General features: G+C 69.0%; 82 protein-coding genes, 1 tRNA gene and 2 pseudogenes (1 of these 85 running past the window's edge). 44 read left to right on the top strand and 41 right to left on the bottom strand.

The features are described from left to right. The 4 genes from JHY01_RS27630 to JHY01_RS06180 form a co-directional block, all read left to right on the top strand. Window positions 1-1,051, top strand: the 3' portion of a protein-coding gene (locus tag JHY01_RS27630) for a S9 family peptidase (RefSeq protein WP_205324740.1). It extends 113 nt beyond the left edge of the window; the window shows 1,051 of its 1,164 coding nt (coding positions 114-1,164); the start codon falls outside the window, past its left edge; the stop codon is at window positions 1,049-1,051. 111 nt (window positions 1,052-1,162) lie between these two features. Then, window positions 1,163-1,678 carry a phage antirepressor KilAC domain-containing protein gene (locus tag JHY01_RS06190; RefSeq protein ID WP_205324739.1) on the top strand — a complete coding sequence of 172 codons (516 nt, stop codon included), beginning with the start codon at window positions 1,163-1,165 and terminating at the stop codon, window positions 1,676-1,678. A gap of 71 nt (window positions 1,679-1,749) precedes the next feature. Next, on the top strand, window positions 1,750-2,661 hold the full coding sequence (locus tag JHY01_RS06185; protein WP_205324738.1) for an HAD family hydrolase: 912 nt from the start codon (window positions 1,750-1,752) through the stop codon (window positions 2,659-2,661). 198 nt (window positions 2,662-2,859) lie between these two features. Continuing rightward, window positions 2,860-3,063: a cold-shock protein gene (locus JHY01_RS06180; RefSeq protein WP_205324737.1), complete on the top strand. Its 204-nt coding sequence runs from the start codon at window positions 2,860-2,862 to the stop codon at window positions 3,061-3,063. 70 nt (window positions 3,064-3,133) lie between these two features. Here JHY01_RS06180 and JHY01_RS27625 read toward each other — a convergent pair whose 3' ends face one another. After that, complete coding sequence (locus tag JHY01_RS27625) at window positions 3,134-4,126, bottom strand: NAD(P)-dependent alcohol dehydrogenase (protein WP_205324736.1); 993 nt, start codon at window positions 4,124-4,126, stop codon at window positions 3,134-3,136. Window positions 4,127-4,224: 98 nt separating this feature from the next. Then, complete coding sequence (locus JHY01_RS06170; protein WP_205324735.1) at window positions 4,225-4,914, bottom strand: TetR/AcrR family transcriptional regulator C-terminal domain-containing protein; 690 nt, start codon at window positions 4,912-4,914, stop codon at window positions 4,225-4,227. On the opposite strand from JHY01_RS06170, the gene JHY01_RS27620 reads away from it, so the two are divergent. Further along, window positions 4,799-5,188 carry an ATP-binding cassette domain-containing protein gene (locus JHY01_RS27620; RefSeq protein ID WP_374199504.1) on the top strand — a complete coding sequence of 130 codons (390 nt, stop codon included), beginning with the start codon at window positions 4,799-4,801 and terminating at the stop codon, window positions 5,186-5,188. The two genes, JHY01_RS06170 and JHY01_RS27620, sit on opposite strands and share 116 nt — an antisense overlap. Window positions 5,189-5,365: 177 nt before the next feature. On the opposite strand, the gene JHY01_RS06165 is transcribed toward JHY01_RS27620, so the two are convergent. Further along, window positions 5,366-6,559, bottom strand: coding sequence for an IS701 family transposase (locus JHY01_RS06165; protein ID WP_275889691.1), 1,194 nt, complete (start codon window positions 6,557-6,559; stop codon window positions 5,366-5,368). A gap of 547 nt (window positions 6,560-7,106) precedes the next feature. On the opposite strand from JHY01_RS06165, the gene JHY01_RS06160 reads away from it, so the two are divergent. The 6 genes from JHY01_RS06160 to JHY01_RS06135 all read left to right on the top strand — a co-directional run bounded on the left by JHY01_RS06160 (window position 7,107) and on the right by JHY01_RS06135 (window position 28,810). Continuing rightward, the gene (locus JHY01_RS06160) at window positions 7,107-8,390 is read left to right on the top strand and encodes a hypothetical protein (protein WP_205324733.1); all 1,284 of its coding nucleotides are present in this window, start codon (window positions 7,107-7,109) and stop codon (window positions 8,388-8,390) included. 361 nt (window positions 8,391-8,751) lie between these two features. Further along, window positions 8,752-8,856, top strand: coding sequence for a histone-like nucleoid-structuring protein Lsr2 (locus JHY01_RS06155; protein WP_205324732.1), 105 nt, complete (start codon window positions 8,752-8,754; stop codon window positions 8,854-8,856). A 1,713-nt stretch (window positions 8,857-10,569) separates the two neighbouring features. Then, on the top strand, window positions 10,570-18,162 hold the full coding sequence (locus tag JHY01_RS06150; protein WP_205324731.1) for a SpvB/TcaC N-terminal domain-containing protein: 7,593 nt from the start codon (window positions 10,570-10,572) through the stop codon (window positions 18,160-18,162). 21 nt (window positions 18,163-18,183) lie between these two features. Then, window positions 18,184-27,876: a neuraminidase-like domain-containing protein gene (locus JHY01_RS06145; protein ID WP_205324730.1), complete on the top strand. Its 9,693-nt coding sequence runs from the start codon at window positions 18,184-18,186 to the stop codon at window positions 27,874-27,876. 285 nt (window positions 27,877-28,161) lie between these two features. Beyond that, window positions 28,162-28,557, top strand: coding sequence for a histone-like nucleoid-structuring protein Lsr2 (locus JHY01_RS06140; protein WP_205324729.1), 396 nt, complete (start codon window positions 28,162-28,164; stop codon window positions 28,555-28,557). A 179-nt stretch (window positions 28,558-28,736) separates the two neighbouring features. Then, window positions 28,737-28,810 (top strand) — tRNA-Pro (locus tag JHY01_RS06135). A gap of 60 nt (window positions 28,811-28,870) precedes the next feature. Here JHY01_RS06135 and JHY01_RS06130 read toward each other — a convergent pair. Next, window positions 28,871-29,860, bottom strand: a complete 990-nt coding sequence (locus JHY01_RS06130; RefSeq protein WP_205324728.1) for an integrase core domain-containing protein — start codon at window positions 29,858-29,860, stop codon at window positions 28,871-28,873. Between the two features lie 76 nt (window positions 29,861-29,936). Further along, a complete protein-coding gene (locus JHY01_RS06125) occupies window positions 29,937-30,383 on the bottom strand; it encodes a MarR family winged helix-turn-helix transcriptional regulator (RefSeq protein WP_240192455.1) in 447 nt (148 codons plus the stop codon). A 108-nt stretch (window positions 30,384-30,491) separates the two neighbouring features. On the opposite strand from JHY01_RS06125, the gene JHY01_RS06120 reads away from it, so the two are divergent. The 3 genes from JHY01_RS06120 (at window position 30,492) to JHY01_RS06110 (ending at window position 32,830) form a co-directional block, all read left to right on the top strand. Next, window positions 30,492-30,869, top strand: coding sequence for a DoxX family protein (locus JHY01_RS06120; RefSeq protein WP_205324727.1), 378 nt, complete (start codon window positions 30,492-30,494; stop codon window positions 30,867-30,869). Window positions 30,870-30,884: 15 nt separating this feature from the next. Continuing rightward, the gene (locus JHY01_RS06115) at window positions 30,885-32,303 is read left to right on the top strand and encodes an FAD-dependent monooxygenase (protein ID WP_205324726.1); all 1,419 of its coding nucleotides are present in this window, start codon (window positions 30,885-30,887) and stop codon (window positions 32,301-32,303) included. A 284-nt stretch (window positions 32,304-32,587) separates the two neighbouring features. Next, a complete protein-coding gene (locus tag JHY01_RS06110) occupies window positions 32,588-32,830 on the top strand; it encodes a hypothetical protein (protein WP_205324725.1) in 243 nt (80 codons plus the stop codon). 438 nt (window positions 32,831-33,268) lie between these two features. On the opposite strand, the gene JHY01_RS06105 is transcribed toward JHY01_RS06110, so the two are convergent. Both JHY01_RS06105 and JHY01_RS06100 read right to left on the bottom strand, forming a co-directional pair. Further along, window positions 33,269-34,102 carry a transposase family protein gene (locus JHY01_RS06105; protein WP_205324724.1) on the bottom strand — a complete coding sequence of 278 codons (834 nt, stop codon included), beginning with the start codon at window positions 34,100-34,102 and terminating at the stop codon, window positions 33,269-33,271. Continuing rightward, a complete protein-coding gene (locus JHY01_RS06100) occupies window positions 34,099-34,587 on the bottom strand; it encodes a hypothetical protein (protein WP_205324723.1) in 489 nt (162 codons plus the stop codon). The genes JHY01_RS06105 and JHY01_RS06100 overlap by 4 nt, the downstream gene beginning before the upstream one ends. A 104-nt stretch (window positions 34,588-34,691) precedes the next feature. Between JHY01_RS06100 and JHY01_RS06095 the strand changes: the two genes are divergently transcribed. The 3 genes from JHY01_RS06095 to JHY01_RS06085 all read left to right on the top strand — a co-directional run bounded on the left by JHY01_RS06095 (window position 34,692) and on the right by JHY01_RS06085 (window position 37,823). Beyond that, a complete protein-coding gene (locus tag JHY01_RS06095; RefSeq protein WP_205324722.1) occupies window positions 34,692-35,075 on the top strand; it encodes a hypothetical protein in 384 nt (127 codons plus the stop codon). 107 nt (window positions 35,076-35,182) lie between these two features. Beyond that, on the top strand, window positions 35,183-35,542 hold the full coding sequence (locus tag JHY01_RS06090) for a hypothetical protein (RefSeq protein WP_205324721.1): 360 nt from the start codon (window positions 35,183-35,185) through the stop codon (window positions 35,540-35,542). A 10-nt stretch (window positions 35,543-35,552) separates the two neighbouring features. Beyond that, window positions 35,553-37,823: a beta-L-arabinofuranosidase domain-containing protein gene (locus JHY01_RS06085; RefSeq protein WP_205324720.1), complete on the top strand. Its 2,271-nt coding sequence runs from the start codon at window positions 35,553-35,555 to the stop codon at window positions 37,821-37,823. A 376-nt stretch (window positions 37,824-38,199) separates the two neighbouring features. On the opposite strand, the gene JHY01_RS06080 is transcribed toward JHY01_RS06085, so the two are convergent. After that, the gene (locus JHY01_RS06080; protein ID WP_374199501.1) at window positions 38,200-38,754 is read right to left on the bottom strand and encodes a transposase family protein; all 555 of its coding nucleotides are present in this window, start codon (window positions 38,752-38,754) and stop codon (window positions 38,200-38,202) included. Window positions 38,755-39,183: 429 nt separating this feature from the next. Here JHY01_RS06080 and JHY01_RS06075 point away from each other — a divergent pair, with 429 nt between their 5' ends. Together JHY01_RS06075 and JHY01_RS06070 are read left to right on the top strand one after the other, a co-directional pair. Further along, window positions 39,184-39,816: a hypothetical protein gene (locus JHY01_RS06075; protein WP_205324719.1), complete on the top strand. Its 633-nt coding sequence runs from the start codon at window positions 39,184-39,186 to the stop codon at window positions 39,814-39,816. A 118-nt stretch (window positions 39,817-39,934) separates the two neighbouring features. After that, window positions 39,935-40,546: a hypothetical protein gene (locus JHY01_RS06070; RefSeq protein ID WP_205324718.1), complete on the top strand. Its 612-nt coding sequence runs from the start codon at window positions 39,935-39,937 to the stop codon at window positions 40,544-40,546. Window positions 40,547-40,819: 273 nt separating this feature from the next. Here JHY01_RS06070 and JHY01_RS06065 read toward each other — a convergent pair. Both JHY01_RS06065 and JHY01_RS06060 read right to left on the bottom strand, forming a co-directional pair. Beyond that, window positions 40,820-41,641 (bottom strand): annotated as a pseudogene (locus JHY01_RS06065) (IS5 family transposase). A gap of 92 nt (window positions 41,642-41,733) precedes the next feature. Then, window positions 41,734-43,236, bottom strand: coding sequence for a cellulase family glycosylhydrolase (locus JHY01_RS06060; RefSeq protein ID WP_205324717.1), 1,503 nt, complete (start codon window positions 43,234-43,236; stop codon window positions 41,734-41,736). Window positions 43,237-43,428: 192 nt separating this feature from the next. Between JHY01_RS06060 and JHY01_RS06055 the strand changes: the two genes are divergently transcribed. Both JHY01_RS06055 and JHY01_RS06050 read left to right on the top strand, forming a co-directional pair. Further along, on the top strand, window positions 43,429-44,700 hold the full coding sequence (locus tag JHY01_RS06055) for an ROK family transcriptional regulator (RefSeq protein ID WP_205324716.1): 1,272 nt from the start codon (window positions 43,429-43,431) through the stop codon (window positions 44,698-44,700). A gap of 421 nt (window positions 44,701-45,121) precedes the next feature. After that, window positions 45,122-46,840, top strand: coding sequence for a VCBS repeat-containing protein (locus tag JHY01_RS06050; RefSeq protein ID WP_205324715.1), 1,719 nt, complete (start codon window positions 45,122-45,124; stop codon window positions 46,838-46,840). A gap of 325 nt (window positions 46,841-47,165) precedes the next feature. Here the strand turns inward: JHY01_RS06050 and JHY01_RS27615 are convergent, their stop codons facing one another. Together JHY01_RS27615 and JHY01_RS06040 are read right to left on the bottom strand one after the other, a co-directional pair. Next, window positions 47,166-47,840, bottom strand: coding sequence for a response regulator transcription factor (locus JHY01_RS27615; RefSeq protein WP_205324714.1), 675 nt, complete (start codon window positions 47,838-47,840; stop codon window positions 47,166-47,168). A 386-nt stretch (window positions 47,841-48,226) separates the two neighbouring features. Beyond that, window positions 48,227-49,447 (bottom strand): MFS transporter, encoded by a 1,221-nt coding sequence (locus tag JHY01_RS06040; RefSeq protein ID WP_205324713.1) that lies wholly within the window; start codon window positions 49,445-49,447, stop codon window positions 48,227-48,229. Window positions 49,448-49,512: 65 nt separating this feature from the next. On the opposite strand from JHY01_RS06040, the gene JHY01_RS06035 reads away from it, so the two are divergent. Continuing rightward, complete coding sequence (locus JHY01_RS06035) at window positions 49,513-49,896, top strand: MerR family transcriptional regulator (protein WP_205324712.1); 384 nt, start codon at window positions 49,513-49,515, stop codon at window positions 49,894-49,896. Here JHY01_RS06035 and JHY01_RS06030 read toward each other — a convergent pair. From JHY01_RS06030 to JHY01_RS05985, 10 genes are read right to left on the bottom strand one after another with little or no spacing between them, the layout of a single operon-like run. Then, window positions 49,884-50,768: a hypothetical protein gene (locus tag JHY01_RS06030; RefSeq protein ID WP_205324711.1), complete on the bottom strand. Its 885-nt coding sequence runs from the start codon at window positions 50,766-50,768 to the stop codon at window positions 49,884-49,886. The genes JHY01_RS06035 and JHY01_RS06030 overlap by 13 nt on opposite strands. 25 nt (window positions 50,769-50,793) lie before the next feature. Continuing rightward, window positions 50,794-52,023, bottom strand: a complete 1,230-nt coding sequence (locus JHY01_RS06025) for a pyridoxal phosphate-dependent aminotransferase (protein WP_205324888.1) — start codon at window positions 52,021-52,023, stop codon at window positions 50,794-50,796. Window positions 52,024-52,037: 14 nt separating this feature from the next. After that, window positions 52,038-53,657 carry an AMP-binding protein gene (locus JHY01_RS06020; RefSeq protein ID WP_205324710.1) on the bottom strand — a complete coding sequence of 540 codons (1,620 nt, stop codon included), beginning with the start codon at window positions 53,655-53,657 and terminating at the stop codon, window positions 52,038-52,040. Further along, a complete protein-coding gene (locus JHY01_RS06015) occupies window positions 53,654-54,763 on the bottom strand; it encodes a Glu/Leu/Phe/Val dehydrogenase (protein WP_205324709.1) in 1,110 nt (369 codons plus the stop codon). Before JHY01_RS06015 ends, JHY01_RS06020 begins: the two co-directional genes overlap by 4 nt. A 24-nt stretch (window positions 54,764-54,787) precedes the next feature. Next, entirely contained in the window at window positions 54,788-55,348 is a 561-nt protein-coding gene (locus JHY01_RS06010) for a type 1 glutamine amidotransferase (protein WP_205324708.1), read from the bottom strand. A gap of 10 nt (window positions 55,349-55,358) precedes the next feature. Continuing rightward, a complete protein-coding gene (locus JHY01_RS06005; protein WP_205324707.1) occupies window positions 55,359-56,156 on the bottom strand; it encodes a hypothetical protein in 798 nt (265 codons plus the stop codon). Then, window positions 56,153-57,211 (bottom strand): N-acetyl-gamma-glutamyl-phosphate reductase, encoded by a 1,059-nt coding sequence (gene argC, locus JHY01_RS06000; protein WP_205324706.1) that lies wholly within the window; start codon window positions 57,209-57,211, stop codon window positions 56,153-56,155. The genes JHY01_RS06005 and argC overlap by 4 nt, the downstream gene beginning before the upstream one ends. Next, window positions 57,208-58,059, bottom strand: a complete 852-nt coding sequence (locus JHY01_RS05995) for a RimK family alpha-L-glutamate ligase (protein WP_205324705.1) — start codon at window positions 58,057-58,059, stop codon at window positions 57,208-57,210. The genes argC and JHY01_RS05995 overlap by 4 nt, the downstream gene beginning before the upstream one ends. A gap of 20 nt (window positions 58,060-58,079) precedes the next feature. Beyond that, window positions 58,080-58,265 carry a hypothetical protein gene (locus JHY01_RS05990; RefSeq protein ID WP_205324704.1) on the bottom strand — a complete coding sequence of 62 codons (186 nt, stop codon included), beginning with the start codon at window positions 58,263-58,265 and terminating at the stop codon, window positions 58,080-58,082. A 39-nt stretch (window positions 58,266-58,304) separates the two neighbouring features. After that, the gene (locus tag JHY01_RS05985) at window positions 58,305-59,408 is read right to left on the bottom strand and encodes a hypothetical protein (protein WP_205324703.1); all 1,104 of its coding nucleotides are present in this window, start codon (window positions 59,406-59,408) and stop codon (window positions 58,305-58,307) included. Window positions 59,409-59,766: 358 nt separating this feature from the next. Here JHY01_RS05985 and JHY01_RS05980 point away from each other — a divergent pair, with 358 nt between their 5' ends. The 5 genes from JHY01_RS05980 (at window position 59,767) to JHY01_RS27610 (ending at window position 69,847) form a co-directional block, all read left to right on the top strand. Then, window positions 59,767-60,798, top strand: coding sequence for an acyl-CoA dehydrogenase family protein (locus tag JHY01_RS05980; RefSeq protein WP_205324702.1), 1,032 nt, complete (start codon window positions 59,767-59,769; stop codon window positions 60,796-60,798). A gap of 13 nt (window positions 60,799-60,811) precedes the next feature. Next, window positions 60,812-62,032, top strand: coding sequence for an acyl-CoA dehydrogenase family protein (locus tag JHY01_RS05975; RefSeq protein ID WP_205324701.1), 1,221 nt, complete (start codon window positions 60,812-60,814; stop codon window positions 62,030-62,032). A gap of 303 nt (window positions 62,033-62,335) precedes the next feature. Beyond that, the gene (locus tag JHY01_RS05970; protein ID WP_205324700.1) at window positions 62,336-64,675 is read left to right on the top strand and encodes a glycoside hydrolase N-terminal domain-containing protein; all 2,340 of its coding nucleotides are present in this window, start codon (window positions 62,336-62,338) and stop codon (window positions 64,673-64,675) included. Window positions 64,676-64,958: 283 nt separating this feature from the next. Further along, a complete protein-coding gene (locus tag JHY01_RS05965) occupies window positions 64,959-65,207 on the top strand; it encodes a hypothetical protein (protein WP_205324699.1) in 249 nt (82 codons plus the stop codon). 92 nt (window positions 65,208-65,299) lie between these two features. Further along, entirely contained in the window at window positions 65,300-69,847 is a 4,548-nt protein-coding gene (locus JHY01_RS27610; RefSeq protein WP_205324698.1) for a discoidin domain-containing protein, read from the top strand. A 333-nt stretch (window positions 69,848-70,180) separates the two neighbouring features. On the opposite strand, the gene JHY01_RS05955 is transcribed toward JHY01_RS27610, so the two are convergent. The 12 genes and pseudogenes from JHY01_RS05955 to JHY01_RS05895 form a co-directional block, all read right to left on the bottom strand. Next, window positions 70,181-70,570, bottom strand: a complete 390-nt coding sequence (locus JHY01_RS05955; RefSeq protein WP_205324697.1) for a DUF302 domain-containing protein — start codon at window positions 70,568-70,570, stop codon at window positions 70,181-70,183. Window positions 70,571-70,836: 266 nt separating this feature from the next. Next, window positions 70,837-71,958, bottom strand: a complete 1,122-nt coding sequence (locus JHY01_RS05950; protein WP_205324696.1) for an Mrp/NBP35 family ATP-binding protein — start codon at window positions 71,956-71,958, stop codon at window positions 70,837-70,839. Continuing rightward, window positions 71,955-73,055, bottom strand: coding sequence for a 2-oxoacid:ferredoxin oxidoreductase subunit beta (locus tag JHY01_RS05945; RefSeq protein WP_205324695.1), 1,101 nt, complete (start codon window positions 73,053-73,055; stop codon window positions 71,955-71,957). Before JHY01_RS05945 ends, JHY01_RS05950 begins: the two co-directional genes overlap by 4 nt. After that, entirely contained in the window at window positions 73,052-74,899 is a 1,848-nt protein-coding gene (locus tag JHY01_RS05940; RefSeq protein WP_205324694.1) for a 2-oxoacid:acceptor oxidoreductase subunit alpha, read from the bottom strand. The genes JHY01_RS05945 and JHY01_RS05940 overlap by 4 nt, the downstream gene beginning before the upstream one ends. Beyond that, the gene (fdxA, locus tag JHY01_RS05935) at window positions 74,896-75,234 is read right to left on the bottom strand and encodes a ferredoxin (protein WP_205324693.1); all 339 of its coding nucleotides are present in this window, start codon (window positions 75,232-75,234) and stop codon (window positions 74,896-74,898) included. The genes JHY01_RS05940 and fdxA overlap by 4 nt, the downstream gene beginning before the upstream one ends. A 30-nt stretch (window positions 75,235-75,264) precedes the next feature. Further along, window positions 75,265-76,038: an ABC transporter ATP-binding protein gene (locus tag JHY01_RS05930; protein ID WP_205324692.1), complete on the bottom strand. Its 774-nt coding sequence runs from the start codon at window positions 76,036-76,038 to the stop codon at window positions 75,265-75,267. Continuing rightward, window positions 76,035-76,901: an ABC transporter permease gene (locus tag JHY01_RS05925; RefSeq protein WP_205324691.1), complete on the bottom strand. Its 867-nt coding sequence runs from the start codon at window positions 76,899-76,901 to the stop codon at window positions 76,035-76,037. The genes JHY01_RS05930 and JHY01_RS05925 overlap by 4 nt, the downstream gene beginning before the upstream one ends. 24 nt (window positions 76,902-76,925) lie before the next feature. After that, window positions 76,926-78,335 carry an ABC transporter substrate-binding protein gene (locus JHY01_RS05920; RefSeq protein ID WP_205324690.1) on the bottom strand — a complete coding sequence of 470 codons (1,410 nt, stop codon included), beginning with the start codon at window positions 78,333-78,335 and terminating at the stop codon, window positions 76,926-76,928. A gap of 12 nt (window positions 78,336-78,347) precedes the next feature. Next, window positions 78,348-78,575, bottom strand: coding sequence for a ferredoxin family protein (locus JHY01_RS05915; RefSeq protein WP_205324689.1), 228 nt, complete (start codon window positions 78,573-78,575; stop codon window positions 78,348-78,350). A 34-nt stretch (window positions 78,576-78,609) separates the two neighbouring features. After that, window positions 78,610-81,293: pseudogene (locus tag JHY01_RS05905) on the bottom strand (fumarate reductase/succinate dehydrogenase flavoprotein subunit). An 8-nt stretch (window positions 81,294-81,301) separates the two neighbouring features. Then, window positions 81,302-82,105, bottom strand: coding sequence for a GntR family transcriptional regulator (locus tag JHY01_RS05900; RefSeq protein ID WP_205324686.1), 804 nt, complete (start codon window positions 82,103-82,105; stop codon window positions 81,302-81,304). 194 nt (window positions 82,106-82,299) lie between these two features. After that, entirely contained in the window at window positions 82,300-83,304 is a 1,005-nt protein-coding gene (locus JHY01_RS05895) for a YeiH family protein (protein ID WP_205324685.1), read from the bottom strand. Window positions 83,305-83,375: 71 nt separating this feature from the next. On the opposite strand from JHY01_RS05895, the gene JHY01_RS05890 reads away from it, so the two are divergent. The 4 genes from JHY01_RS05890 (at window position 83,376) to JHY01_RS05875 (ending at window position 86,517) form a co-directional block, all read left to right on the top strand. Beyond that, a complete protein-coding gene (locus JHY01_RS05890; RefSeq protein WP_205324684.1) occupies window positions 83,376-84,275 on the top strand; it encodes a LysR family transcriptional regulator in 900 nt (299 codons plus the stop codon). Window positions 84,276-84,290: 15 nt separating this feature from the next. Next, window positions 84,291-85,013 (top strand): GntR family transcriptional regulator, encoded by a 723-nt coding sequence (locus JHY01_RS05885; protein ID WP_205324683.1) that lies wholly within the window; start codon window positions 84,291-84,293, stop codon window positions 85,011-85,013. Between the two features lie 3 nt (window positions 85,014-85,016). Then, the gene (locus tag JHY01_RS05880; protein ID WP_205324682.1) at window positions 85,017-85,745 is read left to right on the top strand and encodes a TSUP family transporter; all 729 of its coding nucleotides are present in this window, start codon (window positions 85,017-85,019) and stop codon (window positions 85,743-85,745) included. Between the two features lie 166 nt (window positions 85,746-85,911). Beyond that, the gene (locus tag JHY01_RS05875; protein ID WP_205324681.1) at window positions 85,912-86,517 is read left to right on the top strand and encodes a YceI family protein; all 606 of its coding nucleotides are present in this window, start codon (window positions 85,912-85,914) and stop codon (window positions 86,515-86,517) included. Between the two features lie 45 nt (window positions 86,518-86,562). Here the strand turns inward: JHY01_RS05875 and JHY01_RS05870 are convergent, their stop codons facing one another. Beyond that, entirely contained in the window at window positions 86,563-87,510 is a 948-nt protein-coding gene (locus JHY01_RS05870) for a hypothetical protein (protein ID WP_205324680.1), read from the bottom strand. A gap of 299 nt (window positions 87,511-87,809) precedes the next feature. Here JHY01_RS05870 and JHY01_RS05865 point away from each other — a divergent pair, with 299 nt between their 5' ends. The 6 genes from JHY01_RS05865 to JHY01_RS05840 all read left to right on the top strand — a co-directional run bounded on the left by JHY01_RS05865 (window position 87,810) and on the right by JHY01_RS05840 (window position 97,365). Further along, a complete protein-coding gene (locus JHY01_RS05865) occupies window positions 87,810-90,944 on the top strand; it encodes an AbfB domain-containing protein (protein ID WP_205324679.1) in 3,135 nt (1,044 codons plus the stop codon). 112 nt (window positions 90,945-91,056) lie between these two features. Further along, the gene (locus JHY01_RS05860) at window positions 91,057-92,064 is read left to right on the top strand and encodes a LacI family DNA-binding transcriptional regulator (protein ID WP_205324678.1); all 1,008 of its coding nucleotides are present in this window, start codon (window positions 91,057-91,059) and stop codon (window positions 92,062-92,064) included. A gap of 178 nt (window positions 92,065-92,242) precedes the next feature. Further along, complete coding sequence (locus tag JHY01_RS05855; RefSeq protein ID WP_205324677.1) at window positions 92,243-93,499, top strand: ABC transporter substrate-binding protein; 1,257 nt, start codon at window positions 92,243-92,245, stop codon at window positions 93,497-93,499. A gap of 62 nt (window positions 93,500-93,561) precedes the next feature. After that, on the top strand, window positions 93,562-94,512 hold the full coding sequence (locus JHY01_RS05850) for a carbohydrate ABC transporter permease (protein WP_205324676.1): 951 nt from the start codon (window positions 93,562-93,564) through the stop codon (window positions 94,510-94,512). 1 nt (window position 94,513) lies between these two features. Then, window positions 94,514-95,323 carry a carbohydrate ABC transporter permease gene (locus JHY01_RS05845; protein ID WP_205324675.1) on the top strand — a complete coding sequence of 270 codons (810 nt, stop codon included), beginning with the start codon at window positions 94,514-94,516 and terminating at the stop codon, window positions 95,321-95,323. A 20-nt stretch (window positions 95,324-95,343) separates the two neighbouring features. Next, a complete protein-coding gene (locus JHY01_RS05840; protein WP_205324674.1) occupies window positions 95,344-97,365 on the top strand; it encodes a TIM-barrel domain-containing protein in 2,022 nt (673 codons plus the stop codon). Between the two features lie 218 nt (window positions 97,366-97,583). Here JHY01_RS05840 and JHY01_RS05835 read toward each other — a convergent pair whose 3' ends face one another. Beyond that, a complete protein-coding gene (locus tag JHY01_RS05835) occupies window positions 97,584-98,735 on the bottom strand; it encodes a ricin-type beta-trefoil lectin domain protein (RefSeq protein WP_205324673.1) in 1,152 nt (383 codons plus the stop codon). Between the two features lie 295 nt (window positions 98,736-99,030). Further along, entirely contained in the window at window positions 99,031-99,804 is a 774-nt protein-coding gene (locus tag JHY01_RS05830; RefSeq protein ID WP_205324672.1) for an AraC family transcriptional regulator, read from the bottom strand. Between the two features lie 134 nt (window positions 99,805-99,938). Between JHY01_RS05830 and JHY01_RS05825 the strand changes: the two genes are divergently transcribed. Both JHY01_RS05825 and JHY01_RS05820 read left to right on the top strand, forming a co-directional pair. Continuing rightward, entirely contained in the window at window positions 99,939-101,546 is a 1,608-nt protein-coding gene (locus tag JHY01_RS05825; protein ID WP_205324671.1) for a hypothetical protein, read from the top strand. 36 nt (window positions 101,547-101,582) lie between these two features. Further along, window positions 101,583-104,522: a glycoside hydrolase family 2 TIM barrel-domain containing protein gene (locus tag JHY01_RS05820; RefSeq protein ID WP_205324670.1), complete on the top strand. Its 2,940-nt coding sequence runs from the start codon at window positions 101,583-101,585 to the stop codon at window positions 104,520-104,522. A 133-nt stretch (window positions 104,523-104,655) separates the two neighbouring features. On the opposite strand, the gene JHY01_RS05815 is transcribed toward JHY01_RS05820, so the two are convergent. Then, a complete protein-coding gene (locus JHY01_RS05815; protein WP_205324669.1) occupies window positions 104,656-105,429 on the bottom strand; it encodes an AraC family transcriptional regulator in 774 nt (257 codons plus the stop codon). Between the two features lie 463 nt (window positions 105,430-105,892). Between JHY01_RS05815 and JHY01_RS05810 the strand changes: the two genes are divergently transcribed. Then, window positions 105,893-107,950: a cellulase family glycosylhydrolase gene (locus JHY01_RS05810; protein ID WP_205324668.1), complete on the top strand. Its 2,058-nt coding sequence runs from the start codon at window positions 105,893-105,895 to the stop codon at window positions 107,948-107,950. Between the two features lie 522 nt (window positions 107,951-108,472). Here the strand turns inward: JHY01_RS05810 and JHY01_RS05805 are convergent. Next, window positions 108,473-109,141: a hypothetical protein gene (locus JHY01_RS05805; protein WP_205324667.1), complete on the bottom strand. Its 669-nt coding sequence runs from the start codon at window positions 109,139-109,141 to the stop codon at window positions 108,473-108,475. A gap of 520 nt (window positions 109,142-109,661) precedes the next feature. Between JHY01_RS05805 and JHY01_RS05800 the strand changes: the two genes are divergently transcribed. Beyond that, the gene (locus tag JHY01_RS05800) at window positions 109,662-110,657 is read left to right on the top strand and encodes a C40 family peptidase (RefSeq protein ID WP_205324666.1); all 996 of its coding nucleotides are present in this window, start codon (window positions 109,662-109,664) and stop codon (window positions 110,655-110,657) included. A gap of 334 nt (window positions 110,658-110,991) precedes the next feature. Here JHY01_RS05800 and JHY01_RS05795 read toward each other — a convergent pair whose 3' ends face one another. Continuing rightward, window positions 110,992-111,993: a LacI family DNA-binding transcriptional regulator gene (locus JHY01_RS05795; protein ID WP_205324665.1), complete on the bottom strand. Its 1,002-nt coding sequence runs from the start codon at window positions 111,991-111,993 to the stop codon at window positions 110,992-110,994. 112 nt (window positions 111,994-112,105) lie between these two features. Here JHY01_RS05795 and JHY01_RS05790 point away from each other — a divergent pair, with 112 nt between their 5' ends. From JHY01_RS05790 to JHY01_RS05780, 3 genes are read left to right on the top strand one after another with little or no spacing between them, the layout of a single operon-like run. Continuing rightward, the gene (locus JHY01_RS05790; RefSeq protein ID WP_205324664.1) at window positions 112,106-113,236 is read left to right on the top strand and encodes a Gfo/Idh/MocA family protein; all 1,131 of its coding nucleotides are present in this window, start codon (window positions 112,106-112,108) and stop codon (window positions 113,234-113,236) included. Further along, a complete protein-coding gene (locus JHY01_RS05785) occupies window positions 113,233-113,964 on the top strand; it encodes a cupin domain-containing protein (protein ID WP_205324663.1) in 732 nt (243 codons plus the stop codon). The genes JHY01_RS05790 and JHY01_RS05785 overlap by 4 nt, the downstream gene beginning before the upstream one ends. After that, on the top strand, window positions 113,961-115,022 hold the full coding sequence (locus JHY01_RS05780; RefSeq protein ID WP_205324662.1) for a Gfo/Idh/MocA family protein: 1,062 nt from the start codon (window positions 113,961-113,963) through the stop codon (window positions 115,020-115,022). Before JHY01_RS05785 ends, JHY01_RS05780 begins: the two co-directional genes overlap by 4 nt. A 219-nt stretch (window positions 115,023-115,241) precedes the next feature. Here JHY01_RS05780 and JHY01_RS28025 read toward each other — a convergent pair whose 3' ends face one another. Then, a complete protein-coding gene (locus JHY01_RS28025) occupies window positions 115,242-115,328 on the bottom strand; it encodes a hypothetical protein (RefSeq protein WP_374199503.1) in 87 nt (28 codons plus the stop codon). Window positions 115,329-115,343: the final 15 nt, after the last annotated feature.

The raw sequence follows: 115,343 nt of genomic DNA, 5'->3' as shown, positions 1-115,343 counted from the left end.
GGGCTGGTACTTCTCCGGCGAAGTCATCAACGTCGTCCACGAAGACGACCCGTACGAGCTCGAAGTCCTCGCCGTCGACGACGCCACCGTGACCTTCCCGCTCACCAAGGCCTCCTCCCAACCCGGCACCTGGGGACTCCAGTGGGAGGACGGCCAAGCGGTGCTCGGCGAGGTCCTCGACAGCAACGACCGGACGGTGACCCGCGCGATCGACGCAGTCCTCTTCGGCGACCTCGCCAAGGGCACGCGGGCCCGCATCGACAAGTGGACCTTCCGCGACGACCCGAAGACCGGCCTCGGGCTCGCCTTCGAGGACGTCCAGGTCCCGACCGGACTGGGGGACATGCCCGCCTGGTACGTCCCGAACGACAGCGCCTCCGACAACAGCGACACCTGGGTCATCACCGTCCACGGCCGCAACGCCGCCCCGGCCGAGACCCTCCGCGGCATCGGGATCTACGCCGACCACGGCCATCCCGTGCTCGCCGTGACCTACCGCAACGACGAAGGCGCGCCCCAGGCCCCCAACGGGAGGCACAGCCTCGGCGCGTACGAGAGCGAGGACGTGATCGCCGCCGTCGACTACGCGATCGCAGGCGGCGCGAAGTCCGTGATCCTCCACGGCTGGTCCATGGGCGGCGCCGTCGTCGCCACCGCCTACCGCCACCTCGACGACCCTTCGGTCGTCAAGGGCCTCGTCTTCGACTCGCCCGTCATGGACTGGAACTCCACCCTCGACATGCAGGCCGCCGACCGGGACGTCATCGCCCCGATCACCTGGGCCGCCAAGCGGATCGTCGAGTTCCGGGCGGACATCGACCTGGACGACCTCGACCAGCGGAACTTCGCCGACGACTTCGACCTCCCGATCCTGGTCTTCGTGGACACCGCGGACGAGACGGTCGAGCACACCGCGACCCTCGACTTCGCCGACCTGCTCGACCCCGCGCAGACCACCGTCATGGAGACCGCCTCCGGCCACACCGCGTCCTGGAACGAGAACCCGGCCGCCTACGCGGCGACCCTCGAGTCCTATCTGGCGACCCTCTGAACTACCGGAGATTCGGCCGCTGACCTGTGGATCCGCCGGTTCGCGGCGAGACGGAAATGTCGTACCCCCCGTCTAGAGTCGTACCTAGAGCACGACGAACGGAGTGGATGCATGAACGTCACCCCAAGCCCGCGCACCGACCGCCGCTACCCCCGCGGTCTCACGAACCGCGATCTCGCCCTCATGGTCCTGGAAGAGGCCGACCGCGCCGACACCGCCGAATCGCACCTGGAGGCGCTCGCGCCCGCCGCCGAGTCCTGGCACCGCCTCGCGTCCGCGCGCGGCACGTTCTCCGCCGCTGACGCGGCGAAGATCCTCTCCCGCGACCCGGCCATCGCCCTCGGCCAGAACCGTCTGTTCAGGACGCTCGAAGACCTCCACTGGGCGTACCGCCAACGCCGCGACCGCGCCTGGCGCGCCCGCCAGTCCGCCGTCGACGCCGGCTGGCTCACCGAGATCCCGCAGTCCCATCACCACCCGCGCACCGGCGAACTCCTCCTGGACGCACCGCAACTGCGCATCACCCTGAAGGGCCTCTCCGAACTGCGCCAGCGCCTCGGCACCGCGGAGCCGCTGCCGCTCAAGCGCGACGGCGACCGGGCCCGGCCCGAAGACAACCGCCCGTAACCCGAGTGGGCCCGATCGCCCCGCCAGGCGATCGGGCCCGGCGCTCGCACGCGCCCTGCGAGACTGGCCCGGTGAACCGACCCCGCGTCATCGCCACGGATCTGGACGGCACCCTCCTCGCCTCCGGCGGCGTCCTCACCGAACGCTCCCGCCTTGCGCTGCAAGCCGCACGAGCCCAGAGCGTCGCCGTGCTCGCGGTGACGGCCCGCCCGCCCCGGGTCTTCGACGCGTGGCCCGACCTCGCCGCCTCCCTCGACGCCGCGATCTGCTCCAACGGCGCCATCGTCTACTCCCTCTCCCGCCGCGAAACCGAGACGACCCGCACGCTCGAACCGGAAACCGCTGCGGCCGCGGCGAAGGCACTCCGCGCCGCCCTCCCCGGCGTCAAGGCCGCGGTCGAGACGGGATTCGAGGTCGTCGCCGAACCCGGCTACCGCAAAGTGGACAGCGTCGGCGACCGGCGCGTCTTCGTCGACGCCTTCGACCAGATCTTCACCACCGCCGCCCAGATCGTGAAACTGCTCGTCCACGACGCGGACGGCCGTGCCGACGCGATGCTCGCCGCCGCCCGCGACATCGCCCTCCCGGGCGTGCACGTCTCCCACTCGGGCGGCGAAGGCCTGTTGGAGATCACCGCCGCCGACGTCTCCAAATCCACCGCGCTCGCCGCCTGGTGCGCCGCTCGCGGCATCGATCCCGCCGAGGTGGCCGCTTTCGGAGACATGCCCAACGACGTGCCGATGCTGCGCTGGGCGGGCCGTTCCTTCGCCGTCGCGGGCGCCCACCCCGAGGCCGTCGAGGCCGCCACGGACCGTTGCGGATCGAACGACGACGACGGCGTCGCCCGCGCGATCGAGACGCTCCTCACCGGTAGTCAGCATCGTCGCCGCGCCCGGGAACGGCCCCCGCCGCACATGACCTTGGGCACCAATCTGCGCAAAATCCTGGGACATTACCGGACAAACGGCCAAATGCGAGAATAATTTCCGCGCTGGCCGGGTGCAATGAGGCGGCGGTGATGTAGTGTCCAGGGGTCACCTCGGTTCAAAGCAATGCGAACCGGAGTGGTGAAGCGCCAGCAATGGCGGCAATATCAGACCCTATGGCGGCTGAAGATCGGGGCGTGAAAACCCGGATTGCGAAACCGTCGGTCTGAGCATCAACACCAAGGATATTTCAGCATGGCGCAAGGCACCGTTAAGTGGTTCAACTCGGAGAAGGGCTTCGGCTTCATCGCTCCGGAGGGCGACGGCCCCGACATCTTCGTTCACTTCTCCGCGATCACCGGCAACGGCTACAAGTCGCTCGAAGAGAACCAGCGCGTCGAGTTCGACATCGAGCAGGGCAACAAGGGTCCGCAGGCCGCTAACCTGCGCGCGCTCTAGCCTCCACAGCTCTTAAACACGAAGCCGCTGCCCTTCATCGAAGGACAGCGGCTTTCATGGTGTCCGGGGGTCAATCCACGGTGATCACGATGTTGCCGCGGGCGTGGTGGCCGAACATGTGCGCCACGGCCTCCGGTGTCTCCTCCAGGGGATAGGCGCGGTCGATGACCGCCTTGATCTCGCCCGAGGCGAGCAGTTCGCCTATGGCCGTGAGGTTCTCGCGGGCCGCCTCCGAGGGGGAGAACCGCACGTCGGCCCGCCGGGTCATCCCGAGCAGCTTCGCGCCGGCCATCCGGCCGAGCCCGGCGAGCAACCCGCCGCTGTTCCCGACGCTGTTGGGGATGAGCACGCCGCCTGGGGCCAGCGCCCGGGCCGTGCGGCGCGGCGGGTGGTTCAGGACGTTGTCGAGAATGACGTCATAGCGCTCGCTTCCCTGTGTGAAATCGCTACTGGTGTAGTCGATGACATGGCGCGCACCGAGTCCGCGGACCATCTCGACATTGCCGGGACCGCATACGCCGGTCACTTCGGCGCCGAAATGCGCGGCCAATTGCACGGCGAACGTCCCCACGCCGCCGGAAGCGCCGTTCACGAGGACTTTGATTCCATTTCGGATTTTCACGGTGTCCCGCATGGCGCACAGGGCGGTCACTCCCGACATCACTGAAGCGGCCGCTTCCTCGAATGCCACGCCGGAGGGGATCGGCGCGAGCTGGGCGGCGGGCGCAACGACGAATTCGGCGAACGTCCCGGCCGTCACGAACCGGCTCGTCCACAGCGACCCGAACACCGCGTCGCCTACGGCGAGATCCGTGACGCCCGCGCCGAGCGCCTCGACGGTCCCGGCGACATCGCTGCCGCGCACCACGTTCGAGGGCAGTCTGCCGACTTGGAGGCGCAGCGCGTAGGGGACGCCGGTGACGGCGATCCAGTCAGGGGTGTTGACGCTGCTGGCCCGTACGCGGACGAGCACCTCTTCAGGACCGGGCGTCGGCCGGTCGATCTCCTTGAGTCTGAGCACTTCCACGGGTGGCCCGTAGCGCTCCTGGACGATGGCTCTCACGGCCGCCTCCTCCACAATCTTACGTTGTAAGTCAACATAGACTTACATCGTAAGCCTGTCAAGGGCCGAACCTATCAGTGTGAGCAGGGAAGAACGGCCTAACCGGCGGCGCGCAGCCGCTCCAGGCCGTCCAGGATCAGATCCAGACCGAACTCGAACTCGGCCTGGTAGTCGCACCAGCCGAGCAACGCGCCGCCATGAGACGCGTCCGCGATCATCGCCACCAGGTGCGGCACCTCCTCGGCTATCGCCGCTATCGCCGCCTCGGGAGCCTCGATACCGTCGGGCTCGAACAGCTCCTGCGAGAAGCCCAGCGCCCGACTCCCCAAGGCGTGCAAGGCGCGATGCCCCAGCTCGTAGCTGAAACCGCCGCGCCGCATCAGCCCGAGCACCCCGTCGAAGTACCGCGCCACCGCCAGACTCGTCCCGGCCCGCGTCTCGAACACCCTCGGCGCCCAAGGATGCCGCACCAGCACCCCGCGGGCGGCGAGCACGCGCATTCGCATCGCCCGCTGCCAGTCGTCTTCGGGCGCAGGCGCATCCAGACCCGCCACGGCCTCCTCGATCTCGGCCATGACGACCTCGACCAGTCCGTCGAGCACCGCATCCTTGTTGGCGACATGGTGGTAGAGCGACATCGCCTCGACACCCAGCGACTCGGCCAGGCTCCGCATCGTCAGCGCCGCCAGCCCGCGCTCGTCCGCGATCGCCACGGCACCGCGCAGCACCCGCGCCCGACTCAACCCGATCTGCGATCCAGCCCCCGAGCCCTCACGCGCACCAGCCATCGCCACCCCTTCCCGGCGAACGTACCGTACAACGCAAGCCGCCCCGGCGGCCAGCCGCTTCGACCGCGCCAAGGCGCCGCCGGACTCGACACGCGTCTCGGCGCGCTGGGACGACGGCACCGACCTCTCCGGCGGCCAATGGCAGAAGCTCGCGATCGGCCGCGGCCGCATGCGAAAGGACCCGCCGCTCGTCCTCTTCGACGAACCCACTGCCGCCCTCGACTCCCAGACCGAGCACGCCCTGTCAAGGCCGGTCGGCAGCGCGGGATGGTGAGCGTGCTCCCGGTGACCAGGCCCCCGTAGCACCCCCTGAAACGGTCACCTGCCACTTCGCCGGACACCGACGGAAAGGGCACGTGAACCGCGACCCAGGCGCCCGCCGGGGCCGAAAGGCCCGTTTCCGACGGCACGACAGTCGTATTTCGTTACCATCGCCTCCGGGGCGGTTCGCTCAACGCCAGCGGACCGCCTGGACGACCGGGGAATCGCCGTTCAGGTCCGCATCGACCCCCGTCCCGGACGCCGCGGTCACGACGACGAAGGCGTAGGCCAGCATCGCCAAGGTCACGTGCCGGTACCAGCCCTCCCACTTGCGGACCTGGTAGTGGTCGAGTCCGCATTCGACTTTCGCGGCCCGGAAGCACGCCGCTGTGGCTGGCCGAGTGTCCGCAGTGCGAACGATGTCCTTGCGCGCCAAAGCATCGGAGTGAAAGCACAGGTAGTAGACGACCTCGGCCGGGCGCTCGACCGAGCGCCGCGCGAGCAGCGTGCGGACGAACCCGGCGGGCAGGCCGACCAGGGCGGGCAGGGTCGCCCATGCCCAGTCGTACTCGCGTCGCTCCCGCCCGCCCGTGCCCGCCGCGAGCCGGTGCCAGGCCGAGGCGGGAGCCCCGCCCACCAGGGCGTCGACGCGCCCGCCCTCCTCCAGCTCCGGCACCGTCTGCGTGAGCGGCACCTCGACCACGTACGAGAGGCGGCGCGCGGCCAGGAACGCCAGGAAATCGCTGTCGCGTCCGTACGTCGCGTCCGCGGCCACCCACCCGGCCTCGACTCCGGCGGCCACCGCGCGGGCGATCATCGCCTCGGCCAGGCGCGGTTTCTCCAGTGCCCCGAGGTCCACCCGCTCGGCGGGGACTCCCGCAGCCGCGCAGCGCTCGGGGTCCTCGATCCACGAGGCGGGCACGTACAGCTCCCGGTCGATCAGCACCTCGCCGCGCTCGCCGACATAGGCCAGGAACACTCCGACCTGGCAGTTCTCGACCCTGCCCGCCTCACGCGAGTACTGCCGGTGCACGCCGACCGAGGCCGGGCCGCGTTTGACGAAGTCGACCTCGTCGATCACCAGCGCCCCGCTCGGGCTCGCCAGGTTCGCCGCGGCGTAGGCCCGGAGGGCGTCGCGCAGCGCATCGGCCGACCACACGGCCCGGCTCAGGAAGTGCTGCACCTGTGCGGGCGTCGCGTCGCCGGCGGCCTCGGCGAGCTGCCAGCCGTTCTTGCGCTCCACCGGCGCCAAAAGGCCGACCAGATAGGACCTGGCTCTTCGTCGCAATTCGACTCTCCCGAACAACCCCGCCACCGTAGAGAAAAGCTCGTCCAATCGTGAACGCCAGTCCGTGATCTCCTGTGGGACAACATCATTGGGCATATTTCAATAATAAGAATCACGAAATGCGGCTGTCGTATCGGCTTCGGACGGGAATCCGCGAGCGGCCTCGCAAGCCGGTGTGGCTGCGGATTCTGGATGGAACGCGATCGAACATCATGGTTCGGTCGCCCATCCGAGAAGGAGGAACATCATGGACAAGTACTTTGTCAGGGTGAGCTACCGCTCCGATTCCTGCGAGACGACGGTCTGGGCCGTTGACGACGAAAGGGCGAAGCAGGCGGCCTTCATGGTCTTCAAGAGCAGATTCCCGGCGAGCCAGGCGACTCGTTGGGAAAATTGCTCCTACCTGTACGAGAACCTGAGCCGCACCGGGAATGCGACCCTCCGCGGCGTCGGGGGGGGGGGGGGGGGCGCCCGCCCCCCCCCCCCCCCCCCCGGCCGCCCCCCGCCCCCCCCCCCCCGCGGGGGGGGGGGGGGGGGGGCGGGCCCCCCCCCCCCCACCGCCGCGCAGCAGGCCTTCTCCGACGAGCTCCAGGGCAAGATCGGCGAGTTCCTCGGCACCAAGCTGGACGGCAAGTTCAGCACCGTGTCCTACCCGGCCGGCTTCAACTACGGGATCACATACGGTCCCAACGCGTACTACAACGCGGCGACGCTCCAGGACCTCGATTCGCTGCTGGGAACCTCCAGCAGCGGCCAGCTCCAGATCGGCACCGACCGCTTCTCGACGCTCTACCGCAACATCCTGGGGGCGACCATCTTCGGCTTCTCCAAGGCCGACCAGGAGACGATGAACAAGGAGGACACGGCCGCCTCGGCGCAGATCGCGTCGATCCTGACCGAGTTCACCAATGCCGGGGGCACCTACACCAACCCGCTGCCGCTGGGCGGGAAGCTCCAGGACGTCTTCGACCAGCTCCTGGCGAGATACGGTTCCTTTGAGAACCTGCCCGACTCGCTCAGTGCGCTCTACAGCGCCATCGCGAGCTACAAGGAGGTGGCGGCGAACAGCATCCTGCTGCACCGCAAGTATTTCGAGGCCACCGACCGGCTCAAAGCCGCCCGAGCCAACATCATGAAGGCGAGCGCGGCCAACGGCGGCGAGGAGATCGGCCCCGGCCAGTTCTACGTCGGCTACACACCCGACAAGCTGCCCAGCGCGAACCAGCTCCTCGGGCAGCTCCAGACCGACAGCAACGCCGTGTCGCTCCACCTGGAGCTGTCGAACTTCTCCTCGAAGTCGACCGACCTCAGCGTGGGGGGCAAGGTGGGGTTCTCGGTCCCGGTCATGGACGCCGTGGGCATCAACTTCGGCGCGTCCTCGTCCTACGACCTGTCGACCTACACGTCGAGCTCGTCCACCGTCACGATCGACCTCAAGTACAAGGGCGTCACGATCATCAGTTCGGCACCCACGGCCCTGGCGCCCGACGGCACGGTGGGCTGGTACGACGAGCAGATGCTCGGCGAGATCGCATCGAAGACCGGGAAGGACGCGACCGGGTACCAGCTCCACAGCAGCGAGTTCAACGTGGACGAACTGTTCGGGGAGGGCGGGAAGCTCTCGCGCCTGAAGACCTTCGTCGTTTCCCGCCAACCGGAGATGTCGATGACCTTCAAGGGCGGCAACGCCAGCAAGGTCACCAGCGACATGAAGGTCGGCGCGACGGCGTCGGTGGACCTGTTCGGACTGTTCCGGGTCGGTTCGGCCTCGGCGAACTACTCGGTGAACAAGGTGGACACGAGCTCCAGCGACGGCTCGGTCACCGTCACCTTCGGCTCACCCGAGCCGAGCGGCACGATCCCGATCGAGCAGCAGGTGGCGTACGTGATGGGAGGTGTGCCGTCCTACCCGCCGAACGAGCCTTAACACCGTTGGGGGAGTTGCTGGCCGCACTCCCGCGATGCGGGCGGGGCCGCCCGATCTGGGCGGCCCCGCCCATCTGATCTCCTTGAAAGGAGTCGACCGTTGAACATCGTCACGTGGAACATGCAGGGATCGAACACATCGACCGAAGCGTTGGGACACGGGTGTCGCGCCGCTCATGCGAGGGCAGACGAATGCCGCCTGCTGCCTGCAGGAGTGCGGAGCCGTCCCGGCGTCCGCGACCCTGGTCGGAACCTCCGATCAGAACGTCAAGCTCTGCAGACGGGGCGGAACGAGCACGAGGCCGAGCTACTGGATCACCTGGTGCGAATCGGATCCGTACGGCGGGCGCTGCAATCTCGCCATGATCCTGTTGACCGATGATCTCGACGGCAGCGAACCCGCTGAGAGCGTCGAGTTCGGTATCGATGGCCGCTTGTACAGCATCGACCTGTCTGCAGCGTCATGATGGCCGGTTTGCGCAGGTCAGTTGGTGGTACAGCCCCCGAGCGACGTCTGCAACTGCGGGAATACCTGGCGGCGTTTTGAGGCGGTAGTGCTGTACCCTGGCTGAGGCCGCTTTGCGGCGGTGTTCGGGACGTGGCGCAGCTTGGTAGCGCACCCCGTTTGGGGACCCCAGCCTCGTAACCAAAGAATGCAACCCTTACCTGCAGGAACGCCTATCTACCTGCACTAGTGATGTCACCCTAACTGTCCGATGTGATCCGGTTAGGTCCGGCTAACTTTGGTAAAATCCGGCAGGACCGTGCCAAATACGTGCCGAAGTTTTCAGCAGAACCGGGATGGCTCCTGGCCCCCGGTCCATTGCGGGCCACTGGTTCGATTCCCGCAAGGTCCACCAGAGCAATCCGAGAAGAACCCGAACGAGCCCTCCCCATCCTGGGCATCAGCAACCAGCCAGACCCTCAGGGAACTTGATCAAGCCCTGGCAACCTGGGCCGAAACGCAGTGAACAATGAGTCTGTATCAACACCGGCTTCCCCTTCCCACTGAACGGCGTGGCCACCAGGCCGTGGTCGAGGCCTTCATAGCCCTTGGCGCACAAGGTGAACAATTCATGCACTTGGTATTCCTGCCTCTGTTCTGCCGGTGCTCCGCCTGTTAAAGGCCGCCATCCATCGCCAGACTGATCCCGAAAGCGGCCCGCTTGCGGTCAGAGCGGTCTATCAGAATGAACCGATGTGGTCTTCATGTGAGCACTTCGGTTCCTCAACTCTTAGGAGGCACCATGGCTACCATTACGACTCGGCTTCGGCCCGATCGGCCGAGGGGGCGGCGCCTGACGCGCGCAGTTTCCACCATCGCGATCGCCGCTGGTCTCGTGCTGGGGGGCAGCGCGCTCTCGGCGGCACCGGCTGTTGCCAGTGAGCCCGCGGGAACCGACGGCACCGTGAGCATCCAAGCGTTCGAGGGGCCCTTCCCCAGATGGGACTACTGCAATACTGACCGGAGGGCGGCCGAGTCCATGGGATACGACACCACACCGTGCTTTAAGGATCCCGATGGCTGGTACTACCAGTACTTCTGATCGATCGTCGAGGACTTAGTCCTGCGCGCCATAGATCTTCCCGTGGCATCCGGCCATTCAGCGGCCGGATGCCACGGGGAGGGCGCGGCCAGTCCGCTATTTGCCCTGTCCGCCCGCGCCCCAGTCCTCCCCGCGGAACTCGACCCACAGCCCCCGCAGTTTGGAAGCCTCCTCCTCAATGTCGGGAAACCAGCGCGGCCCACACCGGCACCCCGTCCGCGACGAGGCTGAGTTCTGCCGAGCCGATCCCCAGCATGCCGATCAGCACTGCGCCCGCAGTGCCGTGGACAGGGTGTGCGCATTCCTCGGATGGGACGGTTATCCGCTTCGGACCGCATTTGCGGGAGGTTGTGCCGGTGGTGGGAATCGCCGACTCTGATCCACTTCGCGAGTGGCGAAAGTGCCATTGGCGCACGGTCTTACGTGGGAGTGCACTTGTGTCTATTTTGCGCTTGCGTTGAGCCTCATGTGCTATTGAATGGCGACGGATTCTAGCAGGATCAGTTTCCAAGTGCTGCACTCGAATTAGTACTTCCGGTCAATTGTGCTGGTGTCGCGTTCGGTCTACGCTCCGTAGTCAGGCGCTGGCACAGGTGCCTTTCTTCGCCTTTCTGCCGCAAGGGAGCCGCGATCGTGGATGCACATTGGGGTGGTGGAGCGGGGTCCGAGCGGCCCGGGCATGAGCCTGCGCCGGCGCCCGGAGCGACGGCCGCCCCGGCGCTGCCCGCCGTCGGCAACCCGCCCGCCCGGCTCGGCGAGACCTTCCAGACCAACCCCGTCACCGGCTCGGCCTCAATGTCGATCCCGCTGCCTTTCAGTGCCGGGCGCGGCGCGCCCTCCATGGCCGTCGGCTACGATTCCGGCGCCCGCGCAGGGCTCTTCGGATACGGCTGGGACCTCCCCGTCCCGCAGATCAGTCGCCGCACCGACCGCGGACTGCCGAAGTACGAGGACGCCGACGTGTTCCTCGGCGGCGGCGACGACCTCGTGCCCGACGCCGCCCCCGCGACCCTCCGCACCGTCGCCGGGACCGAGTACCGCGTCGAGCGCTTCCGGCCCCGCGTCGACACCGGCCTCACCCGCATCGAGCGCTGGACCGCCACCGCCGACCGCGCCGACTGCAAATGGCGCACCCTCTCGGACGACAACAACACCGCCTGGTTCGGCGAAGGCCCCGAGAGCCGCATCGCCGACCCCGCCGACCCGTCCCGGATCTTCGGCTGGCTCATCAGTTTCAGCCACGACGACAAAGGCAACGCGGTCGCCTACGAGTACGCCGCCGAGGACTCCGTCGGTGTCGACACCGGCGCCGTCTGCGAAGCCGGACGGACCGAGCAGTCGCGAACCGCCGCAAGGCATCTCAAGCGCGTCCGCTACGGCAACACCGTCCCGTACCTCCCCGTTCCGGGCCCCGCGTCCCGGCCCGTCGCCTGGCTGTTCACGCTCGTCCTCGACTACGGCGACCACGACCCCGACGCCCCCGGGATCGAGGCCGACCGGCCCTGGCCCGCCCGCCCGGACCCGTACCGCACCTGCCGCCCCGGCTTCGAGGTCCGCACCCACCGGCTCGGACGCCGCGCCCTCATGTTCCACGAGATCCCCGAACTCGGCGACGAGCCCGTCCTCACCGGCTCCGTCGACTTCGCCTACGACACCGACCCCCTCAGCGGCGACTCGCGCCTCGACTCGGTCCGCACCTGCGGCTATGTGCGCGAAGATGGCACGTACCTGCGCGCCGAGACCCCGCCGCTCACCCTCCACTACGCGCCCGCCGAGATCGACCCGACGGTCCGCGAGGTCCGCGCCGAGAACCTCCCGGCCGGCATCGATCTCGTCGACTACACGTGGGTCGACCTCGACGGCGACGGCGTCGCGGGCGTCCTCGCCTCGCGCTCTGGCGCCTGGTACTACCTGCGCAACCGCAGCCCCCTCACCGACGACGACGTGGCCTTCACCGCCGCGAACCCGGTCGCCGCCCACCCCAGCGGCGGGGTGCACGATCCCGGGGGCGACCTCCTGATCGATCTCGACGGCTCGGGCCTTCCCGACCTGGTCCGCATCGACGCCCCCGTTCCCGGCAGCGCCGCCCGCGACGAGTCCGGCGGCTGGGGGGCGTTCTCGCCCTTCGCCGAGTACCCGAACATCGACCTCCGCACTCCCGACCTCCATCTCGCAGACCTCACCGGCGACGGGCTCGCGGACCTGCTCATCGCCGATCCCGCCGGAGGCCTCTGGTGCGAGGGCCGGGGCGCCGCGGGCTTCGGCGCACCCCGCCCGCTCGACGGCCCGGAGCTCCAACGGCCTTCGCTCCTGGAGGCGACGGCGACCGTGGCCGTCCAGCTCGCCGACATGACCGGGGACGGGCTTCCCGACCTGGTGCGGATCGCGAACGGCTCGGTGGCCTTCCGGCCCAACCTCGGCTACGGCCGCTTCGGTCCCGCCGTCCACATGGGCGATTCGCCGTGGTTCGACCCGCCCGACCGCTTCGATCCCCGCCGGGTCCTCCTCGGCGACGTGGACGGCAACGGCCGCACGGACCTCGTGTACCTCGCCGACGATGGGGTCCGCCTGTACACCAACCGCTCCGGGGACTCCTGGGCCTCCCCCCGCGTGCTCCTCCCCGGTGTGCCCGGCACCGACAACCGGCGCAGGGTGGGCCTGGTCGACCTGCGCGGCACCGGCACCGGCTGCCTGGTCTGGTCCACGTCCCTCCCGCACGGCACCGCCGCGGCGATGCGCTACGTGGACCTCATGAGCGCGGGCCGCCCGCATCTGCTCACCGCGTACGAGAACGGGACAGGCGGCGAGGTCCGCGTCGAGTACAAGCCCTCCACCTACTTCGCGCAGGCCGACGAGCAGGCCGGGCGGCCGTGGCCGGGAAAGCTACCGTTCCCGGTCTCATGCGCCCACCGCGTGATCCGCACCGACCGGATCCGCGAGACCGTGTTCACCGGCACGACCAGCTACCACGACGGCTACTTCGACCCGGTGGAGCGGGAGTTCCGCGGTTTCGGCCGGGTGGAGACGGTCGACACCGAGGCGTTCGAGGTCCTGCCGGAGGGTTCGAACACGGGGGACGCGGACCTGCACCAGCCGCCCGTGCTCACCCGCACCTGGTTCCACACCGGGGCGGCCGCGGCGGCGGGGGAGCGTATCGCTCACACCCGCCGGGCGCAGTACTGGGAGAACACGGTGCTGCCCGAGCAGGCGCTGCCCGAGCCGGATCTGCCCGCTGGCCTGAGCGGCGAGGAGTACCGGCAGGCCTGCCGGGCCCTCAAAGGAACGGCGCTGCGCACCGAGGTCTATGGTCTCGACGACGGCCCCGATGCCACAGTGCCCTATTCGGTGAACGAGGCCGCGTACGGGATCGTCCTGCGCCAGCCCCTCGGCGAGAGGCGCTTCGCGGTGTTCCAGCTGCTGCCGACCGAGGCGATCACCTACACGTACGACCGCCTGGCCGGGGATCCGCGGATCGCCCATTCGCTGGTGCTGGAGACCGACGACCTGGGTGTGCCGATCCGTACCGCCTCGCTGGCTTACGGCCGCCCCGCGGTCGACCTCTCACTGCCGCAGCCGGTCCGCGCGGCGCAGGCCCGCACCGGGGCGAGCTACCGGGTGGTCGGCTACACCGCCGACATCGACGAACCGGACGCGCGGCGGCTGCGCACCGTCTGCGAGACGCACTCGTTCGAGCTGGCGGGGCTGCCCGCCGGACACCTCACGGCATCCGAAGTGGACGGCTACGTGGCGGCGGCCGATCTCGTGCCCTTCGAGGCGGTCGGCGAGGACGGCACCGTGGACGTCACGGGCGGTCCGGTGCTGCGGTTGACCGGGCGGACCCAGGCGTTCTTCCGGGCCGACGACCTCTCCGGGCCGCTCCCGTTCGGGGTCCACGGCGCGCTCGGGCTGGAGCACCACACCCGGCGGCTGACGCTCACCGACGGCCTCGTCGCCGGGTACTACGACGGGTCGGTCACCGCCGGCGAGCTGACCGCCGCCGGGTACGAGCACTTCGAGGAGGGCTGGTGGGCCCCTTCGGGGGTCGCCGCCTACGCGCCCGGCGCCGCCGACCACTTCTACCTGCCCTCGGGATCGGTCGACCCGTTCGGGGCGACCACCGAGGTCGAGCGCGACGTCCACGACCTCGCCATCGTCACCGTCCGGGACGTCATCGGGCACGAGGTCCACATCGAGCACGACTACCGGGTGCTCGCCCCGCGCGCCGCGACCGACCCGGCCGGGAACCGCGCCGCGGTCCGCTTCGACGCGCTCGGCGTGCCGGTGGCCTCCGCGCTCCTCGGGAAGCCGGGTGAGCCCGGCATGGACACGCTCGACGACCCGACCACCACGTTGGAGTACGACCTATTCGCATGGGTCGACGAGGGCAGACCCGTGCGGGTGAGACGCAACCGCCGCGAGCGCCACGGCGACCCGGCCTCCCCCTGGCACGAGTCCTTCGCCTACTTCGACGGCTCGGGCTCGCTGGTCCTGACGAAGAGCCGGGTCGCCCCCGGTCCGGCCCTGCAATGGGACCCCGTCGCCGAGACGGCGGCCGAAGTGGACGCCGACCCGAGGTGGGTCGGCAACGGCCGCACCATCATCAACAACAAGGGGCTGCCGGTCAAGCAGTACGATCCGTACTTCTCGGCCACGCACGAGTACGAGTCCGAGGCGGCTCTGGTCGAGCTCGGCGTCACCGCGATCCCCCGCTACGACCCGCTCGGGCGCGTCTTCCGCACCGACTTCCCCGACGGCACGCTCACGCTCACCGAGACCGGACCGTGGGCCGTGACCGCCCACGACCAGGACGACACCGTCCTCGACAGCGCCTGGTACGCCGAGCGCGGCAGTCCCGACCCCCTCGGCCCCGAACCGGCCGACCCGCAGGAGCGCGCCGCCTGGCTGGCCGCCCAGCACGCCGGGACGCCCGCCGCCTCCTACCTGGACGTGTTCGGCCGCGTCGTCTACTCCCTGGCGGACAACGGGAGCGGCGACCTCCGCGCGATGCGCGGCGAAACCGACTCCACGGGGAGCGTCACCCGGCAGTTCGACGCCCGTGACCGCGAGTTCACCGCCGGAGTCGCCAACCTCGCGGGGGACCCGGTCCGCGGCGACAGCGCCGAGCGCGGCCGTCGCTGGCACCTGGTCGACGTCATCGGCCGCCTCGTCCGCGCCTGGGACGAGCACGGCCGCTCCACCCGCCTCGAGCACGACGCCGCCCACCGGCCCGTCGCCGTCTTCGGCACCGAACCCGGAGAGGAGGAGACCACCCTCACCCGCATCGTCTACGGCGACGCCCATCCCGAAGCGGCCGAACGGAACCTGGTCGGCAAGATCCACATCGTCCTCGACGCCGGGGGCGCCGTCGTCACCGAGCGCTACAACCACAAGGGCGCCCCGCTCGAAGTCGTGCGGCGCATGTGCGCCGACTACGCGGCCGACCCCGACTGGTCCCTCCTCGCCGGGATCGAGGACCCCGCGGCCGTCATGGCCGCCGCTGCACCCCTGCTCGAACCGGCACTGGACGCCATCAGCACCGAGACCGGCTACGACGCGCTCGGTCGGCCGCTCGCCGTCACCGCCGCCGACGGCACCATGGTCGAACCCGGCTACGACGAGGCCGGGCGGCTCGCCGAACTCCGCGCCCAACCCGGCGGCACTGGCCCGGTCCGCACCTACATGGCCGGGCAGGAGTACGACCCCCTGGGGAGACGCACCGTCTCCCGGTACGGCAACGGACTCACCAGCGAGTACACCTACGATCCGCTGAGCCGCAGGGTCACCGGGATCCGCACCGCCGCCGAGGGTTCCCCGGTCGATCTCCAGCACCTCCACTTCGTGTACGAGGCCGCCGGCCGCCTCGTCGAAGCCGACGACTCCGCCCAGCAGTCCCTGTTCTTCAACGGCGCGTTCGTATCGCCGCGGATGCGCTTCCGCCACGACGCCCTCGGCCAGCTCGTGCAGGCCAGCGGCCGCGAGCACGCCGGCATCGCCGCGGGCGAGCAGACCGGTCCCGGCGACGCCGTCGGCGCGCCCCTGCCGCACCCCAACGACACCGCCGCCGTCCGCCTCTACCGCCAGGAGTACGCGTACGACGACCTCGGCAACCTCAAGAGCATGCGCCACATCGCGAACGGCGGCGGCGGCTGGACCCGCCACTACCGGTACCTCCACGACACCGACGCGCTCAACCGCCAGAACCGCCTCACTGCCACCAGCGTCCCCACCGACGACCCCGACGGGCCCTACAGCCTGAACTACGCCTACGACGACTACGGCAACCTCATCTCCGCCCCGCACCTCGCCGAGCTCCAGTGGACCCAGAACGACCAGCCCCGCGTCGTCGACCTCGGCGGCGGCGGCACCGCCTACTACTGCTACGACGGCAGCGGCACCCGCCTGCGCAAAGTCGTCCAGCGTCAGGGCGGCCTGCGCACCGAGCGCCGCTACATCGGCATGGTCGAGATCTACCGCGAGTGGATGAACGACGTCCTGCGGCTCGAACGGCACACCGTCCACCTCTCCGACGAGACCGGCCGCTTCGTCCAGATCGACACCCTCGTCACCGACACCGCCGGGACCGACGGCGCGACGGTGGGCGACCCCGTCGCCCGCTACCAGCACGGCAACCACATCGGTTCGGCCACACTGGAGACCGACGAGGACGGCGCACCCGTCTCCTACGAGGAATACCACCCGTACGGCTCCACCGCCTACCGCTCCGCGAAGCCCGGCACGAACCACAGCCTCAAGCGCTACCGCTTCCACGGCAAGGAAAGAGATGACGAGACCGGCCTCTACCATTACGGGGCCCGCTCCTACGCCCCTTGGCTGGGCCGCTGGATCAGCGCCGACCCCGTCGGCACCACCGCCGGACCGAACCTCTACGCCTACTGCGGCAACGACCCTTCCGGGCGGGTCGACCCCAACGGCACCGAGGACCACCAGGTCGGCGAAGTCCCCGGTGCGGCCCCCAACATCCTCGACAACCCCAACGCCGCGCCCGCCGACGTGCTCCGCGAGGCCCAGCGGTCCTTCCCGCACCTGCGTGCCCTGCCCACCTGGGACACCGCGACGGGCATGTGGGTGTTCCCCGAACCGCTCTTCCCCAACGGACCAGGGGAAGGCGACGACACGGGCGATGGCGGCGGCGACGCCGGGACCGGGACCACCGGCACCGGCACCGGCGCCGGAACAGGCACGGAAACCGGAACGGCCGCCACCGGAACGGACGGGACCGGCGGCGACGGGGGCACCGGGGCCGGCACCACCGGCACCGGCACGGGAACCGATACGGGCTCCGGCGCCGGGACCGGCGCGGGCGACGGCGAAGGCGACGGCGAAGGCACCCCCGGCACCCTCGGTACTGCTGGCAGCCTCGTGCCCTCCGCCGCCGAACGCTTCATCTGGAACTTCCGCTTCCCCAACGAGGGCGTCGCCGGCTCGCGCCGCGGCCAGATCCTCGAATGGCTCGCGGGCGTGCCCTGGCGCGACAACACCGCCGGGCACGACGCCGTCACCGCCACCGAGGTCCGGCAGATCAAGTCCACCGGCCAACTCGGCAAGGTCGGCAATATCGCCCGCTCAGCCACCCGCGACGCCGCCAGCTCCATCGCCGCCGACCCTGCCCTGGCCGGACGCAACCCGCGCGCCGTCATCATCACGGAATCCGATGTCGCCGCGACCGTTTCCGCTGACATCGCCTCCGCCACCCAGGCCGGACGCGGACGCCGCATCCCGCCCGGGGCCCTCCCGCCCGAGCACATCCGCGGCTTCCCCGGCCGCGCCGGCAGCGTCGGCCGCGCCCTCACCGGCATCGGCACGGCCCTGTCCGCCGCCGCCCTCGTCAACGACATCTACCAGGGCGACTACGCCATGGGCGTCGGCGACGCCCTCGGCACCGTCGGCGGCGGCCTCGAGCTGTACGCACTGGCCGTGCCCGGGGCGACCGTCGCCGGAGCCAGCGCCATGACCGTCGGCCTGGTCGTCGGCGGCCTCGGGATCGCCGTCACCTCCGGCATCAGCGGCTACCGCGCCTACCAGCGCGGCGACATCCCGGGCACGGTCGCCGGAGCCGTCGGCGTCGGGGCCGGGCTCGCGATCGCCGCCGGCGCCGCCGGCATCGCGCTGGGCATCGCCGGGGCCCCGGTGCTGCTCGCGGTCGGCGTCGCCGCGGCCATCGGCGTCGGCCTCTACCACCTAGGCGGCCTGTTCGACCTCTGGTAGAGGCGACAAATTCATAAGGGAATGAAACAGCAGGACACGGCTGCACCACCGCAGCGAGATCCGCCCGGGTACCGCCGCAAGACCGAAGGGAAGCGCATCATGAACCAGCCCAAGCGGCAGGCCGCTCAGCGGCACCTGAACCCCGAGGCAGTCCGCAAGCTCGCGCTGCCCGTCGAAGCGGCCCCGGCCATGCCCGGCGGCGACCCGGACCGGACCATGGCGATCCACGTCCCCCGCCACCCCGAGGAGTCCACCGGGAAACCCGTCGCGGCCCTCCACGCCGCGCTCGCTAAGTTGAAGCAGCCGGTCGACCCGGCCGAGGTCGGCGCCTCCCGCCTCGGACCGTCCACACGCGACGCCGTGCGCCGCATCCAGGTCTCGGCCGGGCTCATGCCCACCGGCATGGTCACACCCGAGACCGCCGCCCAGATCAAACGCGAACTCGAGCACCGCTACTTCACCGCCGCCCCGCACCGCGCCGCGAAGATCCAGGGCCTCCTCACCGCCCTCGGCCACCGCATCGACCCCGACGAGCTCTCCGGCCGCAAGGTCGGCCCCACCACCGCCGCCGCGCTCACGCAGTTCCGCCAGCGCACCAAGTCCCGCGGCGTCTCCTGGTGGGTCGACGAGGGACTCGTGCAGCGCCTGCGCTCCGAGGAGCTCCAGGCGCGCCTCGGCTCCCGCAACCAGTTCGGCAAAGCCCAGCGGACCCTCCTGCGCGCCATGAAGATCGCGAGCCTGGACGCTCCCATCCCGGCCGACGAGCTCAGCGCCCGCCAGCCCGGCCCCGGCACGCAGGCGGCCCTGCGCGCCTTCCAGACCAAGTACAAGCTGCCGGTCTCGGGCCGGTTCGATCTGGCCACGATGGAGAAGATCGAGTCCGTGGCCGCCTCGAAGCCGCTGCCCGCCAAGCAGCTGAAGGTGAAGTCCGCGTTGGCGCTCGTGCCCCTGAAGCGCCAGGCGAAGCTGAACATGCGCGGCGGGCACGTGGCCGCTGCCCAGCAGGCCCTCGCCCACTTCGGCTACGCCATCCCCATGTCCGAGCACGGGGAGGCCCGCTACGGCAAGGCGACCCGCCTGGCCGTGCTGGCCTTCCAGGCCGACAAGTTCCTGCCCGCGACCGGGCAGCTCGACGGGCGCACCCTCAAGGCCCTCAACTTCAAGATCGCGAACGCCCAGCCCGACGACATGAAGGCCGCCCCGCACTACCGGCTGCGCGGATCGGTCCGCGACGAATTGTGGCGCCCGGTCAAGGGCGCCCAGGTGCGCCTGTCGTTCCGCTCGATCGACGGCGAGGGCAAGCTCATCGCCACGCGCGTGACGAGCGAGGCGGGCTTCTACGACATCGCGTACGACCCGCCGCGGGACGCGCAGACGGGCGAGGTCGCCAAGCCACTGCATCTCATCGTGAAGTTCATCGGGCCCGACCAGGCCCCGCTGGGTTCGCGGATCCTGTTCAACCCCACACCGATCCAGTGGACGAACCAGACCATCGGCGACCGCCCGTACCGCGGCCCGTCGCTGTACGAGCGCCAGCGCCCGGCCCTGGACGCGGTGCTCGGCAGCCTGGGGGTCACCGATCTCGTGGAGGACGGCGACCGCAACGACATCACCGTCGCGGCGATGGAGGCCGGGCTGACCCAGTACGAGGTGATGCGCCTGGTCCTGGCCGTTCGCGTCGCGAAGCACGTCGGGGACCCGGCGCTCGGTGCCGCCCTGTACTTCGGGTTCATCGCGCAGGGGCTGCCCGGGTCGCTCCCGGAAGAGCTCCTGACGGCCACGGACGAATGGACGCGCATCGAGGAGATGACGGCCGAGATCGCGGCGGGGATCCTGCTGCTGGGCCCGGAGCAGCAGTCCGCGGCCTTCGCGCGGGCCGCCGACGAGAACGTGATCCCGATCAGCCTGGTGCGCGACGAGGAGACGGTGCTGGCGGCGCTGGCCGCGCGTTCGGTCGGCGCGGTCCTGGAGGCGCCGCCCGTGGGCGGGGACGCTTCGCTGAAGTCGCTGCTCGACGTCTCGAAACTCGAAGCGGCCCATTACGACACGGTCGGTGCGCTGCTGCTCCAGCACGGCGAGGCGAGCGAGGCGTTCTGGACCGATCTGACGGGTGCGGCCGAGGATTTGGGCGGGGATGCGGTCGTCGCCGACGTCGCGGCCGCGATCGAGACCGCCGCGATCGCGTCGGGGCACGCCCCTGCGGCGACGTACTTGAAGGCGCAGCTCGACGATCCGAACGTCCCGGCGCTGACGAGCCCGCGCCACCTGGCGGGTTTCTCGACGGACCAGTGGAAGTCGGTGGTCGAGGCGACCGGCTTCCCGGCGGACACGCCCGGGGACGACCCCGCGACGGCGTACGCGCTGCAACTGGAGGCCACGGCCGCGGCGCACTATCCGACGTTCGCGCTGGTCTCGGAGCTCGCCCGCACGGACGGGCACGGCCTGGTCCTGCTCGACCAGGCGAAGGACTTCCTCGACGACCACCCGGACCTCGAACTGAAGACCACGGGTCTCGACTCGTACGTGCAGGCCAACGGCATCGACCTCGACACGGACCTCCACAGTGAACTGCGGGTGCAGCAGCGCGCGGTGCGCCTGGCCCCGGACCACAAGGCCGCGACGGCGCTCCTGTCGGAGCAGCTGCATTCGGCCGCGCAGATCGCGTCCCTCGACCGGGCCGAGCTGGCGGCGAGGCTGAGCGTCCACGACGGGGTCGGCGCCCAGTCGGTCGCGATGATCTACCAGACCGCGCAGATGTCGTACGCGTACGTCCTGTCGCAGCTCGCGACGTTCCAGGCGGACTACGCGCCGGGGCAGTTCCAGGTGTTCTCGAATCAAGTCATCACCCTCGCGGACGCCACGGGGGTGCTCGGGGACGTGCCCGACCTGGCGCTGCTGTTCGGCGGCCTCGACTACTGCGAGTGCAGCCACTGCGAATCGGTGTACGGGCCGGCCGCGTACCTGGCCGACCTGCTCCGGTTCCTGTCGACGCGTCCGGCGAAGTCCGGTGCGCCGCAGAAGATCCTCCAGGTGCTCCAGGCCCGGCGGCCCGACATCGACGACATCCTCCTGAACTGCCCCAACACGAACACGCCGCTGCCGTACATCGACCTGGTGAACGAGCTGCTGGAGCGAGCCGTGCCGACCGGGGTCGCTGCGCCGCAGCCGCAGACGACGCGCACCGCCGCGGAGCTGCGCGCCGTCCCCGAGCACCTCCACGCGCCCGCGTACGAGAAGGTCAAGACCGCGCGGTTCCCGCTGCGCGGGGCGTTCAACGCCTGGCAGGAGGAGGCGCGGGTGATCCTCGAGCACCTGGGCGTGCCCAGGCACGAGCTCATGCGCCTGCTCGGACCGGCCACCGCGCCCGCGGGCACGTCCGCCGCGGGGGAGTACTTCGGACTCTCCACTCTCGACGTGCAACTGGTCACCACGGCCGCTCCTTCCCAGGTCGCCCAGGACGAGGTCTGGGGCCTGGACACCACGGACGGCGAGGTCGGCGTGCTGCCGTTCCTCCGCCACGCGGGCATCACCTACACGGAGCTGCTGACCCTGCTGGACACCAAATGGATCCACACGGGCGGCGCGATCGAACTGGTCCGCCCCGAGGGCACCTGCCAGCTGGAGGAGCAGTCGCTCACCGGGCTGAACCCGTCCCGCTACGACCGCGTGCACCGGTTCATCCGGCTGTGGCGGCACACGCCGTGGAGCCAGGTCCAGCTCGACCGGATCCTGCGCGCGCCCGGGCTCGCGAACGGGACCCTCGACGCGGCGGCCCTGCGCCGGCTCGCGGCGTTCGCCGAGCTTGCGAAGCGCCTGCGCCTGACGCCCGAGCAGGCCCTGATCCTTTACGCGCCCTTGAGCACCGAGCCCGGCCCGGACGACACCCGCTCGCCGTACGCGGACCTGTTCGCCAACCCGAACCTCCTCGACCCGGTGGACCCGGCGTTCGCGCTGCCGCTGCCGGGGACCGAGCCGATGGCCGACCACCTGCCGGCGCTCGGCGCGGCCTGGCAGGTCGGCGAGTCCGACCTGACGCTGCTGCTGGCGCGCACGGGGGCGAACCTCACGGTCGCGGACCTGACGAAGCCGCTGCGCTACGTCCTGCTCGCGAACGCGCTGCGCCTGCCGATCACCGAGCTGCTGTCCTTTGTGGACTTGTCGTCCGACCTGCCGAATCCGTTCGGCGAGCCCGCCGCGACCGCGAAGCTCGCCGACCGCCTCGCTGAGGTCAAGGCCGCCGGGCTTACCGTCGGCGAAGTCGACTGGCTCCTCAACGACCGGCCTGAATCGCCGCTGGGCCAGCGGGTCGAGGCCATCGCCGAGCAGCTCGACGCCCTGCGCGAGAGCCTGCGGACCACGCCCGCCGACGAGGTGAACGGGCAGATCGCGGCCACCGTCGCGGCCACGTTCTCCCTCCCCGACGAGCAGGCCGTGACGCTGCTGGACCTGCTGCGCCCCTCCGAGGCGCTGTGGGACGTGTTCGCCGACCCCGACTTCATGGAGGCCGACGATGAAGGCGTGTACGTCAACCCGATCACCGAGACCCAGTTCGGGGAGCTCTTCGAGGCCTGGCGGCTCCTGCACAAGGCCGCATACCTGCTGCGGCGCATGCACATCGACACCGCGGACTTGCCGTGGCTGATGGACCGGGCCGCCGACTTCGGCTGGCTCCACCCCGGTGCGCTGCCCGTGGCCGCCGCCGACCCGGCCGTCCCGCTCGAAGCCTGGCGCCGCCTCGCCGCCTGGATGGGCCTGCGGCAGCGCTACCCCAAGCCCGAGGCGACCGGCTGGCCCGAGGTCTTCGACGCCGCCGACGCGGGCGACCCGATCGCGGACGCGCGCACGGCGGTCGCGGCCCTGACCGGTTGGGACCCCGCCGACCTGGAAGACCTCGACGGGAACGACCTCGCGTTCTACACCGATGTGGACCGTCTGGCGAAGGCCCGCGTGACCGCCGACGCCTTGCGCCGCCTCGGCGTCCCGGCCGCCGACGCGCTCAAGTGGGTCGACCGCGACGACGACGTCGCCCACGCGCAGCGCCTCGCCACCGAGCACCTGCGCCAGACCATGAAGTCCAAATACGACACCGGGGCGTGGCTGTCGCTCATGCCCGACCTCCAGGACCCGCTGCGCGAGGCCCGCCGGGACGCGCTCACCGCGTACCTCATCGAGCATTCGCTGCGCACCACGCCCGAGACGATCGCCGCCGAGGGCAAGGAGTGGGCGAACCCCAAGCACTGGAAGGACGCCAACGACCTCCAGCGCTGGTTCCTGCTCGACACCGAGATGACGGCCGTCCAGCTGACCTCGCGCCTGAAGCAGGCCATCAGCGCCGTGCAGATGTTCGCCCAGCGGTGCCTGCTCAACCTCGAGCAGCCGCTGGTGCGCATCACCGCCGACGCCATGGCCGACACCACGTCCCTGGATTCGTGGAGCCAGTGGGGGTGGATGAGCGGCTACCGCCTCTGGGAGGCGAACCGGAAGGTCTTCCTATACCCGGAGAACTGGATCGAGGCGGAGCTGCGCGACGACAAGACCCCGTTCTTCAAGGAGCTGGAGGACCAGCTCGCCCAAGGGGAGCTGACGGACGTGAACGCCGAGAAGGCCTACCGCGACTACCTGCGCAAGCTCACCGAGGTCGCGCACATGCAGACCCTCGGGATCTACCACGAGCAGGCCCCGGAGGCGAACCGCGTGCACGTCGTCGCCCGCTCGGCCGCTCAGCCGAGCCACTTCTATTACCGCGCCTTCGACGTCGCGTACGGCGAGTGGACCGGCTGGGAGCGCATCGACGTCGACATCGCCTCCGACCAAGTCCAACCGGTGGTCTACCGGGGCCGGCTGCACCTGTTCTGGCTCCAGTTCGAGGAGAAGACCCAGAAGCCCAAGCGCCAGCCCCCCGCGCAGATCACCGACAAGCCGGGGACGACGGCCGACCCGGCCGGGACCCTGGAGATCGAGCTGTGCTGGTCCGAGCGGACCCCGGACGGCTGGACGGCCCGCCGCACCTCCGGCGAGAAGCTCATCCACCCGTGGCCGCGCCCGCGCTCCTCGTACACGCTCAAACCGCGGCCGCGCAACAACCAGCTGTGGCTCGACGTGTACCTCTCCACGTCGCCGGAGTTCAACGACGGCCGGTTCTACGACGAGTTCAGCGACTCGCACGAGCGGATGACCAAGCGCCACCACTCGGTCCTGTACTGGCCGTGGCACTCCTCGTCGTTCGTGTTCACCGGCGAGGTCGTCGACCTCAAGATGAAGCCGCTGTACGGGAACTACACGGAGCGTTCGAGCGGGACGCTGGTCACCGCCGATTCGCTGTGGCACGTGCGCACCAACTTCGGGGAGAAGGGCCGGGGCATCAAGTCCCTCGAGCCCTCCGAGCGCGGTCCGAAGCTGCGCAAGCCCGGGACGATGCGCTACGCGAACGGCCGCCTCGGCGCGGTCGGCGCCGCGGTCGACGTCATGATCGGCTGGGACGACACGAGGGCGCTGCTCTCCAGCGCCCGCACCCCTTCCGAGCTGGTGATGACCCCGGGCACGCGCCAGTACAACGAGGACGCGGGCAGCCCGGTCATCTACCAGGACCGCCAGCGGGCCTACTGGCTCAAGCGCACGCAGGTCACCAAGACCGTGACGTTCTGGTACGGCTCGCCCGGGAAGATGACCCTCATCCACGTCCCGGTGACCTCGATCGGGCACCGCTGGTTCCCGTTCTGGCACCCGTACGCCTCGGACTTCCTGGCGACCTTGGACACCAAGGGCGTCGAGGGCCTGGTGACCCGCGGGCAACAGAGCATCGCACCGAACTACGAGACGACCTTCTCGTACGGTCCGCAGCCGGGGAACGTGATCGACCCGACCGCCCAAGGCGGCGTGGACTTCACGCGCGGCGGCGCGTACGCGGCCTACAACTGGGAGCTGTTCTTCCACGCGCCTATGCTCATCGCCGCGAAGCTCACCGCCGAGCACCGCTTTGAGGAGGCGATGCGCTGGTACCACCGGATCTTCGACCCGACGAGCACCGACGGGGCCGAGGCGCCGCAGCGGTACTGGATCACGAAGCCGTTCTTCGAGAACTCCGGCGAGGACTACCGGCAGCAGCGGATCGAGTCGATCCTCGGCGACATCGGGAACCACCTTGCAGAGCTCCGCGCCTGGAAGAACCACCCGTTCTCCCCGCACACGATCGCCCGCCACCGCCCGGTCGCCTACCAGAAGACGATCGTCATGAAGTACATCGACAACCTCATCGGCTGGGCTGACCAGGAGTTCCGCCGCGACACCCTGGAGTCGATCAACCAGGCGGTGCTGCTGTACTCCCTCGCCGCCGAGATCCTGGGCAGGCGCCCAGAGAAGGTGCCGCCGCCCGAGCGGGCGGACAAGAGCTACGCGCAGCTGACGGCCGAGTCGGCGCTGGACCCGTTCGGGAACCAGGACGTGGCCGCGGTCCTGGAGGGCTTCGGCCCGCCCGTGGACATCGGCATCCCCGACGCCGAACCCGACGAGCCGCTGCCGCACCTGGAGGTCAAGTACTTCGGGATCCCGGTGAACGACAAGCTCCTCGGCTACTGGGACACGGTCGCCGACCGCCTGTTCAAGGTCCGCAACGGCCTCAACATCGAGGGGGTCTTCCGGCAGCTCCCGCTGTTCGAGCCGCCGATCGACCCGGGCATGCTCGTGAAGGCCGCCGCCGCCGGCGCCGACCTCTCCTCCGTCCTGAGCCTGTTCACCGCCACCGACACCCGCTACCGCTTCCCCGTCCTGGCCGCCCGCGCGGTGGACCTGTGCTCGGAGCTGCGGGCCCTGGGCGAGAAGCTGCTGCGGGTGCTGGAGACGCGCGACGCGGAGTCGCTGGCGCTGCTGCGGGCGGGCCAGGAGGTCGTGATCAACCAGGCGATCCAGGCCGTGCGCGAACTCCAAGGAGACGAGGCGATCGCTTCACGGGAGGCCCTCGAAGCTGGCCGGGACGCGCTGAACACCCGCATCGCCTACCACGGGAGCATCCCGCGGATGAACAGCTGGGAGATCGCCGGGGTCGTCCTGGAGACCCTGGGGCTCATCGGGAACGCGGTCTCGGCGGTCATGTCCGGGGTCGCGGGCGCGGCGAGCCTCATCCCCGACTTCAGCATCGGCATCGCCGGGTTCGGCGGCTCGCCGAACGTGAGCATGTCGATCGGCGGCTCGAACGTCTCGGGCTACCTGTCGAACACCGGCGCGATGGTCAACGGCTTCGCCGGGATGCTCCACACGGGAGCGGGGATGGCCCAGAACCAGGGCCGCTACACCCGCGAGTTCGAGGACCACCAGTTCAACCGCGATCTCGCCACGAACGACCTCGCGCAGCTGGAGGCGCAGATCATCGCCGCGCAGGTGCGCGAGCAGATCGCCGCCGCCGAGTTGACGAACCACCTCCAGGTGATCGCCGACTCCGAGGCGGTGGAGGACTTCCTGCGCACCAAGTACACCAACAAGCAGCTGTACGACTGGATGCTCGGCAAGGTGTCCACGGTGTACTTCCAGGCGTACCAGATCGCGTTCGACATGGCGATGCTCGCGCAGCAGTCCTACCAGTTCGAGCTGGCCGAGCCGGACGCCTCGTTCATCCAGTTCGGGTACTGGGACTCCTTGAAGAAGGGCCTGCTCGCACCGGAGCGGCTCACCAACGACATCCGGCGCATGGAGTCGTCCTATCTGGAGAAGAACAAGCGGAACCTGGAGATCACCAAGCACGTCTCGCTCGCGCAGGTCGACCCGCTGGCCCTGCTGGCGCTCAAACTCACGGGGCAGGCCCAGATCCAGCTCCCGGAGTGGATGTTCGACCTCGACTACCCCGGCCACATCCGGCGCCGCCTCAAGTCCGTGGCGCTGTCGGTCCCGTGCGTCGTCGGTCCCTACACGTCGGTGAACTGCACGCTCGCGGTCACCAACAACGGGGTGCGGCTGACGGACGCGACCGCGGGCGGCTACGGCGACCCGCTCGTGGGCGGGGACGCGCGGTTCTGGACCAGCCCTGTCCCGACCAAGGTCATCGCCACGAGCCACGCGGTGAACGACCGCGGCATGTTCGAGCTCCGCTTCGACGACGAGCGGTTCCTGCCCTTCGAGGGCGCCGGCGCCGTCAGCGAGTGGACGATCTCGCTCCCCAAGGCGCACAACCAGTTCGACCTGGCGTCGATCACGGACGTGGTGCTGCACCTGGACTACACCGCCCGCGCGGGCGGGCCGGGGCTCATCGCGCTCGCCGAGGCCAACCTCGACGACGTCCTGCCGACCTCCGGCGCGGTCCTGTTCGCCCTGGAAGAGCAGTTCGGCACCCAGTGGTTCCAGATGCTCCACCCGAACGACGAGGACGACGACCAGGAGCTGGTGTTCAACCTGACAGCGGACCACCTGCCGTTCTGGGCGAAGGTGCGGGCGGCGACCGACCCGGTGAAGGTCTCGGCGGCCGACCTCGTGCTCGACACCGTCCACACCGATGCGTTCACCGTCACCTGGCGGCTGCCCGGTCAGATGTCGTCGAGCGAAGTGCCGGGCGCGAACGACCCCGGTTTCGGCGGTGCCCCGCATTCCTCGGTGGCGCCGATGCCGGCCCCGGCGATGCTCGGGGAGTGGCGGATGAAGCTCAAGCGGGCCGTTGCGACGGATTACCGGTCGCTGCTGCCCGAAGATGTGCGACGCGCTTACCTGATGGTGCAATTCGACATCGGCTAAACAGCTGATTGATCTGTGACCTGGCCCGGACCCCTTGACTCTCAAGGCGTCCGGGCCTTATACTTGAGAGGTCTTGGTGATACTTAAAGTTAGTGTATGTTGTGGACAAATAGTCTGTAGTAAGAAAAAGCGGTAGCAAAAGAAGGTCCTCAAGTCATTTATTAAGGTTTCGTCGTTTCTGTTCGTTGCGTCGGGGCCTTTTTTCTTGCCCGGAGACAGGCGACTGGAGACGCGTCCCTCGATCCGGGCATACGCATTTCCGGGTCGGCCGACAGCGGCCTCAACATGACGATCGTCCTCAACGATCTGCACCGCGCGGCGCAGAGCCAGCAGGCCGCAACGGAAGCCCTCCGACGCCGACTCCGCAGCGAAGGTCACAGGTGCGCGGTTGCCTGCCGGATCGACGGGTACTTGTACAGCATTGACCTGTCGTCCGCGCACGCTGAGGAGCTGCGGGACCGTTTGACGGCGTATCGCGAGTTCGGGACGTCATTGGGTCGCTACCACACTCGAAATGCTGCACCGGCGGTCGAGAAGCGGGCCTCGAACCGGGGAGACCGGGAGCGGAATCTGGATATCCGGCGCTGGGCTGAGGAAAACCACCTGCCGATCAAGGCTCGAGGGAAGATCTCGGACGCAGTGGTTGCCAAGTACGACGCCGCCCACGCTTCGAGGGGATGAGACTTCGAGCGGCCACCAGCGCTACCGGTCTCCCCTCCTCAAGTCGGTACCGGGTTGACCAGGTTTGCACTGGTCGGGACGGTGGGCCGGTCTGGTGGGCGCTGTGAGGCGGCGAATACCTGACGGCGTCTTGAGGCGGTAGTGCTGTACCCTGGCTGAGGCCGCTTTGCGGCGGTGTTCGGGACGTGGCGCAGCTTGGTAGCGCACCCCGTTTGGGGCGGGGGGGTCGCAGGTTCAAATCCTGTCGTCCCGACTTTGTGATGTCTCAGGACATCGGAAACAGGTCGAACCTGCAAAGGTTCGGCCTGTTTTGCTATGCAGGTCTGGTGGGTCCTTTGGGTCGGCCGGTGGGTTGGTAGTCGCGGTCGGGGTCGAGGGTGAATTCGCGGAGGAGTGCGCCGGTGGCGGCGTTGATGACGCGGATGTGGAGGCCTTCGACGATGAGTAGGACGCGGGTGCCTTCGTGGATGCGGCCGATGCCGATGTGGTGGAGTTTCCTGTTGTGGCGCAGGGTGACCGACCCGGCTTTGTCGATGGTGTCGGTGCGGATCCGGCCTGGTTCGGCAGTCTCGCAAGCATCGCCGGGGGCGGCTTTGGGTCTGGTGGTGTAGATCGCGGCGGGGGTCGCTCGGTGCGGGAGCGACCGGTGGGGCCGGCGCTCGTTGTATTCGCTGGTGAAGGCATCGATGAGTGCCTGGAGATCGGCGAGGGTGGCCGGTTGCGGTGACTGCGCGGCGAGGTGCTTCTTCATGGTCTGCTGGAATCGTTCGACTTTCCCGCAGGTGGTGGGATGGTTCGGGCGGGAGTGCTTCTGGACCACGCCGAGGCGGGCGAGTTCGGTTTCGAGGGCGTTCTTGCCGCCGCGGCCGCCGGCGAGGCGGGTGGTGAAGACCAGGCCGTTATCGGTCAGGGTCGAGGCCGGGATCCCGTGCGTCTGGCAAGCGGAGCGGAAGGTGTCGCGGGTGATGGGGCCGGTGACCCGCTCGTGTGCGGTGACGGTGAGGGCGTAGCGGGTGCAGTCGTCGAGCCAGGTGAGGATCTCGGTATCCTGCCCGCCTGCGAGGCGGTGGTGGGTGAAGTCAGCCTGCCAGCACTCGTTGGGCATCGCTGCCTCGAAGCGGATGTAGGAGGACTTCGGTCGCTTCTTCGGTGCGGGTTCGACCAGGCCCGCCTTGGCGAGGTGGCGGTGGATGGTCGCTGTCGAGACGGTGATCCTGTGGTGTTGTTGCAGGTGCCAGGCGATGGTGTGGGGCCCGGCATCGAGGCCCGCTGCGGTGAGTTTTTCGCGTAGCTCGACGATCAAGGCGACCGTCGTGTCATCGGTGGCTTTCGGTGAGGTCTTCGGTCGCCTGGAGCGGGGCTCGAACGCCGCCGCGCCCTTATCGCTCCTCGGTCGCGCGGGCGTTGATGCGCTTCATGACGCGTTCGAGGACGTCGAGCTCGTCGGCGTCGACCAGGTCGAAGAAGTGGTGCCGGACGGCGGCGACGTGGTTCGGTACGGCGGTCGCCATGACCCGCTCCCCCTGAGGGGCGATCGCGACTATCTGACCGCGCCTGTCGTCGGCGGCCTCGCGCCGCTCGATCAGGCCGCGGCCGGCCATGCGGGCCACATGCTTGGACAGTCGCGCCTTGTCCCAGCCGATCGCGGCGGCCAGGTCGCGGGCGCGCATCTCGCCGCCGGGAGTCTGGCTGAGCCTGGCGAGCACCTCGAAATCGCTGACGGAGAGCCCGTTGTCGGCGAGGCTGCTGGCGAGCGCGGCCTCCAGGTCGCGCCGCATGGTGACAAAGGCCGCCCAGGTGCGCTGCTCGCGTTCGTCGAGTGACATCTCGGGATCCACGGTGTCCACACTAACAGATTGGTTGCCATGGTAACTAATCTGTGCTTTGATGGTTTCCATGGCAACCAAGTCGTCGTCGACATTGAAGGGACCCTGATGAACACCGCTCTCTGGACCGTCGCGGGCGCACTCGCCGTGCTGTTCGCCGTCGCCGGTCTGATGAAGATCGCCCGCCCTGGGCCCGCGCTCGCCGCCAAGGAGGGCATGGGCTGGGTCGAGGACTTCCCCGGACCGGCCGTCAAGACCATCGGCGCGCTTGAAGCAGCTGGTGCGGCCGGCCTAGTCCTGCCCGCCATCCTCGACATCCAGCCCATCCTGACCGCTTGGGCCGCAGCTGGTCTCGTGGCCGTCATGGTCGGAGCCGCGATCGTCCACCTCCGCCGCGGAGAGGTGCGCTTCAGCGCCGTCAACACCCTGCTGCTGTCGCTCGCCGTATTCGTCGCCTGGGGCCGTTTCGGCCCTCACTCGTTCTGACCGGAGGGAATCACCATGACATCCACCATCGTCGTCGGGGCCGGCCCGACCGGCCTCCTCCTGGCGGGCGACCTGGCCGAGGCCGGGCTCGACGTCACCGTCCTCGAAAAGCGCTCGGCGGGCCTGTCGAACCTCTCGCGGGCCTTCGGCGTCCACGCCCGGACCATGGAGGTGCTCGACATGCGGGGCCTCGCCGAGGAGCTGCTGTCGCGTGCGTCCTACAAAATGGACAAGGTCGCCGCGTTCGGCAACGCCGAGCTCGATCTGTCGGGGCTGCCGACTGCCTTCCCGTACCTGCTGATCTGCTCCCAGACCTACGTCGAGCAGGTCCTTCGCGACCGGCTCGGCAAGCTCGGCGTCGCGATCCGCCACGACACCGAGGTCACCGGCCTGGAGCAGGACGCCCGCGGCGTGGTCGTGACCGCCGCCGGTCCGGGCGGAGAGGTCGTGCGGCTCCGAGCCGACTACCTCGCCGGTTGCGACGGCGTCCACTCGACCGTCCGCGACCTGGTCGGCCTTCCGTTCCCCGGCGGCCCGGTCATGCGAGGGATCATGCTCGCCGACGTCGAACTGGCCGACCCGCCCGAGAAGCCGACCGTCCATACCAACCGCCACGGCTTCGCCTTCATCGCACCCTTCGGCGACGGCTACTGGCGGCTCACCGCTTGGAGCCGCGCCGACCAGGCTGCCGACGACGCCCCGCTGAGCCTGGAGCAGATCGCCGCCGCCGCGCGGCAGGCGTTGGGCACCGACTACGGGATGCACTCCCCGCGCTGGATCTCCCGGTTCCACTCCGACGAGCGGCAGGTCCCCGAATACCGGGTCGGACGGGTCCTGCTCGCCGGGGACGCCGCCCACTGCCACACGCCCGCCGGGGGACAGGGCATGAACACCGGGATGCAGGACGCCGCCAACCTGTCGTGGCGCCTCGCCTCCGTCGCCCGCGGCGCCGACCCCGGACTGCTCGACGGCTACCACGCCGAGCGCCACCCCGTCGGCGCGGCGGTGCTGAAATCCAGCGGACGCATGGCCCGCATCGCGTCGGCCCGCTCCCGTCTGGCCGTCGCCGTGCGCAACGCGATCGGCCCGCTGCTCCTGGGATCGGCCGCCGTCACCAGGACGGCGACCATGCAGATCTCCGGACTCGGCATCGAGTACGGCCGCAGTCCCGGGGAGGACCGGATCGTCGGCACCCGAATGCCCGACCGGCGCTTCGACGACGGAACGCGCCTGTTCGAGCACCTGCGAAACGGCCGATTCGCGCTCATCGGAGCCGTCGCGATCCCCGGATGGGGCGACCGCGTCGACTTCGTCCCCGGAGACGAGCGGGCCGTCTTCGTCAGGCCCGACGGCTACGTCGCCTGGGCCGGGGCCTCAGGACACCGTGAGATCGAACGGGCCCTGCACACCTGGTGCGGCGAGCCCGCCTCCTGAAATCCGGGGCTGCGCCGCAGGTCCGTTCCGGTCCAGGGACGTGAAGGACTGACACTCCCCGGATTCTGCCGCCCAGTATCGGAGTTCTGTGGAAGTCGTGTGGACAGCCTGCCTTGGCGGCAGGCCAGGCCCCGTTCCCGAACCTGGGAGGTTCTCGGATCGAGTCCGAGGCGGCCCACCACTTCTTCCCGAAACTACTCCAGGCGGCTCGCCACAGTCACTTTCGTGACCAGGGTTTTCGCTGTTCTTAGCGGCTTCTGCGGTCCTTGTGTTCACGTTCAGAAGTGAATTTCTTCGGTCAAGGCTGGTCAGCGGCCGGCGCGCTTCGTGGCTCTGGGATGCGGGGTGAGGCGGCGGACGGATCCGTATTCGGTCTCGTCCGCCGCTTCGTCTCGTGGCTTGTGCGCTGCTGCGGCGACGATGAGGTCGGCGAGAGCGCGGAAGACGATCTGTTCGCGGCGCTCGCCGATGATGCGGATGCGCTGATTCTTCGAGGCATGGGCCGATCTTGGCGGTCGCGACCTTGACGGCCGAGTGGCGAGCGTTTGCCTGGCCCGGGTTCACTCGGTCGAGTCGGGTCGGTTCGGCGTTCCGTGACTGTTGGATGAGGCGTTTGACGCTGCGGATGCTGATGCCGTACTCCTCGGCGAGGTGTTGCTGTTTGACGCCGGCGGCGAAGGCGGCGACAAGAGTCGCTCGGGTCTCGGGGGAGAACCGCTTGTCGAGGGCCCGTGGAGGCTGCCCGTAGCTGCTCTTCACCTCTCCGGCTGCGGCGGTCCGGCCGGTCCGCGAAGGGCCCGGGTTTGCGGCGCGGGCGGGCAACGGGCCTGACAGGCGTTCGAGGAGGCCGTCTAGCTGCGGGTTCGGGTTCGAATAAGCGAGAGTTAGGCGACGTTGTGATGTCTCAGGACATCGGAAACAGGTCGAACCTGCAAAGGTTCGGCCTGTTTTGCTATGCAGCAAGCTCATGCAAAAGCTGCTTGTGAGTGATGGCGGTACATCTGGAGTTTGATCACGGTCTGTAGTGACCGGTCGGCTATCGGCAGTGGTCGGCGGTAGCCGGTGGCGAGGACCTTCCATGAGCGCAAGTGGGCGATGCCCTGCTCCACGACCCAGCGGCGGACGTTGACCTGCCGGTTGAACAGCCGCTCAGCGACGGTCAACTCGCGGTACTCCGGTTTCCGGTACGGCGTCAGCGGCACCACGCCCAGATAGCCGAGGTCGCCGATCAGGCTCGGGCCTTCCCCGGTCGTGTGAATCTCGTAGGCCTTCGCCAGCCCGGATTCGTTGAACGCCTTCGCATCGTGGACCGAGCCCACCACTATCGGGCCGGCGTCGATGACTCGTCCGCGCAAATCGGTGATGACCTGCGCGTTCAGGCCCGGCCGGTGGCGTTTGCCCGAGAACAGGCCCGTCGGGGCGGTGAGGTCGCGGGTGGGGATGAGGAAGCCGTCGACGACCAGGTCGGAGCGGATCGCCTGCTCACGCAGATCCCATGCGAGCTGGTCGAGGCAGGTCGAGACCACCGGCTCCAGCACCTCGACATACCGCGAGACCGTCGCCTGCGAGATCCGTGACTGCTCGCCGAGCGCTGCCTGAACCGTGTTGTGTCGCAGGTAGATCAGGCAAACCACGATCGCGTCGAACAACTCCAGGGTTTTGCGGCGGCCGGTCTCGGGTTGCCACGACCCGATCCGGACCCCGACCTCCCGCTCCAAGAGCAGCAGTTGCTCGGTATCCAGGCCGGTCCTATGCTCGAAACGCGGCAGCGGTCGCTCGTTGATGCTTTGGGTCGTCACAACCTCAAGGAATCCACGAGCCCGCTGCCGCTCACCGTCGGTAACCAGGGCAACGAAAACACAACTTCACCCGAACGAGACTTCTGCATCAGCTTGCGGATCTTGAGCTCGGCGGCATCGCCTTTCCCCACGCGAAGCTTGCGATCCGGCTCCACCGCCGCCGCCAGGAAGCCGGGAAGCCCCAGATCCGCCGGACCGGCTACGCCGTGACCAGCCTCGACGCGCACCAGGCCACACCCGCCCAGATCGCCGCGTTCATCCGCGGTGAGTGGGGCATCGAGAACTCCAGCCACCACATCAGAGACGTCACCTTCGGCGAGGACGCCTCGACCGTTCATGCCGGGACCGCGCCCCGCGCCATGGCCGCGTTCCGCAACCTCGCCATCGGCACCCTCAAGATCCTCGGCGCGGTCAACATCGCCAAGATCACCAGGGCGATCTGGGAAGAACCCGAACGAGCCCTCCTGATCCTGGGCATCAGCCACCAACCGAACCTTCAGGGAACTCGATCAAGCCCTGACCGGCCTGCCCCCGCCCCCAGCGCCCCCAGGAGAGCGCTGACGCACTCGTCCACAGGCACAACGAGGTGATGGACCTCGTCGATACGCGCCCGACGGCGGCGGTGAAGGTGATCCTGGACGACATGGTCGCGACTCTCGGAGCGGACCTTGAGACGACGATCCACGCCCACCGGAATTACGCCTACATCCTGGGTAGATCGGATCAGTACGCGGAGTCGGCCCGCGAATACGAGAAAGTGCTGCCGAGCTTCGCGCGGGTATTCGGCAGCGAGGAGCGGATCACGGTCCTCGCCTGGATGGATTACGGATTCCAGCTGATCAAATGCGGCGACTTGGTGGCAGCGGTCGAGATGTTCGAGGCTATTCTGCCCGCGCTCGAAGCCGAGCTCGGCGCCGACCAAGGGGAAGTGGTGCTTATCCGCCAGATCCTCGAATCGTCCAAGAGCACCTGAGCTTCACCGCCGGGACACCGCTTAGCCGACCCTCAGAAACGACATTCGGGCATGATCCCCTGTACTCCAACGCCTTCTGTCAGAGATCGCGGCTGTCGGCTGCGGAAATGACTGTGTCGCTTCCGGCCAGGCATGCGCTTCAGCGAGCACTTCGGGCATGCATCAATGATGTCTGTTTCAGGCTTCGCGGAGCCGACGTCGAGGGCTTCGAGATCGTGGTGGGTGATGCCCTGAGCGGCGTCGACAGGCACGCCGTCACCGCCGAGAACCGCGCCTCGATCTGGGCATTGCGCCCGTACGCGCGGTCGCCGGCGAGGCGGGTCAGCGCCGAGGCGGTCAGGGCGTCCTCCTCACATCAGGAGGCCTCATCTGACGGTAGGAAGGCCGGTGCCGTGGCGAGTCCGCCGGTGAAAATCGACCAGTGGACGGTGACTGCGGCCCACTCCGAACACGCCAGCGGTCCGTAGGATTCGTCGCATGGCAACCGCACCTCGCCCCCTGCCGATGAAATTCTTCCCGCTCACGCGCGTGCGACTGCTGGAGGGCCCGTTCTCGCGAGCGGTGCGCACCGACCTCGGCTACGTCCTATCCTGGGAGCCCGATCGCCTGCTCGCGCCGTTCCTGCGCGAGGCCGGTCTCGAACCTCGCGCCGAGAACTACGGCAGTTGGGAGAGCACCGTCCTTGCCGGGCACATCGGCGGCCACTGCCTCTCCGCGCTCACGCTCCTCGCGGCAGCGACCGGTGAAGCTGAGCCGCGCCGACGGCTCGACTACATGGTCGCCGAACTCGCCCGGGCCCAGAACCATTGCGGCACAGGCTATCTGGGCGGAGTCACGGGGGGCGCGGCCTTGTTCGAGGATCTGCGCGGCGGCGGCGTGGAGGCCGCCCGCGAGCTCGGCCGCCACTGGGCGCCCTGGTACAGCGTGCACAAGACCTTCGCCGGCCTGATCGACGCGCACCGCCTCCTCGGCCACGAACAGGCGCTCGAGGTGGTCGTCCGGCTCGCCGACTGGTGGCTCGACATCGCGGAGAGGATCGCCGACGAGGCCTTCGAGGCGATGCTCGACACCGAGTTCGGCGGTATGAACGAGGCCTTCGCGGATCTCGCCGCGATCACCGGACGCCGCGCCCACGCGGACATGGCCGTGCGGTTCTCCCACCGCGCGATCCTGGACCCGCTGCTGAAGGGCCGCGACGAGCTGACCGGACAGCACGCCAACACGCAGATCCCCAAGGCCGTCGGCTACGCGGCCGCGGCCGCGGTCCGCGGCGACGAGGACCTGCTCGCCGCGGCCCAGTGCTTCTGGCGCGCGGTCGTGGAGCACCGCACGGTCGCCAACGGCGGCAACAGCGTCCGCGAGCACTTCCACGCCCGCGACGACTTCTCGGCGATGATCGAGGACCGCACGGGCCCCGAGACCTGCAACACCTACAACATGCTCAAGCTGACGAAGGCGCTCGCCGAGACCGCGTTCGATCCGTCCCATCTGGACTATGCGGAGCGCGCGATCTACAACCACCAGTTGGCATCGCAGCATCCCGAGCACGGCGGGCTCGTCTACCACACCCCCATGCGGCCGCGCCATTACCGCGTCTACTCCCGGCCCGAGCACACGATGTGGTGCTGCGTGGGCACCGGCATCGAGATGCAGGCGAAGTACGGCGAGTTCGTCTTCGGAGAGTACGACGGCGCCCTCGCGGTCAACCTGTACGCCCCCGCGGTCCTCGACGCGACCGAGCTCGGCGGCCGCTTCCGGCTGGAGACCGGCTTCCCTGCCGACGAGCATGTCAGCCTCACCTTCGACATCGACGGGCCCCGCACGTTTTCACTGCGGCTGCGCCTGCCCGCCGGATGCGACGGCCCGGTCGACCTCGCGGTCAACGGCCGGCCCGTCGCGGCCGAACCCGTTCCGGGCGCGGTCGTGGTCGAGCGGGAATGGCGGCCCGGCGACACGGTCACCTTCCTGCTCCCACTTCGGTCTCGGGCCGAGCGGCTGCCCGACGGCTCCCCGTGGCAGGCGTACTTCGCCGGCCCCGTCCTGCTCGCTTCCCGTGAGGGCAAGACGCACCTCGCGGGGCTGCGCGCCGACGACGTCGACTGGGCGCAGATCGCCCACGGCGCCCTGCTCGGCTTCGCCGACCTCCCGATCATCGCCGACGCGGACGCCGCGGACGTCCTCGAGCGCGAAGCGCCCCTTCGCTATCGCCTCCGCTTCGCCGATCCCGCAGGCGAAGCCGAACTCGTGCCGTTCTCCGAGGTGCACGACAGCCGCTACACCCTTTACTGGCCCATCGCCGCACCAGGCGAGGCGGCCCAGCGCCGCATCGATCTCATCGCGTCCGACCGCGGCTCGCTCGACCTCGACGCCAAGACCATCGACATGGTCGCCTTCGGCGAGCAGCAGCCCGAGACCGACCACGCCTTCCACGGCGAAGCGACCCAGGTCGCCGTTGACGCCCAAGGCCGCCGCGCCCGCACCACCGCCGCCCGCATGTCGGTCGTGCTCAACGACTCCGAAGGAGCGGGCCGCGTGCTGCGCATCGGCTTCCGCCACGCGGGCGGGTCGACGGGGGTCACCGTGCGCTGCAACGGCATACGCATCGCTGAGGAGACCTGGGAGGACGAGCACGGCGACACCGAACTCGACTACGGCCTACCGCTGACACCGACCGCCTGGACTCTCGAGTTCACCGCCCCGGACGGCAGGGCGACACCCGGCATCACTGCCGTGCGCCTTCTCCGCTGAGACGCACCGGACCGGCGGTTCGAACGCCGTTCGCGGCCGCCTGCAACCTCAGGAGTTCAGCGCCTCCCCTCCCGCCGCGGACCGAGCGAGACGCCGAGGCTCTCGGAGAGGCCCTTCTCGAGGGTTATTGAGGGCGTTGGCGGGTAGGCGACCGGGGGCGGTTCGTCGGGGGATCCGGGGGTCATGGGCCCGGTTTCTGGGCCGCGGGCGGGCAACGGGCCGGATAGGCGTTTGATCAGGCCGTCTAGCTGGGGGTTTGGGTCCGAGTAAGCGAGTGTTAGCCCGACATATGTATATACAAATACGAACGGGATTCATGCTCGTTGTGCGGCAAGGGATCTTGTGCGAGATGCACTGAACTTTTTCGAGCAACGGTTCATGTGCGTTGAGTGAGGATGAGGCGGCGGGGTCGCTCGATGCGGTGGAAGGCCAGGCCTGCGCGGGCGATGGTCCCTATCCGCCAGGGGTTGAGCGAGACCTTCTGCAAGCAGCGGAAACGCGTCTTCACGTCGGCGTTGGCCTTCTCGGCCAGGGCGCGTTTGGCGCCGATCAGCCGGTTCCATTCCTTTTGGTCCTCGGTGAGGATGCCTCCCTTGGGAGTCTTGTGCCCCATGACCACGGCCGGGAACGCCCGGAATTTCTCATACCCCAGATCGACCAGGACCAGCAGGTGCTTCCCGATCCAAAACAGGTTCACGCCCTTCGTCGGCCCTTCGACCCGGGCGTGAGTGGTGGGGACGAGGGTGCCGTCCAGGCCGATGTGCCCGTCCCCGGCAGCCCGGGCGGCATCGATCGCCTCGGCCAGGCTCGAGGCGATCGCGGCGAGCACGTCGAGTCCCTCCCACAGATTGTCGTAGGCGGTCGTGCGGCCCAGTGCGTTATCAGCGGCGAGCTGGGCTATGCGCGTGCCGTCGATGAGGAACCGGAGCACGAAGACCGCCTGCGACCAGGGGGTGAGCCGCCGGGTGCGTTTGCGGGTTCCGATGCGGTGGCGGTGAGCGGTTAGGCGGTGGGCGAACCAAGTCGCATGCGGCGCGGTCGACAGGCAGGAAGGCGGTGTATGCGACACCCAACGAAACGAACCCTCTTGTGGCAGAACTGTTGTCGTATCAGTTCCAGTCTCTCCCAGGAGGTTTCGTTGTCTCCCAACCAGTCATGCGCACACAGCGTGCCTGCCGTCTTGCCTGAGGTCGATCGGGGCGCCCGCAAGGGCCGCAGGAGTGAGACGTCGTTGCGGCCCTGGTGATCTTGGGAGGTTTCTGATAAGAAGATTCTCGAGGTTGCGCCATCGTCATGCTTCGGAGCATGTGCGCCGCATATCACTCAGTGACGAGACTTGCCAAGGGATCGGTGTCGAACGATGAACGCGAAAGCGGCACAACGGCCGCAGAAGATGCCCGGAAAGACCGTGATCGGATTGGCGGCGCTGTGGGTGGTCACTGCCTACCTGCTTTTCGCCAGCGCGATCGTGTGGATAGACGTCGCCGACCACGGCGGTCTGGGTGAGTTCGACGAGATGCTGGTCCCGATAGTCCTGGGGATCATGACGCTTCTGAACCTGGTCCCTGCCGTCGGAATTCACCTGCGACGGGGTTGGGCGCGGAAGACCGCCATCGTCGTCGGGGTCGTGGGCATCGGCGTGGCCCTCATCAGTCTCGGGGCCAGCCCCCTGGGGAGCCTGATGCAGATCCTCGTCTCCGTGCTCGTCATCGCCATGATCGCCTCGGTGCGGACCGAGGAGTGGTGCGACCGTTTACGCCCTCGGGCACCGCTTAATCCTCATCCGAGTAGGAATTTGTGGACGCTCTCGGTGAACATGGTTGCCGCACCCTCTCTGAGAGGATCGAACGCCTCCGCAGGTCGGATGCTTGCAGACCTCCGGGCTGCACCACGGGTTGTGTGCCAGAGCCCGAGTTTCAGGACCACCCCGCCTAGGCGATTGATTCGTGAGCTTCCGTTCCGCCCCGTTGCATTGCCGTGGGTACCGGCCTGATCTGTCCTCTAGCGTTAATCAGTATGCGGACGGTCTCGGAAGGGTTGGGGCGTTGCATACAGTGGATGTCCGGATCTGATCGGTGTCGTCCCACGATGCTTGAGCTTTGGAGGATGCATTGACCATCGAAGCCGTCCAGCTGAGAACAATGATCATCGGGCTCGCCGGTAGCCTGGTGCTGATGCTTTCCGTCACGGGATGCAAGTCGGCGGGGCCTTCAGATGTCTCGGAGTCGGCCTCCCCTACCGCTGAAGTGACGTCGAACGTGTTCGAACCGGCGGAGTTCTGTGCTGACCCGCAACCGGCGGAGGCGGCCCCGGCGTACAGCACGGACACGGCCAATCAGACCAGGCTGGTGATCAGCGGCGAGGAGGTTTTCCCCTCCGACTACCCGGACGACTGGGCCAACGAGGTGCCCGCGCTCGTCGGATGCGTGCGCAGCGGAGCCCGCGAGCACGTCCAAGACTGCGGTGATTACGCCGAACGGATCGCGCCGGGCACGAACGGCTATCCAGTGGAGGTGATCCTCTACCGCCGTTCCTTCGAGCTGACCTTGTACAAGGTACGGACGGCTGAGCCGATCGAGGAAGCGATTTTCGAAGTTGATCCTGAATGCCCGGAGTCGGTCGAGGTGTCCGACGAACTCGAGACCGAGCACCAGATCACCGAGGACCCGGAAAGCCAGGACGTGTACGTCCATATAGAGGACTACGTCTTCCCCGCCTCCTGACTCGACCCTGAGACCACTCACCACCTGCGACCGCTGATCATCGAGCGACCCCGCCGCCTCATCCTCATTCAACGTACATGACCCGTTGCCCGAATGGACTCACTCATCTCACGCGAGATCCCTTGACCATGTTTGCCGGGATTGCCTGGTACTCAGAGGGATCCGATCAAGGGCATGAAGTCCTGGTTGATGTTCTCGGGAGCGCCGGCCGTGAGTTGGGTGGGAAGCCTTGCTCAACCTGATTGGCGCTCTTAGCGAGCGTTTAGTTCTGGTTCAGGTCGCGGTGTCGGTTTCGTTGGGTGGTCGCCAGGACGCCGCTGACTGTCCTGTGAGGCGTTTGCTCATCAGGTCGATCATGGTCCATTGGATTTGTGTCACGGCTCGTTCGGGCAGGGTCTCGTAGTGGCGGACGAGCCGTCGGTGCTGCATGAACCAGCCGAAGGTTCTGCTCGACCGCCCATCGAACGGTGGGCTGGAATCCCTTGACCCCGCCCGGTTTTTGGGTCACGGTCACGTCGATGCCGACCGCTTCGCCGCGCTCGATGACGCTTCGCTGGTACCCGTTGTCGACCAGCAGCTCGGCCACGCTCGGATGCGAGGCGGCGATCTGGTCGACCAGGGCGCGGCCTCCGGCGGTGTCGGAGACGGACGCGGCGGTAACGATCACGGCCAGGACCAGGCCGAGGAAGTCGGTGACAATGTGGCGTTTGCGGCCCTTGATCTTCTTGCCCGCGTCGATGCCCTGGTCAGTCTCGGGGACGTTGGCGTGGGGCCGGGGTGAGCGGCGCGCCTGGAGGCGGCGCTTGACGCGCAGTGCTTCGTGGAGGCGGGCGGTGAGGCCCTCCTTTTCCCAAGCGGCGTAATAGGAGTAGACGGTCTGCCAGGCCGGGAAGTCGTGGGGCAGGTACCGCCACTGGACGCCGGTGCGGTTGACGTAGGGGATCGCGTCGGTGATGCGGCGCAGGTCGTGCACGGGGCGTTGATCCCGATGCTCCGTTCGGCCCGTTCGGCCCGCCAGGCTGCGACGATCGGTTCGATCAGCGCCCAGCGGTCATCGGAGAGATCACTGGGATAAGCAGCGCGTTCACCTGTCATATCAAGCAAGACGAGCGAGCCTCGCATGAGACTCGCTCGTCAACCCCGATTCACCGAATCGGTACCAAACGCTCTCTAAGCGTCTCGTCGGGTCACAGGTAGGGGCTCTGGGTGAGCAGGTGGCTCCGGTAGCCTTCGCCGACACCGGGCTCCGGAGTGCCGGCCCAGTCCTTGATGAGGACGGCGCCGCTGGTGCAGCCCCACGGGTTCCAGGTCCACGCCAGGTAGCCCATACCATTCGCGTCGGCCCAGTCCACCAGCCCCTGCATGTAGTCGAACCCGCAGTCGTCCTGGCCGAACTCGCCGAGCACGACCGGCACCTCCTGCATCAGCGGGGCAATCTCACCGTCCCAACAGGACTCGGTCACGCACCGGTTGAAGCTGTACGAATGCCAGGACGCGGCGATGTTGTTCAGCGGGTCATTCGGCATGTAGGCCAGCCACTCCCGCATGTCGTTGGTCCACTCAAGCCCGCTGACCATGAGGATGTTCGTGGCACCGGTGTCGCGGACCGCGTCGACGAGGTCCTGCATACCGGCCACCTCGTAGCCGATGCCGGCGCAGGTGCCGCCGTCGCGCAGGCACTGCCAGCCCAACGTCTTGTCCCAGTCGCTGGCCATGTCCGGGTACGGTTCGTTGAACAGGTCGAAGACGACGGCGTCGTTGCCCTTGAAGGTGTCGGCGACGCCGGCCCAGAACTGCGGGGCGTACTGCGCGTCGGGCATCGGCTTCTGGCAGGTGGCGTGCACATCGGTGCAATGCCAGCCCGGTCCTGTGGTGTAGGCGCCCCAGGTCCAGTGCAGGTCGAGGATGACGTTGAGGCCGTTGGCGACCAGGAGATCGACGTAGTCCTTGATGCCTTCCTGGTAGGCGGCGCCGCTGGGTGAGCCGTTGAGGCCGAGCCAGCACTCCTCGTTGAGCGGGAGGCGCACGGCGTGGATGTTCCAGGCCTTCATGGCGTCGACGGACGCCTGGTCGACCGGGCCGGAGTCGAACAGGCCCTTGCCCTGCACGCACGCGAACTCAGCGGAGGACCGGGACACACCCAGCAGCCGGTACGGCTCGCCGTCCTCGGTGACGATCTGGTTGCCGGAGACGTTGAGCTGCGGCGCCGGACCGTCCGGCGGGGAGGTGGTCGGGTCCTCGCTGGGGGTGGTGGTCGGGCCCCCGGTAGGTGTCGTCGAGCCGGTGCAGGGCGTGCCGTTGAGCGCGAAGGACGCCGGTTCGGGGTTGGCGTCGAGCCAAGTACCGACGAACCCGATCGAGGTGGAGGCGTCGGTGTCCAGTGACCCGTTCCAGCTCATGCTGGCGGCGGAGACGCTGGCGCCGGATTGGGTCCAGTCGGCGCTCCAGCCCTGGGTGACCTGCTGGCCGGTGTTCGGGAAGTCGAAGGTCAATGTCCAGTCGGACATCGCGTCGCCGAGGTTGGTGACGTCCAAGTTGGCGCGGAACCCGCCCGGCCACTCGCTCTGCACGGTATAGGTGACCGCGCAGCCCGAGGTGGCCGCCGAGGCGGGAAGGGTCGCCGTTGCCAAGCCACCCAGTACCAGTGCGCCGACGGCGCCGGCGACCAACAGTGTCTGACGATGTCGCATCTAAGCTCCTTGATTCTCGTGAGGGTGTATGGGAGCGCTTCCGTTTTCACCTTAGTTAGGCACCCGAATAAAGTCAAGCATTTATATAGATCTATGCTTGGATTATCGTGCAGCCGATCGGGCGAAACGGGCGAAAAGGCAGGCAGCCGGGTAAGTAAGGCGGCCTGGCGAAGTACAGCGAAGGAGGCACACGTGGCGCTCAGCCCGACGTGGACGAACAGATCGAGGACCAGGGGTCTGATCCTGGACGCCATCCGTGCGGCCCGCACGATCAGCCGGGTGGAGCTCGCGGCGGCGACGGGTCTTACCGGCGCCACGATTTCCGAGCTCGTGCGGGAGCTCATCGACGGCGGATTGGTCGTCGAGGCCGGCCGAGGTGCGCCGACCGGCGGCAAGCCGCGCACGCTGGTGCAGCTCGACCCCCGGGCCCGCTACAGCGTCGGAGTCCAGATGGAGCGCAACGCCTGCGTCATCGTCATCGTCGACTTGGCCGGCCGGCCGGTGGCCCGAACTTCGTTCCAGGGTGTGGCGTCGATGCCGCCGGACCAGGCACTGCCGATGATCGCCTCGCAGGTGGACGCCCTGCTGGCCACGGCTGCCGTCGACCGCGACCGGGTGCTGGGGGTCGGGCTGGTCAGCTACGGCCCGCAGGACCGCCGCGCGGGGGTGCTGTTGAGCCCGCAGCCCTCCGAGCCATGGCTCGAATACCCGGTCGCGGAGCGACTCGCGCAGAGCCTCGGCCTGCCCGTGCTGCTCGACAACGACGCCGCGGCCGCCGCGATCGGCGAATACTGGATGGGCGCGGTCGACCGACGAAGCACCTACGGCTGCATCTACATGGCCAGCGGGATCGGCGGCGGGATCGTGGTCGCCGGCGAGGTATACCGAGGCAGCTCCTCCAACAGCGTAGAACTCGGCCATATGTCGATCGACGTCAACGGCGACCAGTGCCCGTGCGGCAACGTCGGCTGCCTGGAGAACTACGCCGGCCCGTCAGCCCTGGTCCGGCAGGCCGCGGCCACGCCCGCGCTGGCCGATCGACTGGTGCCCGACCCCGACACCGCCGACTTCCTCTCCGAGTTCGCGAGGATCGCGGCTGCAGCCAACGCCGGCGATCCGGCCGCCCGTGACCTCATCGAGCGATCGGCCCGCTACCTCGGTGCCGCCGCCGTCACCATGACCATCCTCTTCGATGTGGACGCGATCGTCCTGGCCGGTCCGAGCTTCGCGGTGGCGGGTTCTATCTACCAGACCGTGATCCAGGAGGAAGTGGACCGCCGCACCGTCACCTGGCGGACACACCCGGTGCGGGTGATGCCGTCGGTCAACGGCCCCGACGCAGCAGCGATCGGCGCCGCGGCCCTCGTGCTGCAAAGCGAGCTGACCCATGGCCGGACTCGGACTGAGGAGGGGAGGGGTGCCGGCAGCCACGCCCGACCGGTGGTCGCGGTCGCGGGTGATTAGGGGCGCAGATTCCTCGAGCCCCGGTACCAGCCAATTGAACGCACCACGAGGTGGTATGGATCGATCCCATACCCGCCACTCACTGCGCTTCAAAACTGCGTTACAGGTCACCGTAAGTGAGAACACCGATCCACCTACCTCGACGCGAGGCGAATGAGATTCTTCGCGCTCGCCGAGGCGTTTGACGCTTCGGATGCTGATGCCGTATTCGGTGGCGAGGTGTTGCTGGCTGGTGCCGGCGTTGAAGGCGGCGATGAGCGCGCACGGAATTCTGGACAGAACCGGCGCCGGAAATCCGCTCGATCGTTCCGCCCTGGGAGATAGTGGATCGTATGCAACCGACTTCACTGTCTGCGCATGTCGCCAATGGTGGTGCCGACGCAGACCTTTCCTCCCTGCCGGATATTCGCGGAACCTTCGTATGAACGACGCCTCCCGCAAACAGTTCTGCTTGCGTCCTGTCAGGCGCTCGGCCGTGTGGATCGCCGCCGCCTTGACCGCGGCGCTCCTGTCCGTTCCCGCCGCGCAAGCCCAGATCGACGACTGCCCGTCGTGGCGGCAGTGCCTCGCGTCCTTCGACTACGACAACGACGGCCACCAGGACCTGCTGGCCGTGCGCAAGTCCGACGGGAACCTGCTGTTCTACGCGGGCAGGGGCGACGGCACCTACCAGAGGGGCATCTCGCGCGGTGCGGACTGGGGCAGGATGGACATCGTCATGGCCGGCGACCTCACCGGTGACGGGAACTCCGATCTGCTCGGTCGCGACAACCGGACCGGATACCTCTACACGTACCCTGGCGACGGCGGAGGCGACTTCAGCCCCCGCATCACCGTAGGCTCGGGCTGGAACAGCATCAGCCTCTTCACCTCGGGGAGCGACTTCAACTACGACGGCAGGATCGACATCTACGCCGTCGGCAGGGCCGACGGGAAGCTCTACCTCTACCGGGGGCTCGGGAACGGGAGGTTCGCCGCCCGCGACCTGTTCGACGATACCCATAGAGGCTGGAGCACCGTCAATACGCTGACCACCCTCGGTATCCTCGACCCGCAGGGCGGCTGGGTCGATGTGACGGCCCTGGACGGGCAATACGGCTTGTACGGCGTTTACAGCACGGGCACGGATTTCTTCCAGGACGATCCCGAGGCGTGGCTGCGGTTCTGGCCGGATGCAGCCGAGGACCGGTACCGCCAGGTCTCCGGCGTCGGCGACGTCGACGGCGACAGTGTCGTCGACCTGGCCGGAATCGATTCGCGCACCAACGAGCTGGTGCTCAACTCCTTCAACGAAAACGGCTCGGCACTGCACGCGCCCGAGGTCGTCGCCGCCACCTGGGGCGGGGTGAACCGCCTGCCTTCCACCGTCACCGACCGCACGTACGACTTCGATGCCGACAGTTTCGCCGACGTCGTCGCGCGCAATGCCGTCACCGGGGAGGTGCGGATCTTCGAGGGCGACGGCATGGGCACCTGGGGCCGCGGTGCCTCGCGGGGGGACTTCTCCGACATGAACCTGATGGAGACAGCCGGTGACTTCAACGGCGACGGCTTCTCTGACCTCATCACCCGAACCAGCGCCTCGGGCGCGCTGTACCTCTACCCCGGCGTCGGCGTCGGCGGCCTCGGCACCCGTGTGCAGATCGGTACCGGCTGGAACTCGATGAGCGCCATCGTCTCCGGACAAGACTTCAACGTCGACGGCAAGGTCGACGTCGTCGCCCGCGAGAAGTCCACCGGGGACCTGTGGCTCTACCCGGGCGACGGGAACGGCGCCCTGCGCCCGCGCGTGAAGATCGGATCGGGTTGGAACACGCTGAGGGAGATCACGGCCGTCGGCGACCTCGACCACAACGGACACCCCGACATCCTCGCCATCCACCGCTCCGACGGCTGCCTGTACTTCTTCAGCGGCAAGGGCACAGGCGGGGTGAAGAACCCGGTGAAGGTCGGCTGCGGCTGGGAGGGGATGGACGCGCTCGCCGCGGTCGGAGACATGAACCTCGACAACCACATCGACTTCATCTCACGCCGCAAGTCCGACGGGGTGCTGCTGCTTTACCGGGGCACCGGCGCGGTGTCCTTCCGCCCGGCCGTCGCCCTTGACAGCGGCTGGAACGGCAACGACCTCATCGCCTAGAGCGATGAGGTCCGGCTCCGAACGGGCGGAATCCAGGAGCGGGTGCGACTTTGAACAGCTCATTGTGGCGGCGGCGACGGTCGCGACCGCACTCCAGCGTGTCAGGCGCATCAGTGGTCAGATCGCGCATGGCATCGAGTCCCCGGCCCGGCTCGGCCGCCACCGCTGGGTGATCGAGCGCGGTTCGAAGGCCACCCGCTCGCCGCCCGTGTTCCCCAACCTCTCAGCGCAATACCGTCGACATGCACTGACTCGAATGGGCCTGACCCGCGGAGAGGCTCTTCTCGACATGGCGTTGCCGGGCCCACCCCCGGCTCGCCTTCGCTCAGGACGCCGGTGAGGTTGCCAGGTTCGATCGATAGCGTCCCATACGGTACCCGACGCCGCGCACCGTCAGGATCCACTCGTTCGACCCGAGTTTGCGCCTGAGGCTGCGCACATGGGTGTCGATCGTCCGGCTGGAGACCGGCCAGTTGGTTTCCCAGACCTTCGCCATGAGCTCCTTGCGCGTCACCACGCTGTCGGGTTGCGTAGCGAGCAGATGGAGCAGGTCGAACTCCTTGGCCGTGATCGGGACCGCCTCGCCGTCAAGGAGCACAGTTCGCGAACTTGAATCGATGTACAAGGGCGGCAGGACGATCACCTGATGATCGGCGGGCTTGGGGGCTGACCGCCGCAGCACCGCCTCGATGCGGGCGACGAACTCCCGTCGGCCGATCGACTTGCCGATGCAGTCGTCCGCACCCGACTGGAGCGCCAGGACCCGGTCGAGTTCGGTGTCGCGGTTGGAAAGGGCGATGATCGGGGTGGCGCTGGCGGCCCTGATCTCACGGCAGACCTCGAGCCCGTCTATGTCCGGGAGTTCGAGGTCCAGCAGCACCAGGTCCGCGCGCCCGTGGAGGAGCAGCGCTTCGGATCCGGTGTTCACGATGTCCACTGTGTATCCCATACGGCGCAGGTCCAGCACGCTGGAACCGGCCTCCGCTGGGTCTTCGACCACGAATACAAGCACTGTGAAGCTCCCTTACTGCGGGGGTTGGAGCGAACGGCCCGAATGGACCCCGTCGTCGTTGGCGGGGAGCTTGCGGGCCACAGGGGGAAGGGCAGAGCCGATGTGAGTGTGGAGTTGTCGCGATTACGTTGCGGTGCAAAGGGTTCTGACACTGGAGAGCTGACTCAGTCCATGATAGACCATCATCGTCGCTCTCGGTCACCGAGAGAATTATAAACGTGACCACGGTTCGCAATAGGATGAAGATAACTAGGATGCACATGCTGTGATATTTCTCATATTTGCGACTAACGATCATGAACTGGTTGAACACACGCAATGATCCCGGACCGGCGTCGCAATCGCGACGCCGATCCGGGGACCGCACCGGGCCGCTAGGCGGGGCCCTCGATGCCGGGACGCTTGGCCGGGAAGGCGTGCGCACGGGCGCCGATCACGACCAGCACCACCGGGACCATGAGCAGGACCACCCCCCAGGGGAACGACTCGGGGCCGAACATGCTCAGCATGAGGCCGCCGACGGCGCCGCCGCCGGCCATGAACGAGTTCCAGGTGGTCACCAGGAGCGCCTGCCCGCGGTCGCCGCCCGCGTCCGTGACCGCCGTCTGCAGCAGCGTGGTCACGCCGCCCCAGCCCAGGCCCCATAGGACGATCGCGAGGTACAGCATGAACGGGTCTCCGGCGAGCACCGTGAGCATCCCGGCCGCGACCAGGAACAGGCCCGAGCTGAGGATCGTGAGGAGCCGCAGTCGCTGGTCCACCAGCGCCCCGGTCACGAAGATGCTCACCACCGAGGCGATGCCGAAGACCAGCAGCACCAGGTCCCGTTGGGCGTCCATGCCGTTCGCGTCGAGAAACGTGGCGATGTAGGTGTAAAGGATGTTGTGGGCCAGCACGTACGCGGCCACGGTGAACAGCACCGCGACGACGCCGGGGAGCTTGAGCGCCCCGAGGATCGGCTCGCCCTTCTCGCCCCGCGGCTGGCCCGGGAACTCCGGCACCGAGGCTCGGACCCAGATCATGAGGAGCGCCGAGATCAGTGCGACCAGGCCGAACGTGAGTCGCCAGCCGAAGATCTCGCCGAGGAAGGTGCCCAAGGGGATGCCGAGCGACAGTGCCAGCGGCACGCCTGCCATGGTCATGGCGATCGCCCGCCCTTGGAGGCGCGGCGGGGCGAGCCTGCGTGCGTAGCCGACGAGCCCGGCCCACACCACCGCCGCCGCCACGCCGGCGAAGAGCCGGAAGGTCATGGTCAGCAGATAGGAGTCTGAGACCGCGGTGACGACGTTGGCGACCGCGAACGTCAGGATGGCGGTGAGCAGCAGTCGCCGCCGGGGCCAGGACGCCGTCCCCGCCACCACCGGGATGGCCGAGAGGCCGGTGGCGATGGCGTAGATGGTGAGGGTCTGCCCGGCCGCCGACTCGCTCACCGAGAGGCTCGCGGCCATCTCGGGGAGGACTCCGGCCGGCAGCGCCTCGGTGAGGATTCCCATGAACGCGGCGGTGGTGAGGGCCAGCAACGGCAAGAGCGGCAGTCGGTCCCGTTCTGGTGACTTCGCCGGATCGGGAATACGATCGGTGTGCGTTGTCGTCATGTCTAATACCTTCCAACCGTCACATTGATGTGAGGGTCAAGTCGTGGTCGAGTGAGGTGCGTCATATGCGAATCGGATCGCTGTCGGAGCGGACCGGCATTCCCCGCCGGATGCTGCGGTATTACGAGGAGACCGGGATGCTCATCCCCGACCGTTCCCCGAACGGCTATCGGGAGTACGACGAGCAGAGCGTGGACCGGGCGCTCCAGATCCGGGGCCTGCTCGACGCCGGGATGCCGACGCGGGTCATCAAGCAGGTCCTCCCGTGCCTGAAGCAGCCCGGGATCATCCACATCCTGGGGGCGACCCCGGAGACGCTCGGCATCCTGGAGCACGAGCGCGACAGCATGTCGGACCGGATCGAGACCCTGACGCGCAGCCGCGACGCCATCTCCCGGTACATCGACACGGTCCGGCGGGCGAGGGCGCCGGAGCCTCAGGAGGCCTGACCGAACCGGACCGGGTTGGCCAGCTCGACCCCGTGGGTCGCCACGTCGATGACGATCCGGTCGCCGTCCTCCATGCGGAAGCCGTCGTGGTAGGTGGCCTTGTCGGCCCCGAGCATCAGGTAGTTCACCAGGCCGGGCCGGCGCAGCATCGGGAACGAGAAGACGTGGTCGGCCATCGACTCGACCTTGTGGAACAGCGAGTCCGCACCGCACGAGAACGGGCCCTCCCAGGCCTTCGCGCCGTCGCGCTCGATGACGACGGTGCCCTTGGCGGTCGTCGGAGGCGGCTCCAGGAACAGCCACGGGCTGATCGAGGTCTCGGCGAGCTTCGCGTACGGGGTCCACGCCCAGGGCTTCTCCAGGTGGACGCCGATGTCGTTGAAGTCGTTCCCGAACGTGTAGCCGGCGTAGTGCGGGGCGCCCGCGTCGTCGCCGACGTACACCAGCACCACCTCGGGCTCCTCGATCATCCAGCCCGGGTCGGCCGGGGCGGTGATCGGCTCGCCCGGCATGCGCAGCCAGGAGCCGGAGCCCTTCATGTAGTAGTTCGGCGGCACGAACGGCTCGTCGGGGGCCGGGTCGTTGTCGAATTTGGACCGGTGGGTGCCCATGAAGCCGTTGACGATCGACCCGTCGGGGCCCTGCGGCAGCAGCGGCGGCAGGAATCGCAGCTCGGGGTCGTCGGCCGGGACTTCGATCACGGTGTCCACGGCCGCGACGGCATCGGCGAGGGCCGCGGAGCCGTTCGTGACGAGCTCGGCGCGCAGCCGCCCCTCCGCGACCGGGTGCAGCGTCAGGGGTTGCCCGGGCCGGGGGATCCCCAGGCCGGCGTACCGGCGGCCCCGGTACTCACATTCGAACACAATGGACATGATTTGCTCCTTCTGGGTGGACGGTTCAGCGGGTGAGGTCGGCGAGTGCCCGTTCAAGGTGGTCGAGGGACCGGGCGATCCAGGGCAGCTGCAGCGGATCGTCCGAGTCGAGCGCGGCGGCGCGTTCGGCGTGGGTCGCCCCGTAGAGGCGGCCGGTGGCGGTCCTGATCCGCAGGGACGATCCGGGTTCGCCGAAGGCCTCGCCGGGCAGGACGGCCACGCCGTGCCGCTCGGCGAGGAAGTCGGCGATCCCCTGCCCGTTCTCGATGCCCTTGCGCCGCAGCCGGTCGCGCAGGGGCGAGAAGTCGGGGTAGAGATAGCAGGTGGCGGTGACGGGAGCGAGCGCCGCGCCGGTCGTCGCGATGCGCTCGGCCACCGCGCGCGCCGTCGTGCCGTGGAGGCGCACAGCGGCCGCCACGTGCGCGCCGATGATCGGCGGCTCCCGGAGGGCCAGCGCCGCGGCGGCCTGGACCGGGGCGGCGGTGGTGGACCAGATCTGGCTGGCGATGGCGGTGAACCGCTCGCGCAGCCGTTCGTCGGGCAGGCGCGCCACGCCCAGCCGCCAGCCGCCGAGCGCGAGGTGCTTGGTGAGGCCGGTGGTGACGATGGTCCGCTCGGGGGCGGAATCGGCGGGGGAGGGCGGCCGGAGGGCCGGGTCGAAGACGAGGTCGCGGTAGATCTCGTCGGCGATGACGACCAGGTCGAGGTCCCGGGCCGCTTCGGTGAGGCGGCGCATCGTCGCGGGCGTCGCGACGGTTCCGGTCGGGTTGTCCGGCACGGTGACCACTACCGACCGGGGGTCCCGGCCCGAGGCCCGCGCGCGGGCCACCGCCTCGGCCAGCCGCTCCGGGTCGGGCACGCCGCCCTGGCCCGGGATGATCGGCACGCCGACGGCTTCGGCCCCGGCGAGCCTCGCCTGCTGCACGTAGCTGACCCAGCTGGGCACCGGCACGACCACGTCGCCGCCGATCGCGAGCATGGCGGCGAACAGCAGTGGCTTGCTGCCGGGACCGCACACGACGAGGTCGGGGTCGGCCGGGACGCCGCGGCGGTGCCAGTAGCCCGCCGCGGCGTCTCTCAGCGCGGGGTCGCCTGCGACGGGGCCGTAGGCGGTGCGCCCGACGGCCGCGGCGAGTGCCGTTTCGAGGAGCGGCGGCACCGGCAGGCCGATCTCGCCGCTGGCGAGGGACAGGACCCGCTCGCCCCCTCGCCGCCGCCGTTCCAGGGCCTCATCGGCGGCGAGGGTCGCGGACATCGCGACGGGCGCGGTCACGGCGTCTCCTGGAGGGTGAGGTAGCACTTGCGGAGCGCGGTCTTGCGGACCTTGCCGGTGAGCGTTTTGGGCAGGGCCGCAAGGACTTCCAGACGGTCGGGGAGGAACCGCGGGTCGGCGCCGCGTTCGGTCAGGTGGGCGCGAACCGATGCCAGCTCAGGCGCGACTCCGTCCCGCGGCACGGCGGCGAGCAGGATCGACGCGGTGCCGGGCGCGCCGACGAGCGCGGCCTCGGCCACGTGCGGGTGCCGGGCGGCGAGCGCTTCCAGTTCGGCCACCGGGGCGACCTCGCCGTCGCGCACGATCGCGTCGCCGGCGCGGCCGAGGATGCGGATGCCGCCGCGACCGTCCACTCGCGCCACGTCGCCGGTGTCGAACCAGCCGTCGCCGTCGATCTGGGCGTCGAAGGCGTCCTGGTTCCCGAAGTAGCCCAAGGCCCTCGACGCGCCGCGCACCCGCAGCCGGCCGGTCGCGGCGTCGCCGTCGATGCGCAGCTCCATGGCGTCGATGGGCCGCCCGTGGCTGTGCGCGGCCCAGTCGGGGTCGTAGCAGGGCCGGCTGACGGTGATCGGCCCGAACTCGGACATGCCCCACAGCGAGGCGGTGCGGGTGCCGAAGGTGGTGCGCAGCTCCGCTTCGAGCTCGGGTACCACGGGCGACGCCCCGACCACGCTGTGGCGCAGCGAGGTCGTGTCGTGCGGGGTGGAGCGCTGCGCGGCGGCGATGGCCGTGTGGGTCGGCGGCGGGCCGTAGAGGAGCGTCGCGCGGTGGCGTTCGATCAGGCCGAGCATCCCGGCGGGGTCCGCGCCGTCCTGGAAGAGGACGGTGCCGCCGAGCATGACGCCGGTGAGAATCCCCTGGGCGAACCCGGAGTAGTGGACGAGCGGGTTCGTCACGGCCGCGACCAGGCCGTCGTCGAGCATGAGCGCGTCCGCGTAGCCACGTATGCCCGCATAGACCGTGTTCTGGCTGTGCACGACCCCTTTCGGCAGGCCCGTGGTGCCGGAGGTGAACAGGACCACGAACGGATCGTCGGGGCCGAGCGCGGTCGCGTCCCGGTCGGTGCGCGCCCCGGTCCTTCCAGTGAAATGGCGGTGGAAGTCGATGCCGCCCTGCGGGAGCGGGCCGTCGATGACGACGATCCGCTCCAGCGGCAGCTCGTCCCGCAGTGCGCACATCTGAGCCGCGAGCGGTCGCCCGCGCCATGCGGCGACGGTGACGCACAGCCGCGCCTCGGTGAGGGCCAGGCGGTGGCGCAGGTCCTCGCCCTCGCATTCGGGTGCGATCGGGCAGAGGATCGCGCCGACCGCCATGCAGGCGAACATGAGCGGGACCGCCTCCCAGCGGTTCGGCAATTGCGCGGCGACCACGTCCCCGGGGCGCACCCCCAGTTCGATGAGCCCGTCCGCGAAGCGGTCGGCCAGCCGTTCCAGATCTGCGTAGTCGAGGAGGTCGGTGCGGGCCCCGTCGAGGCGACGACCGGCGATCGCGGTCTTGCGGGGCCGCTCGATCGCCTGGCGGCGCAGGTCGTCGAGGAACGTGGTCTCACGCCACCACCCGCGCCGCCGGTACTGCACAGAAGTGTCCTCAATGGACATAGGTGTCGCGACGGTCATCGCAGTTCCTTCAGCCGCACGTCGAGCAGTTCCGACAGGGCGTCGGCCGGCTGGGCGGCCGCGATCGCCAGCAGCGACTGCGTGTTGATCCGCACCTTGTTCGCCACCCAGTCGAAGACCCACGCCTTCCGCTGGGCGGCGGGCAGTTCGAACGGCACGACCCGCGTGACCGCGAGCGCCGCCGAGGCGGCGCCGCCGATGTTCGCGATGACCCCCGGCACCAGGGCCACGCCCGCGGCGGCGGCCTTCTCCTTGGCCTCGCCGCTGGAGGCGAGGTTCGCGCCCTCGACCACCAGTGGGACCCGCAGCCGGTGCGCGTTCTCGGCGTTGAGCGCGTACGGCTGCGCGGCGAGGACCAGCACGTCGGCGTCGACGTCGAGCCAGGCCTCCGGGCCCTCCATGCGCTTGACGTGCGCGGGCAGGCGCGAGCGGTCGATGCGCCCGAACTCGTCGGTGGCGGCGACGACGTCGTCCACGGGGATCTTCGGCGCGCTGAGCGTCCCGTCGATGTCGGCGATGCCGGTGACGACGTGCCCGCGCGCGTCGAGGAACCGGGCGACGGCGCGGCCGACCGCGCCGAAGCCCTGCACGACGACGCGGGCAGGACCGGACCGTCCGCCGGCCTCCAAGGCCGCGACGACGGCCGTGCCGACCCCGTGGCCGGTGGCGTCGATGAGCGGTTCGTAGTAGGTGCGCCAGTCCATCGGCATGTCGGCCGCACCGAGGCGGTACCGCGGGTCGTAGCCGGCCTCCTCGAAGAAGACGGCCCGGTCGGCCGGGGTGACGCCCATGTCGATGCCGAGGTGGACGCCGCCGTGCAACAGAGGCTTTACGGTGCGCCCGAAAGTGCGGAAGACCTGCTCCCGGTCGCCGCCGCTCGCGACGATGCCGGCCTTCGCGCCGCCGATGCGCAGGCCGGCGAGCGCGAACTTGTGGGTCATGTCGCGCGCCAGGCCTGCGACCTCGGCCTCGGTGACGTCGGCGGTCATGCGGGTGCCGCCCATCGCCAGGCCGTCGACCAGCGAGTCGACGACCACCCAGCCTTCGATGTCGCCGCCGGAGCCGTTGAGGTGCGCGGTGAGCGCGGGCTTGCTGTCGTGGATCATGGTGCTGCCTTTCGTTTGGGGCGGTCAGAAGCGGTCGGCGAAGCCGCGGAGGATCTCCAGGCCGTCGGGGCGGAACTCCAGGTGCGCCTGGGAGCCGAGGATCCGGCCGTCGTCGGAGGAGAGGAACTCCACGGGCGCCTGGTCGGAGCGCCCGATGGTCCGGAAGCCCTCCGGCGCTTCCTGGAGGTAGAGCGTGTGACGGTGGAACACGGTCACAGTGGACTCGACGTGGGCGAACAGCGGTTCGTCCTTGTCGACGTGGGCCTTGTGGCCGCCCACGCGCTGCGGGCCCTCGGCCAGACGGCCACCGGCCGCGGCGGCGATGAGCTGCATGCCGCCGCAGATGCCGAGGACCGGCACGTCGGCGCCCATCACCAGGTCGGTGAGCGGCCGGTAGAACTCGGTGTCGTAGGCTCGCACCTTGGTGCCGCTCAGCACGATCGCCTCATATCGACCGCTCACTGTGGATGGTACGTCGGCCACCGGGACCGCATGGGCCTCGGCGCCCAGCGTCTCGAAGCGGGCGCGGAGCTGTGGTAGGGACAGGGTGCCGTTGTTCACGACGAGCACGCGGGGTCGCCCCATGGGATCCTCCTCAATCAGGGTTGATGACGGTGCCGGTGCGCCCGGCGAGCAGGTCGGTGACGGAGCCGGTGCCGATGACGACCCGGCCCACCCCGCCCTCCAGCGCCTCACCGGCCGCTCTGAGCTTCTTGCGCATGCCGCCGGTGGCGCCGGCGTCGCGGAACGAGGCCGCCGCCCGCGCGGCGATCTGGACGACCGGTTGCCCGTCGATGAGCAGGTGGGCCACGTCGGTGACGAGCACCAGTTCGGCCGCGCCGAGCGCCGCGGCGGCGGCCGCGGCCGCCCGGTCGGCGTCCGTGTTCACCTCCTGCCCGACGTTGTTGCGGGCCAACGGGGTCACCAGCCGCGCCATGCCGGGTCGCAGGTCCTTCAGGAGGGTCGGGTCGGCCCCGGTTACCGGACCGACCAGGTTCGCCATCTCCACGAGCTGCTTCTCGCGCCACCACCAGCGCTCGCCCGGTCCGGCGTGGAGCAGCCCGTCGCTGCCGAGGATCCGGTCCGCGGCGATGCCCCGCTCGCGCAAGCGGTCGCAGATCCCGTCCCCGATACCGCGGCTCACCGCCTTGACGTCCTCGATGACCTCCGGTGTGGTCCAGCGGCTCTGGTTCCCGTAGCGGTCGCGCAGCACCGCGGCCGGGTCCCGGTGGCGGGCGTGGAACCGCCGCAGCGGCTTCGACCAGCCGTGCACCAGCACCAGCGGCCGCCGGCGCCCGTGCTCGGCCAGGTCGTCCCACCACGCGTCCGGCAGCTCCTCCAAGCAGGACCCGCCCACTTTGACGACCAGCGCCGTCGCCTCCGCCCCGCTCATGCCGGCATCACCGGGTGCATGGTCAGCCCGGTCTCCTCCGGCAGGCCGAACCGGTGGTTCAGTGCCTGCACCGCTTGGCCCGCAGCGCCTTTGACGAGGTTGTCGAGCGCGGCCAGGACGACGATCCGCCCGCCCTCCTCGTCGTGGACCACCGTGACGTCGCAGTAGTTCGAGCCGAGCACGGCCTGCGGGTCCGGCATCGGCAGCAGCGTCTCGCGATGCCGCCGCACCCGCACGAACCGTCGTCCCTTGTAGAACCGCAGGTAGGCCCGCTGCAGCTCCCGCTCGGTCACCTCCGCCTCGGTGAACGCGTACGCGCTCACCAGGAGCCCGCGCACGTGCCCGACGCCGTACGCCGACATGGCGATCCGTCCGAGCACGCCCGGCTTGGCCCGCTCGAAGAAGTCGCCCACCTCGGCCGCGTGTCGGTGCCCGGCCGGCGCGTACGGCGCGATCGCGCCGCTGCGGAACGGGTGCAGATCGGGCACCCGCAGGTTCAGACCGCCGCCGCTGGACCCGCTCTTGCCGTCCACCACAACGCGATCGAGTTCGAGGCCGAGCCCCATGACGAGCGGCGCGAGTCCCAGCGTCATCGCCGTGGCGAAGCAGCCGGGCAGCGAGATGAGCGAAGCGCCCTGCATCGCATCGCCCACCAGCTCCGGCACGCCGTACACGAACCGGTCGGTGAGCTCCGTGCCGCGATGCACGTCCGGATACCACCGGTCGTGCAGCTCGGGACGGCGGATGCGGAAGGCCCCGCTGAGGTCGATGACCGAAGGCACCGTGTCGGCCAGGTCGGCCGCCAGCACCGCCGACACCGGTGCCGGAGTCGCGAGGAACATGACGTCGACCCGGTCGGCCACCTCGGGCGTGACCGGCTCCAGGACCAGTCCGTCGAGGTCGATGCGCAGGCCCGGATGCAGTTCGGAGGGCCGCTTTCCGGCGTTCGAGGCCCCGCCCAGGAACGTCAGCTCCAGGTCGGGGTGCTGGGTGACGAGCCTGATCAGCTCGCCGCCCGCGAGGCCGGAGGCGCCCGCGATGCCCACGCGGATCATGACAGCTCCTCCCGCAGGTGGTTGACGATCGCCCGCGGCACGTCCACACCGGTCGACTCGGCCACCGCCCTGAACGCGGGCGCGTGGTTGACCTCGTTGACGATGAGGTCGCCGCCCGAGCGGAACAGGTCGATGCCGTAGACGCCGGGGCCGAGCACGTCGACCACGTCGTCGACGATCTTCGCGAGCGCGGGGTCGCGCGGCAGCGCCCGCGTCTGGTTGCCCAGCGCGGCGTTGCTGCGCCAGTCCCCGCCCGCGCTGGCGAACTCGGCGGCGGCGACGATCTCGCGGCCGACGACGAAGCACCGGATCGAGGTGCCGCCGTCGAGGAACGGCTCCACGAGCATGGCCTGCTCGAAGCCGTGCCCGAGGTCTTCGACGTAGTCGTAGACGGACTGGGCGGTGTCGGCGGTGCGGACGAGGGTGACGCGTTTGCCCATGCCGCCGTAAATCGGTTTGAGCACGAACGGCGGTGGGATCTGGCCGAGGGCGAGTTCGAAGTCGCGGCGGGACAGGACGAGCCGGTGGTCGGCGGCGGGGATGCCGGCCCGGTGCATCTCGGTGCGCAGTTCGAGTTTGTTCTCGCAGGCGCGGATGGCTTTGGCGGCGTTGCAGACGCGGACGCCCGCGGCTTCGGCAGCGGTGGCGATGAGGCCCCCGCGGGTGTAGCTGCGGCTGCGGACGAGTACGGCGTCGTAGGCGGCGAGCGCGGGCGCGCCCTCGGCCCCCAGACACAGTGACTCGTCGTTGACCCAGGTCAGTTCGAGGTTCGCGTCGGGGGCGGCCGCGATCAGTTGGCGTTCTTCCCAACTGACGCGGTCGGCCACGACGGCGACGCGGAGGTTCACGGCAGGTCCCCTCACGCCGCTCACTGGCCCCAGTCGCGGAGCGCGACTTCGACCATGCGCAGGTGCATGCGGCCGTCCTCGACGGCCTCGACCCGGAGGGTCAGCATGCATTCGGGGCAGGACAGGGTCTCGCCCTCGCCCATCGGGGGGACGGTCAGGTCGGTCTCGCACTCGGGGCAGGTGCCCGTCAGGGTGGCAGCGGTCATGGTCACTCCAAAGTGGTGTTGATGGATGGTTCGGCGGGTTCAGCCGGGGAAGTCGACGGCGGCCTTGCGGATCGCGTCGCGGTCGAGGACCGGCCCGCCCTGCGCCGCCTGGCGCTCGGCGAGCCAGGCGGTGAAGTCCGCGACGTCGACCGAATCGGCCAGTTCGTCGAGCGCCCAGCGGACCAGGGCGGTGGTGAGGCGGGTGCGGACGCGGAGTCGGCGCTCGTTGCCGACCAGCTCGGCCGGCAGCGTTTCGTATGCCGCCGGGTTCTGGAGCTGGCCGGGCAGTTCGTACGCGAACGCGTGCGGGGCGGTCGGACCGGACTGGAACGCGTCCCCGAGGCCGGAGCCCCGCAGAGCGATCTGCGCGAGCCGGGTGAGGTGGCGCAGGTCGAAGCGCTCGTCGCCGTGGACGATCCGCAGCGCCATGAGCAGTTCGGCCAGGGGGGCGTTGCCGCCGCGCTCGCCGATGCCGCCCACGGTGGCCGAGACCCACCGGGCCCCGGCCCGGACGGCCGCGAGCGAGTTCGCCACGGCCATGCCCAGCATGTTGTGCGAATGGATCTCGATCTCGGAGCCGTCGATCGCGGTGAGCTCGGCGATCTTGGCCTCCATCTGCCAGGGCGTCAGGTAGGCGACGGTCTCGGCCAGGCGGAACCGGTCCGCGCCGGCCGCGAAGCCCGCGGCGACGTAGGGGACGAGCCGCTCGGTCGGGGTGCGAGCCCCGTCCTCGCCGCTGAAGGTGACGTGGAAGCCGCGGTCCTTCGCCTCGCCGATCGCGGCCTTCGCCAGGGTCTGGAGGAACTTCGGGCTCGGCGAGCCGAGTTTGATGGCCGCGTGCTCCTCCGAGGTGGGGATGGAGTACATGACGTGGTGGACGCCGAGGGCGGCGGCCTCGTCGAGAGCCTGCTTGACCTGCTGCCGGTCGCGGACGACCACCAGGGTCATGGCGCGCTCGGAGCCGACCGCCGCGTGGACGGCCTCGATCAAGTGGGCGTCCTTCGAACCCGGCCCGGACACCATGCCGACCTCGACCAGCTCGATGCCGGTCCTCACCAGCAACTCGGCGATCGAGGTCGCATCGGCGGGACTGAATTCGACGCCCGCCATATGCGCGGAATCGCGCAGAGTGGCGTCGGACAAATGCGGTACATCAATACGGGAATGCGTGGCGGAATCATTTTCCGGCATTGCCTTCCCTCCTATTCGCTGCAAATCGAAGGGGGTTGAAACGACGTGCAGAGCCTAACCGGATACCTTGTGAGAACACCACTATCGCCAGGTCATGAGCGTGTAAGGAACCTGCGATGGTATGTAAGGGAATGTGATGCAATGTCAATCTTCGGCTTTGCTTCATGAAACCGTACCGCAATGCTTCCTCCCCGTTGTCCTTCGGGCTAATATCGTTTCCATTCCGGCAATCACCTCGGCACCGCCGTTTTCCACCATCGCTTCTCGACGTCCGGTGCCGACTCCTATCGAAATGGAGTTGACTGATCCGATGGCAATTCCGATCATCACCGCACCGACCGACGCCGCCACTCGGCTCGCCGGCCCGCTCGTGCCCCTCGACCTCGGCGGCGGCGGCCTGTCCGCCGCCGAGACCTGCGAACTCCTCGAAGCATTCGGTGAAGGCTCCCGCGACCCCGGCCTGGGCCTCGCCGCCGTCGCCCACGCCGTCCTCGCCACCGTCCCCATGCGCGCCTTCGGCACTCCCGACCAGCGGCGGCACTACCTGCCCCGCATGGCCTCCGGCGAGTGGACCGGCGCCGTCTCACTCCTCCAGACCCAAGGCGCGTCCCTCGCCCCCACCGTCAACGCCCAACGGGCCGAGAAAAACTGGATCCTCGACGGCACGGTCGACCTCGTCGCCGGCGCCCCCGCCGCCCACCACTTCCTCGTCATCGCGGCCGACCCCGACGGAGAGCGCACCGCCTTCCTCGTCGACCGCGACACCCCCGGCCTCCAGGTCGAACCGACCGGGTCCGGCGCCATGCCGTCCTGCCTCTGGGGCCGCCTCACCGTCGACTCCTGCCGCCTCGGCGATGACGCCGTCCTCGGCACCCCGCGCGCGGCCGCCCGCGAGGTCGAACCCCTCCTGGCCGCCCTCGACTGGGTCTTCACCTGCGCCCCTTGGATAGGCGTGATGCGAGCACTCCTCGGCGACGCCGTCGCCGACGCCCGCGACCGGCACCGCTTCGGCCGCCCGCTCGCCCACTCCCAGTCCGTGCGCCTCGACCTGGCGGACATGGCCGTCCAATGCGAACTCGCCGCCGGGATGCTCCACCGCGCCGCCGCCGAATTCGACGTCGGCACCCGCTCCGGGGCCAGGCCCTCCTACGAGCACGCCGCCACAACCCGGCTCTTCACGGCCGCCGCCGTCCGCTCCGTCACCGCCGCCGCGGCGCACCTGCACAGCGCCGACGGCCTCGCCGAACGCGCCCACCGCGACGCCGCGTTCTTCGCCGCCACCGGCGGCGGCGGCGAAGTCCTGCGCGCCGTCGTCGCCGCCTCCGTCCTCGAACTCGGCTGAAACAGGAGAGACCATGCTCCGCATCGACCACCCCCGCACCGCACACCCCGGCATCGCGGCCCGCGCCGCCGACACCGACACCACCGGCCACATCCCGGCCCAGAACTGGAAGGAGCTCGCCGACGCCGGTTACGGCGCCCTGTTCCACTCCGATGAGGACGGCGGCAGCGGCGCCGACAGCGACGCCCAGGTCGCCGCGATGGAAGCCCTCGCCCGCGACTGCCCCAGCACCTACTGGTCCGCCACCGTCTCATCCCTTCTGTGCGCCAAGCTCATCGCGACCTACGGCGACAGCACCCACCGGCCCCTGCTCCACGCCCTCATCTCCGGCCGCCGCCTCGCGGCCTTCGGCGTCGTCGAGACCGCCGCCGGCAGCGACGCCGGCACCTACCAGACCACCGTCCGGCCCGCCAGCCCGCCCGGCTCTGCCGGCCCCGCCGGCACCGGGTTCACCATCACCGGCGAGAAATCCCGCATCACCAACGCCCCCAACGCGGACCTCGCCGTCGTCCTGGCCCGCCGCGAACGCGCCGCCGGCGACGACGGGCCCGACTGGTGCCTGGCCTTCGTCGACCTGCACCAGCCCGGCGTCCACCGCTACGCGATCCCGCACATGGGCCTGCGCGGCATGCCCTGGGGCGGACTCGTCTTCACCGACGCACTCGTCGCCGAGGCCGACGTCATCCCCGTCCCGCTCGACGAACTCTCAGAGGGGATGACCTGGGGCTGGCTGCTCGTTTCCGTCGCCGCGATCGGCATCGCCGAATCGGCGCTGGCCGCTTCGGTGGCGCACGCCGGATCGCGGGTCTCCTTCGGAAGGCCCTTGGCGCACATGGAAGGCGTCCAAGCGCAGATCGCCCTGTCGCGGGCCGAGATCGACGCCGCCCGCCTCCTTGCCCGCCGTGCGGCGGCCGAGCGCACGGCCGGCCGGCCGGCGCGGAGCCTCATCGCCATGCTGAAGATATACGCCACGGAAATGGCGGTGGGTGTCACTGAACGCGCCGTCCAGATTCATGGCGCCACCGGCGTCACCGCAGGCCACGAGGTCGAACGTCTCTACCGGGACGCCCAGATGAACGTCATCGGAGCCTTCGCCTCGAATCGCCTGCGCGAACTGGTGGCCGAAAACCTGGGCCTTGGCCCCGCGGTCTACGCCCCCTTCGACTGGGTCCGCTCGACAGGCCTGGCCCAAGACCCAGTGGGCCTCAATGGCCCCAGCCTGGAAGGCACGTAGTTTCGCATGGAGAAGACCCGCCGCCGACCGCCTCCACGCCGGTCGGCGGCGGGTCTTCTCCATGCGAGGTGGGCCCGCGACCGTCCGCCGAGACACGGCAGACCCCACGCGCGTCAACCGAGTCCTGCGATGAGGACGCCGCGCGACCCCACCCTCCGGCAGGCAGCCGGACATCCGAACTTCTGCTCGGCACGGCGGAGGTTCGCGGCGAGCAGGTCGGGCGGGACGGTCTCGAAGACTTGCCATCAGCAGGTAGTCACGCTACCGTGAACCTTCACGGAACGGTGCTACGAGGAGTGTTCTATGGCCGCTGATGAGTCGCAAGTTCCAGAGGGCAGGGCGATCGAACTCGATCGACCCGCGAAGGAGTTCCATGAGGCGTTCCTGCTCGGCAACGGCGCGTTGGGAGCGACGGTGTACGGGCGGCCCGGCATCGAGGAGTTCGACCTGAACCTCGACACCGTCTGGTCCGGTGGGCCCCGCAGCGAACCGGGAATCGGAGATTCGCCCGGAGTGCTTCTCGCCGAGGTGCGATCGGCTATCGCCTCTGGCGACCACGATCTGGCCGACCGGCTCGCACGAGCGATCCAGGGCGAGGGCTGGACCGAGTCCTACCAGCCGCTCGGAAGGCTCCGATGGCACTGGGGCGGCGGCGAAACCGCCGGACCATACCTGCGGAGGCTCGACCTCGCGCAAGCGATCACCCGGGTCGAGACCAGTGTCTCGGCCATGGAGGCTTACGTGAGCGCCCCGGACGGCGTGCTCGTCGCCGAGGCCGAAGGACCAGGGGAGACGCCGATCGGACTCGGATTCGAGTCCCCGCACTCGGGGGTCGAGGTGTCGACGTGGGAAGCGGAGGGCGTCGAATGGCTCATCGCAGTCGGGCGTGCCCCGAGCCTTGTACTGCCGAACTACGTCGAGGAAGACGATGCAGTCCAGTACGGACAGGACTCGCCGGGGGCCGACGGCACCGTCGCCGCCGGGATGGGCTGGGCGGTCGCCGCGGCGCAAGTCGGCAAGCGGATCGTCGTCTCGGCGGCGAGCGGCTTTCGCGGCCACCGCGAGCGCCCCAGCGCGGACTTCGCGCGCTTGGCGGAAGCGGCGAAGTCGCGGGTTCGCGCCGCGCTCGGCCAAGCGCCCGCTGAGCTTCGGCGGCGGCATGTCGAGGACTACACCGCGCTCTTCGACCGGGTGCGGCTCGACCTCGCCGCTTCCGGTGATCCGGCGGCGCTGGCCGCCCAGCGGTATTTCGACTTCGGCCGCTACCTGCTCATCTCCTGCAGTCGACCGGGCACGCAGGCGGCGAACCTCCAGGGCATCTGGAACGTCGACGTCCGCCCGGGTTGGAGCGCGAACTACACGACCAACATCAATGTCGAGATGAACTACTGGGGCGCCGAGGCCGCAGGGCTGCCCGAGTTGCACGAGCCCTTGTTCGATCTGGCGCGTGATCTCGCCGACGCCGGAAGGGCCACCGCGGCGAACGTCTACGGGGCCGCCGGCTCGGCGGTGCATCACAACACCGACCTCTGGCGGTTCACCGAGGCGGTCCACGGCGATCCGCAATGGGCGAACTGGCAGACCGGGTTCGCGTGGATCGCCGCGCACCTCGGCGATCACCTCGACTACCGGTGGGACGAGGACTTCGCGCGATCGACCGCGGCACCCGTCATGCACGCCGTCACCGAGTTCCTCCTGGACCAGCTTGTCGAGGACGCCGACGGGCTCAAGGTCGTCAGCCCTTCGACGTCACCGGAGCACCGCTTCCGCTCCGGTGACGACTTCGGCACGGTGACGGCCGGATCCACGATCGACCAGGAACTCACCGCCCAGATGCTGAGCCGGTACCTCCAGCTGGCCGCCCAGCTCGGCCTTGCCGATGGACTCGCGGAGCGCTGCCGCAAAGCGCTCGCGCATTTGCGGCTCCCCGCGATCGATGCGGCGGGGCGGCTCAGCGAATGGGCCGGCCCGCTGCTGCCCAGCGAACTCGACCACCGGCACCTCTCCCACCTCTACGGGGCCTTCCCCGGAACGCGCATCACCGAGACGAAGGATCCCTACGCGTTCGAGGCCGTCCGAAAGGCACTGGTGTACCGGCTCGAGCACGGGAGCGGCTACACCGGCTGGAGTCAGGCCTGGGTCCTCTGCCTCGCCGCGCGGCTCCGTGATCGCGTCCTCGCCGAACGCTCGCTCGGGACGCTCGTCGACGAGCTGAGCTCCGAATCGCTCCTTGACCTGCACCCGCACGGCGACTGGCCCGGCGGCATGATCTTCCAGATCGACGGGAACCTGGGCGCGATCGCGGGGATCGCGGAGCTGCTGCTCCAAAGCCACGACGGCGCCTTGTCGCTGCTGCCGACCCTGCCTGACTCCTGGAACGCCGGGACGGTGACGGGTTTGCGTGCCCGAGGGGATCGCACTGTCGACCTTGCCTGGGACGCAGGCGTTCTGGAACATGCCCGGATTCGCACCGCCATAGGCGGTGACCTGGTGGTCGAGCTGGACGCGGGACTGGCGTTCTCGGTCGCGGACGCGTCGGGCGAGCCGATCGAGCCGCGACTGGAGGCGACTGCCGCGCGCGGTCGCGAGCGCTGGCGTTGGCCGGCCGAGGCGGGCCGGACGTACGAGATCGGCGCCAAGTGAGCAGGTACCGCAGTGCATGGCATCGGCACCCTCGATGGAAGGAAGGCGAGGTGGCGTGGTGGTCGGCCACTTCGGGGGGCGACACGGACCTGCTCAACGCCTTACCCGGCGCACTTCGCGCGGGTCCTCCGGAGGATCTTGACAAGATCATCGTCTATCAATATCGTGAACCTTCACGGGAATCATTGTGAAGGTCCTTGAGTTGGTGCTGAGCGCGGAGCGCCCTCGATCGGAGGCGGGTCCTACCGGCCCCGCACACCCCTGCATAACCGAAGGAGGAGCCATGACTGACAACCCCTCCCGCTCCGTCCTCTCCCGACACATCGTTCTCGCGGCGAGCGGCGCCTCCGCCGTCGCGGGCCACCTGGCGACCGCCGCGAGCCGGGCTTCGGCGCAGGAGGCGACCGCCGAATGCGAGCCGGTCACCTACCCGGTCCCGGAGGGGATCGCGCAGAACACGAGCTTCGATGCGCGGGTGCGCGTCCCCGGCGGCCTCTGGGAGCCGCTCGGGGTGACCTTCGAACACCCTTGAGCCACCGCAGTGCGCTGCCGCCCCGGGCACTGCGGCCCCGAAATATCCATCCATGTCACCTGTTCAATGTGCAATCGACAGAGGAGTCCATCGTGCACACCCCATCAGTACCTGCCCGCGGCCCGAGCGGCGCAGCCCGCAGGGCATTCGTGCTCATTGCGGCCCTGACGCTCGCCCTCGGCCTCGCCCCCTTCGCCCCGATGGCCGCACCGGCCGCGGCCCAGGAGACCGGAGCGTGCGACGTGCAGTTCCACTCCACCGTCTCCGAAGCGGGCTTCACCCACCCCGGTATCGGCTTGACCGAGCCCGTGCTCGCCAACGTCCGCGACCAGATCGCCGCGGGCGCCGAACCCTGGACCTCCTCGTTCGAAGCGCTCAAGCACTCCTACGCCGCCGCCGACAACGTGACGTCCTCGAACCGCAGCGGCACCGACCCGAGCAAGCCCGCCTCGGACGCGTTCAACAGCCAGGGCTTCAACTCCCGGTTCATCGCCGACGGGCTGAAGGCCTACACGCAGTCGGTCATGTACGTGCTCACCGGTGAGGAGGTCTATCGCAAGAACGCGCTCGACATCATCCGCATCTGGGAGCAGATGGACCCCGCGAAGTACGTGTACTTCACCGACTCGCACATCCACACCGGCATCCCCTTGAACCGCATGCTCACCGCCGCCGAGCTGCTGCGCTACACCAGCTGCGGCGAGGGCGAGGCGCACCCGTGGACCGACGAGGACACGCGCCTGCTCACCGAGAACCTGATCGAGCCCTCGATCGCGACTTTCATGTCCTCCCCGGACCACTTCATGAACCAGCACAACTACCCGCTGCTCGGTTCGATGGCCGGGGCGATCTTCATGGACGACAAGGCGCTCTACGACGAGAAGGTGGAGTGGTTCACCGTCAACGCGACGGCGAAGGACCAGGGCTTCAACGGCTCCATCGCGCGCCTGTTCCGCTGGGTCGACACCAACGACGCCACCGGTGAACCGATCGACGACCCCCATGTGCAGCACGTCGAGATGGGCCGCGACCAGGCCCACGGCGGCGGCGACATCACCAACGCGACGATCCTCGCCCGGATGATGATCGGGCAGGGCACGAAGGTGGACCCCGTCGAGGGCACCGTCTCGACCGCCGACGACGCCGTGGGACCGTACGAGTTCCTGGGCGACCGCATCCTCGCCGCCGCCGACTACTTCTGGCAGTTCATGCTCGGCTACGACACCGAGTGGACCCCGGTCGCCTACGCGATCTCGCCCGACGGCACGATCCGCGACACCTACAACCACATTTCGAACTCCTACCGCGGCCGCTATGTGACCGCGAGCTTCTGGGAGATCTACTATCACTACGCGTTCGAACGCGGGGAGGACGTCGAGGCCATCGCGCCCTACTTCGCCGAAGCGTACGCGAAGCGGCCCGGGCCGCTGTTCTACTACGGCGGCAACGTCAACGACGCCTGGAACGTGGGCGACGGCGGCGGTGACTCCTGGCTGTTCGCCCCGGCAGAGGCCGCCGGGGAGGCCGTCCCCGCGCTGCCCGCCAGCGGCACGATCCTCGAAGTCGAAGACCGCTACACCCACCTGGCCGGCGACGTCGAGACGATCGCCGACGGCGACACCGGCTACGTCCGGATGTCGGCGGCCGCCGAGGGCGCGAAGATCGCCTACCTCAACGGTTCGACCTCCAAGAACCTCATCGGATTCCGCGTCCGCACCGACGGCCGGGCGGTCCTGAAACTGGACTCGCGCAACGTGATCGTCCCCGACACCGGCGGGGCATGGCGCTACGTCATGCTCGACCGCGCCATCGGCGACATCCTCTTCATCGAGGCCACCGGCGCGACCGTCGACGTGGACCACATCAACACCAACGCCGCCGTCGAGCTGACCCCGCCGTCGTTCGCGGCCGACGCACCCGACCGGGTGATCGCCTGGGACGGCGCCACCGCCACCGCCGACCTCGCCGCCGTCGACACCGGCGGCGACCCGATCGCATACAGCGTCACCGGACTCCCCGAAGGCGCCGAACTCGACGCGGCGACCGGGGAGCTCACCTGGACGCCGACCGGCGAGGCCGCCGCCACGGTCACGATCACCGCCACTGACGGCACTGTCGTCGTCTCGCGGCGGCTCGCCCTGGACGCCGCCGCCGACCGGGCCGGGGCCCTCGCTCTCACTGAGGACGCCTACGATCCCGACGCCCTCTACGTCAAGGCCACCGAGGAGGCTTTCACCGCGGCCCACGACGCCGCCGAAGCACTCAGGAAGAGGGGCACCGACACCGAATTCGGCGCGGCCCTCGCCGAGCTCCGCGCCGCCACGACTGCGCTGCAACTGGTCTCGCCCCGATCCGCCCTGGACGGCAGCCTCGACTATCCGGGTTTGGAGGCCTCCTCGACCGCCGGCACCAGCATCTGGAACTGGGTGGACGGCAACAACCAGACCGGCACCTGGTACGGCCAGGCCCAGAACCTCTCCCACACCATCGACTTCGGGCCCGACTTCAAGGTCTCGGCGAGCAAGTTCGGCTTCCAGAGCAACATCTTCGCCGACCGCCTCGCCAACTCGGCCGTCTTCGGATCGAACGACGGCACCGAGTGGACCCGCCTCACCCCGGGGACCACGGCGTTCACGCAGGAGTTCAACACCCTGGACGTGGACCCCGAGCTCCAGGACGACCAGTTCCGCTACATCAAGGTCCAGATGCTCGAACCCCAGCCCGACGTCCTGTACGGCATCGTGCGAAACCTGTTCGAGGTCAACGAGTTCCACATATGGGGCGACCGCCACGAGATCGGCAACCTGATCGCCGCCTCCTCGATCGCCTCCGACCAGGCCGTCGCCGGGAAGGTCGCCGTGGGCGACACCGTCGATGTCACCGTCACCGCGAGGGAGCCGCTCGCCTCACTCACCGCCACCGCCTCCGGAAACGTCGTCGAAGCATCCTCCGAGGACGGTCTCACCTGGACCGCGTCCGTCCCGCTGGACGGCGCAGAACCAGGTCCGGTCACCCTCGAGATCGGCTACACCGACGCCAACGGCCGACCCGGACCGACGTTCTACGGCACCACCGACGGCACCGCCCTCTTCCTCGGCGGCGACCGCGACCACCGGGTCGACGTCACCGCTCTCGCCACCGTGACCGCCTCCGACAAGCAGTGGCCCGGCAACGGGCTCAGCGCCGAAGAGGTCGGCTACCTCCTCTTCGACGGTGACGGCACCACGGCCGGGGACCTGAACACCGGCAGCGGCTCCTACTACACGCTCGACTTCGGTGAAGGCGCGAGTGTCCGCCTCGACGAGGTGTACTTCCTGCCGAGGGCCTGCTGCGCCACCCGGGCCAACGGCACGATCGTGCAAGGCTCCGACGACGGCCAGTCCTGGACCGATCTCACCGAGGTCCTGACCGGTGCCGCACAAGGCAAGTGGCTCCAACGCGACGCTGCGGGCGACCAGCACTTCCGGCACTTCCGGATCTACAACGCCGGGGCTTGGAACGGCAACCTCGCCGAAGTCGAGTTCTACGGCGACTTCACCTACGACGACGCGTATTTCGAGTCCCGCGTCCGCGACAGCTCGACGGCGACGCGCGCCAGCGCCTACACCTATGAGGAGGAGGTCGCGCGAATCCGTGCCGCACTCGCCGAGGAGGGCGCCGACCGGACGGCCCTGCTGAACCAGCTCCTCGCCGCAGCGGATCTCCTCGTGCCGCAGACCTCGCTCTTCCCCGAGGTCGAACCCGATGCCGCGGGCGTGACCGCCTCCAGCGTCTCCTGGGACGGCAAGGCCGACGCCGCCGCGAACGGCTGGCGCGCGTTCGACGGCGACGCGACCACCTCTCCGGACACCACCAGCGCCTCAGGCTGGGTTCGGGTCGACCTCGGTGAAGGGGGCGAAGTCGCGCTCGCGGGTGTGAACTACCTGCCGCGCACCGGGAACCACCTCCGCATGAACGGTGCCCAGATTCAGGGTTCCAACGACGGGACGACCTGGGACGCACTCGCCACGATCTCCGGAGTGACCAAGGCCGAATGGGGCAGTGTCGCCATCGAGAGCGGCACCGCCTACCGCTACCTGCGGTATTCGACCAGCACGGGCTTCGCCAACGTCGCCGAACTCGTGTTCGTCGAGCGCACCGTCGACCGCACGCTGGTCGACCTCCTCCTCGGCCGCGCCGAGCTCCTCGACGAAGCCGACTGGACCGCGCACTCGTGGACCGCACTCGCCGCGGCCGTCGCGACCGGTGAGGACTTGGCCGACGACGCCGGCCAAGCCGAAGTGGACGCCGCCGCCGAAGCGATCGACGCGGCGATCGACGGCCTGGTCTGGAACGTGCCCGAGTGGGACGAGACGACGAGGTACACCGCCGGCGCGCGCGTTGCCTACGAAGGCGATGTCTATGTCGCCCAGTGGTGGACGCGCGGCCAGGTCCCGGGCGAGTCGCCGTACTCGGCTTGGGCCGAAGTCGGGACCGCGCTGTACTGCGGCGGTGACCGGCTGACCGAATGGACCGCGTCCGCGATCTACGAGGAGGGCGCCGAGGCCGTCCACGATGGCAAGCGCTGGCGTGCCGAGTGGTGGACCCGCAACCAGGAACCCGGGATGGCGGGAGTCTGGGAAGAGGTCGGCGCCTGCTGACCCGCTCACTCACCGCCTCGTCCCGCGACTCGTCTCAGCGGGGCGGGGCGGTGCTTTCCGTCCCCACGGCCCTCGCCGCAAGAGCCGCCGACATCGTCGCGCGGACGCCGGACGGCTTCCAATCGATGTGGAGGGTCCTGGGGCGAAGCTGGGGGAATCGCGTCCGCTCCTGTCCGCGACATGGCTCGTCGCCGTCGGGATGATGATCGTTTCGCAGGCGTGCGGAAGCGGGCGATGGGGCTCCGATGCTGCGCAGCCGCCGGTGATGATCGCGTTCGCGGCCGTGTTCCCTGGCACCGGGGAGGACCGCGAAGAGGCACCGGTCCTTCCAGCTCAGGGGCGCATGCCCTCAATCGCGGCGCGCAGGCGCCGGCCGGCCTCGGCCGCGACCGGGGCGAGGTCCGGTTCGCCGGTGACGTCGACCAAGATCTGCGGCGCCACCGCTTCGACCACGGTCTCGTTCCCGTCGGCGCGGACGACGACATTGCAGGGAAGCAACAGCCCGATTCGCCGGTCGACCTCGAGAGCCTGAAAGGCCAGGACTGGATTGCACGCTCCGAGGATGAGGTAGTCTTCGGTCTCCTCGCCGATCTTCTCGCGAAGGGTCGCCCGCACGTCGATTTCAGTGAGGACACCGAAGCCCTGCTCCTGCAACGCTTCGCGGACCAGGTCCACCGTGTCGACGAACGGCTTCCTCAGTCGAATCGTTGTCCAGTACTCCATGTCGGCCCCCGGTCGATTGATCCTTCATGTCGGTTCCCGCGACGCGCCGGCGTTCATGCCTCGCCGGGCGCCCGCCGCCCCAGACTATGGGGATCGCTGTCGCCATGTGCGGTTTCCGTTTCGGTCCCCGGTCATGAGCCGGACGCGGAGGGGCGGGCGGTCCTGCCGAAGCGCGGCCGCACTCGCTCGCCCTCCTCCGCCCGATAGAGGTCCTCGATCTCGCCCGATCTGCCGTTGCCTTGGCGCGCAGGCTCAGCGACAGCTTCTCAGACCATGTCCAGTGCGAGCCGCCGGCCGGCCAGCCCTCTCGGGCGGTCCGCGATCCAGGCGCCCACCGACTGGAGCACCGAAGCCGCCGAACCGCCGTCTTCTTTCAGGACGAGCGGGATGCCCTCGTCGCCACCGGTGCCGATTCCCGGATCGATCGGGATCCGCCCCAGTAGTGGGACCTCGTAGCCGAGCGTCGTGGTGAGGGTCTCGGCCACCTGAGCGCCGCCGCCTGATCCGAAGGGCTCCCAGACGTCCCCTGTGGGCAGGTCGGCCCAGGCCATGTTCTCGATGACCCCGACGATCCGCTGCTTGGTCTGCAATGCAACTGTGCCGGCGCGTTCGGCGACCTCGGCGGCGGAGAGGTGCGGGGTGGTCACCACCAGGGTCTCGGCGCTGGGAAGCAGCTGCGCGAGCGTGATCTGGACGTCTCCGGTCCCCGGTGGCATGTCGACCAGCAGCACGTCGAGGTCGCCCCAGTAGACGTCGACCAGGAACTGCTCCAGGGCTCGGTGCAGCATCGGTCCCCGCCAGAGCACGGCGGCGTTCCCTTCCGTGAACATCCCCATCGAGATCACCTTCACGCCGTGTCCGATCGGCGGCATGATCATCTGCTCCACCTGTATCGGCATGGTCCGCACGCCGAGTGCTCGCGGGATCGAGTGCCCGTAGATGTCCGCGTCCAGCACTCCGACGGCGAGCCCGCGAAGCGCCAGGGCGGCGGCGAGGTTCGCGGTCACGCTCGATTTCCCGACCCCGCCCTTCGCCGATGCGATGCAGTAGACCCGGGTCAGCGAGCCGCGGGCGGCGAACGGGACGGCTCGCTCCTCGCCTCCGCCCTTGAGCCGCTTCCGCAGGTCGGTCCGCTGCTCGTCGGTCATCACGTCCAGTTCGACCACGACCGACGACACGCCCTCCACCTGCTCCACGGCGGTGGTCACGTCGCCGGTGATCTTCTCCCGCAGTGGACAGCCTGACACGGTGAGCGCCACCGTGACCGTGACCGCTCCGCCGTCGAGCGCGACGTCGCGGACCATGCCCAGTTCGGTGATGGGCCGCCCGATCTCGGGGTCGTGGACCGTTTCCAGCGCCGCGTCGATCCGATCTCGAAGACTGCTCATGCCTCGCTCCTCTCGGGGACGTTCCAGGTCTCGGGCCCGGCGATCACATCGGCGATCGACGGCGGCCGCGCTGCACGGGCCAGGGCCGCCTGGTCGCGGACGTCGTCGTCGTACGCGGGCCGAGACACGCTCCGGAAGACGCCGGTGACGGTGGTCGAGAGGTCCTGCGTCGAGAGTCGGGAGAGCGCGAACGCCGTGGACGGGTCCTCGTCGTCCGGGTCGTGGACCAGGATCGTCCCCGGGTTGGCGTCACTGCGCGCCATCACGGCCAGACTCCCGCGCCGGTCGCGGACCACGACCTGCGTGGCCCGGCCGTCGTCGCCGACCGGCCCGAGTTCGACCTCTTCCCCGGCGCGGAGGCGGATCAGCCGATGCAGCGCCTGTTCCGGGTCCTTCAGGGTGTCGAAGGCGCCGGCGTTGAAGATCGGGCAGTTCTGGTAGATCTCCACGAGCGCCGTTCCCCGATGCTCGGCGGCTTCGCGGAGGACTTCGGTGAGCCCTTCCCGGTCCGAGTCCATCGCCCGCGCGACGAAAGTCGCCTCGGCCCCGAGCGCGAGCGAGACGGGGTTGAACGGCGCGTCGGGGGAACCGGCCGGGCTCGACTTCGTCACCATCCCCTTGTCGCTCGTCGGCGAGTACTGGCCCTTCGTGAGCCCGTAGACGCGGTTGTTGAACAGCAGGATCTTCAGGTTCACGTTGCGGCGCAGCGCGTGGATCAGGTGGTTGCCGCCGATCGACAGGGCGTCGCCGTCGCCGGTGATCACCCAGACGGAGAGGTCCGGCCGCGCCACCGCCAGACCGGTGGCGATCGCGGGCGCCCGGCCGTGGATCGAGTGCATGCCGTAGGTGTCGAGGTAGTACGGGAACCGGGACGAGCAGCCGATCCCGGAGACGAAGACGATGTTCTCCCTGCGCAGCCCCAACTCGGGGAGCATCGCCTGAACGGTGCTGAGGATGACGTAGTCGCCGCAGCCGGGGCACCAGCGGACCTCCTGATCCGACCGGTAGTCGGCGGCCTTCTGCGGGTTCGGATCGCGTGGGACCAGCGCGGTCCCCGAACGTCCTCCGGATGGCATTTCGATGTCGACCACGGTCATGCCGGGACCCCTTCCATCTGTTCGAGCAGGACGCCCTCGAGTTCGTCGGCTTTGAACGGCTGCCCGGTGACCTTGGTGTGGCTGATGATGTCGGTCTTCTCGCGGGCCCGGAGCAGCAGCGCGAGCTGGCCGAGGTTCATCTCGGGGACGACCACCCGGTCGTAGGAGGCGAGGACGGCGTCGAGGTTGGCCGGGAACGGGCACAGGTGACGCAGATGCGCCTGCGCCACGGTGTGACCCTGGGACCGCAGCCGGCGCACCGCGGCCCGGATCGGGCCGTACGTCGATCCCCATCCGAGTACCAGCAGCCGGCTCGCGTCCGGGTCGTCGACGTCGAGGTCGGCCACGGCGATGCCGTCGATCTTCGCCTGCCGGGTGCGGACCATCACCTCGTGGTTCTGCGGATCGTAGGAGATGGCGCCGGTCCGGTCCGCCTTCTCCAAGCCGCCGATCCGGTGCTGCAGGCCGGGCGTCCCGGGGATCGCCCAGGACCGCGCCAGCGTCTCGCGGTCGCGCAGGTAGGGCCAGTAGTCGCCGCTGCCGTCGGTCGCGTTGGGCCCGGTCGCGAAACCGGGGTCGATCGGCGCCAGTGCGGCTACGTCGGGCAGCAGCCACGGCTCGGAGCCGTTGGCCAGCGCGCCGTCGGAGAGCAGCAGCACCGGGGTGCGGTAGGTGACCGCGATCCTGGCCGCTTCGACGGCGGCGTCGAAGCAGTCCGATGGGGACCGAGGTGCCACGATCGGTACCGGCGACTCGCCGTGCCGTCCGAACCGCGCCTGCAGCAGGTCGGCCTGCTCGGTCTTGGTCGGCAGCCCGGTGGAGGGGCCGCCGCGCTGGACGTCGACGATCAGCAGCGGCAGTTCGGTCATGACCGCGAGGGCGATGGTCTCGGATTTGAGGGCGATCCCCGGACCGGAGGTGGTGGTGACGCCGAGCGCGCCGCCGAACGAGGCTCCCAGGGCCGCGCCGATCGCGGCGATCTCGTCTTCGGCCTGGATGGTGAGCAGGTCGAAGTTCTTGTGTCGGGCGAGCTCGTGGAGGATGTCGGAGGCGGGGGTGATGGGGTAGGTCCCGAGCACGACCTTCATCTCGGCGACCCAGCCCGCGGCGAGGATGCCGAGTGCCAGGGCGGCGTTCCCGCTGACCTGGCGGTACTCGCCGGCGGGCAGTGCCGCGGGTGCGACGCGGTAGGTCGTGGCGAACAGCTCGGTGGTCTCGCCGTAGTTCCAGCCGGCGCGGAACGCGAGCACATTCGCCTCGGCGACCTGGGGCTTCTTCTTGAACTTCGCTTGCAGCGCTTCCTCGATGCCGGCGGTCGGGCGGCCGTACATCCACGAGAGCAGTCCGAGGGCGAACATGTTGCGCGACCGCAGTGCGTCCTTGCGTCCCAAACCGATAGGTGCGACGGCGCCGAGCGTGATCGCGCCCATGGCGACCCGATGCACGGTGAGGTGGTCGAGCGATCCGTCTTCGAGCGGATCGGTCGGGTACCCGGCTTTGGCCAGGTTGCGTCTGGTGAACTCGTCGGGGTCGCAGATCACCACCGCTCCGGCCCGCAGGTCCCCGATGTTGGCTTTGAGCGCTGCCGGGTTGAACGCGACCAGCACGTCAGGAGCGTCGCCGGGTGTATGGATGTCGGTGTCGGCGAAGTGCACCTGGAACGACGACACGCCATGGACGGTGCCTTGAGGAGCTCTGATCTCGGCCGGGTAGTCGGGCAGCGTCGCCAGGTCGTTGCCGAAGGCGGCGGTCTGGTGGGTGAACCGGTCTCCGAGCAGCTGCATCCCGTCGCCGGAGTCCCCGGCGAACCGGACGACCACCTTGTCGGTCTCAATGGTGGTCATGACGCCTCGTATCCGGCGATGAAGGGCGTGTCCACGCCGATCTCGCCTATCCGCTTCGCCCCGCCGACGCGGCCCAGCGGTTCGCTTCGGCCCGGCAGCAGCTCGTGGAAGAACCGCGCGTTGTCGGCGATGAACTCGGCCTCCTCGTCGGGGACGTCGTCGGCGGGCAGGATCGCCTCCACCGGGCAGACCGGTTCGCAGGCGCTGCAGTCGATGCACTCGTCGGGGTTGACGTAGGCGCTGCGCGCTCCGATGTAGATGCAGTCGACCGGGCATTCTTCGACGCAGGCCCGGTCCGTCACGTCGACGCAAGCGGAACCGATGACAAAGGTCATGGGAGGGAACCTTCCTGAAGGCTTCTGGGGTCAGGACTGGGGGAGGTCGGGGGAGTGGCCGAGTAGCGCGAGGATCTCCTGGCGCTGACCGGCGAACTCCGGCCCGAGCTGGGCGCCCGCCTGCCGTGGGCGGGCCACGTCGACGATGCGGGCCGCCCGGGCGGGGCGGGAGGTCAGGACGACCACCCGATCGCCCAGCAGGAGCGCCTCGTCGACGTCGTGGGTCACGAACAGAATCGTGGTGCGGTGGCGCCGCCAGACCGAGACGAGGAGTCGTTGCATCTCCAAGCGGGTCTGGGCGTCGAGCGCTCCGAACGGCTCGTCCATGAGCAGCACTCGCGGTTCGGCGGCCAAGGTCCGGGCCAGCTGCACGCGCTGGCGCATGCCGCCCGAGAGCCGCCGCGGCAGGTGGTCGGCGAATCCGGTGAGGCCCACCTGGTCGAGCAGGCCGGCGGCGATGCCGCGCCGTTGTCTGCGGGGCACGCCGCGCATGGCGAGCGCGAACTCGACGTTGCGCCGCGCGGTCCGCCACGGCAGCAGGGCGTCTTCTTGGAAGACCATGGCGCACTTGGTGTCGGGATGGTCGTGTGGTTCGCCGTCGACGCGGGCCGCGCCTGCGGCGACGGGCTGGAGGCCGGCGAGGGCGCGGAGGATGGTCGACTTGCCGCAGCCCGAGGGCCCCAGCAGGATGACCACCTCGCCGGGTTCGACGACGAGGTCGATTTCGGCCGCGGGGCCGTCGGCGTAGTCGATGCGCACGTCGCGGAGTTCGACGCGGGCCCCGGTCGCGATCGCGGTGCTCACATGCCCTCCCCTGGCAGCCACCGGTTGACCCGGCGGCCGATCCGCTCGATCGCCCACGAGGTCGTGAAGCCGAGCAGGCCGATGGTGAGCATCCCGGTGACCACGCCCGCGTAGTCGAGCAGCGAGTAGGACATCCAGGTCCAGTAGCCGACGCCGAACTGGCCGGAGATCATCTCGGCGCTGATGACGCAGATCCAGGCGACGCCCATGCTCACTGACAGTCCGGAGAAGATGGACGGCATCGCGCCGGGGAAGACCACGTGCACGAGCACCTGCCAGCGGTTCGCTCCGAGCGTCCGGGCCGCGTCGGTCCATACCGGAGGGAGTGTCTTCATGGCGTGGATCGTCGCCACCGTGATCGGGAAGAACGCCGCGAAAGCGGTGATGAACACGATCCCCTGTTCGCCGGTCGGGAAGAGCAGGATGGCGATCGGGACCAGCGCGATGGCCGGGACCGGTCGCGCCACCTCGATCAGGGGCCGGACCAATGCGGCGGTCGTTCTCGACCGTCCGATGGCGATCCCGACCAGTACGCCGATCACGCCGGCGAGCGCGAAGCCGGTGAGGATGCGCCCCAGGCTGGCGAGGACGTGCCGGTAGAAGACCGGCGTCTCCAGTTGCAGCTGGATCGAGGCGCCGACCTCCGCGGGGCCGGGCAGCTTGTCGAATCGCAGCCATGCGACCACGTCGTGGTGGGTGAGCAGCTGCCACGCCGCGAGGGCGGCGAGGATCGGGACCGCCGGCAGGAGCCGGCGGATCGCCCGGAGGCGCGAGCGGTTCGGCGGCACCGTCGCCGCCCGGGCCCCGGTCGTCTCGGGGGTCGAGAGGAGATCGGCCGTCGGCCGTTCCTGTGTGGTCGTCATGGGGGTTCGGTTCCTTCCGCTCGGTCAGACGCTGGTGAGAGCGGTCTGGTAATCGATGACCTGCGAGCCGGCATGTTCGATGGCGTACGCGTCGGCGTCGGCGACGGTGCCGAACGGCAGCAGGGTCGCGTTCTCGTCCGCGCTCGGGTCGCTCACCCAGGTCGCGTGCTCGCCGAAGATCCGGTTCCCCGAGGAGGTGTCAGGGACGTAGAGCGCTCGGTACTCGCCGCCCTGCGCGACCAGTCGGAGCAGGCAGGTCGGGGTGGCGGCGACCTGCGTGGACTCCTCGCCTGCGGGCCAGGCCTCGGAGGCGGTGGCGGGGTCGGCGACGTCGAGGTCGCAGATCTCGTCGTGGCCGGTGATCGCCGACGGGTTGGCCAGCGAGGCCTTGGTCTCCTCGTATGCCGCGCCGTAGCGTTCGCGCAGCGGATCCTCATCGACGAACTCGTCGAGGTCGAGTGTTTCGAGAGCGCCGAGTTCCTGCAGGAACGGCAGGCCGGTCTCGACCGCGCCGACGAGTACGTCCTTGATGGTCATGTCGAAGGTGACCGCCCCGTTCGGGCCGTTGTAGAGGTAGACCACCTCCGGCGGGAGCCCGGTGGCCTCAGCGACCATCATCGCGGCTTCCAGCGGATGCTCGTGAAGGAACTCCTCGGCCTCCTGCTGCGCGGCCAGGAACGCTTGCAGCACTTCGGGATGCTCATCGGTGTACGCGTCCGACGCGACCACGCCGTGGAAGGTGGGAACCCCTGTGTCGCCGTCGTGCAGCAGCCGGCCCTCACCGGAGAAGATGACGCGCTGGGGGAACGGGACGAACTGCGCGAGTGCGTCGACCTGGTCCGACTCCAGGGCGGTGACGCCGACCGGCGGGTCCTGGCCGAGCAGTTCGACGTCGTCGGGCGACAGGCCGGCCGCTGCGAGCGCGCTCACCAGGTTGCCGTGCGCGGTCGAGCCGAGGCTGGTCGAGATGACCTTGCCCTCCAGGTCGGTGAGCGTCGTCGCGTCGGACGAGTTCGGGACCACGATCTGGTTCAGCGAGCCGCTGAGGTTGTAGCCGGTGACGCTCACCCAGCTGGTCTTGACGTCGTCGTACTCGGCGGTCTTGGCGCCGTTGACCGAGAGCGGGAAGTCGCCCATCGATCCGATGTGGACTTTTCCGGCGATCATCTCGGCGGTCAGCGGCGGCCCGGAGGCGAAGTCGTGCCAGGTCAGGTCGTACGTCTCGCCGGTCTTCTCGGCGGCGGCGTCGAGGTGCTCCTCGAAGAGCCCGAGTTCTTTCATCAGGGTGCCCGCGGTGACCGTGTTGATGGTCTTGGACTGGTAGCCGACGGCCACCGGGACGACGCCGTCCTCGGCTCCGGCGGCGGCGCAGGCGGTGGTGCTCAGGAGTGCGCCGATGGCGAAGGCGGCCCCGATCTTCCGGTTCGTGTTCATGATCGGCCTCCTTCAGCGGAGCAGGTAGGGGATGTTGACGGTGACGGCGTCGACGGGGCAGCGGGCGGCGCAGGGGCCGCAGTACCAGCATTCGTCGACGTGCATGTAGGCCTTCTTGGTCTCCGGGTGGATCGCCAGGGAGTCCAACGGGCACATGTCGACGCAGAGGGTGCAGCCGTCGATGCACTTGGCCTCGTCGACGGTGACCGGGACGTCGGCGCGGAAGTTCGCTTGAGCCATGATGGTTCCTCTCGTGGGGGGTGCGGCCGAAGATTCAGCCGCGGGGGTCGGGGTGGGCTTCCAGGGCTATGCGGGCGTAGGCGCGGACATCGGCGTCCACGTCTCCTTGGGCGCGGAGCAGGGCCTCGCGCACCTGCGGGTGGTCGGCCAGTCGAGGCATGAGCGCCTTGACAGCGGCCTTCCTGACATCGAGGTTCGGATCGGTCGAGGCCGTGATGAGCGGGTCCACAGTGGCTGAAACGCTCGATTCGGCCAGCGCGGTCGCCGCGGCCTGGCGGACCTCCCAGGAGGGATCGTCGAGGGCCCTGACCGCGAGACCGGCCGCGTCGTCGGTGCAGCCGGTCTGCGCCAGTGCGCCCAATGCGGCGGCACGGACCAGCGAATCCTCATCGTCGTGCATCCGGGTGAGGGTGGCGATCCCGCGCGGGTCGCCGACGGCGCCCACACCACGGGCGGCGGCGATCCGCACCCGGGGCGACGCGTCGGCGGAGGCGACGGCGAGGCCGTCGAGATCGTCCAGCGAAACCATCCCGAGCACCACTTCGCGGCGCACCCGCTCGTCGGGGTCGCGCAGGGCCGCGCCGAGTTCCGCCTCGCCGGTGAGGCGGTGCCGCCACAGTGCACCGATCGCCGCGACCCGGATCGCGGCCTCGGGGTGGTCGAGGGCCGCCCGCAGGCCGGACTCGAACGCGGGGCTCGGCTCGATGACCTCTCGCAGTTCGCGCAGCAGGTCGGCTGCGCGAAGGCGCACGGCCGCCTCGTCGTCCAGGAGTGCCGAGGCGAACACCGGTGAGGCCTCCGCCCAGTCGCCGGCGGCCTCGCTCAGCACCGAGAGGGCGGTGCGCCGCACCTCCGGGTCCGGATCGGCGAGGTAGGCGGACAGGTCTTCGACGTCCGGGGCTTCGTCCACGAGTTCCAGCAGGGCCAGGATCCGGCCGCTCTGCGCGCTCATCGCCAGGCCGCCGCGAGCTCGCCGGCGCGCGGCGCGGCCGCGTCCGGGACGCCGTCGGGCCTGACGAATCCGGGGACCGGCACGATGTACGGCGCCACCGGCCGCCGGTCGAACCGCATTTCCCCGCTGGACGAGTCTTTGCTGAGGTTCAAGTGGCAGAACCAGTTCTCATCGTCCTGGAGCGGCCAATCGTCGCGGGAGTGGTAGAGGCCCCAGCGGCTCTCGGTGCGGGTCATGGAGGCGCGGGCGGCCATCTCGGCGCAGTCGCGGATGAAGGTGACCTCAGCGCAGCGCATCAGCTCGTGCGGCGTCCGCGCGCCCATCTGGTCGATGTCGGTGCGCATCCGCTCGAACGCCTCCAACCCCAGTGACAGGTGCCGCTCCGTCTTGGGCGGTTGCAGGTAGTCGTTGACGAACCGCCGGAGTTTGTACTCCACCTGGGGCTGCGGCGGACCGTCCGGATTGGACGCGGGCTTGTAGATCAGTTCGTGGGCGGCGGCGATCTGGTCCTCGGGCAGCTCGGGGCGAGCCGCGCCCTTCGCGTAGGCCGCCGCGTCTTCACCGGCGATGTCCCCGTAGACGAAGGCGCCGATCATGTAGTTGTGCGGCACGCAGGCCATGTCGCCCGCGGCGTACAGGCCGGCCACGGTGGTTCGGGCGTGCTCGTCGACCCACACGCCCGATGACGAGTGGCCGCTGCACAGTCCGATCTCCGAGATGTGCATCTCGATGTCGCGTTCGCGGTAGTCGGTGCCGCGGCCGGCGTGGAAGGTGCCGCGGGTGGGCCGCTCGGTGGTGTGCAGGATCCCCTCGATCTCCGAGATCGTGGCGTCGGGGAGGTGGCTCAGCTTCAGGTAGATGGGCCCGCGGGAGCTGTCGATCTCGCGTTTCACCTCGGCCATCATCTGGCCCGACCAGTAGTCGCAGTCGACGAACCGGTTGCCTTCGCCGTTGACGGTGTAGCCGCCGAAGGGATTCGCGACGTAGGCGCAGGCCGGGCCGTTGTAGTCCTTGATGAGCGGGTTGATCTGGAAGCATTCGATGCCGCTGAGTTCGGCGCCCGCGTGGTAGGCCATCGCGTAGCCGTCGCCGGCGTTGGTCGGGTTCTCATAGGTGCCGTAGAGGTAGCCGCTGGCGGGGAGGCCGAGGCGGCCGCACGCGCCGGCGGCCAGGATGACCGCCCCGGCCGCGACGGTGACGAACTCGCCGCTGCGGGTGTCGAAGCCGACCGCGCCGACCGCTCTGCCGTTCTCGGTGAGCACTCGGACCGGCATCACCCGGTTGGTCATCTGGACTTTGGCGCGGACGCCTCGGGACCGGAGCTCCCGGTAGAGGACCTTCTTGACCTCTTTGCCTTCAGGCATCGGCAGGACGTAGCTGCCGGAGCGGTGCACTTTGCGGACGGCGTACTCGTCGTGCTCGTCCTTCTCGAACTTCACGCCGTAGGACTCCAAGCGCTGCACCATCTCGAAGCCGCGCGTCGCGGTCTGGTAGATCGTCCGCTGGTTGATGATGCCGTCATTGGCGATGGTGATGTCGGCGACGTAGTCCTCGGGGGTGGCCTTGCCGGGCACGACGGCGTTGTTGACCCCGTCCATGCCCATCGCGAGCGCACCGGAGTGCCGGACGTGGGCCTTTTCCATGATCAGCACCGAAGCGCCGTGGCGCGCCGCGGTGAGCGCTGCCATCGTGCCGGCGGTGCCGCCGCCGACGACGAGCACGTCGCATTCGAGATGGCGCCGGTCGGCCACGTGGGGAATCTCCATCGGGTCACTCACTTTCTCTCTCCCGGGCGTTCGCCGGGCTCTGGGAGGAACGGATTGTGGAAGGGGCGGCGGACGATCATGGTCGACAAGGAGATCCGGTCACCGCGGAAGCGGAGGAACTCGAGGTCGACCGGTCGCCCGTCGCAGGTGTAGGCGAGCCGCTCCACGAAGAGCAGCGGGGAACCGACGGGGACCTCCAGGACTCCGGCGACGGCCGGATCGGCCGCGACCGATTCGATGACGACCCGGGCCTCGCCGAGCGGCAGCCCGAGTTCGGATTCGATGATCGCGAAGACGTCGCGGTGCTCCAGGTCCTGGCCCAGCAGCGGCTCGCCCACATCTGCGGGCAGGTAGCTGGCGTCGAGCGACACCGGTTCGCCGTCGAGGATCCGGAGCCGCTCCAGGACCACCACCGGTGCGCCGGGCTCGACCCCCAGCCGCTCGGCGACGAGCGGCACCGCGGGGACGAGCTCGGCCAGCAGGATCCGGTTGGCGACGCGCGGGTGGCGCGCTTCGAAGGTCTCGGCCAGTCCGCGGAGCCGGTCGAGTCCGTGGTCGCATTTCGCCGAGACCACGAACGTGCCGGAGCCCTGGATCCGGGTGACCAGTCCTTCGTCGCGGAGCAGCGCGAGCACCTCGCGGACCACGTTGCGGCTGGCGTTGAACTCCATTGCCAAGTGGGCCTCGGACGGCAGCGGCCGGGCGCCGTAGACGCCCTCGAGGATCCGGGTGCGCAGCACGTCCCGGATGCGTCGGACCGGCCCGGAGCGTCGTCCGTCCGCTACCGTCGGTCCCGTCTTGGTGGCTCTCATGTGGCAGATACTTCGGGTGGTGGGTTTCACACTGGCACCTGCTGCAGTTTCTCGACGGTTACGCCACCCTCTCTGACCTGCACCCCTGCTTTGAACAGTGGGAATGGTGCCGTCGAGTGAGATCCGCCGCGAATACGGCGGGTTCCGCCAGGGCGATTCCGCGGCCAATGACCAGGGGGAAGGCGAGACCGGCGTCATGCCAGCACCAGGACGCCCGCCAGGGAGATCCCGGCGATGAGCAGCGTCGAGGCGGCGGCCACCGCCAGCGCCGGACCGCTGCGGGCGGCCAAGGCCCGGAGCCGGACAGCGGTACCCATCCCGAACAGTGCGGCGGCAAGCGCCACCTGCTGCAGCACCCCCACTGCCGCAAGAAGACCGTCCGGGAGCAATCCCGTTGCGCGCACGGCAACGCAGAGCAGGAACCCGACGACGAACATCGGCATCACCGGCGGCACCGCGCCCCCGGTGCGCCGGACCCGCCGACGCTGCCACGTCGCGACCGCCAACACCACCGGAGCCAGCAGCAACACCCGGGTCAGTTTGACGACCACCGCGAGTCCCAGCGCGAAGGCACCGGCGCCGCTGGCGGCCCCGACGACCTGGCCGACTTCGTGCACGCTGGCGCCGACCCAGACGCCGAAAGCGGCGTCCGACAACCCCAGCGGATGTCGCAGCAGTGGTAGGGCGACCATGGCGGCCGTCCCGAAGAGGGTCACCATTCCGACCGCGACGGCGACGTCCTCCTCACTGGCGTCGGCGTGCTCCTCCATCGCCGCGATCGCGGAGGCCCCGCAGATCGCGAACCCGGTCCCCAGAAGCAGACTCCGCGGACCGCCGAGCCCCAGGCGAAGCCCGAGCCACGTCGTCGCCGCCAGGGTGAGCACCAGGACCGCGGCCACCAGCCCGAGTATCGGGAAACCGAGGGAGAGGACGGCGCCGACCGACAGCCCCAGCCCGAGCAGTACGACGCCGGCTCGGAGGAGGCGTTTGGTGAAGGCGGCCAGCGGGAGGCGGACGCCCTGTCGCACGGCGCGGGTGTTGCCGGCCGCCAGGCCGAGCACGATCGCCCAGGTCAGGAGTCCCACGGCCGGGACGAGCAGGTGTGCAAGCCAGGAGCCGGCGACGCCGAACGTCAACCAGCCGAGGGCGATCACGGGTTCGGAGGTGCGGGGGAGCAGCGGTCCCGGGGGTGCGGTCATGCGCTCAAGTTATGAGCGGCCGCGGTCGTGCGGTAGTCGTCGATTCGGCATCCCTGCCATACACTCCACGCATGGCAAGCGTCCCCGACCTGGCGGATCTCCAGTTGCTCGCCGACGTCGCCACCCACGGGAGCATCGGGGCGGCGGCCGCCGCACACGGCCTTTCCCAGCCCCAGGCGAGCCGCCGGATGACCCGTCTCGAACGGCAGCTCGGCGTCCCGATCCTGATCCGTTCGAACCGGGGCACCGCGCTCACCCCCGCCGGCAAGGTGGTGGTGGACTGGGCGACCCTCCTGCTCAGCGCCGCGCAGAACTTCACGACCTCGGTCGCCATGCTCCGCACGACCCAGCGCCACGACATGTCGGTGGCGGTGAGCATGACGATCGCCGAGCACCGCGCGCCGGCCTGGCTCGCCGACATGACGCGGCATCATCCCGAGGTCCACCTCACGGTCACCGTCGGGAACTCCACCGAGGTCGCCGCCCTGGTCCGCGAAGGCAAGGCGGCCTTGGGGTTCGTGGAGACCTCGACTCGCCTCCCCGGTCTGCGCCGGCACCGGATCGGCGGCGACCGGCTCCTGGTGGCGGTCCCTCCCTCGCACCCATGGGCCGACCGGGACGGCATCGGACCGCGTGAACTCGCGGAGGCCGGTGTACTGGTCCGCGAGATCGGATCGGGAACCCGGGACACCCTCGAATCCGCGCTCGCAGCGCACGGCCTCACCCTGACCCCGGGCACGACCCTCGCCTCGAACGCCGCCTTGAAGGCGGCCGCGGCGGCCGGCGTCGGTCCGGTCGTCCTCTCCGAACTGAGCCTGCGGCCCGAACTCGCCGAGGGCCGGCTGGTGGGCGTCGAGGTCACCGGCCTCGATCTCGGAAGGGACTTCTGGGCGGTGGTCCGCCCGCACGACACGCTGCCTGAGGTCGCTCGGGCGGTGATGCGAGCGGCGCGCCTGGGAAATTCATTATGATGTTATGTTGAATCCATGCCGCGACAGCCCTTGTACGCCCAGATCGAGGACGCCCTCGCCCTCCGCATCCGCGACGACCTCCGACCCGGCGACCGACTCCCCACCGAGGACGAACTGATCCAGCAGTTCGCGGTCAGCCGGATCACGGTGCGACACGCGATCCAGAACCTCGCGGCTCGCGGACTGGTCGTCGTCGAGCAGGGCCGTGGGACCTTCGTCGCCCGGCCCCGGATCGAGCAGCAGCTGACCGCGCTCACCGGCTTCGTCGAGGACATGGAAGCCGTCGGCCTCGGTGCGTCGGCCCGAGTGACCACTTCCGAAGTCCGGACGGCCGACCGCGAGGCGGCCGCCGCACTGGGGCTTCCCGCCGGAGGCAAGGCGAGGTTCATCGAGCGGGTCCGACTCGCCGAGGGCCACCCGGTCTCGTTCGACCAGACCTGGCTGCCCGAGGAGATCGGCGCCCGAGTCGCTTCGGAGGACCTGAGCGAGGAACCGATCTTCCGGCTGCTGGAGGACAAGTACGGCATCCCGCTCATCGAGGCGACCTACCGGCTGGAGGCGATCGTCGCCGACGGCGGGTTGGCCGCCAGGCTGGAGACCGAGCCGGGCGCACCGGTGCTGCGCATAGCGCGGACCACGTACACGACCGGTCAGCGCCCGATCGACTACGAGCTGCTCCACTACCGGGGCGACCTGATCTCCTTCGCCACCAGACTGACGCGCGAACCGCCGGCCTGATCGGTGATCGACCCCCTCACCCTCGCGCTGGTCGGCATCGTGGTCGCGATCGGCAGCGTCTCCCAGCGGATCACCGGCATCGGCATCGCGCTCATCAGCGCGCCCGCGCTCAGCCTCGTCTTCGGGCCCGCCACCGCGGTGCCGCTGAGCAACATCGCCGCGCTCGTGCTGAACCTGACGATTCTCGCGAGCGCGATCCGATTCGTCGACTTGCGCCGCGCCGTCACGATCGCCGCCACCGCCGCGATCGTGATCGTCCCGGTCGCGCACCGGCTCCGAAGCGTCGATCCGACGGTGGTCCAAACGGCCATCGGGGTCATCGTGCTGGCCGCGATCGCGTTGACGTACTGGCTTCGAGCGCACGGTCGTCCGATGCGGGACACGACGCTGGCCCGGATCTCGGCGGGAGCCGCCGCGGGGGCCTTCGGCGTCGCCGCCGGCTTGAGCGGACCGCCGCTGGCGGTCTACGCGGCCGGAACCGCCTGGCGCGGACCGACGTTCGTGCCGACCGTGCAAGCCGCCTCCGCCGTCACCAACGTCATCGCCATTGCAGCCGCACCCCGCGTCGCGGTCCCATTCTCCGTCTGGGCCAGCATCCTCGCGGCGGTCGGGGCGGGCGCCGTTCTCGGCAGTGTCCTTGCGCCCCGCGTCCACGCCCGCCACGTGGAGAACGCCGCCCTGCTGCTCGCGGCGGGCGGAGCGATCATGGTCATTGCGGCGGCCGCCCTTTGAGAAGGCGTTCGACGCTGCGGAGCCTGCGTTGCGCCGCTCGTCATCGACAGATTCCAGGAGAGGCTGCGCATCCATTGCACGGACGAGAGCGCCGCTCGATGTCGCGGATGTGCACGGTCAGGGCGTCGCTGATCGGGACGCGACGCAGGCGGCTATGGGATCTGGCATGCTGGCGCAGGCATTTCTGGACCCTGCTACCTGGAGACTTGGAATGGCAATAGACGGTGGCACGTACGTCTTCGGGTCCGATCACGGACGGCTGAGCCTGCATACCGGTCGTACCGGTCTGGGACGGCGAGCTGGGCATGATCTGACGATCGAAGCCTCGAGTTGGCACGGGAGGGCTTCGGTCGATACCACCGAACCCGCTTCGAGCAGCGTGGCCATGGCAGTCGAGGTCAACTCGCTGATCGTCATCGAGGGCACCGGGGGACTCAAGCCCCTCACGGACGGCGATCGCGCGGAAATCGTGCGGGCCCTGCGCGGCGACCAGCTACTGCACGCCGTGAAATACCCGGATATCAGGTTCGTGTCCACTCACATCAGCGGGTCGCCCGACGCGTTCGCTGTCGATGGGGATCTCTCGATCGTCGGTCGGACCCGCCCGATCACGGTCGACTGCACCATGATCGGTGCTCGTCGTGTCCGAGGCACCGCGATTGTCGCGCTGTCGCGTTGGGGCATCGGGCCGTACGCGGTCTTCATGGGCGCCCTCAAGCTCGCGAACGAGGTGGGCGTCGAGTTCGAGACCGAACCCGTGCCGACCGGATAGCCGACACTCTGCCCACGGCCGAGGGCTGGGTACGCCGCCGACGCGTCAGTCTTCGACGAGCAGCGTTTCCCTGCGGGTCTGCAGCCGGACGAGACTTCGATCGGCCTCCGCGTCCCGTTCCCGCAGTGACCGGATCGTCGTCCGGACCGAGTCGCGGATGGCCCTGAACTGCTCGGTGGCGTCGCGGATCTGCCCACTGCGCACCGCGTCGGTCAGGATGTTGTCGAACAGCACATCGGTCAGCCAGTTGTTCGGGATCGCGGGGGCGCGGTGACGCTGCTCGACACCGACGTCGACCAGCTCGCGGCTGAACGCGTCGAGCGCCCGCTGCGCGTAGGCCACAGCGCGGCCCGCCGAGTCGAGCTTGTCGTACTTGAACTGGCTAACCAGCTCGCCGCCTCCGAGCAGGTCCCAGCCGGAGGCGGTGCCGGCGCTGCTGAGCAGGCGCCCGATCTCGTTGACCCGTGCTAGCGCCTGCCGCCCGGCGTCGCAGGCCTCCTGGAGTTCGCGCCGCTCGGCGCGCAGATCGGCCGTCTGGGCTGCGATCGCCTCGAGTTCGCCGCCTGCGGGCAGACCCAGCATGAGCACGGTCCGTTCCTTGTCCGCCAGCAGTTCGCGGAACCGTTCCTCCGCAGCCTCGAATTCGGCGCCGGCGGTCTCGAGCGACGCTCGGTCCTGGATCAGCCAGCGGACTCGGGCCCGCTCTTGCTGCACCCGGATCCGTGCGGCCGCTGCCTCGGTCCGCTCGATATCGATTCGCTCCTCCCGGGAGCCGCTGACCATCGCCCACAATGCTCTGAACGACACTCGCTCCAGCTGGTCGACGTCCTTCTGCTCGCCGGCCGCTCGCTCTTCGGCGAGTTTCAGCGCCGCTTCGGCGGAGGCCACCTGCTGCTCGGTCCGGGCCAACACCTGCTCGTGGTGCTGTTTGCGGTGCAACAGTTCTCTCGCTTCGGCCAGTTCCTTGTTCAACTGTTCGATCGCTTGGGGCATGGTTTCGATGGTATCGACGCGACCGGCCCGACGGGGGTCTGGTCAGGGCGGCCGGCCGGCGGTACCGCCGCCCTCACGGACCGGATGCGGGATCGGGCGTCGGGTACTTCAGCGTTGATCGGGTGAAATCCGCCGGTGGAGGACGGCGAGTCGCCGGGTCACGATTCCGAACCGGTGCGCCAAGCTCTTGCTTCCGCTGATCAGAGCCGGTACGTTGTTCAGCGAACCGGTTCGCTCAAGTGACACTGCTCGAAGTGTCGATGAGCGGCGGACTTCTCAATGTTGAGAGTGAGGCGAAAATGAACGTACGAGCACGGCGAGCCGCGCGAATATGCAGCGTCATCGCGGCGGCCGCGATCATCCCCTTGGCCGCGGTGCCCGCCGCCGGCCAGGAAGCGGATGTCATCAGGGTCGATCTCGGCCAGACCACCGGCGACTTCCTCGGAGGAGCGTCGGGCACCCTCTACGGCCTGTACGACGAGGGACTCCCTTCCGAGAACCTCATCGACGGCATCGATCTGACCACGGTCGCCACCAAGGCCCAGGACGGACCGCAGCACCCGGGCGCGGACGCGCTCGAAGTCCTCGGCCCGATGGTGGAGGCCTCGAACGGCGACGTCTACATCTACATGACGGACGTCCACCGCGGCTTCCCCTACCAGTGGCCCGGCGACACCCCGGAGGAGAAGCTCGACCTCTACATGGAGAAGATCCGGCTGCAGGTCGAGCAGGTGGCCGGCCTGCCGGCGGACCAGCAGGACAACGTCGTCTTCATGCCGTACAACGAGCCCGAGGGCAACATGTTCGGCACCGGCACCTGGAGCTACAACCGCGTCAGCTGGCTGAACGACCCGCAATACTTCTTCGCGGCCTGGGACCGCGCCTACGCGGAGATCCGCTCGATCCTGCCGGAGGCGCGCATCGGCGGACCGAACACCAGCACCCTCTACAACCAGGTCGAAGGCTTCATGGCGCACACCGTCCAAGCCGGGACGGTGCCGGACGCGGTGGTGTGGCACGAGCTGTCCGCTCCCGCCACCATCAGGTCCAACGTGGACAAATATCGGGCCTGGGAGGCCGAGCTCTTCGCCGGCACGCCCTATGCGGGCACCGAACTGCCGATCAACATCACCGAGTACGCGTACAACTACCACACCTCGGTGCCCGGCCAGATGATCCAGTGGATCTCCGCGCTGGAGGACAAGAAGGTCTACGGCGACATCGCCTACTGGAACATCGACGGCAACCTCTCCGACTCGGCCGTGCAGGCCAACCGCGCCAACGGCCAGTGGTGGCTCCTGCACGCCTACAGCCAGATGCACGGTGCGCAGACCGTCGCGGTCACGCCGCCGCGGCCTGGCGTCAGCTACACCCTTCAAGGCGTCGCGGCCCTCGACACCGACAAGCGGCAGGCCCGCGTCCTGCTCGGCGGCGCGAGCGGGGCGTACACGCTCGCGCTCGACAACGTCCCGTCCGGGGTCTTCGGCCAGAACGTGCACGCGGTCGTTCGCGAGATCGGCTGGAGCGGCCAGATCGGCGACTCGGCCCAACCCTCCACTGTGGCAGAAGTCGACCTGGCGGTCTCAGGCGGCACCGCCGAACTGACCTTCGGCTCCGGCGGCCTTCCGGCGCTCAACGCGGAGTCCGCTTACGAGGTCATCGTGACCCCGAGTGTCGCTCCCGGCGATGCGGCCGTCCCGCAGAAGGCCTGGGAGGCGACGTACGAGGCCGAGAACGCCACGTGGACCGGTACGGGCCTGCAACGCAACGGCCCCGAAGGTTCCCCTTCGGCGGTGGCGAAGTTCTACACCTCCGGCGGCTACAACGTCGGCGGGATGCGGACCGGCTCGAACAACGCGATCGAGTTCAACGTCAGCGTCCCCCAAGACGGCGTATACGACCTCAGCGTCTTCGCCAGCTCCCTCAACACCGACGCCGAAGTGCAGGACCAGGGGCCGACGAACATGTTCCTGCGGGTCGACGGCGACGCCGCCACAGAGCAGGAGCTCTTCTTGAGCCTGGGCTACAAGTGGGTCGTGTGGGACCACACCGACACCACCGTCGAACTCACCGCCGGGGACCACGTCATCACCCTGGCCACCCGCAGCCTCGACGGGACCGGAGCCATCACCGGCGACGTCATCCTCGACAAGATCGACCTGTCACTGCCCCACCCGGATTACACCGGCGACGTGTACGAGGCCGAGTTCGCCGAGCTCGACGGCGGCGCGGCCCCCACCTACATGAGCGGACACAACGGCTCGGGTCCGGGTGCCGCCACCGTACCGTCCGGCGGAGAGGCGACCTTCTGGGTCTACGCTCCGGACGACGCCACCGCCCGTCTCGACATCGCCTCGCGCGGCGACCGGAAGGTCGAGCTCGAAGTCAACGGTGAGACGGTGACGACCGGGCAGGGCGGCATCGTCGACGCCTTCCTGCTCGGCGGCATCAACCAGGTCACCGTCAAAGGCGCGCAAGGGCTCGAGGTGGACCGACTCGTCGTGACGCCTTCCAGTGAGACCACCGGGGCCGTCTACGAGGCGGAGGACGGCACGGTCGCCGGGAGCGCCGAGGCCACGAGCCTGTCCCTCGCCTCCGGCGGGGCCGCGGTCACGGGCATCGGCGGCGATCCCGGCAACGGGAACACCCTGACGTTCAACGACGTCGAGGTGTCGAAAGCCGGCAGGTACGCGCTGACCTTCCGGTACTCCAACGAGGAGCAGTCGCCCGCCACGCACTACAACCCCGACCCGGTGGCCCGGTACGCCCTGGTGTCGATCAACGGCGCCGAGCCGGTCCGCGTGGTCTTCCCGCACTCCTTCCACGAGAACAACTTCTGGGAACTCACCGTCCCGGTCGACCTCAAAGCCGGAGTCAACTCGATCGTCGTGCGCGGCGAGGAGAAACCGCAGTTCGACGGGACCAGCTACGCCTCCGACACCTGGCCGGGCGTACTGCTGCGCTCGCGCTTCGCGCCCAACCTCGACCGGATCGCGGTGACCCCGCTGTTCGGCGATGTCGCCTGGCGTGAACTGCAATCGCTCAACTACCCGGATCGTCTGGTGCGGCATACGAACTCGAATGTCCGTCTGGAACCGAACCCCACCCCCGAGGACGACGCGCGTTTTCGGATGGTGCCGGGCCTGGCGGACGGCTCGGCCGGGTACGTGTCGTTCGAATCGGTGAACCACCCGGGCCAGTACCTGCGGCACTCGTTCTACGAACTCGTGCTGGCGCCCGACGACGGCACGGCGCTGTTCGACAAGGACGCGACGTTCCGAATGGTCGACGGTCTGGCCGATGAGTGGTGTACGTCATTCCAGTCGTACAACTTCCCGGATCAGCACCTGCGACACTCGGGCTTCGAGCTGCAGCTCGATCCGATCGTGAATGCGACGGACCGCGCCGACGCCACCTTCTGCGTCACGGTCTGATCATCCCTTGTGGCGGCGGCCGGCTCAGCCTGCCGCCGCCACTCAGTCGCGGGCCGACCTCTAGCGAACCGGTACACTGGACCGAGTTCGAGCGAGGAGCGGAAGGAGCAGCGTGGCCACGATCGGCGATGTAGCACGTGAGGCCGGAGTGTCGCGCAGCACCGTCTCCTCGGTCCTCACCGGCCGCAAATACGTCAGCCCCGAGACGCGGGCCAAGGTCGACGCGGCGGTGGCCAAGCTCCAGTTCTCGGTCAACGCCGGAGCCAGGGCGCTGGCGACCTCGCGGACCATGGCGTTGGGCGTCGTCGTCGGCTTCCACGAAGCCGAGTTCAGCCCGGCGCTGGCGGCGTACCTGATCGCCCTGTCCGACGCGGCGCGCGAGCAGGGCTACTCGGTCGTGCTGCTGACCGAGCCCGACGGCGTCGAGGCGGTGCGGCGGGCGATCTCCGGCCGCCAGGTCGACGGCTTGATCCTGCTCAACGTGGTCGACGACGACCCGCGGTTGGAACCGATCAACCAGGCGCGCTACCCCGCGGTCCTGCTCGGCATGCCCCAGGACACCCGTGGTGTCGACGCGGTCGACCTCGACTTCGCCGCCGGGGCCTCAATGCTGGTCGACCACCTCGCCGACGCGGGCCACCGCGAAGCGCTGTTCGTCGAATGGCCCGAAGAGCTGTACGCCTCGGGCAGCACCTACGCGAACCGGTTCGCCAGTGCGGCCCGCGAGCGGGCCGAACGACGCGGCCTGCGGCTCGTCCCCGTCGCCGTGCCGGTGGGGCCAGAGCAGGTGCGCGCGAGTCTTCGCGCCGTGCTTCAGGACCCCGAGAACCCCCGTGCGCTGCTGATCCACAACGACGCCGCCGTCGCGATGCTGCCTTTCGCGCTTCACGACCTCGGGCTCGAAGTGCCCGCCGACCGGAGCGTCGTCTCGCTGCACGCGGCCGAGCTCGCGCGGCTCTACGTCCTGTCGTTCACCTCGGTCGAGTCCGAGCCGGTGGCCGTCTGCCAGGCCGCGGTCGAGATGCTCGCCAAGCGGATCGCCTCGCCCGAGAGCCCTGCTCAGAAGCGGCTCGTCGTCCCGCACCTCGAGGCCAAGGGCAGCGTCGCAACCGTGGCGTAAGGCCACGTCCGGGGACGTAGCGCCGACGCTCGACCGGCGAACAAGCCAGCGAACCGGTTCGCCTTGACGGCGGCCATTCGGTCTGGCATCATCGTCAGCGAACCGGTTCGCTGGCTATCGGAATCCCTCGAGCCAGCGAGTCACCGGCGAAACCGACTCGATGAAGAGGCCGATGAACATGACGAACACGACTCTGCGCCGGTGCCTCGCCGCCGGCGCCGCACTGACGATGGGCGCCCTGGGAGCCTGCTCCGGCGGCACGCCTGAACCAGGCGAGAGCGGCGACGCGAGCGAAGGCTCCACGACTGCGGAGATCGTCTTCTGGGACCCCTACCCCCAGCACGCCGACGGATCCGCGTGGGACGCGCACGTCAAGTCCTGCGCACCCGAAGGTTCGACGATCGTCCGCACCAGCGCTCCGCAGACCGACCTGTTCAACCAGCTCACAACCGCGGTGAAAGAGGGTGGCGCCCCCGACGTGGTGCTGCTCGACAACCCGATGATGCCCGAGGCCGTGGGCGCCGGAATGCTGGCGACCGCAGCGCAGGCGGGCATCGACACCAGTGGCGTGGACGAGAACCTGATGGGCCCCGGCGTCGTCGACGGCACCGCCTACGGCGTGCCGTTCGGCTCCAACGCTCTCGGCCTCTACTACAACGCCGACCTGCTGGCCGAAGCCGGCGTCGACCCGGCCTCGGTCACCGACTGGGACTCCCTGAACGCCGCGATGGCCCAGGTCGTCGCAGACGGCGGCAAGGGCATCACCTTCTCCGGCGTCACCGGGGAAGAGGGCGTCTTCCAGTTCCTTCCCTGGTTCTGGGGCGCCGGCGCCGACCTGTCCGACATCTCCTCGGACGAGGCCGTCGCCGCCGGACAGCTCCTCTCCGACTGGATCGGCGAAGGCCTGGCCCCCAAGTCGGCGGCCACCGACAACCAGTCGGCGGCATGGGACCTGTTCCTCACCGGCGAATACGCCTTCGCCGAGAACGGCTCATGGTTCGCCGCGGCGGCGGCCGAAGCGAACTTCGAGGTCGGCGTCATCCCGATCCCGACGAGGGGCGGCGGCGTCGCACCGGTGCCGACCGGCGGCGAATTCGCCGTGGCCCCGATCCAGTCCGAGAACGCCTCCGACCACTACGCGAACGCTGCTTCCGTCATCGCCTGCCTGACCGAAGGCGAGGCCGCGTTCCAGACCAATGAGACGCTCGGCTACCTCTCTGCCAAGCCCGACGTCCGCGCCGAGCAGGCGGCCCAGTCGCCGCTGTGGGAGCCGTGGATCGCCGCGGTCGAGGGCGCCCAGGGCCGCACCACCGATCTCGGCAGCGAGTACGTCGACGCCTCCGCCTCGCTCTCCGGGGCGATCCAGGCCGCGCTCAACGCCGCGGGCGACCAGGCCGCCGTCGAGGCCGCGTTCCAGGACGCGGGCGGATTCTGACGGGCCGTCGGCCCGCCCTCGGGCGGGCCGACCGACCGCAACCGGATCGGAGCGATACTCGAATGACCACGCTGACCACGAGAACCGCGGCGGCGCCGACCACGCCCGAGCGCGCGACCGTGAAGCCGAAACGCCGCGGCGCCCACTGGGCGGCGATCGCGTTCGTCATCCCGCTGGTGCTCTACCTCCTTCTCTTCTACGCCTACCCCCTCGTCCAGAACCTGACGATGAGCCTGCACCGCTTCGACCGCGGCACCTTCATCAACGGCGGTGCCCCGTTCGTCGGCCTCGAGATCTACCGAGACGTGTTCGACCACCCGCAGTTCTGGACGATCGTGTGGCAGACCACGGTGTTCACCGCCGTTTCACTCGCCTTCCAGTACCTGATCGGGCTGACGATCGCGGTGTTCTTCCACCGCGGCGGGTTCCGGCTGGCCGCGCCGCTTCGCGGCATGTTCCTCGTCCCGTGGCTGCTGCCCATCATCGTCTCGGGCACCACCTGGCAGTGGATGATGAATCCGGACGCCGGGCTCCTCAACTCGTTCCTCGGTCTGTTCGGAGCCGATCCGGTGTGGTGGCTCAGTGCGGACAACGCCCTGATGTCGGTGGCGATCGCGAACATCTGGCTGGGCATCCCGTTCAACCTCGTGATCCTCTACTCGGGACTCCAGGGCATCCCGAAGGAGCTGTACGAGGCCGCGTCGATGGACGGCGCCACCCCCTGGCAGCAGTTCTGGCGCATCACCCTCCCGATGCTGCGCCCGGTCACGCTCATCACCCTGCTCCTCGGCCTGGTGTACACGCTCAAGGTCGTCGACATCATCTGGATCATGTCAATGGGGACCGGCACGTCCCAGACGCTCGCCACCTGGGCGTACGGCATGTCGGTCGGCAAGGGCGCCTCGGGGGTCATCCGCTACTCCGAAGCCTCGGCCGTCGGGACGATACTGCTGCTGGCCGCACTCGCCTTCGGGTTGATCTACATCGCGGCCCAACGGAAGCAGGAGCACTGACATGTCTCGCACCTGGTGGAAGAACCCCATCGCGCTCGCCATGACCGCGCTCATGCTCTTTCCTCTCTATTGGATGCTCAACGTCTCGTTCACGAAACGCGAGAGCATCCGCGGCGGCGACCTCGTGCCGGTCGACTTCACCGTCGACCACTACGCCGTCGTCTTCCGTGACCAGCTCCCGTACCTCGGCACCAGCCTCCTGATCGGCACGGGGACCGTGGTGCTCACCCTCGCGATCGCGGCGCCGGCCTCCTTCGCGCTCGCCAGCATGGCCGTGCCCGGACGCCGCAGCATCGGTTTCGCGTTGATCGTGGCGCAGATGGTCCCGGCTGTGGTCATGTCGCTCGGCCTCTACTCGATCTACAACACCGTCGGGCTGCTCGACACCCTCCCGGGGCTGATCCTGGCGGACTCCACGATCGCGGTCCCGTTCGCAGTCCTCCTCTTGACCGCGTTCATGGCGGGCATCCCCCGCGAACTGCTCCAAGCGGCTCAGATCGACGGCGCCTCGCACTGGAGGACTTTCCGGTCGATCGTCCTGCCGGTCTCCCGGAATGCGATCATCACGTCGGCGCTGTTCGCATTCCTATGGGCATGGTCGGACTTCATCTTCGCTTCGACGCTCAACCGCGAGGGCGGCCTGCTCCGACCGATCACAATGGGCATCTATAACTACATCGGCGCCCAGAACCAGGAGTGGGGCCCCATGATGGCGACGGCGGTGGTCGCCTCGATCCCGGCGGCGGTGCTGCTGGTGGTGGCACAGAAATACGTCGCCGCCGGCGTGACCGCCGGCGCCGTCAAGAACTAGCAGAATCGAGTGACAACCTGATGAACACGTTCGAGACTTCCGAGGACGCCATCATCTGGCGTGGTGACGGCGAGACGCTCGTTGTCCAGGCCTGGGGCCGCGATTCGCTGCGGGTGCGGAGCACCCGGTCGGGGGAGGTGCTCGACACGGACTTCGCGTTGCTCGAGCCCGAGCCCGTCGAGGTCCAGATCACTGTGGACGGGGAGGTCGCGACGCTTGTCAACGGCGCGATCACCGTGGTGTTGCGTGCGTGGGGCGGTTGGGACTGGCAGACCGAGTACGACGTCTTCGGCTGCTCGGTGGAGTTCCGTGACGCGAGCGGGAGGGTGCTGCTTCGGGAGCTCGGCAGCGGCGGGGCGCTCAAGCTCATCGCTCGGGAGTTTCGGCCGTTGTCCGGGGGCGCGCACCGGCTGCGGGCGGCGTTCGAGCCGCCGGCGGGGGAGAAGTTGTACGGGATGGGCCAGTACCAGCAGGACATCCTCGACATCAAGGGTTCCACGTTCGAACTGGCGCATCGCAACTCGCAGGCGAGCGTGCCGTTCGTGCTCTCCAGCGCCGGGTACGGCTTCCTGTGGCACAACCCGGCGATCGGCAGCGCCACCTTCGCCGCCAACCGCACCGAGTGGATCGCCGAGTCCACCCGGCAGCTCGACTACTGGATCACCGCCGGAGACACCCCCGCGAAGATCAGCGCCGCCTACGCGAACGCGACCGGGCACGCCCCGGTGATGCCCGACTACGGCCTGGGCTACTGGCAGTGCAAGCTGCGGTACTGGAACCAGGAGCAGCTGCTTGAGGTCGCGCGTGAGCATAAGCGCCGCGGCCTGCCGCTCGATGTGATCGTCGCGGACTTCTTCCACTGGCCCAAGATGGGCGACTTCCGTTTCGAGGAGGAGTTCTGGCCCGATCCCGCCGCGATGGTCAGGGAACTCCAGGAGATGGGCGTCGAGCTCATGGTCTCGGTGTGGCCGCAGGTCTCGGTCCAGTCGGAGAACTTCGCGGCGTTCAAGAAGGACAACCTCCTGGTCCGCACTGAGCGCGGGCACGGCGTGCAGATGAGTTTCCAGGGGCCGAGCATGTTCGTGGACGCGACCAATCCCCTTGCGCGCGAACAGGTCTGGGAGGTCATCAAGCGCAACTACCATGACCTGGGGATCAAGCTGTTCTGGCTCGACGAGGCCGAACCGGAGTACGGGGTCTACGACTTCGACAACTACCGCTACCACGCGGGCCCGAACGTCGAGGTCGGCAACGTCTACCCGCAGGCGTTCTCGCGCATGTTCTACGAGGGGCAGAAGGCCGCGGGGCAGGACGAGATCGTGAACCTGGTGCGCTGCGCGTGGGCCGGGTCCCAGCGCTACGGCGCGCTGGTGTGGTCGGGCGACATCCACTCCGACTGGGCCGACTTCCGCCGCCAGATCACCGCTGGTATCCATATGGGCGTTGCGGGGATCCCGTGGTTCACCACCGATATCGGCGGTTTCGGGGGCGGCAACATCGAGGACCCCGGATTCCGGGAGTTGCTGGTCCGCTGGTTCCAGTTCGCGGCGTTCTGCCCGGTCATGCGCATGCACGGCGACCGGCAGCCCAGTGAGCGGGTGACCGCGGCCGACGGTTCGCCGCGCAACAACTCCGGCGCCCCGAACGAGCTGTGGAGCTTCGGCGAGGAGGTCTACGAGATCCTGGTGCGCTATGTGCGGCTGCGGGAGGCGCTGCGGCCGTACACGAGGCGGCTCATGGACCAGGCGCACACCGACGGGCAGCCGGTCATGCGCGGGGTCTTCCACGAGTTCCCCTCGGACGCGGTCTGCTGGGACCTGGCCGACCAGTACATGTTCGGCCCCGATGTGCTCGTGGCCCCGGTGGTGGACCCGCACGCGACGAGCCGCCGCGTCTACCTCCCGGAAGGCGCTTCATGGACGGAGCTGCGGACGGGAACCGCCCACGAGGGCGGGCAGTGGCTCGCGGTGGACGCCCCGATCGACGTCATCCCGGTGTTCGTCAAGAACGGCGCCCTGCCTGAACTGATCGGCACGATCTGATCCGGACGGTCAAGGGCGGGGCGCCGATCGGCGCCCCGCCCTTCGGCGCGACTGACAGCAGGGCAATGGTCCGCTGTTCCGATCGGGGTGGGCGTTCTGCGCGCAGTTCGGCGATGATGAGGCCGCGACCTCGGGTCGTGAAACGGTACTTCGCGGCCGGATGAAACGGTGGGGGCCCGGTTGCCGGGCCCCCATGGGCGTGGATCAGGACAGGTGGGCTATCGCAGCGTCCATTGCTGGTTGGCACCGCCCTGGCAGGACCACAATTGCACCTTCGTGCCGTTGGCGGTCCCCCAGCCCGCGGCGTCGAGACAAAGTCCTGATTGGACTGATCTGATGGTGCCGTCGCTGTTCAGGCGCCATTGCTGGTTCGACCCTCCATGACACGACCAGATGATCGCGGCCGTGCCGTTGGCGGTGCCTCCTCCCGAGGCGTCCAGGCAGCGCCGGGTCGAGCCGGTGTAGACCGACAGCTCGCCTGTCGAACTGAGGGTCCACCGTTGGTTCGAGCCGCCGTGGCAGTCCCACAGCTGCACCTGCGTGCCCGCCGTCGTGGACCCGTTCGGGACCTCGATGCACCGGCCCGAGCCGGTGCCGCGCAGTTCGCCGGTGCCGCTGCCGGAGGTGTTGCCCGACCCGCCGCCGGAAGTGTTGGTCCACCAGGCCTGGTAGTTGTTCAACGAGTACCGCTTCGAGACGCCACTGGTCGAGGTGATCTCGATGCCGAACTGCATGGTGTCGAAGTCGGTGTTGCGCAGTAGGCCTTCGGCCGCGGCCCAACGCCAGACGGCCAAGGCGTCGATGGTGCCGCTGTTGGTCTGCGTGGCGGGGATGAGCTGCAGGACGTTCCAGCCGGGGTCGGCCTGCCAGACTTCGGCGTAGAGGATGCCACCGATGGTCACGTTGGTCCTGATCTTCGTACCCCAACCGCCGCCCTGCGGATGCCAGCTGGTGAACACCATGACTTCGTCCTGGCCGCCGGTCGACCAGATGTCGCTGGTCCAGTTCCACCAGTCGCCGCTGGCGACGGGAGCCGACGAGGTGTCGTACGTGAACCCCGCCGACTGCATCTGCGCCAAGGGGGTCCGGGGTCGGACCGAGGTGTTCGGGTAGGACTTGATGCCGCCGCCGGACTGAGTGGAGTCGACGTACCACGAGCTGAGGCTGTCGACGGTGAGGCACTGGGTGCCGGCGTTGTCGCCCCAGATGTTGTTGTAGATCGTCCAGTCACCCTGGCGGTACTCGCCCCACCGGTCGCACGAAGAGTAGACCTGGGCCTGCGCCGGTGTCGCGAAGCCCAGGAGCGCGGCGATCACGAGGACCACCAGCGCCATCCGGCCGAGAACGGCCGGCTTGCCGACAGATTTCATCTGACCTTTCCTTCCTGCAAGCCGTTGGCGTGATTACCGTCGGCGCGCAGATCCATGTCCAAACGCGCTGATGGATTCCGAGCGCGTGATATAGACAGTCTGCAATGTCTCGATGTTCGAGTCAATGTTTGAACGTGTAAACAAACAAATAAAGATTCGATGAATGTGTCCGCGCACACCGGTGACCCGGTGCTCGCCGGTCTGATCGAGTCCTTCGTCGGTCGGACCTTCAGGGAACGGCTGTGGCGCAGTCTTCGCGAAGCGGATGAGCCGATCTGGCACGCGAAGACCGTCGTCAGTGCCGGGCCGTGTCGCGGACCGAGCGGGGCGACATGCCGAACTCGCGGTGGCAGGCCTTGTTGAACGACTGCAGGTCGGGAAAGCCGATCGACTCGGCGATCGCCGGGATCGAGAGTGTTGACTCGCGCAACAGGTGCCCAGCCCGCACCATCCTGCGATGGCGCACATAGGCGACCAATGTGGAACCCGTGGCCTCCTTGACCAGCCGAGTGAGGTGGTTGTGCGAGACGCCCACGGCAGCCGCGACCTCGGGAACCGTGATCCGCCGTGGCAGGCGCCGCTCGATGTGGGCGAAAGCTGCGGAAACGGCGGGGTGAAGCCCTGCTCCAGGCTCTTTCGGCTGCAGTCGCACCGTTCGCCACAGCGCGGACCAGACTTCGGCGGCGGCCTGGCCGGGCGAGTCGGCGACAGCGGCGATGGCTTGGCGCAGCCGCTCCGCGATCGCGGGTGCCGCGGGCCCGGCGTCCTGGATGAGGGGCAGGGTGTGCGGCGTTCCTCGTGGCGAGGGCCGAAGGTGCACGTAGAGGTGTTCCGATCGGCCCCGATAGCGGTAGCGGACCTCGGCTCCGGCAGGAATGAGACTGGCGCGGCCCGGCTTGATCCGGTGGGCGGTGCCGTCGACTTCCAGGTCGGCTTCGTACTCGTAGAGGTGGAACTGCCACAGGTCAGGGAGTCGGAAATGGTCGCCGGACCCGCTCAGGCCGTGGATGGCGAAGCCGGCGTTCACTACCTCCGGTGGTTCTTCGAGGAAGATAGTCACGTCATGCATCCTGAAAATGAACCACACATCAATCGAATTGTCTACGGAGTCGACCTGGTGCGTTATCCAATGTCGTGAAAACAGACTACAAGTCCGTGATTATCGACAACTAGGGCGACAGCATCGGTTCTTAATCTCGGCTTATGAACGAACACGGTCAACCATCGAAACCCGTCCGCATTGAAGCGGACGCCCGCGCACACGGCGAACCGCTGCATCATCACTGGAACCTGGTGGTGGGGGCCGGGCGGGCGGCGGAGGGTCTGCGTGCGAACTGGCAGGAGCACCTGCGCACCGCCGTAGACGAATGCGGCTTCCGCTACGTGCGCTTCCACGGCCTCTTCCACGACGACATGTTCGTCTACAAGACGGGCGAGGACGGACCGGAGTACAACTTCCAGTACATCGACGAGGTCTTCGACCGGATGCTGGAGGCCGGGGTGCGCCCGTTCGTCGAGTTCGGGTTCTCCCCGGGCGACCTCGCCCGCGAGAAGAAGACGGTGTTCTGGTGGGGCGGGCACGGTTCGCCGCCCACCGACTTCGACGCGTGGGCCGATCTCGTGACCGCGACCGTCGCGCACTGGCAGGCCCGGTACGGGGCGGAGGAAGTGCGGCGCTGGTTCTTCGAGGTGTGGAACGAACCCAACCTCGACGGGTTCTTCCGCGGCACGCGTTCGGAGTACTACGAGTTGTACGCCGCCACGGTGCGGGCGTTGAAGGCCCTCGACCCGGCGCTGCGCGTGGGCGGGCCCTCGACCACGAACTTCGTGCCCGACGCGCGATTCGACGGCGAGGCAGAGGACCGCACCATCACCCCGGCAGTGGTGAGCGGGCCGGAAGACCTCGACGACTTCGAATGGCGTCCGGTGTGGATCGAGCACTTCCTCGACCACTGCGCCACCGAAGGGCTCCCGGTCGACTTCATCTCCTGCCACCCCTATCCGACCGACTGGGCGTTCGACGAGCACGGCAACGGCGCGACCTATGCCCGTCACGCCGGCGCCACCGCGGCCGACCTCGCCGTCCTGCGCCGCATCGTCGACGCCAGCGCCTTCCCCGAGGCCGAGATCCATCTGACGGAATGGAACTCGACTCCCTCCTCGCGCGACCACACCCACGACTACCCGCAGGCCGCGACGTTCATCGTGCGGGCCAACCTCGAATCGATCGGGCTGGCCGACTCCCTCGCCTACTGGACCTTCACCGATGTCTTCGAGGAGGCGGGGGCCGGGCCGACGATCTTCCACGGCGGGTTCGGCATGATCAACCACCAGGGCGTCGTCAAGCCCAGCTTCCACGCCTACCGGTTCCTGCACACCCTCGGGGACGAGCTGCTGGCCCGCGTCGACGGTGCCGTCGTCACCCGCGACGCCGCCACCGGCAAGGTCGCCTGCCTGGCCTACCACTACCCCGGCGAGATGACCCGGTCGGTGCCGCTGTCCCAGCCGGGGCGGGAGGTGGCCGAGGCGACGCTCGCAGTCGGCGGACCGCGGGCACTCGACATCGAGCTCGGCGGCCTCGAACCCGGATGCCGCCTGCTGGCCGAGACCGTGGGCCCGTCCCGGGGCGACGCGCTCGCGGCATGGCGTTCGATCGGTGAACCGGAACCGCCGAACCGCGAAGAACTGGCCGTGCTGCGCACCGCGGCCAGGCAGACGCCGCAGGAAGTTCGCAAGGCGGACGCCGAAGGACGGCTGCGGTTCACGGTCACTTTGCAGCCGTGGGAGATCGTGTCGCTACGCCAGCTGTGATGCGGCCCGCGCCACGACATTATCGAAGGGAAGACCATGGCGACAAGCCGAACCGATTACAGCTATGTGGAGGATGCCGGCCCGGGCAGCGGGCGGTCTGCGCCGCGTTCGGCGCCGCGTTCGGACGCCGCAGCGCTGAGCCTCGACGGCGACTGGCGGTTCCGCCTCGCAGCCGGATCGCACGACACGACCGAGGGGTTCGAGGACCCCTCCTTCGACGCGAGCGCTTGGGACGATCTCAAGGTCCCGTCGATGTGGCAGATGTACGACCTCGACGGTGAAGCGCCCTACGGGAGGCCGCAGTACACGAACATCCACTACCCGTTCCCCGTCGACCCGCCGCGGGTGCCCGACGCGAACCCGACGGGGGAGTACCGGCGCTCCTTCACACTGCCGGCCGACTGGCCCGCCGACGGGCGCACCCTGCTGCGATTCGAAGGCGTCGACTCCTGTTTCGCCTTGTGGCTCAACGGTGTCCGTCTCGGCGACGGCAAGGGTTCGCGTCTGCCCACCGAGTTCGACGCCACCGCGCATCTGCGGCCCGGCGAGAACATCGTGGCGGTGCGGGTCCACCAATGGTCCTCAGGGTCCTATCTGGAGGATCAGGACACGTGGTGGCTCTCGGGGATCTTCCGGCCCGTGTCGCTGCTGCACCGCCCCGAGGGCGGGATGGACGACGTGTTCGCCCATGCCGACTACGACCACGCCACCGGTCTCGGAACACTGCTTGTCGACGCCACCACTTCGGGCCGCGTGAGCGTGCCCGAGCTGGGGATCGACATCGCCACGGGCGAGACCGCCAGCGTCCCGGTCGAGCCGTGGACGGCCGAGACACCGCGCCTGTACGACGCCGTCGTCGCGACCGCGACCGAGCGTGTGAGCCTCCGTATCGGTTTCCGCACCGTCGCGGCCGAGGACGGCGTGCTCAAGGTCAACGGGCGGCCGATCCTGCTGCGCGGCGTCAACCGCCACGAATGGGACCCCGACACCGGCCGGACCCTCGCTGTCGAGACCATGCGCCGCGATATCGAGATCATGAAGCGGCACAACGTCAACGCCGTCCGCACCAGCCACTACCCGCCGGACCGCCGCTTCCTCGAGCTGTGCGACGAACTGGGGATGTGGGTCATCGACGAATGCGACCTCGAGACCCACGGCTTCTACCACTACGGATGGCGCGAGAATCCCGCCGACGACCCGCAATGGCGGGACGCGTGCCTCGACCGCATGGCCCGCATGGTCGAACGCGACAAGAACCATCCGTCGGTGATCATGTGGTCCTTGGGAAATGAATGCATCGAGGGCGAGAACCTGGAGGCCATGGCCGCATGGACCAAGCAGCGCGACGCCAGCCGCCTGGTCCACTATGAAGGCGACTACGACTCCCCCTACGTCGACGTCTACTCCCGCATGTACGTCCCGCACGAGGAACTCGACGGCATCGGCCGACGCGAGGAGGAGCCGACCAGGGACGCCGCGAACGACGCGCACCGCCGGATGCTGCCGTTCATCCTCTGCGAGTACGCCCACGCCATGGGCAACGGCCCCGGCGGGCTCGCCGAATACCAGGGCCTGTTCGAACGCCATGAGCGCTGCGCGGGCGGTTTCGTCTGGGAGTGGATCGACCAGGGCGTGCGCCGCCGCACTGTCGACGGCCGCGAATGGTTCGCCTACGGCGGCGACTTCGACGAGATCCTCCACGACGAGAACTTCATCACCGACGGCCTGGTCTTCTCCGACCGCACCCCGTCCCCGGGCCTCATCGAATACAGGAAGGTCATCGAGCCCGTCAGGTTCCGCATCGATCCGGACGAGCAGACGATCACGATCGCCAACGGCCACGACTTCGCCGATACGAGTCATCTGCGCTTCACCTGGCAGTTCGAAGACGACGGCGCGGAGATCGCAAGCGGCGGAATGGAAGTGCCCGCAGTCGCGGCGAGCGGCGCCGTGCGGATCGGGTGGCCCGAGGAACTCCGCGAGGCCGTTGCAGCGGCGGCCGGCGAGGGCTGGGTAACAGTGCGCGCCGTCCTCGACGGCGACCAGGCCTGGGCCGAGGCGGGCCACGAGCTCGCCTGGGGACAGACGCCGACGTCGTCGCCGGCGGCTCCACCGGTGATCGGCGCCGGCGTGGCGCCGGTGGCCGTCGCCGCCGGGTACCGCCTCGGCGGCGCCGAGTTCGACGCCCTCGGCTGCTTGACCTCGTTCGAGGGCATCGAGCTCGAAGGCCCCCGGCTGGATCTGTGGCGGGCACCGGTCGACAACGACCGCGTCGCCTGGGGCACCCTCTCCACGGCCGCCCACTGGCGGGATCGGAACATGGCCCTCGACCGGCTGGAGCACAAGGTCCTCGACATCGATGCCGGCAGCGGCAGGCTCATCGTGTCCACACGGGTCGGTGCCGCCGGAGCCAGGATCGCCATGGCCGCCCAGTACGCATGGACCCATGACCCGGAGACGGCGAAGCTGTGGCTGACCGTGGCGGTCGCTCCCGAAGGCGAGTGGCGGCATCCGCTGCCGCGCTTGGGCGTTCGCCTGGCCGTTCCGAAGGACCTTGACTCGGTCACGTGGTTCGGCGGCGGGCCCGGGGAGGCGTACGCCGACACCCGCGCCGCCGCGCGGATCTCCCGCTACGACGCCACGGTGGCCGACATGCAGACTCCGTACGCGTATCCGCAGGAGAACGGCTCCCGCATCGACGTGCGCTGGGCTCGCCTGGCGGGCCCGGACGGCACCGCGCTGACCTGTTTCGGCGCTCCCCGTTTCGCATTCACGGTGCGGCCGTGGACGAGTGAGGACCTCGACGCGGCGAAGCACCCCCACGAGCTCGTCGAACGCGACCGGCTCTACGTCAACCTCGACGCCGCGGTCCACGGCATGGGCTCGGCCTCCTGCGGCCCCGGGGTCCTTCCCGAATACCGACTGCTGCCGGAGCCGACCGCCTTCACCTTCGGTTTCGGCACCGGGCGGTGCTGAACGAACGATGCGGTCCACCGGTCTGAGACCGTTGGGCCGCATCGTTCACCGCACCCGCTGGAGCTCCTTGCGGAGCGCTGTCCACAATTCGAACCACTCCTCCGCAAGATCATCAGACGAAAATGGACGGTGATCAGCGCCGGGCGCTGTCGCGAACGGTGCGAGGAGACGCGCCGAATTCGCGGTGGCAGGCCTTGTTGAAGGTCTGGAGGTCGGGGATGCCGACCGATGCGGCGATCGCCGGGATCGAGAGCGTCGACTCGCGTAGCAGGTGCTCAGCGCGCACCATCCTGCGGTGGCGGATGTAGGCGACCAGTGTGGATCCGGTGGCGTCCTTGACGAGTGTCGTGAGGTGGTTGGGTGAGACGCCCACGGCGGCGGCGACCTCGGGGACTTTGACCGACCGCGGGAGCCGCTGCTCGATGAAGGCGAAGGCGGCGGCCACCGCGGGATGTTCGTTGCTGCCAGGTTCTTTCGACTGCAGCCGCACCGTTCGCCACAGCGCGGCCCACACCTCGGCGGCGGCTTGGGCGGGGGAGTCGGCGACGGTGGTGATCGCCTGCCAGAACATCTGGGCGAGCACCGGGCCGACAGGGCCGGTGTCCTGGATGAGCGGCAGGGTGTGCGGTGTTCCCCCTGGCGAGGGCCGAAGGTGCACGTACAGGTGCTCAGAGCGGCCGCGGTGGTGGTACTCCACATCGGTCCCGGCGGGGATGAGGCTGACGCGCCCGGGCTTGATGCGGTGGAGGGAACCATCGACGTGCAGGTCGGCCTCGTACTGGTAGAGGTGGAACTGCCACAGGTCGGGGAGCCGGAAGGGCCCGTCGGGGCCGTTCAAGCCGTGGATGGCGAAGCCGGCGTTCACCACTTCCGGTGGCTCGTCGAGGCGGATGGTCACTTCACGCATCCTGGAAATCAACCACAGATTCGCGGAATAGTCCAGCCGTATGCAGTTCCCGAACCGGTTCGCTCGATGGCGACGACCGTGGAAATGATCCACAAGTCCGTGGTTTTCGACAAGTAGTGACTCCGGATCGCTTTCTAAGGTCGGCGTATGGCCGCAGTCCGCGCGACCCGGAGAGGGCGCAGGTCGAGGTCACCCGGCGGACGGGGATACCTCGACCGCGATCGCGCGACGCTTCGGCGGGGGAGTGGCACCCGCTTCGACGCGGGCGCTCGGCAGGGTCGTCGGATGCTCCTGTACCACTTGAAATAGCAGTTTACCTCGCAAAACGTCAGAAAATAAACATTGAGGCATCTATGTATTGACAAAGTTGTGCGAGCAAACTTAATCTTTCGAGGTAGTAGCCGTGAGGACCCCCGTCAGGCTCACGGCTCGAGAACCCCTTCAACCGGCAGAAAGCATCACAATGACACTTACCTCGCAAGGCAGAACCAGGCTGCGTCTCGCAGCGGTCTGCGCCGCCCTCCTGGCGTTGTTGACCGCGGGAGCGGTCGGCATCGTCAGCGCCAACGCCAGCCCCCAGGGCTGCCTGGTCGATTACAAGGTCACCTCGGAGTGGAACGGCGGCTTCATCGCCGACGTGAAGGTGACCAACCTCGGCGACCCGGTCGACGGCTGGGAGCTCAAGTGGGCCTTCCCGTCCGGTCAGCAGGTCACCCACGGCTGGGCCGCCGACATCGCCTCCTCCGGTGCCGACGTCACCGCGAAGAGCCTCAGCTACAACGCCAAGGTCAAGACCGACAAGCAGGTCTCCTTCGGCTTCGCCGGCTCCTGGTCCGGCGCGAACGAGGCCCCGACCTCGTTCAAGCTCAACGGCGTCCTCTGCGACGGCACCGTCAGCGACCCCTCCACCACCCCGCCCCCCGCGGACGAGCTGAACGCGGTCGAGACGGTCGCGGCCATGGAGCCGGGCTGGAACGTCGGCAACACGCTCGACGCGATCCCCGAGGAGACCTCCTGGGGCAACCCGCTGATCACCGAAGAGCTGCTCGACACGGTCAAGGCGGCCGGATACAAGTCGATCCGCCTGCCCGTCACCTGGACCGACTACATCGGCGAGGGCCCCGACCACACGATCGACCAGGCGAGGCTGGACCGCGTCACCGAGGTCGTGGACTGGGCGATCGAGCGCGATCTCTACGTCCTGCTGAACGTGCACCACGACTCGTGGATGTGGATCAACACCATGCCCACCGACCACGACGGCGTCGTCGCGAAGTTCGACGCGGTCTGGACCCAGCTGGCCGAGCACTTCAAGGACCACTCCGAGCTGCTGGTGCTCGAGAGCAACAACGAACCCCAGTTCGCCGACACCACCCACGAGGAAGGCGACGTCTACAACGACGAACTCAACCGCCTGTTCTACGAGATCGTGCGCGGTTCCGGCGGCAAGAACGCCGACCGGCTCCTGGTGCTGCCCACCCTCCACACCAACGGTGATCAGGCCCGCCTCGACTCGCTCAAGGCCACGATCGACGCGCTCGACGACGACATGATCGCCGCTACCGTCCACTTCTACGGCTACTGGCCCTTCAGCGTCAACATCGCAGGCGGCACCAAGGTCGACGAGAACGTCTTGGCCGACATCCACGGCACGTTCGGTCGCGCCCACGACACCTTCGTGGACAACGGGATCCCGGTGATCGTCGGCGAATGGGGCACCCTCGCCTACGACTACACCCGTCCGGGCATCATCCAGCACGGCGAGCTGCTGAAGTTCTACGAGGAGGTCCAGTTCCAGGCCCGCGACAAGGGGATGACCCTGATGCTCTGGGACGCCGGTTCGTTCGTCAACCGCGAGACGCTCGAGATGCGCGACCAGCACCTCCATGAATGGCTCATGTCGAACGCGACCACCCGCTCCGGTACGGCCTCATTCGACTCGATCTATGTCGACAAGACCGATGCGATCGAGCCCCAGTCGCTCACCCTGAACCCCAACGGCCTCGATTTCGAAGGTCTGTGGCACGGCGACACGGCCCTGACCGAGGGCGCCGACTACACCGTCGAGGGCGACACGCTCACCTTGACCGCCGCGGCGCTCACGAACCTGTCCGGTGACCGGGCCTACGGCGTGAACACCACGATCGAAGCCCGGTTCTCGGCCGGAATGCCGTGGCAGATCTACATCATCACCTACGACGAGCCGACATTGACGGACGCGACCGGGACGACCGAGTCGTTCGCGATCCCGACCGAGTTCAACGGCGACCGACTCGCCACCATGGAGTCCGAGTACGCCGATGGAACCGCGACCGGGCCCGGCGACTGGACGCCCTTCAAGGAGTTCTGGTCGACCTTCCAGCCCGACTACGAGGCTGGGACCATCCTCCTCAAGCCCGCACTGCTCAATGAACTCGAGGAGGGTCAGACCGTCACGCTGACGTTCCACTTCTGGGGCACCGGCGAAGTCGCGTACCAGATCACCAAGAACGGCACGAGCATCACCGGCTCGGCCCTGTAACCAAGACCGCCCACGGCCGCCGACGCTTCTCGCGTCGGCGGCCCATCCCATACCCGGGCCACGGGGCCTCGAAGGCGTGTCGCGGCTGGAAGCCAGTCCGCGTGGCGCGCAGTCGGGCCCGGAACGCAGCTGAATCGTCACCGCCATCAGCCGGGATCGTGTCCTGGCGGAGGCGCGGCCGGCCCACACGCCGGCAAGGTGTGGGATGGACTTCACGAGGTTCGGCGCCGCAATGATGTCGGGCACCTTCCCTGCGCGGGTGACGTGAGCGGGATACCTGCGCTGTCGCAGGCGATGTGGTGCTTCGAGCCTGGACGTCCGCGGTGTGCTGACGAGGGCCCGGTTCCGGCGCGGCCCCGCTTCGTCCGAATGCGGCTGCCGTCCAAGCACACGGTCGACCAGTCGATGCCCGGAGGCATGCGGCTCGGACAGCAGGAGGCGGCGCAGGTTGCGGTCTCCGGCGAGCACCCGTCGTCGTGCGACAGCCGCTCGCCGGAGCCTCACCGGCTTCGTGGTCGCGCCCTACAAGCCTTCCAGCCTGATCGGGAACTTCACGATCGTCGCCACGTCACTGCCCTGCTGGCCAGGGAGCGACAGCTCGGTCGTGTCCTTGAGCTTGTAGCGGGCTCCCCTGGCCGGGAAGCCGTTCAGCTTCGCGACGAGGACGGCCGCGTCCTGCGCCTTCAGGGTCAGCGGCTCCTCGGTGTCGGCCGGCAGCCCCAAGACCTCGGGGTACCGGACCGTGATGTTGAGCGGCACCTTGAGGGTGTGCTGGAACTTCGTCGACTCCGAACGGTTGTGCCGCAGCACGGACCGCTCCTTGTTGTTCCGGTTGGCCGGCTCGATGGCGATCGTGATGCCGCCCTGCTTGGCCGGCGAGGTCAGGTAGAACTCGGTGATCCTCGTCTGCACCGAGGACGGGTCGCCCTTGTTCGGCTCGACCTCGAACGTGGCCTTGCCCTTGAGCGGGCCGGTCTTGACCTTCTGGCCCACGAAGATCAGCTCGAGCCCCTTCGAGGCGAGATCCACCTCGATGGTCGCGCCCGGCGCGGGGAGCTTGGGAACGACTTGTTCGGTCCGCTGAGCGGCGACGGCGACCCCCGCGACCGCCACGCCCACGGCCGACGCGGCGACCGCTCCCGTCGCCACGCGGCGAATGATCTTTGCTCGTTTCTTCTTGGACATCTTCATCGACGTCACCCTCCATTGGAGTTGCAAATCTGACGTTTCCGAGGCTATTCATGAACCGCAGGAACGTCACCGAATTCGCGAATCCACGCTCGAAATCAACGTCCCCTCCTGTAGTTCGGCGAGCGAGGCTCGCCGTACGACACCCGCAGAGCCTCCTGCCTTGGGCCGGACGCCTCGGGACGCCCCGACGATCCAGTCAGCCAGGGCGATCCTTTACAAGGGACTCTCGCAATTCGACGAGTTCAACATGAAAGCTGCTCACCTAACATCAAGGCGTTTCCGGCAAACCCGTGATGCGGCGTGAAACCGGACACCATACGACGATCGGTACTCGACGTGTCGAACTTCCGAGAACTCCTTCGAATGCTGCGAGACCGCGTCAGCGTAGGGAGAAAGCGGCGCCCTCATGAGGGGGGCTGCCGGATCGCAGCAGGGAGGACATCCATGGATGCCATCGCAACTCATTCACATTGCGCCCCATCACGTCCGGCCGACGGTTCGGTGGGAGGCGAATGAGCCGATGACGATGTCCGTGCCGAAACAGCTCGAACCCGATCTCGTCTCACCGCGGAAGTGCCCCCTCGTCCATGCTGCGACGGTCCGCAGGAGGGCCGCACTGGTGTTGGCGCACTTCACGGCGGTAATCGCCGTAGCTGGGACGCCAGCGCATGCTGATGACATCGATCTCGCCCGGGCCGACAGTTCCGAGATCCGGGCGCACGTCGACGATCTCTTGCAGGATCGCGCTTCCGTCAAGGATGAGACGGAACGACTCGCAGCCGAACAGTCGGAACTGAGCGCTCTGATCGAGCAGGCCAATCTGGAATTCGGCACGATCGAAGCCCAACTCACACGGGCCACCGAAGCGGTCGACGCTGCGAGCGGTGACCTTTCGAGCAAGTTCGAGCCGCTGGCCGAGCTGCGGACCGAGCAAGCCCTCCGCTACGAGGCCTCCGAGCGAGCCCGCGAACGCCTCGTCGTGATCGCTCCGATGCTCACTCGACTCACCCACCGGTCCGAGGATCTGTCCGAGGTCATTCGAACGGCACGGGACGCGCTCGAGGAAGCAGAGGAACGCGAGCGCGAGCGCGGGCGCGAACGCGAGCGCGAACGCGGGGAAGCGGCCACCCGCTCAACCTCGACTTCAGCAGACCCCGGACCGGCTCCAGCCACCACGAGTTCGGCAGTTGCCTTCGCCTACGACCAGGTGGGGAAGCCGTACGGTTCAGGAATGGCCGGCCCGAACGCCTACGACTGCTCGGGCCTGGTCGTAGCCGCCTATTCGCAGTCGGGAGTGGATCTTCCCCGCACGTCCCAATCGCAATGGGCCGCGTCCGAACCGCTCGACCGCGGCGACCTCGCCCCTGGCGATCTGGTCTTCTCGCACAACTTGGGACACGTCGCGATCTACGTCGGCCGGAACCAGGTAGTCCACGCCACCAAACCGGGTGACACCGTGAAGGTCGCCTCCCTCGACTTCCTGCCCGTCGACGGTTATCGGCGTGTTGGGAATTGACCGAGTCGCCATCGCGGCTCATCCGTGGCGACCTGCTCGGCAACGTCCTCTTCGCCGCGGGCGAGCCGCCGACGATCAACGCGAATTGGGCCCAGTTGCTGTTGCGCGCCCTGGCTTTCCGAACGGCGGCCCTGCACCTGCGCGAGGTCCGGGACGCGTCGCTCGCGGATCGTCATGCTCCCGTCGTGGACGTGATTCTCGCACGCCGATGCGCCATGGACCGCCGCAGGCGATCGGCCCTGCAGGTCGACCGGTTCCATGCGACCGGAGTGCGAACCGGTGTCGGCGCTGCAGGAACGACCGCTTCCACGGCGCCGCCTGCCGCTGAACGCGATCAGGCGCCGGGCCGGCGGGGCGGTGCGATCGACTCGCGCCAGATGACCTGCTGCAGGTCCGCTTCCTGTTCGGGCGCCTCGTCCCTGCGGATCGCGGCGATCAGGCGGCGCATCGAGTAGGCGCCGAGGCGCCGCCGATCCTGGGAGACCGTTGTGATGGACGGGAGGAAGTGGAGACTCAGTGGCACGTCGTCCCAGCCGGTCACGCTCACGTCCCCGGGAACGGACCATCCACGTTGGAGAGAAGCCCGGATGGCCCCTGCCGCGAGGACGTCGTTCGCGGCGATGATCGCGAGCGGGGGAACGTCGTCCGGCAGCTCGCCGACACATTCCCCAGCATGGATGCCGCTCCAGTCGCCGCCCACGACACCGACGGACTCCAACTCGAGCCGATCGACGGTCGCGAGGTAGGCATCGCGGCGTGCGACCGCTGCGGGGTAGTCGGCAGGGCCCGCGATGTGCAGGAACCGCCGGTGCCCGAGGCCGACGAGATGTTCCATCATCTCCACGAGCGGACGCGCGTCGCTGAACGCGCCCGTGGCGTGCATTTCCTCGTCGAACTCGGTGAGGGCGAGGAACGCGGGAGCGGCCGCCGCGGACGACATCCGCGGGGTCGGTATCGGGGAGAACGAGAGGACCCCCTCGTACTCGAACGAGTTGAGGATCGCGTCGACCTCCTGCGCATGCTCGTCAGGGTCCTGCGGCAGGTTGACGACTTCGACCATGTAGCCGGTCTCGCGCGCGGTGGTCACCGCGCCCTCGAGGAGCGGTCCGAGGCTCAGCCCCGGGAAGGGGATGACGATCGCGAGCCGCCCGGTCCGCTGCGTGCGCATGGAGCGTGCGGCGAGGTTGGGGCGGTAGTTGAGTTCCGCGGCCGCGCTCATGACCTTGTCGCGGGTGGCGGTCGAGATGCCGGCGCGCCCGGTGAACACGAACGAGACGGTCGACTGCGAGACTCCGGCGAGTCTCGCGACGTCGTGACTGGTCGGGCGTTTCCCCATGCCTGCATCCTCCATCTCGGGAATCCCGCGCTCAGGCCTTGACCCGGCGGGTGTGCCGTGCTCATACTACCTACTACGTCTTAGTAATACGTAGTAGAAAATGCGAGGAAGCATGCTCAGGATTGGAATCATCGGGACCGGCGGGATCGCCGGCGCGCATGTCGGCGGATATCTCGCGTTCCCGGAGGAGTGCGAGATCGTCGCGCTCGCCGATGTGATGCCGGGCAAGGCCTCAGCGAAGGCCGCGTCGTTCGGGCTGACGGCCGCGGTCGGATACGACGACCCCCTGCAGATGATCGCGGAGGCGAACCTCGACCTGGTGAGCATCGCGACGCCGCCGTCGACGCATGCGGCGCTGGCGGTCGCCGCGCTGGACGCGGGCGTGAACGTCCTGGTGGAGAAACCGATGGCCCCGTCGCTCGAGGAGTGCGATGCGATGCTCGCGGCGCAGGAGCGCTCGGGCAAGCTCCTCTCGGTGGTGGCGCAGAACCGTTTCCGCGACGACCTCGCCTCCCTCAAGAGCGTCCTCGACTCAGGACTCCTCGGAGCCATCTCGCATGTGCGCGTGGACTCGGCGTGGTGGCGGGGCCTGCCCTACTACGACCTGTGGTGGCGCGGCACCTGGGAGAAGGAAGGCGGCGGCTGCACGCTCAACCACGCGATCCACCACATCGACCTGCTGCTGTGGCTGCTGGGGAGCCCGACCGAGATCACGGCGATGCTCGCGAACGCGCAGCACGGCAACAGCGAGGTCGAAGACCTCTCGGTCGCCGTGTTCCGGTACGAGCGGGGCCTGGCCCAGCTGACGAGCTCCGTGGTCCACCACGGTGAGGAGCAGGAGATCGTCATCCAGGGGGAGAAGGCCCGGGTGTCCCAGCCGTGGAACGTGATCGCCGAACGGTCCGACGGCGGCGGGTTCCCCGCGCAGGGCGGCGATCCCGAGCTGGTGGCGGCCATCGAGGCGGTGGTCGCCGAGCGCGAGCCGCTGCGTCACCACGGGCATGAGGGGCAGATCGGGGATCTCCTCGCCGCGATCCGCGACGGGCGGGCGCCGATCGCGGACGGGCGGGACGGTCGCGCGGCGATCGAAGTCGTCACGGCTATCTACAAGGCCGGCATCGAGCGGGCGTTCGTAGCGCTGCCGCTGGAGGCCGACGACCCCTACTACCGGGCCGGGAGGCTCGTGGAGCGGGCTCCGCGCTTCCACGAGAAGCAGCGCTCGCTCGCCGAGGCGGCGTCATGAGCCAGTCGTCGTTCCCCGGCGGGACCTCGCTGTCCCATCTCGACGTCTATGAAGGCGCCGCGCCCGACGGCATCTGCGGCGGCAGCCCCCACATGCACCTCGTCTCGACCGAGGCGTACATCGTCGCCGAGGGCCGCGGCGCGCTCCAGACGATCGACGGCGACGGCTTCCACGAGACCGAGCTCGAAGCGGGATCGGTCGTATGGTTCACCCCCGGCACGATCCACCGCGCCGTCAACCGCGGGGGACTGAAGGTCGTCGTACTGATGAGCAACGCCGGCCTGCCCGAGGCCGGGGACGCGGTCATGACCTTCCCTTCCGCGATCGTCGCGGACCCCGCCGCGTACGCGAAAGCGGCCTCCCTCGGCGACGAGCACGGCCGGGCCGAACGCGCGGCGAAGCGCCGCGATCTCGCCGTGAACGGATTCGAGGCCCTGCGCGACGCGGTCACCGCAGGGAACCGCGGACCACTCGAGGATTTCCACGTGGCAGCGGGCGCCCTCGTCCAGGACCGCGCCGCGGGCTGGAGCCGGCTCGTGCGCGAACGCCCGCTCGCGCAGGCCGAGCAATCGCTCGCGCTGACCGAGGCGGTCGCTCGCGGCGACATCGCGCACCTGGGCGAGGCCCGTGTGCACCAGGCGATCCCGTCCGCGGGAGAGCGCGGATTCGGCATGTGCGGCCGCTTGCGCACCTACGACGTCACCGACGTCGAGAAGCGCTCCCGATGAACCATCCGTACACGTTCGACCCCCTCCCGCAACCCGTCGTCGAGCGCGGCGAGTTCGCGTTCGCCGCCATCGGCCTCGACCACGGCCACATCTTCGGCATGACCGATGGCCTCATCGGTGCCGGTGCGACCGTGACATGGGTGTTCGACGACGACCCCGAACGGGCGGCCGCGTTCGCGCAGCGGTACCCGACCGCGCGCATCGCCTCGTCGGAGCAGGAGGTGCTCGGCGACCCCGACGTGCGCCTCGTCGCGACGGCGGCGATCCCCTCCGAGCGGGCCCCGATCGGTCTGCGCGCCATCGAGGCCGGCAAGGACGCGTTCGTCGACAAGGCGCCGATGACCACGTTCGCGCAGCTCGAGGCAGTCCGCGAAGCGACCGCCCGCACCGGGCGCAAGTACGCGGTGTACTACGGCGAGCGGATCCACGCCGAGGCCGCGATCCTCGCCGGCCAGCTCATCGAGCGCGGCGCGATCGGCGAGGTGCTGCAGGTCGTGTGCTTCGGCCCCCATCGCGTCGGCGACGGGCGGCCGGACTGGTTCTACGATCCCGCCCGGTACGGCGGGATCCTCTGCGACATCGGCAGCCACAACTTCGAGCAGATGCTCTATTACACGGGCGCGGCCGACGGGCGCGTGTCCACCTCCACGATCGCGAACTACGCCCACCCCGACACCCCCGGCCTGCAGGACTTCGGCGACGCCCACGTCATCCTCGACAACGGCACGACCGGATACGTGCGCGTCGACTGGTTGACCCCCGACGGGCTCGGCGTCTTCGGCGACGGCCGCACACTCCTACTGGGAACCGACGGTTACCTCGAGCTGCGCAAGTACATCGACATCGGCACCGACAACGGCTCCGGCCAGGTCCTCCTCGTGAACCAGGAGGCCCAGTACCGGTTCGACGCGAACGGCATGACCGGGTTCCCCTACTTCGGGCAGCTCATACGCGACTGCCTCGACCGCACCGAGACCGCCATGACCCAGGCGCACGCGCTGAAAGCCGCCGAGCTCAGCCTGCAGGCGCAGGTCGGCGCCATCACGCTGGCCCCGTAACAGGCGGTTCCGGAGTCCACAAGAGCGATTCCTCCGAGCGGCGCTCCACCGACCGGCGCGTACGGCGCCGCGTTCATCGAACTCGACTCGGTCGGTGGACCGGACTACGCCGAAGGGGACCTGCCCACCTGGGTCTGACATCAGCGTCCTGCGATGGCCGGGGAACAGGACGAAGGCGGGCCCCGAACGTGCTGCTCGGGGCCCGCCGGTCGGATCGGTTTAGGTGAGGGTCCAGCGTTGGTTGGTGCCGCCGTGGCAGGACCAGAGTTGGACCTTGGAGCCGTTGGCGGTCGCAGCCGCCGCCACGTCAAGGCACAGGCC

The sequence above is a fragment of the Glycomyces sp. YM15 genome (assembly GCF_016918015.1).
In the GTDB taxonomy this organism is placed as follows: domain Bacteria; phylum Actinomycetota; class Actinomycetes; order Mycobacteriales; family Micromonosporaceae; genus Glycomyces.
This window is presented reverse-complemented; position numbering and strand designations above follow the sequence as displayed.

Excerpts from the sequence above, each read along its gene's own strand:
- JHY01_RS06190 (WP_205324739.1), top strand. The coding sequence starts at position 1,163 with ATGAACGTCACCCCAAGCCCGCGCACCGACCGCCGCTACCCCCGCGGT.
- JHY01_RS06180 (WP_205324737.1), top strand. The coding sequence starts at position 2,860 with ATGGCGCAAGGCACCGTTAAGTGGTTCAACTCGGAGAAGGGCTTCGGC.
- JHY01_RS06170 (WP_205324735.1), bottom strand. The coding sequence starts at position 4,914 with ATGGCTGGTGCGCGTGAGGGCTCGGGGGCTGGATCGCAGATCGGGTTG.
- JHY01_RS06165 (WP_275889691.1), bottom strand. The coding sequence starts at position 6,559 with ATGCCCAATGATGTTGTCCCACAGGAGATCACGGACTGGCGTTCACGA.
- JHY01_RS06155 (WP_205324732.1), top strand. The coding sequence starts at position 8,752 with ATGATCCTGTTGACCGATGATCTCGACGGCAGCGAACCCGCTGAGAGC.
- JHY01_RS06145 (WP_205324730.1), top strand. The coding sequence starts at position 18,184 with ATGAAACAGCAGGACACGGCTGCACCACCGCAGCGAGATCCGCCCGGG.
- JHY01_RS06140 (WP_205324729.1), top strand. The coding sequence starts at position 28,162 with ATGACGATCGTCCTCAACGATCTGCACCGCGCGGCGCAGAGCCAGCAG.
- JHY01_RS06125 (WP_240192455.1), bottom strand. The coding sequence starts at position 30,383 with ATGTCACTCGACGAACGCGAGCAGCGCACCTGGGCGGCCTTTGTCACC.
- JHY01_RS06120 (WP_205324727.1), top strand. The coding sequence starts at position 30,492 with ATGAACACCGCTCTCTGGACCGTCGCGGGCGCACTCGCCGTGCTGTTC.
- JHY01_RS06115 (WP_205324726.1), top strand. The coding sequence starts at position 30,885 with ATGACATCCACCATCGTCGTCGGGGCCGGCCCGACCGGCCTCCTCCTG.
- JHY01_RS06095 (WP_205324722.1), top strand. The coding sequence starts at position 34,692 with ATGGACCTCGTCGATACGCGCCCGACGGCGGCGGTGAAGGTGATCCTG.
- JHY01_RS06090 (WP_205324721.1), top strand. The coding sequence starts at position 35,183 with ATGACTGTGTCGCTTCCGGCCAGGCATGCGCTTCAGCGAGCACTTCGG.
- JHY01_RS06085 (WP_205324720.1), top strand. The coding sequence starts at position 35,553 with ATGGCAACCGCACCTCGCCCCCTGCCGATGAAATTCTTCCCGCTCACG.
- JHY01_RS06075 (WP_205324719.1), top strand. The coding sequence starts at position 39,184 with ATGAACGCGAAAGCGGCACAACGGCCGCAGAAGATGCCCGGAAAGACC.
- JHY01_RS06060 (WP_205324717.1), bottom strand. The coding sequence starts at position 43,236 with ATGCGACATCGTCAGACACTGTTGGTCGCCGGCGCCGTCGGCGCACTG.
- JHY01_RS06050 (WP_205324715.1), top strand. The coding sequence starts at position 45,122 with ATGAACGACGCCTCCCGCAAACAGTTCTGCTTGCGTCCTGTCAGGCGC.
- JHY01_RS06040 (WP_205324713.1), bottom strand. The coding sequence starts at position 49,447 with ATGACGACAACGCACACCGATCGTATTCCCGATCCGGCGAAGTCACCA.
- JHY01_RS06035 (WP_205324712.1), top strand. The coding sequence starts at position 49,513 with ATGCGAATCGGATCGCTGTCGGAGCGGACCGGCATTCCCCGCCGGATG.
- JHY01_RS06030 (WP_205324711.1), bottom strand. The coding sequence starts at position 50,768 with ATGTCCATTGTGTTCGAATGTGAGTACCGGGGCCGCCGGTACGCCGGC.
- JHY01_RS06025 (WP_205324888.1), bottom strand. The coding sequence starts at position 52,023 with ATGTCCGCGACCCTCGCCGCCGATGAGGCCCTGGAACGGCGGCGGCGA.
- JHY01_RS06020 (WP_205324710.1), bottom strand. The coding sequence starts at position 53,657 with ATGACCGTCGCGACACCTATGTCCATTGAGGACACTTCTGTGCAGTAC.
- JHY01_RS06015 (WP_205324709.1), bottom strand. The coding sequence starts at position 54,763 with ATGATCCACGACAGCAAGCCCGCGCTCACCGCGCACCTCAACGGCTCC.
- JHY01_RS06010 (WP_205324708.1), bottom strand. The coding sequence starts at position 55,348 with ATGGGGCGACCCCGCGTGCTCGTCGTGAACAACGGCACCCTGTCCCTA.
- JHY01_RS06005 (WP_205324707.1), bottom strand. The coding sequence starts at position 56,156 with ATGAGCGGGGCGGAGGCGACGGCGCTGGTCGTCAAAGTGGGCGGGTCC.
- argC (WP_205324706.1), bottom strand. The coding sequence starts at position 57,211 with ATGATCCGCGTGGGCATCGCGGGCGCCTCCGGCCTCGCGGGCGGCGAG.
- JHY01_RS05990 (WP_205324704.1), bottom strand. The coding sequence starts at position 58,265 with ATGACCGCTGCCACCCTGACGGGCACCTGCCCCGAGTGCGAGACCGAC.
- JHY01_RS05980 (WP_205324702.1), top strand. The coding sequence starts at position 59,767 with ATGGCAATTCCGATCATCACCGCACCGACCGACGCCGCCACTCGGCTC.
- JHY01_RS05975 (WP_205324701.1), top strand. The coding sequence starts at position 60,812 with ATGCTCCGCATCGACCACCCCCGCACCGCACACCCCGGCATCGCGGCC.
- JHY01_RS05970 (WP_205324700.1), top strand. The coding sequence starts at position 62,336 with ATGGCCGCTGATGAGTCGCAAGTTCCAGAGGGCAGGGCGATCGAACTC.
- JHY01_RS05965 (WP_205324699.1), top strand. The coding sequence starts at position 64,959 with ATGACTGACAACCCCTCCCGCTCCGTCCTCTCCCGACACATCGTTCTC.
- JHY01_RS05955 (WP_205324697.1), bottom strand. The coding sequence starts at position 70,570 with ATGGAGTACTGGACAACGATTCGACTGAGGAAGCCGTTCGTCGACACG.
- JHY01_RS05950 (WP_205324696.1), bottom strand. The coding sequence starts at position 71,958 with ATGAGCAGTCTTCGAGATCGGATCGACGCGGCGCTGGAAACGGTCCAC.
- JHY01_RS05945 (WP_205324695.1), bottom strand. The coding sequence starts at position 73,055 with ATGACCGTGGTCGACATCGAAATGCCATCCGGAGGACGTTCGGGGACC.
- JHY01_RS05940 (WP_205324694.1), bottom strand. The coding sequence starts at position 74,899 with ATGACCACCATTGAGACCGACAAGGTGGTCGTCCGGTTCGCCGGGGAC.
- fdxA (WP_205324693.1), bottom strand. The coding sequence starts at position 75,234 with ATGACCTTTGTCATCGGTTCCGCTTGCGTCGACGTGACGGACCGGGCC.
- JHY01_RS05925 (WP_205324691.1), bottom strand. The coding sequence starts at position 76,901 with ATGACGACCACACAGGAACGGCCGACGGCCGATCTCCTCTCGACCCCC.
- JHY01_RS05920 (WP_205324690.1), bottom strand. The coding sequence starts at position 78,335 with ATGAACACGAACCGGAAGATCGGGGCCGCCTTCGCCATCGGCGCACTC.
- JHY01_RS05915 (WP_205324689.1), bottom strand. The coding sequence starts at position 78,575 with ATGGCTCAAGCGAACTTCCGCGCCGACGTCCCGGTCACCGTCGACGAG.
- JHY01_RS05900 (WP_205324686.1), bottom strand. The coding sequence starts at position 82,105 with ATGAGAGCCACCAAGACGGGACCGACGGTAGCGGACGGACGACGCTCC.
- JHY01_RS05895 (WP_205324685.1), bottom strand. The coding sequence starts at position 83,304 with ATGACCGCACCCCCGGGACCGCTGCTCCCCCGCACCTCCGAACCCGTG.
- JHY01_RS05890 (WP_205324684.1), top strand. The coding sequence starts at position 83,376 with ATGGCAAGCGTCCCCGACCTGGCGGATCTCCAGTTGCTCGCCGACGTC.
- JHY01_RS05885 (WP_205324683.1), top strand. The coding sequence starts at position 84,291 with ATGCCGCGACAGCCCTTGTACGCCCAGATCGAGGACGCCCTCGCCCTC.
- JHY01_RS05875 (WP_205324681.1), top strand. The coding sequence starts at position 85,912 with ATGCTGGCGCAGGCATTTCTGGACCCTGCTACCTGGAGACTTGGAATG.
- JHY01_RS05870 (WP_205324680.1), bottom strand. The coding sequence starts at position 87,510 with ATGCCCCAAGCGATCGAACAGTTGAACAAGGAACTGGCCGAAGCGAGA.
- JHY01_RS05865 (WP_205324679.1), top strand. The coding sequence starts at position 87,810 with ATGAACGTACGAGCACGGCGAGCCGCGCGAATATGCAGCGTCATCGCG.
- JHY01_RS05855 (WP_205324677.1), top strand. The coding sequence starts at position 92,243 with ATGACGAACACGACTCTGCGCCGGTGCCTCGCCGCCGGCGCCGCACTG.
- JHY01_RS05850 (WP_205324676.1), top strand. The coding sequence starts at position 93,562 with ATGACCACGCTGACCACGAGAACCGCGGCGGCGCCGACCACGCCCGAG.
- JHY01_RS05845 (WP_205324675.1), top strand. The coding sequence starts at position 94,514 with ATGTCTCGCACCTGGTGGAAGAACCCCATCGCGCTCGCCATGACCGCG.
- JHY01_RS05840 (WP_205324674.1), top strand. The coding sequence starts at position 95,344 with ATGAACACGTTCGAGACTTCCGAGGACGCCATCATCTGGCGTGGTGAC.
- JHY01_RS05835 (WP_205324673.1), bottom strand. The coding sequence starts at position 98,735 with ATGAAATCTGTCGGCAAGCCGGCCGTTCTCGGCCGGATGGCGCTGGTG.
- JHY01_RS05830 (WP_205324672.1), bottom strand. The coding sequence starts at position 99,804 with ATGCATGACGTGACTATCTTCCTCGAAGAACCACCGGAGGTAGTGAAC.
- JHY01_RS05825 (WP_205324671.1), top strand. The coding sequence starts at position 99,939 with ATGAACGAACACGGTCAACCATCGAAACCCGTCCGCATTGAAGCGGAC.
- JHY01_RS05820 (WP_205324670.1), top strand. The coding sequence starts at position 101,583 with ATGGCGACAAGCCGAACCGATTACAGCTATGTGGAGGATGCCGGCCCG.
- JHY01_RS05815 (WP_205324669.1), bottom strand. The coding sequence starts at position 105,429 with ATGCGTGAAGTGACCATCCGCCTCGACGAGCCACCGGAAGTGGTGAAC.
- JHY01_RS05810 (WP_205324668.1), top strand. The coding sequence starts at position 105,893 with ATGACACTTACCTCGCAAGGCAGAACCAGGCTGCGTCTCGCAGCGGTC.
- JHY01_RS05805 (WP_205324667.1), bottom strand. The coding sequence starts at position 109,141 with ATGAAGATGTCCAAGAAGAAACGAGCAAAGATCATTCGCCGCGTGGCG.
- JHY01_RS05800 (WP_205324666.1), top strand. The coding sequence starts at position 109,662 with ATGACGATGTCCGTGCCGAAACAGCTCGAACCCGATCTCGTCTCACCG.
- JHY01_RS05795 (WP_205324665.1), bottom strand. The coding sequence starts at position 111,993 with ATGGGGAAACGCCCGACCAGTCACGACGTCGCGAGACTCGCCGGAGTC.
- JHY01_RS05790 (WP_205324664.1), top strand. The coding sequence starts at position 112,106 with ATGCTCAGGATTGGAATCATCGGGACCGGCGGGATCGCCGGCGCGCAT.
- JHY01_RS05785 (WP_205324663.1), top strand. The coding sequence starts at position 113,233 with ATGAGCCAGTCGTCGTTCCCCGGCGGGACCTCGCTGTCCCATCTCGAC.
- JHY01_RS05780 (WP_205324662.1), top strand. The coding sequence starts at position 113,961 with ATGAACCATCCGTACACGTTCGACCCCCTCCCGCAACCCGTCGTCGAG.